A 115,343-nucleotide genomic window follows, 5' to 3' on the forward strand; every position below is an offset into this window, starting at 1 on the left:
CACCATGCCTGCATAATCATAAACGGATCATTCCACAGTTGCTGTGCCAGAAATGGGGAGAACCCCACTCCGAACACCGTTAATACGCCAATCAATCTTAGGAATCCCACCATATGATCCACCCTCTCTTAACCCTTCTCTTACTATCTCTTCAATACCTCTAATACATATCTATTTATCGTTGTTATACGTATTATATAGATGGAACATCACTGTCTTATAACCAAATACCTTCTAGATGGACAATAGCCCTATGTAGATCAGCTCGGACGGATTTGCTGGATTCTGACCTAATCCCACCCGATCGCCTACTCGTGGAATCTGCATTTTGGACACCAGTGTCTCCAATGTTCGCTGATACTGGTTACCATTCGTTTCGGTCACATCCAATACAAGCACAACAATCGGATCAAAGTTGATCAGTTTGCCTGTATCGGTGATTGTCACCACCGTTGCTGTTGCCGTTAAAGGCAGAGAACCACTCGCCGCCAACTGTGCCTGCTTTGCCGAATCCAGACTTTGGTTGATCGCCTCCCGATGTTCCTTTGATACAAAACCTTTCATCATCATGCCCGTGAGTCCTTTATTCATCATTTTATCCGCTTTAGCAATTGCATCTTCCTGTTTGTTCTTTTTACCGAACCATCCCATATCAAACACCTCATTTGTTTTATTTGTTTTTAGAAGTTGTTCAAAAAGTCCACTTTTGATTACGAATCATGCCTAGCGGCATCATCAGCATCGAATATGAAATTCAGCCGAAATGTCCGTTGCTCACGTAGGTCTCCTACGCTCCGCTACTCCATTTCTATCTTCATTCCATCTTCTCGGTACTGAAAACCAGACTTTTTGAACACGTATTTATAGTTAAATTATAAACACCGTGACTTGTCCTTGAATACCCTTCTGGCGGCATACAAAAAAAACGAAAAATCCGGTCATTGAATGACGGGATGATCGCCTCTTTAGTAAGGAATGATGCTAATTTCACAAAAAAAGATCTACTGATCCGATCTTCATTTCACGATTGGTAGCCATATTTTGTGCCAAATCCATCGGCAATGCACAAAATCATGCCAAAAACATAACTTTAAGCTTTCTCGAACCTCCAGACGGACTAGTGGTAGCCTTAATGCAACCTGCCACTTACTCCATTAATCTCCTTTTATTTCATTGTCGTTCGGTATTAATTCATACAAGGTACGAACATCACAACCGATGGAATCGGCGATCGATATGGCAATTTTGAGTGGCATCACTCTTTTGTTTTCAATAAAGTCGTAAACTCGTTCCGGTTTAAAAAGTAAGTCTTTTGCCAACCATTCTGCTGACTTTCCGGATTCCATCAATCGTTCACTCAGTAAGCAACGTCCTAGTTCAAATTTCAAGAAGCGATGACCTCCCGCATTAGATAATATTTAACCTTAAGCGTGGTCCATTGCCAGCATGAATATACTCTTATGGGTAAATCCAAGCTGATTTCCGCTCTATTTTTTGCGTAACAGGTAGACCAGCTTCCGATAATACATCGCCGCTTCCTTGTATTTCCGCTGATCCTCCGATACTACGGCCATCCCCTCATATAACGGCTCAAGCCGCATGACATGCTGCGCGGACTCAAAATAAGGCAGACACGCAAGCGCACGTTCCATGAAAACATCCCGATCTCCATGCGCAAGAGCCAGATGGCTCTGGTAGAAGGTTGCGCTCATCTGCTGGTCCTGTGTTGTTGCACATTTCAAGAGTTGATCTACACTCTGCGCGAGCACGCCCCAGTTCTTCCGTGCCAGAGCCACTTCGCATCGATACACACTGACGAGCGGCTGCATGGCGATCTGTGTTTCTTCCGTTTCCTGCTGCAATAACGATTCAAATCGTTCAATCTCCGCCTGTGCCTGATCCAGTTCACCTGTCATCGTCAGCATGACAATACGATTGTTGGCAATCGCCGTCACCAGATCTCCCTGGTTGCCAGCATACACGAGGTTTGCCTCCGCCATCGTTAATGCCGAGAGCGCCTCCTGAACCAGCCCCATTGCGAAGCAATAACCACTATATGCCACATATAACCCAGACAACCGATGGAACATCCGCTGATCATAGACATGACGCATCGTAAGCTCGAATACCTGTTTTGCCTCTTCATACTGTTTGACCTGAATGTAGGCTTCCATCTTGATATTTTGCACAGACAACCAGAATTCACTGCCAGGAAGCGCCAGCTCACTGAGCCTGGTTGCATGAGTTAGTACATCCACAAAAGCCATTTTGGAACGATAATATTGTATTTTATAGAATAAAAGTGCCTTGACTAACGGACGTGGCAGATCAATATCGTCTGGGCGACCGTATTTCTCCAGGTAAAAATTGAGGTAGGAGGTATGTATATACTCATGAGCCGTTGCATCGTTTAATTGCTGATAATAAACCGCCTTCATCAAGGCCGTTGTCAGCTCAATGGTCAACGTGTCATCCCGATCTGCCAGTGCATGCACCGTATCTTCGGATATCGCCGACGCTGGAACAGACATTTGTTCGAAAACGACTTCTGCCCGTTCAATTGTTTCCTCGTCCTGAGCGGCAGCTTTTAGAATATAGGAAGGGGATACCCCAAGACGCCCGGCGATGGCTTCTGCCAAGTCCTCAGGTAGAGGATAACGATCCGCCAGGATATTGGCAAAGTGGGCCTGCGTGACCAGACCTTCCACAAGGTCTTTACGGGAGATTTGTTTTCTTTTGCTTAGCAGTTCAATGCGTTCCTTCAGCATGGTACCCCTGTCCTTTCTATCCTAACAAGCGAGTACATTCTATTCACATCATCGCAAAATTAGAGATATCACGCCACCCTTCCGGCGAAATCAAACGAAACGGTTTCCGTTTCCGAGGTAATTGTTTTACAATAAGAAAGTATGTGTAAGAGCATTTTATCGAAATGCTGAAACATGAGCTGAATATGAAAGGATGCAAATAAATGATTATTAAACCAAGAACACGTGGTTTTATTTGTACCACTTCCCATCCTGTAGGTTGCGCTGCGCAAGTGCAGGAACAGATTGATTATGTGAAATCCCAGCCTGAGCTGAAAGGACCGCGTAATGTTCTCGTGATCGGTGCTTCCACCGGATACGGTCTCGCGTCACGTGTTGTTTCTGCCTTTGGAGCTGGAGCGAATACAGTCGGCATTTATCGTCCAAGCAGTTCCACAGAGAAACGTACAGCTTCTGCAGGCTGGTACAACTCCGCTGCATTCGAAAAAGCTGCTGAGGAAGCAGGCCTGAAATCGTACAGCGTTACAGGTGATGCATTTGCAAACGAAACACGAGACAAAGCCGTTGAACTGATTCGCAGTGAACTCGGTCAAGTCGATCTGGTCGTATACAGCGTAGCCTCGGCACGCCGTACCGATCCGAACACGGGTGAAGTATTTAACTCTGTGCTGAAGCCTATCGGACAATCCTACACGAACAAAACGGTGAACTTCCACACAGGCGAAATTAGCTCCGTTACCCTTGAACCGGCAAACGAAGAGGAAATTCGTCAGACGGTAACCGTTATGGGCGGAGACGATTGGGAACTGTGGATGGATGCCCTGCAACAAGGCGGCGTGCTTGCTGACGATGCAACAACGATCGCTTTCTCCTACATCGGTCCTGAACTTACCCATGCCATTTATCGTGATGGTTCCATCGGTCAAGCCAAGAATCATCTGGAAGCGACTGCACACAAGCTGAATGATCGTTTGAGTGCCAAAGGTGGACGTGCGTACTTAACTGTAGCCAAGGCGCTGGTGACTCAATCCAGTTCGGCAATTCCAGTGGTGCCGTTGTACATCTCAGCATTGTACAAAGTCATGAAAGAAAAAGGCTTGCATGAAGGATGCATCGAGCAATTGCAACGTCTGTTCGCTGATCGCTTGTATGCGGGAGGAGAAGTTCCAACCGATGCCGAAGGCCGTATTCGCATTGACGATTGGGAGATGAGAGCTGACGTTCAGGAAGAAGTGGCGAAGCTCTGGAATGAGTTGACCACAGAGAACATCTACGATCTGTCCGATCTGGAGGGTTACCGTCGCGAATTCTTCCAGCTGTTTGGTTTTGAAACCGATGGTGTGGATTATGAAGCAGATGTTGATCCCAACGTTGAAATGCCTCATCTGGTGAACTAAAGAAGTTTTGGCGTGGACGTGAGCTTAGATTTTCGTTAGAGCTAACTTGCGGATATCATGTTAAAGATCGGATTTTAAAATCAATGAAGGAGGAGCCATCTGGCTCCCCTTTTTTTTGCCCTTTTAAAATCACTCAACAATTCCAATTTCCTTATCCATACATTCTTTCGTATTTCCCCTAATCAAATCGATTTAAGCAGCTTTTTCAGCTCTTTTGGCACCGTCTTCTCGATAGTAATGGAACGTGCTCCATGCATGGACGCAAAGAATTGAAGCCCCTCCCGAAAATCCGTAATCCAATCCTCCACAGGTGGAGCAGTCTCTTCCATCGATAACAAACGAACGGTAAGCACCCCCGTTTTGCGATCAAGTCTTGGGTCCATACGTCCAATCAGCCGATCACCGTGAAGAATAGGCATGGCATAATAACCGTAGGTTCTTTTCACCTCTGGTGTATAAATCTCCCATTTATAATGAAAATCGAATAAATCCACAATACGCTCTCTTCTCCATAACAGGTTGTCCAGCGGCGGCAGGAAACGGACCGGACCGGACGGATCATAGTGTGGCTCTTCCCTTTCCATATGCCGTAACAAATCCTCATCTTCAGCACGAATATAATAAGGCGTCGCCACGTCCTCCACCTTAAGCGGGATCATTCGCCCATCTGACACACGGGCAGCAATATCGGCCCGACGTTCAGCCGCTGTAGATTTCAGCCAACCCAGACGGGGATCACGGGCATCTACGACCCGATACGCATGAATGTATTTATCCAGCAGGGTCTGTCTCTGCGCCAACACATCCATGTCTTCTTTCATCGGAAGTCCCTGTTGTTGCAATCCGGATTCGGTAATATGAAAATAACGTTCATTCCCCTGCCTCGCCACCACACGAATTTCAGCGGAGTCTAACAGTAAATTCAGAGCAAGTGTGGTATCCTTCGTCTTAGGCACATCTGCACTGTCCCAATAACCACTTACCCGCTCAACAGCACGAAAGGCTCTTGATGGTAAAGGTCCTTCTTCCTTCAAACGCTGTAACACATGCTGCACTGTTTTCTCTAAACCTTGCAAGGAGGGAGCCAGACGCTCCTTTAATCGAGCACGCACAGGTTCAAAGAGAGCATAGTCCTCGATTGGAATGACACAGGCAGCATTTGCAAAATATTCAAACACCTTGTGATCACTCAGCAGTGTATATAAGCTGTCAGCAGTATAACCAGGGTCACGAGCCCCCAGCACCAAATGCTGGTTTCCGGTTACAGCAGCCACAGGATCGATCTGCACGCAACCAAGGGAGCGAATCATACTCAAAACTTGGTCCGGTCCTGAAGGTAAGGAAACTGCGGGCCAACGTCCCAGTAAAGCTTGCGTTTGCAGCAAAAAACGCCGAACGATTTTTTTATTCATGTGCAGCGCTGTTGTCATATGTATAGGTTCTTCCCTTCATTCATATATACAAGGCTTTATAGTCCAATTTATCAAGATACCTTGATTTTAACAGTCCACATGATTACTTTCCAACCAAAGAAAGAATTAAATGTCTTACTTATCCAGCAATCCGTTCCTTATGGACAAAATAAAAAGAAGCACCACCATCCTGGATGATCTGCTTCTTGTGTTTGACCTTTTGCAATTTTTCCTGCTTCGTAGGCATGAGCCGTACATGCTGGGATAACGCACCATAATCTCCGTTAACTCTTCGGCTCTGTTCCGAGCACCATTGACCTGACCGCTCTGCTTTACGTAATGCTTTTTGTGTTTGTGTACGTGCCATAATGGATCACACACTCCTTTGGTTGATATACACTCAATATATCATGTGCAGCTACACAAGTGAAGGTGCTTCCTACTGGAATGGGCATATACATAATTAAGAAGGCTTCCACCGAGTACCTTAGCGGGATTGTCGCTTTCGCCGGGACTGCCACGTCTCGATTGGCTCATGATCATCTTCTTCGATCAGTTCCAATGCTTCGTCTACTCTTCTGGCTTTGAACAACAAAATTAACTCTATCAGGTCTTCCCGGTCCAGCAGCTTCACTCCATTAACCGCTGCAAGCGTACGACAGGCTTCGGTGTAACGGGCAGACGTTAATACAATCGACCGGTCGGCTTCATAATAACGCATCGATGTATATATCTCCTGCACAGCACTCAACCCTACGGGATGGTTCGCACCATATCGCTTCGCTTGTATAACACTTCGTCTGCCAAGTCTATCAACAAACACCAGATCTGCCCCGAAATCCCGGCTGCTCGTCGTCTTATGAACTTCATCGTACCCGAGCTCTTCGAATAAATGATAGAGATATAATTCAAATTCCGAACCATCCTCCATTTTGTCGATGTCCTTTATTGTGATCTTACGAGGATTGGCTTCACTTCGGATCCGCTGCCCGCGCCCGATAACCCGCCGAATAATCCAGGCCAGCAGTAGTAATATGACAATAATTCCTATGACCCATAGGGTCACATTTTCACTCCAGTTCATAAATTCTTCTCCTTGTGTCATTTCCTATATTCTATCCAACGTCTTACGCAGATACGGCTTGTCACCGCACTAAATATATCAGACTTCCACCTTCATCGAAAGAAGATGAATTCCCTGTAACCGTTATTCTTCCCCAAACATAGTCATTTCGACAAATCAATGATAAAAGGTTACAGTGCGTTCGGTTGAATTCAGCTTGACTTTAATGGTAAAATTCAACAATCGGTTCTATTTTGAACCGAAGAAGAAAGGTGGTTTATCACTTGCATACATTGACCAAACACAAGTCCAAAACATGGGCTGCCCTCATTCTGAGCGGCATGCTCCTCTTCACCATGAATACAACAGGTTACGCTGCTGCTTCAACCGAATCCATGCCCAAACCGGCGTGGACGTCATCTTCACTGATGTTATCTGAGGCTAATACAGAGAAAGATGTCATGATCAAGGGAATCCATGCCGTGCCATCCAAAAATCTTGTATATGTACATGCCTCGCAGCCCGTGACCAAAACAAGCAGCAAAACAACACTCGACTGGCAACTGGACTCTCTCCAAGCATTCGATGTTACGACTGGACAATTGAAGTGGAATACAATATTCCATGAGAAAAGTGGTCCTTATACCACCTACTCCGATTCGGTATATGCCAGCAACGGTACGGTTTATGTGTATATGGAATATTCGGACAAAACCAAAAAATTGTACTCATTCAATACATCCGGTAAAACCAACTGGATCAAAACGGTGAATTCACCTGCAAGCATATCCCTATTGGATAACGATACGCTGATGGTTGCTTCAAGTCAGGGCGTACAATCGAATGGTTCGGTTCGCTCAGCCATCTCGTTATATGACAAAAAGGGCAAGCTGATTACCGAGAAGACCATTAACGGTAGCGTGCTTAAGGCTGATCATGGTCGAATTGTGGTGGATGCCAGTAAACAAACCAAGGTAGGCAACTTCTGGCAGCAAGCCGCGAATCCCAAAGTGGAGATCTATGATCGTACGTTGAATCGTCTGTCCTTCTACCAATTCCCTGCCAATGCAAATACATTAGGAGATGGCGGCGGTGAATCCCTGGCCATTCTGGACGATGGTTCCATCATTATGCGTGCCAATTTTGAGAACACAGGTAACCGACTGATGGGCTTTGGCGTCGATGGCAAGCTTGCTTGGGGACGTGCCATTGCAGGTGATGCCTACATTCAGACGGCTGGCAACGGTTATACAGTCTTTACAGGGCAGAAGCTGGAATTGTACACGATGAAAGGCAAAGTGACTGAGCGTACATTCAAGGACGCACAGCCTGCACTTATGCGTGTGGACCAGACGCAGGATGGACAGTACCAGCTTGATTTTGCCAAAACAGGATACATTCTTGATCCACAGAAGCTGGAAGACGTGCATATCTACACTACCAGTGCCTCGGTTCCTTCATTAGAAGGTGTCTCTACCTATGTCGATGATGTCATCTATTCCATGAACAATGAGACATTGTCCAAATATGTATTAAAGGCTGCTGCAAAATAATGAACAGAGCGCTTCTGTATGACCGCCTAAACGGTTGACAGGGCGCTCTTTTATTTCAAATTCCCCTGGCTCCCCTTACTTGTCATTTCTTCTCATCCTGTTATACTATTAACGTTCTCTTGCTTCACCCTAATCTTGATAGGCAAAGGAGCTTAACCTTCCTATGATTATTCAGTTCATTCGATACAGATAACTTGGGGCATAGCCATAAACCTCTTTTTTTGAATTTCGTGCAGAGGTTTATTTGTTATGCCCTTTTCTTCAGTTATCCAAATCTGAATGAATGGGGTGTTATTCCATGTCAGTCCATCGCAGAGAACGCAGCGCAGCGCTGCGCTTATTAATCCATACATCCATATGTTGAACTGTCCCATCTGTCATAGCCCTATGGCAACCATTAACTCAGGGAGCATTCAATGTGTGTCCAGGCATAGCTTTGATTTTGCAAGACAAGGCTATATCAATTTCATGACACGTTTTTTCAAGGGCAACTATGACAAACGTTTATTTACAGCCAAAAGGAATATCTTATCGGAAACCGGTATTTATGCTCCTCTGACCGAAGTACTACGCAGGTGGATCGCACGTTATTCCGTTGACATCAACTATCCCGTGCATATTCTGGATGCAGGCACAGGAGAGGGAACATTTCTCCAGCAGATTACGCAGAATACTCCAGCCGTTGGCTGGGGCATCGACATTGCCAAAGAAGGCATTGCCATGGCTTCCTCTGCCTACAACCAGCAAATTTGGTTTGTCGGCGATCTGGCATGCAGTCCGTTTGCAGAAGGTCAACTGGACATCATCCTGAATATATTTTCTCCTTCCAACTATGAAGAATTTGGACGAATTCTGAAGGATGGGGGATGGATCATCAAAGTCATCCCCCGTGAACGATATTTAATTGAACTGAGAGAAATGCTGTTCATGAATCGACCTGATCGAGCAGACGGCCGGGAACTTACGCTGGACCGATTCCGCAAACATCATCATCTCATCGCCAGCATTCCACTGACCTACACGCTGCCCGTCACCGCAAGCATGCTGGATTCACTCGTCCATATGACACCACTTTCCTGGCATCGGTCGGGATCATCCCTGGTGAGCATTCAAGCTTCCTTGTCGAAGATTACCATTGACGTAGAAATACTGGTGGGAACGAACAATTAGATAACCGTTATGGCTGATTTCAGCCGCCATACAGCCAAAAAGCCGGGAAAGTTCCAACTGGAACTTTCCCGGCTTTTCATGTGATCTGATGCATTATCTCCAATTCTCGTCTATAAATTCGTCCCGTCCGGATAAAGCACGGTCTTCCTTATAATGTTTTTCGTTTTTCTTGTGGTAATCCTGATGATAGTCTTCAGCCGGATAGAAAATAGCTGCATCCCGAATTTCCGTAACAATCGGTTGAGTGAATCGTCCGCTGGCTGCCAGTTCCTGTTTGGACTGTTCAGCAAGCTCACGTTGACGTTCATTATGCACAAAGATTGCCGTACGGTACTGTGTCCCCCGATCCTGGAACTGGCCTCCGTCATCCGTGGGATCAATCTGCGGCCAATATAGCTCCAGCAGTCGTTCATAAGGGAATACATCTGGATCAAATGTAATTTCAACCACTTCGACATGACCGGTCTCCCCGGTTTTGACCTGCTCATATGTTGGATTCTCGACGTGGCCGCCAGCATAACCTGATATAATGCCATGAATGCCCGGTTGTTCTTCAAACGGTGTAACCATACACCAGAAACATCCGCCGGCGAATGTAGCTTTTTCCATTCCGTTCATCCCCTCTTATCTAAACGATCTATAGAATACTGATGCTAAGTTACGCATATCTTTATATATTTTAAAACAACAAGAGGTTGATTGAAAGCCATGGTTATGGCTCTCAATCAACCTCTTCATTGGCAAAACATTTAGCTGACAACTAATGCAAGAAATTATCTTGATTAAGTTACCCGCGACTACGTCCCATCGAACGGAAGATCAAGCTTACGATGGCTACAAGAACGATCGCACCAATCAATGCAGGTACAATATGGAATCCGCCCATCTCAGGACCCATATCGCCCAAGATTACTCCACCTAACCATCCACCGATGAAACCGGCAATGATGTTACCAATAACACCACCTGGAATGTCACGACCAACGATCAAACCTGCCAACCATCCAATGATACCACCGATAATTAATGACCATAACCAACCCATATCATTCACCTCTAATTAAAGTTTTTGTTGTTGTCTGTCTACTATTAACCGCTACAGAAGCATTTAAACAATTGGCATAAAAATTTTTGTATATTACCTTTTGTCCCCATGCATCTTCCTCTGCAACACGAACCTTGGTCAGGTATGGAAACAGATCGCATTACTTTCCGGCATCTCACCAGCTCAGGGCTGCGTTATGTACCTCCCGAAAGTCATTGTATGTTAGAGCAGACAAGGTTAGTATCACCAATTGAGGTAGGATTATTTATAAAAGTGCGTCATATTATAGGATGGATGGGTTAGTTCTGATCAATAAAAGCCTGCACGGCCCTTACCTGGCTGCGCCAGCCAAGTATGTTTATGACTCTTGTCCAGCTCTCCACGCATCGACTGAATGACTTTCACTATGTCTGTCTGTCCATTCTGATGCCATTCCAGCGCAGCGCTCACATACAACTCACCTAGCTGTGCAAGAGAAAACGTGTCGGTCAGGCGGGCTGCTTCTATCGTGCCTTCTTCACCCGCAAATACGGTGAAGCCTCGTTGGCGCAAATATTGCAGGCGCAGCGCTTCATCTGGCAACGGAATTTCATAAGCCCGGTCGAACCGTCCAGCACGGTTCATGAGACCAGGATCTATTTTCTCCGGATAATTCGTTGTCCCAATCAGGAAAATGCCTTCTTTCGACGTAGCACCATCCAGTGTATTCAGGAAAAAGGAACGGACTTCATCCGGCATCGAATCGATGTCCTCAATGATCAGTACCATCGGTGCCAACCGCTTGGCAGCCTCGAACACTTCACGTACCGATTCACTGTTGGTATACTCCGTAATCTGCCAATACGCAGCCGGGCCCGGGATACTTCCTGCAATGGATTTTACCAATGTGGTCTTGCCATTCCCCGGATGCCCATACAATAGAATGCCTCTTTTGTACGGGATATCATAATCCCTGTAAAAAGAACGATCCGCTTCGAAAAATTGATCCAGCGAGCGGAAAATATCCTGCTTGATCTGTGCCGAGAGAACAACATCCTCTCGTCCCACGGAGCGAGTGATGGATTCCACATGACGATCGCTGCCATTCCGGGCATCGGTGTAGACCGTTACTTTTTTCATATTTTGCTGACGTTCCCGTTCCCGGACACTTCCCAGAAATTGCTTCATCTCCTCATCACCGATGGCAAAGACAAAGTCTTCACTGTAGATCCCGTTATCTCGGAAAAATGGAACCCGCACAAGTGCTACGCCCCATTTCGGATAAGCAAATACGTTATTGCGAATGGAGTAATGAACACCATAAGTGGGTATATCTCCATCATCGTCGTAATGCAACGTCTGAAGCTCCAGATCCTCGAATATACGGGCTACCAATTCCACTTCGTCACTGCCATTTTGCAAGTCTTCCCGGAGTAACTCCCAGTATTCATTGTTCGGGTCAGAACTGGCATAAAGCTTGTACTCAACTCCATAGCGCTTATGGAGCGCCTCACTGATTCCACGAATCAGCCTTGAATAGATGGCGTACCCTTCCACTCGAATTCGGGTATCATGTTGTTCGTCATAGGTATAGATCGCTTGAGTTGGATCTGTTTGTTTTTCGTTTATTATCATTATTTCGCTCCCTTTACCGCTACAAGCGGTTTGCATTTGGCTACAACTTGAGCCAGGCCTGCGCCGGTAACACTGTCTATAATTTCATCTACATTTTTATAAGCCTGAGGTGATTCATCAATAATGGATTCAAGTGAGCGTTGGTTTACCACGATCTCATCTTCTGTACCCACACCCAGTGCCGTAGCAAAATCTTCCACGCTAATCAATCGTTTTGTTGCCGTCCGTGAACGGATGCGACCCGCACCGTGACATATTGAATAATAATTATCAGCACCCTGCGGCTGACCTACCATGATATATGAAGCAGTTCCCATGGAACCGGGAATAAGCGCCGGATGCCCTGTTGCCAGATAGGGCTTTGGATTGTCCGGATGACCTGCCGGCAACGCACGTGTCGCCCCTTTGCGATGTACAAAAACGGAACCTTGGTCTGCGTGAGATTCCTCCCAGGCATAGTTGTGCATCAGATCGTATAACGTACGAAATTCACATTTGGAGCCAAACACATCCCGGAATGCTTCGCGAATAGCATACGCAATCAGATGACGATTGACAACAGCGTAATTCAATGCAGAATACATCATGTTCACATAATGACGACCTTCCGCATGCTCCAGTGGAGCAAATACCAGTCTGGGATCGGATGTACCCAGGTTAAGCCGCTGCATGACTTTGGCAATCGCTGAAGAACTCGTCTGGCTTACATAACCACCCCATGCACGAGAGCCGGAATGAATCATGACCACGACCTGTCCATCATACAATCCCCAAGCTTCGGCGATTTCACGATTCTCTTCAGCGATCTCAATTGCCTGGATCTCGGCAAAATGATTCCCCCCACCAAGTGTTCCGAGCTGACGATGCGAACGATGCCATGTCATGTCAGGAACGTGGTTTAACACATCCTCATCGTAACTGAACTTGCTGCTTTCCACATGTGTCATCGCGGTTGATTTTTTCGGTGTATAGCTGTCCGGAATATACTTTTTGGGTAAACCATGCAGTCCTTTACGAACAATATGCTCCAATCTGATATCCGAGTAATGACCTCGCTGGTTCGCCTCCATCGGCAAAACTTTCTCAATGGCCTTGACGAGTTTGCGACGGAGCTTGATGTCTTTCAATTCGTCCTTGTGCAAGTTCGTCATATGCACTCGCATGCCACAGCCGATGTCACTGCCCACGATGGAGGGAGAAACGTATCCGCTCTGCGCATCCCACACGGCTGTCGTTCCAATGCATGTACCTACCCCGACGTGCACGTCTGGCGTGTAACTCATATAAGAGATTCCCGGAATCTGCAGATTATTGTTTGCCATCTCGAATACCTTGTAATCAAGCGAGGAGAAGAGCTGTTGCGCCGCATATACGGTTAGGTCGCCTGCAGGCAATTTTACTTCATGCCGGTAGCCGCCTGCGATTTCATCTGGATTAGTAAATAAATTAAATTCTGTATTCATAAAAGTGTATTATTCCTTCCTGTACGTTCAGCAAATTCGGTTTGCTGACTCATCTGTAAAATAAAAATAAAAAAAGCCATAGGCTAATCGCCCATGACTTCTACTGAATGACAATAACGGAGAACAGAACAGCATAAACATGCTGTGTGTCTGTCATCCATCGCTATAATATAAGCGAAGAACGCATATCGATTATAAACCCGTTAAACGATATGCCTATCCCCTATGTCGACCGTATGAGGCCAATGAAACGATGAGCCGGATATGCTATTGTGTCTACATTGCGCCGTGTTTGAATCAAATCATAACCAAGCATCATGTCTCTCGGCCTCCCTTCGTTAATGTTAGTCTTATATTAAGGGGACTAGAATTCATGTGTCAACCCTTTTCTTGGAAATTGGACCCGGCTGCATTGTTCATATGTATACAAAAACAGGAGATTGTCCTAGGACAATCTCCTGTTTTCCATATAATAATGATGTTGTTAGCGTAACATGATTATTATAGACCTGCTTGTTTTTCCAACTCTTCAACCGGATTCTCGTCTTCTTTTTCAGGAACTTTGGAAGACAGGAACCAACCACATACCGCAATGGTGATCAGTACAATATAAAATCCGAATTTCCAAATTTTATTTTCCGGGAAATGCTCATCCAGAACACCCAATGAAGGGTGTGCGAGTGTAATAACTGCCAGCTTAACCCCTACCCAACCTACGATCACAAAGGCTGCAACTTCAAGCCCTGGACGGGAATGAAGCAATTTCACAAAGTATGAAGCTGCAAAACGCATGATCACAAGCCCGATGAATCCACCGAGGAAGATAACGATAAACTGTCCACCGTCAAGTCCGCCAATTGCAGGCAATCCACTTGGTGGCAACGCCACGGCCAAAGCAACAGCAGCCAGAATGGAATCAACTGCAAATGCGATATCCGCTACTTCGACCTTGAAAACGGTCATCCAGAAACCGGATTGTTTTTTCGGTTTCTTAGGCGCTGAATCAGCTGCTTCATCTGTCTTATTGCGACTACCCAATATCTTTTTAACGATATGGTTAATCGAAATATACAGGAGATACAGGGCACCAATCGCTTGCACCTGCCATACATCGACGAGGAAAGAGATCAGGAACAACGAACCTAAACGGAAAACAAATGCACCCATCAAACCATAGAACAACGCTTTTTTGCGCTTATCTTCAGGCAAGTGTTTAACCATGATTGCGAGTACCAATGCATTATCCGCTGCGAGTAATCCTTCAAGGACCACTAAGACAGCAAGCACCCACCCATATTCTAATAATAATGAAACATCCAACATTGACTCCTCCTTAATATTCTTATGATGTACAAAAAAAAGGACCTTTACCATCACTGGTAAGGTCCTTTTATATCCACAAAAAGAGACCTTTACCGAGCATAAAAACTTGGTAAAGGTCTCGCTAACAACAAAATTGCTGCCAATAAAGCCGGGGATATGATCCCGAATTGACGACTTTACTGTAAAAGCTACTCCCCTTTAACAGGAATATGTAGTTTTAGTTGGAACGGGTTGTTTAACCTGTACTCATCATATTTCATAACGTTAAATAAAGTCAAGCTTTATTTAGTTGACGATACAGCTTACGGAATACGACAACATCGTAAATCATATTCCCCAGTGGAATGAAAGAAACAAAAAACAGAGCAATTGGACGGCGCAGACGCCATTTCTGTGAGGTGTACATACTCACCATAAATAACAAGTACATTAAAAACAAAAAACCGTACAGATTTCCAAACCATGTGACAGCCTGCGGCATAACCCCGGCATCTCTCAACGGAAAAGCAACAAACAGTAACAACACGTACGAAATGCCCTGCAACCACAACATCAGCCGGAAGCGCCCCAGCGTAGAATGTAACATTATTTTCCTCCTGCTTTTATACATGTAACGAATTCAATTGTTCCCGTACAGTATATCACAAAAGCTGGGTATCTCGCTTAAAGCCATGCAGCAGATTCTTCCTGCAGCTTATATGGGTGGCTCATCTACCATTTCGCAGGAGCCAAATGCTTTAACTTCTCATAAGATATATGACGAAGATTGTTACAGATGTCGGACAAGGAGGAGCCGGATCATGAAAATAGCTATGGTTGCACCCGAGAAATTGCCTTTGCCTGGTAATGGTTCCGTGGAAATATGTATCCTGGGCATCGCTCGTGAACTTGCACACCGCCATCAGGTGACCATTATAAGTCGTCAAATGCAAGGTCTCGCCGCCACAGAACAGATCGACGGGATCACCATTCAGCGTGTCCCTGCATCGAGTCCTGTCAGTTACACCAAAGCAGTCATACGTCTGTTATCCCAACAACCCTTTGATGTAATTCAAGTGGATAATAGGCCACGAAGCATGGCTACCATCAAACGAGCTTTTCCACGTACACCTGTTGTACTCTATCTTCACTCGTTAACGTTTGCTCAGCCCGGACCTTCCACACTCACACTAATGAAAAAAGCCGATTGGATTGCCGTCAATAGTCAATCCCTCAGACAAAGGTTAGGCCGCAGATTTCCCTTGGTAAAACACCGGATGAGTGTTGTTCCATTGGGTGCAGATCTAAGCCGCTTCAGACCTGTTGAATCCAGCGAAGAACAGATTCATCTGCGTACACAATATGGAGTAACTAAACCATTCTCTATTCTCTATGTCGGCAGACTGATCCCTGGAAAAGGGGTAGACGTATTAATTCGTGCAACTGCCCTCCTTCAGCAACAGATGCCTGTTCAACTGGTTGTTGCAGGCAAAGGACCTCCGTATTACATGCGTAAACTTCGCGAACTTGCCCAAAAACAAAAAATCCATGTTTCCTTCCGTGGTCAGATAAACCATGAGCATATCGATCAGTTGTATCGGGCAGTCGATTGTCTGGTCTGTCCGTCTCAAGAACATGAAGCTTTTGGCCTGGTTAATGTTGAGGCGATGGCTTCAGGATTACCCGTCATTGCTTCGGATAACGGAGGTATTCGTGAAATTATTGAATCAGGTATCAATGGATACCTTGTCACCGCTTATAAGCGTCCCCAACGTTTCGCCTCTTACCTGTACACACTTGCAAGCAATCCCACTTTTGCCGAGAAGTTAGGGAAGGCTGGCCGAGACAGCGCAAGGGCACATTTCAGTTGGGCAAGAACAGCCATGCATCTGGAAGCGACCTATACCAGGCTCATCCGTAAATGAGCCTTCTTCTGTTACGATGATCAAGCTTTCTCACGAAATTGCCATCCCTTAATCAAAGAATCCATCTGCGGAACAGGAATGTGACTCATCTCAATTAACTCCATAATAACCATATCTCTCATCATGAATCGTACTTTGGCACACGTTAGTTGATGAAATACATCGTAGAATGCCGTCCCGGTCCAACATCCATGAGGTACGACCAGCGGATCATTAACGATATAACCTACGGCTCCAATCGGGGGAATAACAACCTTAATCGCTTGATGATCCAACCGATTATCTGGATCTTTAACGAGATACACGGTATCCCCCACATGTATAGCTTGTACGCCATGGTAGTGGTCCATCCCATACATAGCTGCGAATAATTTGGTGCTCATATTACCTGCTCCTTTTCCTGTATTCTCCATGATTGAAATTTTCACAAAGATACATCGGTTTCATAATGTTCCAACCACTCGACAAGTTGCCTGCGTATCTCTCTACGAAACTCACGAGGTTCAAGTACCTCTGCCTCGGGCCCAAATTGATACAACCATTTCAAAAATTCTCTGCTGCTATTCAGTGTCACTTCAAATAACAATCCCCCATCCGACATATTCGTCATTCGCGGGCGAACAAACATCTCTTCTTCTTTTATGTAGGGGGCCACTTTCTCAGAGAATCTTACCTTGAAATGGATATTTTCGTCGCCACGGTCAATAGACCATGTGTTCTTCATGTACTGCGTTATGTTGAAATCACCCTTGTCGAAACCGGCATTTGTTCGTGTCACATCCAAAAAACGGCTAATTCGAAACAATCGAACTTTTTGCAGCAAATGGCAGTATCCAATCAAATAAAAACGTTGATCACGTGGAATGAGATAATAGGGATCGATATCCCGGACTGTAATCTCATTTCTTGTCAGCGTATGATATTGAGTACGAATGGTTTGCTGGCTTAGAATAGATTCGATAATGGGAATCAGCAAATTAGGGTCTTTTCCTTCCTCACGATAAGCTGGCGTGCCCATCCGAATAATTCCCGCAATATTCTCTACAATATCACTGTTTCTTGATTTTAATTTGGTATGAGCCGACATGACCTTGTCAAAAGCTGAATCGAACTCAGCAGGTAACTTGGAGGTATCAACTACGGACGGCAGCAAGGAGAAGACCATTGCTTCCTGTTCAGTAAAATCTAATGGATACATCGCAAACTCACCAATAAATCGGTAACCTTTGCCGTATCCTTCATTCATAATCGGGGCGACCCTATCCAAAATCCGGAGATCACGATAAATCGTGCGTACAGTCGTACCGCATTTCAGCGCCAATTCCTTGGCCGAAATTCCAGGATTTGCTTGTATAGCCTGAAGTATACGCAGCAGACGAATTAATTTCTCTGTCATGTAGTTTCTCCCCTTCGATATTTTATCGGCAAGGAAAACTAGTTCCTTTAGTACAGGACTAAATCTTTAGTCCCAATTTTATTTTCGCAATTTCACCATTTTTGTATAGTCCAATTGCACTTTTACCCCCTTTTAATATACATTCTCTTACTTGCTTGCGTAAAACATTAACCCGAAAGACCTTAAACCTAAGTCTGAAAGCCTATACAATTTTCTAAAAATAATACAAAAAAAGCCCTGATCCCTATAAAGAGACAAGGCTTTTCTCGAAATTACTGGTTATGCAACTGTAATAATTGATCCATCACATTCGTCATATGCTCACAGAGTTCAGCAATGTCTCCCATCTGGTCTTCATTCACACTGCGGTCAAAATAAACGTGAGCCGTGACGTTATACATGATTGGCTGTTCATCAAAAATATACCGGATGTTCTGGCACATCCTCTGCTCAGGCCAGCTCTTCTGTAATATTGGACGAATAACCGGGCACTGCTTCTCAGGCTCCTTCACAACCATGCTAAACCGTAGTTCCAAACGGCAACCCGGATTCGCACCAGGCGTCTCCAGGATCTCCGCTGCAAGCTCCTCAAGGGAGCTGCTTAATACAACTTCCCCTGTTACTTCCGGGCGATCCCTGAGACAGAATTGTAATGTGAACTCTCTGGACATCACTGCCATCTCCAGCCGATCTTTACGCCCCGTAATCTGAATACGTTCATCTAGGTTATCCATATCATAGAGATAATTCTCAAACCCGACTTTCAGATTGTCATACACCGTTGGATCAAACATTGAAATAAACCTACTTTCTAACCCTTTAACATGTATTGTAGTACATTCTCAATTTTCATGCGACTAGCCCAATCCATTGTCCTGAAAGTATAAAAAGCCCAGTCACCAGGACTGGGCTTCGGCTAAACATGCGATCTGATAAGATCCCTAAGCTTTGGTTATTCTTCTGTAGCTTTTTCTTCAGCTGCCGGTTCAGCTTCCTCAGCAGAAGCCGTCGGCTCTTCCTCAGCGGCTTGTGGCGGCATGACGGAAGCGATGATGGACTCAGGTGATGTTATGAGTGTCAAACCTTTGTCCAGCTTGATATCCGCAGCAGTCAAGCGATCACCAATATCCAATCCGCTAACATCCACTTCAATCGACGTTGGCAGATCCGCAGGCAATCCTTCTACTTCCAGCTGTGTCTCCTGTGTCTGGAATACACCGCCAGCTTTCGAGCCGGCCGCTGTACCCTGGAAGTCGATCGATACACTTACACTGATCGGCTTGTTCTTGGAAATTTGCAAAAAGTCTACGTGCAGCAAACGTCCGTTACGCTCTTGCTGATCCTTGATCAGCACCGGAACCGTTTTACCGCCTTCAACATTCAGGTTGAACATTTCGGAGCGGCCTGTGCGTGCCACTTTCAGCATTTCTTTTTCATCTACATGTATTGAAGCACCTTCAAGTCCCGGGCCGTAAACGACTGCAGGAACTCGTCCGCCTTGTCTTAACAGGCGCAGTGCTGCACCTTTCTTTTCCGTTCTTGGCGTTGCTGTAAGTTGAGCCATTTTTCCGTTGGATTTCATGATTGAACATCCTCCTTCAAGGGATCACTACATTATATTTGTTGGAAAGCGCTGAGGCTTATCTCATAGACCATGATGGTCTTTTTTCCTTTGGCCGAATCGTGGGCCATATCTATATTTACCCCAATGATAGAGGATCTCAAACACAAAACAGGACAATTAATTATTTTTTGGCAAGTTATGCAGCTCATAATCAGACCAAAAAAGCAGTCGGAATCTCTTCCAACTGCTGGTTTAACAAGGTTTTGACGAACTACATTCGACGTTATACATAAAGAAACTATGCGCTATTACGATTCTCCGTTTTTTCGCTTTCACGAATGATCTGCATCTCGTCTGATCCGCTACGGACAATAATGTGCACATCACCGTCTTCAGGTACAATGTCGACGTAACGGTCTCCGCACGTATCTTTAGCTTCCCATTCGTTTAATCGAATGATCAATCCCAGGTGATGCAGACCCGGAGCAACGCGGAAGCGGGCTTCGGCGGCATTTCCGACTTGTTCCAGCCGTACTGCTCCGTCCTCCATACCTGTGCCCCATATCCAGACATCCCAACCTTCATAGTGCTGGTCTTCCCGTTCGTATCGAAGCGTGACGGTTCGCGAAATTTGTTTATGAATCGTTACGCCAAGCGTTGCCCGGATTCCTCCAGCTTCAGCAATAATATGGGTTACTCCAGGTGTCATCGCACGTACGATCCCTGCTGCACTCACCGCTGCAAGTTCTGGGTGAGAAGAGCTCCAGCGTATATTCGAATCCTGAAGCGGCTGACCAAATTGATCCAGAACCAAGGCACGGAAGCGACTGATTCGAGTCATATACATGACAGGTTCGCCCACAATTTCGATTCGTTCAGCATGACGATAATCCACTTGTAACATACAGCTTGCCGTTATGTTCCCACAATGGACTGTAATCGAAGCTTCCCCTCGTTCCAGTGCATGGATTGTTCCATCAGGCTGGATCTGAATGATATCCGGATCAGAAGAAGTCCAGGTGACTGGAGCTTTTTCTACCACATTGCCAATGCTGTCCCGTACGATCGCTCGCAGTTGAGTGGTCTCCTTCGGACTATATACCTGGCGAGGAAAACTAATCTCCACTGTTGATGGTTCAGCGCCTCCAGCATGCTCTGTGTCATACAGTACCATTAAAGACCATCGTTCTACCTGAACAGTACCACGAACAGTCTCGATCAGGTCTGTGCCTGCCTGATGATCATTGACTACAACATGCCAGTCTCCTTCTCCCAGGTCGACATGCTGCTCATGTTCCGTTCCGTTATAGATGACCAGAATCTGATTCCAGGTGTCCTGATTCGCACCATACTGAAGTATAAAGGCAACTACGTTGCCATCCGCACGAATAACACGAAGGTGATTTCGTACCTGTTCAGCATCAATCATACGAAAAGCGGGATGTGTTCGCCGCAAATGAATAAGACCACGATAGTAGTCGAACACCGGTCTGAACCGTGATTTGTTGGCCCATGTGATGGCGTTCACCGCATCCCCGCTTCGATAACTGTTATGATCACCGGCTTTGGATCTGAGCATCTCATCCCCTGAATGCAGAAACGGAATTCCCTGAGAAGTCAGCAGAATGCCCGAAGACAGTAAAGAGCGACGAACCATCTCATGATTCAAAACATCATCTGCATCCACATACCGATAAGGATCTGCTGCTTTTACAGCGGACTCAGCACTCCCGCCACCCACGGGCTGTCCGTCCTTCCATACGGGAAATCCTAATTCATGTCTAAGGTTCATTGTTGTCGCAATTTTGTCCCACAGATTGAGATTGTCATGGGCAGTTACATAATTGACAACTTCCACAGGTGAAGATGTGAAATCATCCAGTGCTCCCGCTAATCCCCTAATAAGCTCATATTCCTGCCCTCCGGCACCCGTGACAAACCCTCTGCCACTGCCATCACTATCGCCCTTGATTGCACTGCGAAAATGATCATTAAATACTGCAAACCCCTGACCTCGCTGGGTTCCTTTTAATGTTTTACGGTCCAAAGGTGAATCTCCACCCATCCAGGGTTCCCCATAGATCAGAAACGCCGGATCGATCTGTTCCTTCAATTCGCGTGTCAGTTCATTCATCGTTTCCGTATCAATCAGGGCCATAAGGTCAAATCGAAATCCGTCCACATGATATTCTTCTGCCCAGTATCGGAGAGAATCCAAAATATATTTTCGCACCATTGGACGTTCTGTCGCCAATTCATTGCCTACACCAGAACCATTACTGAGGGTGCCATCCTCCCGATAACGGTAATAATAGCCTGGTACAACTCGTTCAAAAGGCCCCTCTTCCACGCTATACGTATGATTATAGACAACATCAAGTACAACGCGAATGCCTTGTCTGTGCAAGGATTGAACGAGTGATTTGAGCTCCCGGATGCGAACTGCAGGATCACGAGGATCTGTCGCATACGAACCTTCGGGAACGTTATAATGCTGGGGATCATACCCCCAGTTGTATGGTGCTTTGACAGTTGAACCCACTTCTGCCGTAGCAAGTTCATTCACCGTCTGATAATCCGCCACAGGCAGAAGATGTACATGAGTAACTCCCAGTTCGGCAAGATGGTCTACGCCAATACTATTGCCTGCTCTATCCGTCAGACCGGATGCCGTGAATGCCAGATATTTTCCCTTATACGGAATGTCTGCATGTGGATCCGAGGAGAAATCACGGACATGTAACTCATATAACACGGCATCAACAGGACGCAGAAAAGCAGGTTTGACATCCAGGTCCCAATCGATCGGATTGGTGGTCTCCAGATCTATAATAGCCGTTCGTTGCCCATTTGCCGTTACCGCTCTGGCATAAGGATCAACAACGACTTCAATCCGCTGATCATCATGGATAATTCGGTACATATAATAATGTCCTGCCCAATCGCCGCTGAGCTTCAGACTCCATATTCCGTCCGCATCACGTGTCAGAGTATGTTCCTGCCCATTTTCATGATCTTGTACCTTACCACTATCGTTGTAATGCCCTTCATCGTCAAAAATCAATATATAAACCTGTTGTGCCGTAGGTGCCCACAATTTAAAAGTACTTGCTGCACGAGTATATGTTAAGCCAAGATCGTTGCCTTCGTAACAAAAAGAAGTCCATTCCGGCATCGTTCCCACCGCCTTTATATCCATTGATTTCGTGTTGTCCCGATGTTACGGAGCGGGACGTTGTTTGTCAACCCGGGGTTGTCTGTACTCATCATATCGGTCCAATTTGCGTATTCAATTAGCAATCGCTTTCAAAATATAGGATATGAAAACAAGCGCCATAGATTGACAGCATTTGTACCTGTCCTGACAAAAAAAGTCTGGAATATACAAGAATATAATGCAGGATGTCATTTGGTTGAGATTAAAATGCACCAACAGATGCACAGCATAAAGAAGGTCAGACATGACAAGGTATAGCCTTGCGACCAAGGCAATGGTTTCTGACGCATCAACAAATCCCCCTTTCATACAGAAAAGGGGGATTTGTTTTATCTCAATTTATTTGATTAGATTGGATTGGATATCTAGAACGGGCCTTAGTAGCGATTTTACTAATGGTTTGTTGGTACCCTTCAATTCTTGGCAAGCATTGCGTTCATCAGGAATTGGAATACATTACCGTTAGGGATATCGCATTCACATGTACCTGTCCGTCCTGTATGGTACGTATCGTATCAACGCCTGCTTGTCCTTTTTCTACAATCACATTCCATGTCCCTGTGGGAACAGCGATGTCACGGTTTTCTTTTGCTGCGTTATAGATAACAACAATATGTTCCCATGAATCGCTGGCTGCTGTACCGTTCAGTTCATAGGCTAGCAGCCCATTGCCTTTTTCTATTAGACGAACATACTTCTCGATCTCTTCCCGTGTACGAAGCCGAAAGGCTGGATGTTCTCGCCGAAGACGGATCAGCCCACGATAATAATCAAATACCGGCTTGAACAGCTTCTTCTGCTCCCAATGTATGGCATTAACCACGTCTCCACTCTGATGGCTGTTGGCGTCCCCATATTTGCTTCGAAGCAGCTCATCTCCAGCCGCGATCAGGGGAACACCCTGGGAGGTTAAAACGATACCATTGGCAAGCAAACTACGGCTAACGGTCTCATTCTCCAGAATGTGTTCCGGATCAATCTGCAGGTAAGGCTTAGCCTTCTCTACAGCCTCTTCCACGCTCTCGCAACCACAAATACTTCCATCCTCGTTATAGCTGAGGAAATTCAGGGTATCGTGGAGTCCTTGTGTACGCGCGACTTTATCCCACAGATTGAGATTATCATGCACGGTTACATAGTTAATCGTCTCGGATGGATCATCCGTAAAATCCTGAATGGCTCCCCGGACGCCAGTCCACAATTCGTCTTCTTTCCCGTCCGCACCTGTCGCAAATCCCGTACCCATGCCATCGCTGTCTCCCTTGATCACTCCGCGGTAATTATCGTTAAACACAGCAAAACCCGCCCCGCGCTGCGCTCCTTTTAGAGTCATATCATCTCCAAGCGGCGAATCCAGTGCACCCCATGGTTCACCATATAACAATATGGAAGGTGACACTTCGGTGTGCAACTCCGCTGCAAGCTGTTTCATCGTAGTTGTGTCGATCAGGCCCATAAGATCAAATCGAAAACCATCCACATGATACTCCTCCGCCCAGTAACGGACCGAGTCGATGATAAATTTGCGAACCATGGTGCGTTCAGTAGCTACCTCATTGCCCGTACCTGAGCCATTGCTATAGGTTCCATCGGCGTTTTGACGATAGTAGTACCCTGGTACAAGTTTTTCAAAAGAGCTGCCTGCCGTATCAAACGTATGATTATATACCACATCCATAATTACTCCTATTCCCTTGTTATGAAGGGCAAGCACCATGGATTTGAACTCACGAATTCGTGTCTCCGGATCATCTGCACGTGATGTATAGGAACCTTCCGGGACATTGTAATGAAGCGGATCATATCCCCAGTTATAGTTGGAGCCATCAGACGTATCACCATCTACTCTGGATTCATCCACCGTCGCAAAATCAAATACAGGCAGCAGATGCACATGTGTAATCCCGAGTTCAACCAAATGATCGATCCCCAGTCTGTTGCCCTCCGAATCACGCAGACCCGTCTCGGTGAAAGCCATGTATTTGCCTTTATTCGTTATACCAGATGAAGGATGAATGGAAAAATCACGTACATGCAGTTCGTACAAGATTGCATCTACAGGACTGGTCAATTGCGGACGAATATCCTCACTCCATCCATTCGGATGTGTCTGCTCCAGTCTGACAATTACACCCATTTCTCCATTCATGGTCACTGCTCGTGCGTAGGGATCTACAGCATGGGTTGAATGTCCATCTTCGAAAGTAGGCTTGTACATGTAACGGTAGCTGTTTAAATCACCCTCCAGTTCCAGAACCCAGATGCCTTGTTCTTTCTTTTGCATAGGTAACGCCTGCTGTTTCTGTTGATTGGGCTCTTCCTCCGGGCTCCCCCCTGTCAAAGGTGGGTATAGAAGTAGTTCCATCTGAACGGCTAACGGTGACCAGACTTTAAAGTGACAGGTTTGTGCTTCTAATGTGACACCTAAATCTCTTCCTTGGTATGTATCTTCTGAAATCAATAGTTCCTGCTTATCCTCTTCAATCATGTGTGTTGTTCCCCTCTCGTTGAGAAAATTGATGAACATGGATGATACGAGTGCTCCTTACCCTTTATACCCGTTCTGCTGCCCAACCATAATCCGAATTACACAAAAGAAGACAAACGTCATGTAGATTCACATGACGCCTGCCTTCTTTATGGGTAAAACGATTCTCTCTAATGCGGTACCTGGGATTGGAAATCATTCCGGCTGGATTGATCGGCGTGGTACAAAACCACGTCCCCATCTTGCATCGGCCAGCTTCTCCCCTGATTATCTACCGGGTTGTTATCCAAACCTTCCATTTGCCATTGATTCATCAACGGTGCGTGAATATATTGCAGATGTGGCGCACTCGTATTGCCACTGCGCAATGTTTCGATATTGAAGTTAACCACAATGTAACCGTCTCTCAGAAATACTATTGCCTTCTCATCCAACTGTTTTTGTCTGGCAAGTGGCTCTAAATCGGTTCCTTTGGGTACTGCATATACATCTGCTGGCAAGCTATATTCCCCATACCAGCGCTGAATCGCTGCATTCGCCCGATCAACATTAACACCAGATGGAATATCTGTTTTTGGGCCAATGAGTGTACGGATCTGTGAAGGAAGAATCATCCAATCATAACGACCTACCCACGTTATATGATGAGAGGTCTGATCCACGAAACGAACCATATGTTCCGCCATTGTACCCTGATTGCGTTCCTCCTCCGACAGTTCATAGGTATACTGATAACGCGCTGTATCACCTAACTCCGAACCGGGGACATTTCGCAAACGTGAGTTCAGGACAACAAAGCGTTTTTCTAAATCTTGTGCCGATCCAATACGAATGAGTCGTTCCTGTCCTCGATGGTAGTATAAATCCACTCCTTGCCGGGTGGTGCCATCTTTACTCACAAAAGAGAACGTCGGCGTGATTCGGATACCATCCTGTTTCCCAAACATATTACCCTTGGTTTTCAGATCAAACTTGAAATGGTAACCCGTCTTCACTGCAGCATTTCGGAACCCCTGTACCGGATGACTGCCAGGACGAACTGGCAGGACATAGGGAGCCAAATTACCTCGGGGATCTCCGTCTATACTGTTTTCTCCGGTCCAGTAGCTTACACCCGTTGGTTCGGGGCTGCCCATCCGCTTACGGAACACATTCTCCCAGTTGTAGTCTGAAATATCGGTGATATGAAAATCATATAATCGTCCGATAACCTCTACAGCAACGGTATCTGCTGCGACATGATGAGTCAGATTCGTATTGGCATCCTGTTGTCCTGTGAAGTTTGCAGGTGCATTTTCGGCGATATTACGAAACTCGACTTGGTAATTCCCTTCATCTACCCATACAGGAAGATAAAAACGGGTGTCCAACTGATTTACCGGAATATCCACCCATGTCATGGCCGGAATAAACTGACTTCTGGCACCGTTATAGACATCGAATGGAAAACGAACCTGTTTGATCCGGAAATATTTCGCATAATCATGGTTTCCATAACCAGGGTAACTCGCTACATCCAGATGCTGCCCTGAAGTTGGGATCCGTACAATAAACGGACGCTCTAAAATAAGTGCAGCTCTGGTCGGATCAGGCGTAGTCTTCTGATTATGCGGCTGATCATCTGACACCCAGGCATAGTTCACAACTGGAGTATGTACTGTCACCGAGTTGATGCCCAGAGTGGGGAACTTCTGATCCTGACCTCCGTTAACATTGCCAGGGAGCAGTCCATACGTAATCTCACCCGTGGTTGGCTGGTTAGCTTTGTTCATCAATGTGTTCTTGATTGTCAGACGGTTCTGGTACAGAACATTTTCTCCGATCATGCCAGGTTGGGGGATCGTGCCAGGTCTTGGAGTTGTTTTCTCCACCGGGGCAGGATCCATAATCATCCCTCCATTAAAGACTACCTTGTCGTTATTAACGGTGTTCTCTCTAACCTCCGCTTCAGCTTCAGATTGAAACAATGACGTTTCATCTGGCGTAGGCGGTTCAGCCGAACCCCCTGGAACCCCTTTGATACCAAGATCAATTTCTCGACATAGCGCAGGTTTCACATGATTGGTAACTGCTGTATCCATAGCCGATTGCAAAGTCGGTGGTGTATATGCATTGGGCGTCAGGGTCACGGTGTCACCATAACCGCCTAGCGCATAGTTAGATACCTTTGCCTCATTTAACTTATATACCTCCAGGTTATCGATCTGCCAATAGCTATATGTCCGTGTTACTTGCATATTTTTATCCCCAGGCACATCAAGTTCTTTGGGCTCAGGAGGTGTTCCTGGATCCCCCTCACCACTAGACGCTCTTCCCGGGATCGTCCAGGTTTTATGATACACCCTTTTCACTTTAACGGTGTAAGTCACCGTTCCTGTCATGTTAACCCAACGGTGCTGAAACAGATACCCTTTGGCTAAGACATTAGCGTAGAGATCTTCCGAAGTCGGAATACCACGAGTGACATCAAACTTCTCAGCTCCTCGATCGTCTGCCTTCAGCACGCCTTGAACAGCTGGGTCCATGACCGATGCTTCAATAACCGTGCCTCTACTCGGTGGGCTGATGGTCACAGGGCAAGCGTTCACAGGGTCGCCCCCCGGATCACCATCATTACCACCTTCTCCATTATCTGTGCAGTCCTTCACCTCAAGCACCTGAGTCCCTTGTTCATTCAGTTGCTGAGCAGAATCAAGAAAATGAGCTTTTATGGTCGTGCTACCCACGATCCCTTTTGTCGTGATTTTGCCATCTGCGCCGATCGTTGCCACAGCCGGATTCGAGCTCTGCCACGTCAATTTGGGATGAGCCGTCAGTTTATGAACAGAGCGATCCGGTTTGGTTAGAACGGCTTCTGCCTGTAGAGATGTCGTATTGGCTTTACAAGCATTCGGCAGATTTACAACGAGTCCTGGCTCAGACGTGACAGTTATGGTGGCAGTATCCGAGATTAGATATGTACCATTGTTCCAGATCGCACGCACAGTGACCGTGCCCGGACTTTCGGCCGTTAACATCCCTGTTTTCAACTCTATACTCGCAATTGTCTCGTCAGAAGAAAACCATTTGATCTCCGCTTCCCTTCGCGTTACGTCGATGCCCTCACCAAAGGCTGTGGCACCATAGCCCTTCGTCTTCACCTTGGCTACCATCTGCTGAGTTTGACCTAGGGTAAGGGTTGAATCTGGGGTTACATCGATTTCTTTTTCTTCCTCCAAATCGCCTTCCCAGATGATATCCATGGGTGTAAAATAAGAAGCATTGTATTTAGGACAGCCCGCCGTTGTTTGCCCACCATTTGCGAAAGGGCTCTTCTCGGTTGGCACATGGTACCCTCCAGTAATTGTTCTTATTGCAACAATTGTTGAAGGAAAAGGTGGGGTAGGGTCTCCCACACCAGTATATGAATCTTGATCTGCTCTCCCCTGATAATTAACATCATGGATTCGGACATTAAAGATACTTGAGACTTCTACTCGTCTGGAATTATAATCAGGCCAGTTTTCTGCAGGCCATCTACTGAAATCTACACTATCTGGAACTTCTGTAGCAGCAGGAAATGGACTGGAGCAACTCCCTGCATTATTCGCATAAGTTGGTCCCCCAGCATGGTCAGCTCTAAATTGTCCGCTATCCACTTGGTACCAATATACCCCTGGCCTCCCTACAGTAGGAGTGGCTAATATTGTAACCTTCCGAGGGTTTTTCATAGATTTAGGTCCATACTCATCTGTAGCAGCATGAACAACGTTCATAGGTACGTACAATACTAACAATAATAATATTTGTGAAATAAATATACTCACTAAAATAATAGCAGAAAAATAATTAAGCTTTTTCATTACAACTTACTCACCATCCTGATAAGGCTACCTTTGAATTTTAAATTCTCCTTCTGTATCTGATTTCAAAAAATAAGACCAAGATTTATTCCTTAAAGTCGATGTAGTCCAAAATCTTTTCTGTAATCCTTTTTTTATAAGTTCTCCTGAGTCCATAGGAATTGTCACATTACTCTGTTTCTTAGCCAAATCTAAATCAAGACGATTAAATTGTATTAACGAATCCGAAAGACCTTGGTTAAATGTAATTAAATTCGAGGTTTCTAAGTTAGATGTAAATGACACATCTGCAAAAGTCCTATAGGAGCCACTTGCGTACTTATCCGGAAGAAAGAGCTTCGCGTAAATACCCTTCGGCTTATTTTGAGTAGCGTCTACAACGATAAAACGATGAATTTTTAATACACCCGAGTTATTTCTTAAATTGATATTTCCTTTTGATAAATCAGATATCATGACCGAACCTGAACTATACCTATAATTACTAATGGTCGTTAAATTCGTACCCGTCGTGCCGACCTCTCTCATCTCATTCAGGTCACTATATTTCCCGGCATCCGTGCCTTCTACGTCCATATAACGCAGCAAAATGGCCGATACTTCTGCACGAGTGGTGGAATCCGCTGGTTTTAATGTGCCATCCTGGAATCCACCGACAATGCCCGTCCCACGGACAAGGGCAAGATACGGAATCTGTTCGGCACGAATGGTGCCGCGGTTCACTTCCGGTGTGGGGAGAAGCGTATTTTTTGTATCGTTAAAAGCATTCTGGAAGCTGGCTCCGGACTTAATCAGTCCATTGGCAATCCATTTCATCATCTCGTAACGTGTCAGTTCCGCATTCGGATTGAACCCTTTGGCGTAATCGCCAGCGTTAATGAATCCTTGTCCGACAAGCTGGCTAACCGCCGCTTCAGACCAATGTCCCTTGAGATCAGCAAAGGGATTCTGCCCCTCTAGCTTCTCCAGTCCAGTCGCACGGGCAAGTATGGTCGCATATTCCCCACGCGTGATTTTGCCATTGGGACGGAACGTTCCGTCTTGGTAACCTGAGATCAAGTTTTTTTCATACGCTTTGGCAATTGTTGCTTGAGCCCAGTGGCCCTTGATATCCTTGAACTTGCTAAGGGCAGTGTCACTTGTTCCCGATGCGGCATTCGCTTTTGACGTCAAATGTACGGGGCCAACGGGCAATAGTATTCCTACCAATACAGCTGTCGTTAACAACCCGACAATCCAACCGTTCCGTTTTTTCTTCTTCTCGTGACCTTCAATCTGCTTCTTCAATCTACTCACGCTCCTATGTACCTTAGTATGGGGATGCTTTACTTGGTCAGCCTAGTCACTTCTCTTCATAACCAAAACCTAAATTTGCCATAATAATCAATATTCTACCATGTTATACTAGGCTATTGGTATTATTTTTCGTCCATCCCCATCACGTCAAGGCGTGCGCCCCTCCTTCCATAGACCCACTTCATTCGCCTAAAACACAAAAAAAGGCCATGAATCCGCAGATTCATAGCCTTATGCTTTAAGGGTGTGGTCTTTCTTATGATATTGAAAAATGAACTCACTCATAGAATAAACCATATCATTCCATTTGATCAACCCTTTTTTTTTATTTCAGCGAGCTTTATTTCCCGTTTAATTCCTTGTAGGATGCTTCCAATTCCGTGATCAATTGATCACCACCAGCTTTTCTCCAGCCTGCGATTTCCTGCTCCCAACCAGCATCATCGATTTTCCCCATAATGTACTTGGTCTGCGCATCCCAGATCATCTGATCCAACTCCTGACCACGCTCGGTATAGATTGCGGAAGACAAGGTGAGTGCCGGATTGGCGATGGCATACTGCTCATTCTCACGCGCCATCTTTGTACCTTTCATACCAATGGGAACATCAACCAGTTCAGCTACGTTATACCCTTCAATACTTAACAAATTATCGCGATATGGCTTCACTTCACGCTGATAAGCGTCAAAATCTTTGAGTTCGGTTTTCCCATCCGCAGTCTTGGTGTAGTGCACATCGAGCAATCCACGGAGCTGCAACGTACTCAATTCCTCATCCATCAACTGGTCCAGGAACGTAAGAACCTGCTTCAATTGCTCCTCATCCGTAACGGATGCCTTCGGGATGACCAGCATTCCGTAGTTTCCTGGCTCCCCGGCGATACGAATACCATCGGTTCCCTGGAAAGGAGCCACGTCAATCTCCCCATCCGGAGCGTTAGGTGTAAGTCGCTGCTGAGAGGACTTTCCGTTCTGGGCCACACCGTTAAGCTTCATGCCAACCAGGCCGGAATCCATTTTTTTGTCCGCATCGGAAGGGTCCAGGGCAGGGAAATCACTATTAATCAGTCCCTCGCTGAACAGTCGCTTGAAGAGTTTCATTGTGTCCACATATTCGGTGGTCAGGAATTCCGGGGTCAATTTCCCGGCATCATCCACTCCCCATTTATTAACGCCACCGATACTTACAGCGATCCGCGTCAGAGGGGACGAGACACCTTCATTATATTTTTTGAACAGCAGCGCACCATACGTATCCTCTTTACCATTCCCGTCAGGGTCGTCCTTACGAATGGAGCGCATCACTTCATACCAATCATCCAGCGTTTTGGGTATATCCAGCTTTAATGTATCAAACCAGTCCTTGCGATATACGATCGCAGTCCGTCCAATATCCCGGAAGTTCGGAATACCGTAGACCTTGCCTTCAATTTTGATATTGTTAAAATAAGCTTCGGATTGGGCAGAAAGATTCTTATAATCCTTCAAGTAAGGCCCCAGTTCCCAGAACAGTCCCGTTTTGGCAGCATTAAATGTTGTCGGTACATAATTCACACGCATAATGGTAGGCATCTCACCTGAAGCAACCATAACATTCACCTTATCATCAAAAGCAGACTGCGGAATCCACTGTACATTAACATCCGTATTTGTATATTCCTCAATCTTCTTTTCAATCCCGTTCTCCTTGGCCGGTATATCTCCTACCTGCATTAAAGAGATGGAAATGGGAAGTTTACCTTCCCCTGCAGCAGGTGCTTTTTCTCCCCCGCAACCTGCAAGCAATCCAGCGGACATTGCACCAATTACAACGATTCCGCCTAAACGGGACATTGGACCTTTTGGACTCATGAACCATCTCTCCTTTTGGATAAGGTTATGTACACAGACCACTCCGATGACAGAACAACCTTCAGATCGCTGTTATCCCCAGATTTTTTTGATTCCCTTCTAAACAAGGGGAAAATCCGGGGATAGCCTATGCTTTCGATGTAGCTTTCTTTCAGAAAGCTTTTAGGCGAACGCTTCGCTTCCTCAAGTTATTTCTGTCCTCTACGTTCTCATGTACATGTTAGTTGGACTTGTAAAGTTCAATCTCCACTCCCGCCAAAATGAACGGAGCGACCGACTTCGGATCATTGATCCGAATGGACTCGGTCACATAATACTCATAGGACCCGTCGCGATACGGGCTTCCTCCAAGACCGGCTCCGCCGTTACACTGCGTCAGGGACAGTACGCCTTCACGGTCCGTTTGCAGCAGATGCTGCAGCAGACCCTGATATCCTTTTTCCGCAATCGTTTTGAACTTGCCACTTAGATATCCTGTACGCACACCTTTGGCCAATGCATAGACAAACATCGAGGTCCCGGAAGCCTCCAGATAGTTCCGCTCACGTCCCGGTTGATCCAACAAATGTGGCCATAGTCCGGTCTGCTGGTCCTGTACATGCACTAGTGCGTTTGCTACCCGTTCGAAGATACCCACAATCTGTCCGCGCTGCGGATGATCTACCGGCAGATAATCCAAGGTATCCACAACCGCCATCACATACCAGCCCATCGCCCGACTCCAGACATGTGGAGAACATCCGGTCTCTCCCGAACTCCAGCGCTGCTCTTTGCTCTCATCCCAGGCATGGTACAAGAGACCGCTACGCGGTTCACGTGTGCGTTGCTCCACCAGCAAGAGCTGCAGAGCCGCCTTGTCATACCACTTCTCTTCACCCGTCACTGCGCCATACTGGGTCAGATACGGAGTAGCCATGTACAATCCATCCAGCCACATCTGGAAAGGGTAAATCTTTTTGTGCCAAAACCCGCCTTCACTCGTATGTGGCTGTCCCTTAAGCTGAGTCATAAGCAACTCCGCAGCTTTGCGATACTTCTCTTCTCCCGTTTTCTCATGCAACAGGAACAGTGATTTTCCCTGATTGATCTGATCCAGATTATATTCCTCGATTGTATAGGAGCGAATGGAGCCATCTTCCTGAACGAAATGATCCATCAGCTCACGAATGTAGTCAAAATACTTTTGCTCCCCCGTGTGTGTATACAGCTCCTCCAGTGCTTTCAAAAAGCAGCCGTTCTCATAATGCCAAGTGGCGTACAGCTCATGGTTGCGATAACTTTCCATGAATTGCTGTGCCATGCGCACCGATGTGAATTGCAGTGTTTCCTTCATGATCAAGCCTCCGCTTCCGGCTCTTTATTGAGCCTGTTTTTTGTAATCTTCGGCATATTCCTCACGAATCTTGTTTCCACCAGCATTGCCCCAATTCTCGATTTCCTTTTCCCAGCCACTTTGATCGATCTTGCCCATAATGTATTTGGTTTGTGCATCGGCAATCACCTGATCCAGATCCGCCCCACGGTCACCATACGTTGGAGAATATAACGTCAGCGCAGGGTTTGGCACAGCGTGCTCCGCCAGTTCCTTGGCAAGTGTCGTACCTTTTTCACCCAGTTCGGTATCCTTCAATTTCGGTACGTTATATCCTTCCACATAAGGAAGGTTGTCACGGTAAGGCTTCACTTCACGCTGGAATGCATCGAAGTCACTCATCTCCACTTGATCTTCGCCCACTTTGGTGTGATGTTTGTCTTCCATACCACGCATCAACAGGGTAGCCATCTCAGGGTCCATCAATTTATCGAGGAAGGAGAGCAGATCCTTGAGTTCTTCTTCCGATTTCACCGTTGATTTAGGGAATGCCAGAATTCCGGAGTTACCCGTCTGTCCTGCAACACGATCTCCGTTCGGTCCAAGCAAACCAGCGATGTCTACCACACCATCCGGATTGTTTTTGGACAGACGCTCTTGCTGACTTTTTCCGTTCTGAGCAACACCAACACGAATACCGACAACACCGGAATCATACTTTTTCTCCGCTTCTGTAGAGTCGAATACGGCAAAGTCCTGGTTCAGCAGTTTCTCATCGTACAAACGTTTCAGCAGATCCAACACCTGCATATATTCCGGTGTCATGAATTCCGGCGTGAAGCTGCCATCATCCTCGACTTTCCATTTGTTAGGTGCACCAAAGCTTACGCCAAGGCGAGTCGTGAAGGAATATTGGTCCTCATTGTATTTTTTGAAAAGCATCAGTCCAAATGTATTATCCTGACCATCTCCATCCGGATCGGAGGTAGCCAGCGTTTTAATCGTTTCATACCATTCATCCGGTGTCGTTGGCACCTTCAGATTCAGCTTCTCGAACCAGTCCTTGCGATAGATCACTGTAGCCCGCGCAATATCCGAGAATACGGGAACACCATAGATTTTGCCCTCTACCTTGATGTTGTCAAAGAAACGCTCGTTCTGTGCCGACAGATTTTTGTAATCTTTCAGCAAAGGCCCCACTTCCCAGAACACGTCATTACGCATTGCACTGGTCACCGTTGGATTATATTGCACCTTCACAATTTTCGGCATATCACTTGAAGCGATCATTACGTTAATTTTGTCATTGTAGGCCGAAGCCGGAATCCACTGGATATCCAGTTTGGTATTGGTATACGCTTCAATCTTTTGCTGAACTTCATTGCCTTTGCTTGGCACATCACCCACCTGTGCAATGGCTATGGACACATTTTGTACGCCGCCCTCGGCAGCCTGACCCTCGTCTGATCCGCATCCTGCCAGCAAACCTGTCACCAGTGCTAGTGTGCTCAAGACAGCTACGGCTTTCTTTTTTGTTGCTTTCATAACATGAAAACCTCCCTTTTTTTATGCAGTCATAGTGAACTGACTTTGAACCATCTGACGACTCAACCTTTCACCGAACCCAGCATCACTCCTTTGGCAAAGTGCTTTTGCAGGAATGGGTATACCAGCATAATCGGAATCGTGGAGAATACGATAACTGCCATGCGAATGGTAAGCGGCTGGATCTCGGTCTCTTCGATACTCGTATCGCCGATTCGGCTCTGTGCCAGAATGACAATCTCACGTAGCCAGACTTGGACAGGCCACTTCTCACTATCGTTGATATAGATAACAGCGCTGAAGAAACTGTTCCAGTGGGCCACCGCGTAAAAGAGTGAAAATGTCGCCATGGCTGGCATGGACAACGGCAGGACAATCCGGAACAATACGCTGACATCGTTACATCCATCAATTTTGGCTGCATCCTCCAGTTCATCGGGAATGGCTTGGAAGAAGTTTTTCAGTACAATCAAGTTAAATGCACTAATAGCGGTCGGTAGCATCAGCGACCACAACGTATCCGTCAGGTGCAAGGATTTTACGACAAAGTAGGTTGGAATCATCCCGCCACTGAAGAGCATCGTGAACAATACACCGAGCAAAATGGGCTGACGTCCACGCAAATATCTTCTGGAGAGCGGATAAGCCATAAGTGACGTAAACAGCAGGTTAATGAAGGTACCAATCACCGTAATATAGATCGATACGCCCAGACTGCGAATCAAGGTATCTGTAGAGAAAATGTAACGGTACGCAGCCAGAGAGAACTCTTTGGGAAAAAGAATAAATCCTCCCTTAGCCACTTCATGCGGACTGGTAAACGAGACGGCCAAAATATAAATGAATGGGATGACCGTCACGATTCCAATCAACAGCAGCAAGCCATGATTGAGAATATCAAAGATCCGGTTGCCCCACGTTTTATCCTGTTGCATCTTAATGTTCACTCCTGTCTGGTGAAGAACGTCTGCACCCAAAGGTTAGTAGACGCCTTCCTCCCCGAATTTTTTGGCCATCGTATTGGCACCAAGGACAAGCGCCAGCCCGACAACCGATTTGAACAACCCGACAGCAGCACTATAACTGTACTGTGCCTGTGTAAGACCCTTCGTGTACACGTAGGTATCAAATACCTCGCCCACATCCCGGTTCGTCGGAGTCAGCATCAGGAAGATCTGTTCAAAGCCTGTATCCAGGAAATTGCCCAGACGCAGAATGAGCAAAATGACGATTGTACTGCGAATGGCCGGCAGCGTAATGTGCCATGTTTGGCGCCAGCGATTGGCACCATCAATCCGTGCAGCTTCATAGAGCTGTGTATCCACACCGGAAAGCGCAGCCAGGAAGATAATTGTGCCCCAACCAACTTCTTTCCAGATGGATTGTCCGACAATCATCGTTCGGAACCAACCAGGTTCAAGCAGGAATGCCACTTTTTGTCCTGTCAGGTTATAGAGCAATTCATTAATCGCACCACCCTCGGTTGTGAACAACATGTAGAACACACCAACAACAACAACCCAGGAAACAAAGTGTGGAACATAAACAAGAGTTTGTACAAATCGTTTGAAACGTTCACGGCGAACTTCATTCATCATGAGTGCCAGTACAATCGGCAGTGGGAAAAAGAACACAATGTTATAAATGGCTAGTAAAAACGTATTCCGAAATAATGTCCAGAACTGCGGTTCTCCGAAGAAACGTTGGAAATGTTTGAAGCCTACCCATTCACTCCCCAAGATACCCTTGTAAGGGGTGTAATCCTGAAAAGCCATCGTGATGCCATACATGGGTATGTATTTGAAAATAACAAAGTAAAGCACACCCGGTATTAACATGATATACAGCCACCGGTTTTTGATAATGTCCCTCCACAGCAGGTTTTTGTCACTGCGGGTAGCGGGCCGTGTTCGAGCCGCCGTTTCGGCTTTCATATTGTCTTCCTCCCCACATTGGAAACGATTACAAAATATCACTTCCTGAATTCATGTCTTCATTGTGGAGGATAAACGAATGACTGGCTATCCTCTCGTTTTAGCCTTTTATTTTTCCTTATGTAGCAAGGGTTTAGCTCATTCCCCTCACAGAATCTAAAGGCATAATGAACTGCTTTCAACCTCCATATTCCTGTCTTAACTTCATGGAGGAAAGTGGTCTTCTTCCTTCAGCCGAACATAAAAAAGCCTGCCTGCCATGGCGGGCAGAGCAGGTTTGTTTTTATCGCTGCTGCTCCCGGTACTTGCCGGGGGTGGTTCCTGTGATTTTGCGAAATGTACGGATAAATGCGGTTGGGTTGGTATAGTTTAATTTCTCGGCAATCTCCGATATTTTAAGATTTGTTGTTTGCAACCAGGTCTTCGCTTTTTCCATACGATACTCTGCAAGATATTCCGTAAAATTGACTCCTGCTTCTTTCTTGAATACCCGACTTAGGTAGACAGGGTGAAAATTAAGCTCAGCGGCACAGGCTTCCAGCGACAATTCACGATCATAACGTTCCTCGATCAAGCGAATCATGCGTCTCGCAATATTCATGTATTGGGATTCTTCCTGTTCTCGCCAGAAACGGATGACGGGCAGGAACAGCCGCTTGCGGAACCAATTGGTCATTTCGTCCAATGTGGACAACTTCAGCAAATGTGACATGGATGCTTTTTCACCCAGTACTTCGGCTACATCCCCACCTTGCTCCTGCACAAGCTGATATACACGAGACAATAACTGAACCATAATGACGGGGTATTCACTGAAATGAAGCTTTTTGTCTGCAAGTAATCCCAAATATTGCTTAAAATAGGCGTCAGTCTTTTCTTCATCTCCTTGCTTGAGCGCAGAAGCGAGCTGATCCTCAATCATGCGTAGTTGGGTATACAATGCGGCCTCCATCTGACCACGTGGCTGAATATCCTCGTAATGCAAAATAATACGGCTGCCCAGACTTACCCGGCCTTGCAGAGCCTCGCGGCTCTCCTGAACCGCTCTTGGCGTATCTCCGATACAAGTGTAAGAACGACTGATGCCGATACTTACGGGCAGATTCAGATAAGTCACGACACGTTCACGAATCCAGTCTGCCTGAGTATGCATCCATTCCTTCAGCTTCACCTCATCCGTGAGTTCGGAGGCAAGAACGGTGACCTGAGCATCATCCAGCATGACCGGGGTGAACCGAACTGCCGAAGGGAGTAGCTCACCTACCATATTGTTGACAGCAAACAGCAGCAGATCGCGATCCTGTTCCTCATATCGGGTCCCTTCCAAGGTATCGATCTGGAGCATGAGTACGCCAAGACTTGCCCACCCTGTCGGGAAATCGTACAATTCTCCCTGATATCTGAAATCTTCTTCCGAGATTTTGCCTGTCAGCAATTTGGTCATAAAAAACTCCTGGAGGTGCACATGCTGCCCCTTCATCTGCTCACGCATCGTTTTCTCCGAGCTGAACAAGGTTGACAATTGCTCCTCAATATAGATAAATTCATCCTGTCGGCGTCCTGACGGAGCAACTGGGGAATCCAATCCCTTCGTAAATTGCAGCAGTCTGGAGATCGGTGAGTACATCCGCCGACTGCCGTATATGGCGAACAATCCCGTTACACATAACATGACAAGTGTAGCGATACCGGTAACCAATGCAATTTTCTGCGACTGGGCCGTAATCTGTCCAAGAGATACAACGGACACGTATAACCAGCCATTGAGCGGAGATTGCCTGTAACTAACCGCCACTTGATTACCTTCCACCTCCGCACTGAAGAAACCCTCTGGCTGCCCCGTCGTTTGTACCATTTCGTGAATTTCCTTATTCAGCGCGTCATATTTCCCGCCTTGCTGCATGTCGTTCAGAAAATACTTCTGCTCCCGATCCAGAACGTACATATCTCCAGAATTCGTATTTCGGCTCAAGTAGGTGCTCAGTTCCGTATCGGCGATATCAATCACAAGAAATCCCTTTGGTTTCACATTGGTTGGTATCATCGGGATTTTGAATACCATACTGACCACATTATCCGATGATATAAGGGCAGGTGCCTGTTCGGGTGTTAGTTCACCCATACCTGCTGACACAGGTACACTTTCTTTGGCTGAACTGGCATTCTGAGTGACCCAGAACAGGCTGTTGGTATAACTTAGGTAGGAGCCAATTCGGTCTCGAATGCTGAAATCATCCAATTTGCCAAAAGAACGCATCGACACGACCCAATCTTCATCCAGATTAACCAGATAGGCTTGGTCAATGTTCGTAACCGCTTGCAAGTTGTTAAAACCGGATGTCAGATCACGAATCTCCTGAAACTCGCTGCTGTCTAGTGGTTTCTTCATCGCCTGTAGTACCAAGGGAGAATTAACATACTGGATGGATGATAATTGCAGGCTGCGCAGAACTTGTTCTACCCTCATTTGGGTCTGATGCAATATCTGAAGATTGCTCTCACGCACTTTCTGTTCAATGTCACGTGATGCAATCGTATACGAGACCGAACCAATAACAATGACCGGAAGGGCTCCGAGGATCAGGGTAAAACAGAGCAAACGCAGTAAATACTTAGGCAAGAAGAGCATCCTCCTTTATACGTATGTTTATTAAAATAAATCGCTTTCATTGGATTAATTTACTATTGTTATTTTAAAACCCATTCTTATTCAAGTCCACTCATTTATTCTAAAGGTTGACTTCAAACCAATTTCCAGTTTAATATTGGTTACATATTCCTCAATCAAAGGAGAGATTTTTAATGTCGGTGAATGTTCTTAACTAACCAAGTTTCATATTCAGGAGTTTGGCCTTTCATTGCGCTTGTGCCCATATGGCATACGTGTATTTCATGATGCGCCAGATCCCTGTACTTAGTTAAGAACAGCGGATATCATAAATCGCCTCCGGGATTGTAATTGTCCGGGTCTATTTCCGCGCTGAGTTCAGCGCGGATTTTTTAATATAGACCTGTAGTGGACTTTGCTTTCCCATACGTTTAGGGCGGAGAATGACGTTTGTTCATTCTCCGCCCTTTTTGCGTTTTCCAGGAATATGTTTCAGCGCGTCAACTGAAATCCCAATTGAATTCAAGGAGAGATTACGCATGAATGAAAACACATTAAACAGTTTGGGTTATCCACAAATTCAAAAAAATGTTGCAGACTGCGCCCTATCTTATCTGGGCAAACGTTATGCCAGAGAACTAAAACCGATGGCAGATGCTCACCTGATTCAGATTCGCCTGGAAGAAACAGCAGAAGCAGCTGCGTTGATTCGCTTCGGGGCCAGTATCCCCCTCCCTTCACTCGACGGAATGGAAACCATTATGGATCTGCTTGGCACGGGTTATCTATTCAGTGAGCGCGACTTCAGTCATCTAGCTCAGTTCCTGCGGAGCTGTGCACAACTTATGAAATACATGGAGGGCAAATCCGGGGCTGCTCCCACCGTCAGTCGTTATGCAGCATCCATGATTCTGATCGAACCTTTGCTGAGTGAGATTGAGCGTTGCATCCATAGTGGACGCATTCAGGATCAGGCGAGTAAGGAACTGATTCGAATTCGTAAAAAAATAACGGTTAATGCGGAACGCATGAAACGAAAGCTTGATTCTCTGGTGAGTAAACATCGCTCCATTATGCAGGAACATGTCATCAGCCAACGGGGAGGAAGAACGGTTCTGCCCATTAAGAAAGAGTTCCGTAAACAGGTGAAAGGCAGTGTTCTGGATGAATCCGGGAGCGGGCAAACCGTATATATTGAACCTGTTGAGTTAGTAACTCTGCAGATGGAATTGGCCGCTCTGCAAGCGGAGGAGTCCCGAGAGGAGATGAGGATTCTCGGTGATTTAACCTCCCTGGCCGAATCATATAACCGTGAAATCGCCCTGAACACCGAAACGGTAGGTGTATTGGACTTCCTGTTTGCCAAAGCCAAATATGCGGCCACCATGGATGGACGTACCGTTCGAGTCAATACTCAGGGCCACATCAGCCTTCAACGTGCACGTCATCCGTTCATGGGTTCTTCCATGGTTCCCCTTGATTTTGCCATTGGCAAAACGTACTCGTCGCTCATTATTACTGGCCCCAATACCGGGGGTAAAACGGTCGCACTCAAAACTCTTGGTTTGTTAACCTTGATGATGCAATCAGGTTTGCTTATTCCGGTCGAGGAAGGTGGCGAGATGGCTGTTTATAACGAGGTAGCAGTTGATATTGGTGACGGGCAGAGTTTGGAACAAGCGCTCAGTACATTTTCCGCACATATTCGCAATATGATTGGCATACTGGAACAGGCTGATACATCAACTCTTGTGCTCATTGATGAGATGGCTTCCGGCACAGATCCCGGTGAAGGTGTTGGACTGTCCATCGCCATGCTGGAGGAACTTCATAGCCGCGGAGCAACCGTTGTGGCGACAACACATTTTGGTGAAATCAAACATTTTGCTGCTGCCACCCCAGGATTTGAAAATGCCCGCATGGAATTTGACACCGTATCTCTCCAGCCACTGTATCGATTGCGTATCGGAGAAGCTGGTGAGAGTTATGCTTACTCCATCGCATTAAAGCTGGGCATGCCACAGCGAATTATCGAGCGATCCAAGTCCCTGTCCGATCAAAGTATTTCGAGAGAACGTACATTAGGGTTCACGTCACCTCCTTCGGAAACTCCGGTCCTGACGCCTGATCGTTCTGTACCAGAATCAGACGGCCCAGCAGAGTTATCCAGGAGAAACCAGTCGAAACAGTCAAAGGATCCAGTCGGTCACCACAAAAAGACAACAACCAGAGAGTCGGATTCTCTTGCTCCTGCCAAAACTTTTCGCAAAGGAGATCGGGTGTATGCGGCCTATCTCAATCAGTCGGGCATCGTCTGTGATGTGGAGGATAGCCGTGGAAATATCGGGGTCATGCTGCGGGGACGCAAAGTCAAAATCCATAAGAAACGCCTGACCCTGCATATATCTGCCGATGAGCTTTATCCGGGTGAAGATTATGACTTGGACATTGTGCTAGAAACAAAGGAAAATCGAAAGAAACGTAAGTTGATGGGACGCAAACATGTGGAAGGCCTCCAAATCGAATTACCGCCTGAAGAATAGCCGATGGGAGAAACAGATGTAGTGAACTGGAAGTCATATATACACAGTGAAATCCATAATCAGAAGCACATTTCTGTTATACTGGGACCAGTATGTTTAACTTCAGCTCGTAGCTATTCCACAGGGAGGGAAGAACTGTATGTCTGCAGAACAAGACGATCAAGAGCACATCCATATCGATGTTCTTGTCTGCCCATTATGCGGGGAAGCTAATCGCTGTTCCTATGCCGCAGGACATCCTCATTCGGAATGCTGGTGTAACCGGGCTACTTTCCCCGAGGGTGTGTTTGACCGCATTCCGCCAGAGCAGCGCCGAAAATCCTGCATATGTCAACGCTGTTTGGACGACTATGCCGATAAACGCCAACCAAAAGAAGAGCCACACAGTTAATAACTGTATGGCTCTTCTTCATTATGCCTCATCAATACTGTTAGCTTGCTACCACTGTTCTTACATTTGGTTATACTGGGCAACAGCCTGTTCAAGCACCGGATGATGCTCATCCATGGACGTATAATGGTGGAGCGCAGCTGTAATCCCCTTCTCGCGGATCATGTCCTGTAGTTCAACTGCTTCCGGATCATCGGAGACATCGAACTTGCAGGCTGCTGCCATACCCATAGCCAGATAAGTCGTATCAGTTCCATCCGCATATGCCTGAAGGGCCGGGCGAACCAGACGATCATTTGGGGACAACTTGCGCAGCGGGGAACGACCAACACGAGTGACCTCATCGGTGAGATACGGGTTGACAAACCGTCCCAATATTTTGACAATATACTGCTCATGTTCTTCCGGGTTGAATGCAAAACGCTTCACCAGAACTTTTCCAGTTTCCTGCAAAGCACCGTAGACAATCGATTTCACCTTCTCGTTGGCAATAGCCTTTTGAATCGTGTCATACCCGTGCACATTACCGATATATGCTGCAACGCAGTGTCCTGTATTAACAGTGAACAGTTTCCGTTCGATATACGGCTCCAGATCATCGACATATACAATGCCCTCAACCGGTTTGAATGCAGGAGCCATCTGGGAACGATCAACTACCCACTCGTAAAAAGGCTCAACCTGTACATGCAACGGATCTTCATGATGCTGAATAGGCACTATCCGGTCTACGGCTGAATCTGGAAAATAAACATACTGATCTGCAAGGGAACGTACTTTTTCATCAAGCAGAGCATATACATGCTCTTTCAATTGTGTGCTGGCTCCAATGGCGTTCTCGCAAGCAATAATGTGAAGAGGGTTTTGAGCAGGACCGGAATTCAGTCTTTTCTCAAGTCCCTTCGCAATCCCTGGTGCAATATGTTTTAACACGCCCACACCCACTGCGGTTGTAATCAGATCAGCTTCCACCACAGTTTGGGCAACCGTTTCTAGCTGAGTCCCATCGATTGCGTTTACACCTGTAACGGTCTCCTGATCCTTGCTCTCGTTAGCCAGTTCCACCGTGTACTGTCCCTGCTCCTGAAGAGCTGCTACCAAGTCCTGATTCACGTCGGAGAAAATCACCTCATACCCTGCACGGGAGAGAATCAATCCAATGAACCCACGTCCAATGTTACCTGCGCCAAAGTGTAGAGCCTTCATAGTTCCATTTCACTTTCCAGAATAGCGATAACTTCTTCGGCTGTTTTCGCCAGACGCAGGGCCTCCATATTCTCATCCTCAGCACAGATCACCGCAATGCTAGTCAAGATCTCCATATGTTCCCCGCCTTGAGCCGCGATACCAATGACCATATAAGCCTTTTCTTCGCCAAAATCAACACCTTGTGGATACTGAATGACAGAGATACCTGTGGATAAAATGAAAGCTTTGGATTCCTTTGTACCGTGTGGGATCGCAAGGCCGTTCCCTACATAGGTTGAGACAATCTCTTCACGTTCAATCATCTTCTCAATGTAATCAGCGGTAATATGTCCCGCATCCTTCAGAATCTGTCCTGCCATGCGAATCGCTTCGTATTTATCCTGAGCCGTCGCATTCATGATGACTTTATCTGTTGTTAACATACTCATAATGGTTGACCTCCAATTTCGGTTTTACTGCGATAAAATCCAACGAGTTCCTGGGACAGGTAATGAATGAGTTCATCCCTGATTCCCTTTTCCAGCAATGTAATCATTTCTTCCTGTAATAACAGGGCGCTGATCTCACTGAGAACCTCCAGGCTTTCCTTGGATAATTCTCTGGGACCGAGCATCAAGAGGACATGGGTAACTCCTGCCGGATCATCCGGCGTACGAAGGAGTGGCTCAGTGAGCTGAAACAAGCTAATGGACGGCCTGTAGATCCCCTCACTGCGTGTATGAAACAGCGCAAGTCTTGTGCCGGGAATCTTCTGACTCCCCACTGCCTCACGTGCCTCCAACCGTTTTGCGACCTCCTCCGGTTCCCTCAACACACCAGATCCATGGAGTACGTTGCACATCGCATACACCGTTTTATAGAATCCGATATCTTGGTTATCCAGCGGATACACCTGAAACTTTCCAATAATTCGGACGATCTCAACTAAAATAGCTTCCATTCCGTCAGGGTCAGAATAACGACTTGTCGTCTGAACCTCTATTTCACGGGGCTTATTATGCTGTTGTTGTAATGTTGTTGTTCGGATAAAATGACGCAGACGTTCGCTCTCTTCCGCCGTAAGCAGTGGACTTACTTTGTAATACTGATGCTCATCCATCGGCAGATCAACAGTGGATAAGACCAGATCATATTGATCTGTAGGCATCCGGGCAGCTTCATACCAGGACACGCTGTCCATGATCCGAATTTCGGGAATCTCCTTGGATAATCGGCTGGAAAGCATGCGTGATGATCCGATTCCGCTTGTACACACGATGATGGCCCTGATCTCCCGTTTCAATGCACGTAACCTCTCGATGGAAGCGCCAAAGTGCATGACTAAGAAACCAATTTCCTCATCCGGAACGTCAGTACCTGGCCAAGCTTGATGCACGGATTGTTTGACTTCTTCGAAGAGTGAATCATAATCCTTGCGAATCTGCTGCAGTAGCGGATTACGAATCATCTGTTGCCCTTCAATTCGCTCCATTACAGGTTGCATATGACCAAGCAGACCTTCACGAAGCAACCGATCCTCATGAAAGGCATAATGTGTTCTCGCCTGCATCTGATCAATCAGTGAATGTACCCTGTCCAGTAATATCAAGTCGTCTATTGGCAACAGCCGTGAAGAGTGAATCCGCTGCTCTGTCTCAATTAATAGTCTGTGAAAATAAGCTTGCTCATCTTGGGAGAATGTCAGTCCCAGTTGGGTGGATAACACACCACACAAGCGGGAAGCCATATAAGGTGGAACCTTCATCTCATCTTGCTCTGCAACTTTATCTCCCGTGTTCTCTTGTGGAGACATACGGCCAATGCCAAAGCCTTTACGAATACGTACAACCGCGACGGATAATTGAATCAGCAGCTTCATGTATTGGCGTTCCGGGATGTTCTCCAGCCATTCGATGTCTGGTTGCCATAACGCATTTTCGACCGTAAGCACATCACCGTGTCCAATCATATCCAACAGTTTTTGGTTTACGACGGAGCCCCCTTGTTCTGGCTGTCTTCCGAACAGGTCGGACTCATCCAAAAATTCGAGAGCAAGTGCAGCTATGGCTGTGCGATGAATTTTCTCACTTCCGTTAATCTTGACGCCATATCCACGTCTGCGAACCAGCTTTAGTCCCGCCTGACGGATCCGTGACTCCAGATCGTCCAGATCCGTGGTTACGGTGGATACGGTCACTTTCAGATCCGAAGCCAAGGCGAGTAACTTTACAGGCTCCGGTTCATCCAGCAAGATGCAAAGCATGAAGAGCTTACGCTCTTCTGGCGTAAACTCTACATATTCTTTACCCTCTAGTTGCTTGCGCAATACAGCCAGATCATCGGAACTGGCATCGATTCGGATACCGGTTCCTGATTTTTTTTCCAGCCTCATGCCCAAAGGTTCAAGCCATTGTTCAATCATTTGCAGCTCCCGGTGAACCGTTCGGGTACTGACCTTTACTTCAACGGCGATTTCGCCGGCAGTGACTTCATGTGGATGCTCCAGCAGAAACTCCACGATTTCACGTTGTCTTTTGGTAATACTCATATCTCAGCCTCCGGCTCAGGGAAAACGAATGCGTGCAATTACTTTAGACGTTCAACGAGCGCATCGTATTCCGGGCTTTTTAGGAAGTTGTCGATGGATATATGTTCTGCGTTCGGCGCTACGGAGCGGGCACGATCGGTCAATACTTGTTGTGTAATTACCACATCTGCATCCGGTGGGATATCACTGATAGCCGTATTGGTCACCGTAACGTCAATCCCCTCTGCCTTCATCTTCTTACGTAGAATGGAAGCGCCCATGGCACTCGACCCCATGCCTGCATCACAGGAGAAGACAATTTTCTTCACATCTGTTTTCACTGTAGAAGAAGCCATATCTGCGACTCTGTCTGCTTCTCGTTGATTAGCCGTAATACCAGCGCTTGGCACGGTTCCTTGACTCTTCATGTCTTTCATCCGACTGGATGCGGACTCCAGATCTTCGTCTTTTTGTTTACCCGTTTTCAGCAACACTGCTGCAACCAGGAAGGATACGACTGCTGCTACAAGCACCCCTGCGAGCATCGGCAGGTATCCACCTTTTGGTGTTAAGAGGAAATACGCGATAATACTACCCGGTGATGGTGCCGAAACAAGTCCTGCTCCAGTGAGCATGAATGTTAATGTACCTGCGACGCCACCCGCAATTGCGGCAAGAATCAGAATCGGTCTCATCAAAATGTAAGGGAAGTAGATCTCATGAATTCCCCCGAAGAAATGAATGATAACAGCACCCGGTGCAGAAGATTTGGCCATTCCGCGTCCGAAGAAACAGTAAGCAAGCAAGATACCAAGTCCCGGACCCGGGTTCGATTCAAGCATGTATAACACGGATTGCCCTAATTCTCTTGCTTGATCTGTTGCAATCGGTGTCAGAATCCCGTGGTTGATTGCATTGTTCAGGAACAATACTTTACCTGGTTCAATGATTAGGTTGACCAGCGGTAACAAGCCCAGATTCATTAAGCCTTGTACCCCGGCAGACAATACTTTGCTAATCGCTTCTACAGCAGGCCCGATGCCCAGTAGCGCAAAAATCCCCAAGATCCCGCCAATAATACCGGCTGAGAAGTTGTTAACCAGCATTTCAAATCCGGCTCTAATTTTACCTTCAATGGATTTATCAAACTTTTTGATGATCCATGCTGCCAGTGGTCCGGCAATCATGGCACCGAGGAACATCGGAATATCACTACCCACGATGACCCCGATGGTCATAATGGCACCCACGACACCACCACGCTGACCATGCACCATCGTACCCCCGGTGTAACCGATTAACAGTGGCAGCAAATATTTGATCATCGGATCAACTAGCTGTGCTAGTGTCTCGTTAGGGAACCAGCCTGTTGGAATGAACATGGCTGTAATTAATCCCCAGGCGATGAACGCTCCCATATTCGGCATGACCATACCACTCAGGAATCGGCCAAAACGTTGCACACCTACCCGTAGCCCACCTTTGGAATTGGACGATTGGTCCAAATTACTCATTGTATTATCCTCCTTGGATCAAGTGATTATGATTTATGAAAGGGGTATCATTTCTCCCCTGCTGTAATCCTAAGCGAGAATGCTCTCCTGTTCAATGAAATGAAAGCGTACTTTCGTCATGAACAATGATGACAACATTAGGTTATGTAATCGTTTTAATCGATGCATAATGCCTGAACCCATTGATACACAAGGCTTTTCTTGCCTATGACTTTTATCATTTCCAGAATCATTTTCTAACCTATAGCTTGGTCCAATCAGGTGATTTACATCCACAATCTGCTTCAATCCACATTCAAAACCATTCTTGGAAAGCACAAAAAACCCGTGCAAGCATCAGGCTCACACAGGTCGAAACAATATGAAGCTCATATCATTTGGTTATAAAATATATGTTAATAAGTACAAGTTCGTTAAAACTATTCTTCCGTATGTTTCCGATACGCGTCTGCATTCATCAATGTAGACAATGCTGCTGTCAGATCTCCCTCAACACGAATCTCAATCATCCAGCCTTCCTCGTAAGGAGAGCTGTTCACAAGTTCAGGGGAATCCTGCAACGAATCATTAACTGCAATAATTGAACCTGTGACGGGAGAGAACAAGTCCGAAACCGTTTTGACCGATTCGATCGTTCCAATGCTATCTTCTGCTTTTACATTGGTTTCAAGGTCAGGCAGTTCCACAAACACAATGTCACCCAGCTGATGCTGTGCGAACTCGGTAATGCCAATACGTACAGTATCCTCCCCTACGGTTTGCACCCATTCATGCTCTTCACTGTACAGGAAATCACTTTTCAATTCGCTCATCGATATCCGCCTCGCTTTTCATTAAATGAGTGCATGCGTTCTTTGACCTTAACCTTTTTCCCAGAACATAGCGTATGATATTTATGAATCAAATGTCAATATACCTCACAATTTATTTACTGAACACCTCTAAATCCTGTAACCGGATTACACTCTTTCTTCATATACTGGTGAATATTAGAATAGTAAGCGCACTCTTTATAAATACACGAACAATAACATAGAAAACAGATTAAATATTCGGTTTTAAATTGTTATCTATGATATCGTTCTTGACATCGGTAGTGGATTCACGTTTTAATGAAAAGAGTAAATATGTTTATTGGACTATGTAATACCCGCGGATGAATGTAAAGGGAGAGATTACCCGTGACACCCGATTCGGGATGTACATGAGGTAACGCCGAAGGAGTAAACCACCGATAAGCGGAGGTGAATCTCTCAGGCAAAAGGACTTTTACGGGACGCAACTCTGGAGAGCATCTATTCGCCCTGTGCGGGCGTTATGATCACCCAAGGGGAAACCTGCTGCACAACGCAGCGGGGTAACTCTCAGGTACAAGGGACAGAGCCTTAGAATACAGCGTGCTACTTGGCATGCCGATTCTTTGGCCTGTCCTTTTCCTTTTTCCCAAAAAACGAAAAACAGGATGTAGAACGGCGCTGCCATAGCTGCCTTACCATACTTATGTGATGAAATTATCTAGCTGGAAATTTAAAAATACCCTGGTTCATTGATCCACGATTGTATATCCGGCCGGCTCACGGCCCATGACGAGGTGATTTGATGTCCGATTTGCTTAGAACACCACTCTTCCCACTGTATCAGCAATACGAAGGCGTACGGTGCATTGATTTTGGAGGCTGGGAGCTTCCGGTACAATTTAGCGGAATCCAGAAAGAACATGAAGCGGTACGCGAGCGCGCGGGACTGTTCGATGTATCCCATATGGGCGAATTCACGGTACAGGGTGAGCAGGCTGAAGCGTTTTTGCAACAAATGATGACCAATGATGTGACCACGCTGGTTCCCGATCAAGCCCAGTACACCCTGATGTGTTATCCAGATGGCGGTGTGGTGGATGATCTGCTCGTGTATAAGCTGGAAGATCAGCATTATATGCTTGTGGTTAACGCCTCCAACATCGACAAGGATTGGGCGTGGCTGCAAGAGCACTTGATTCCCGGCGTAAGCATGACCAACGATTCGGAGCAGACGGCGCTACTCGCCTTGCAAGGTCCACTGGCTGTAGACATTATCGGAAAAGTTACAGATACGGATGTAAGCTCGATTGAACCGTTTCGTTTTGTGCAGGATGCTGAAGTATGTGGAGTAAAATTACTGTTGTCCCGTACCGGTTATACCGGTGAAGATGGCTTTGAGCTATATGTTCCTGCAGATCAGGCCGCTGTGGTCTGGAATGGGTTAATGCAAGCCGGTGAAGGTCACGGACTTGTACCCACAGGCCTCGGTGCTCGGGATACACTGCGCTTTGAAGCAAAGCTCCCTCTGTATGGACAGGAATTGTCGGCAACTATCTCTCCACTCGAAGCTGGCGTAGGTATGTTTGTGAAGCTGAATGCCGGACCTTTTATCGGACACGAAGCCTTGTTACAGCAAAAAACTGACGGGCCCGCCCGCAAACTGGTCGGCATCGAAGTGTTGGAGCGCGGTATTCCCCGCCCCCACTATCCGATTTACGCCGAAGGCGTACAGATCGGTGAAGTGACAACAGGCACGCAATCACCTACATTGAAGCGTAATCTGGGGCTTGCCCTCATCGACAGCAAATACGCTGCGCTGGGAACCCCGCTTGAGATTGAGATTCGCGGCAAGAAATTAAAAGCCGAGGTCGTGAAGACCCCTTTTCATAAACGGACACGTACGTCGAAGACACCTACTCAAGGAGCTGATCAAGCATGAGCAAGCACCGTTACATTCCCATGACTGAGCAAGATCAGAACGCCATGCTCGCAACCATTGGTGTGGGTACGCTGGAGGATCTGTTTCAGGACATTCCGCAGGAGATTCGTTATCAGGGCGAGCTGCCCGTATCCTCCAAACTTGATGAATATGCGCTGACACGTCACATGTCCAAACAAGCCGGCGCCAACGCCAATTTCGAAACACACGCCAGCTTCCTCGGCGCTGGCATATATGATCATCATGTTCCTTCCGTCATCAATCATGTCATTTCCCGTTCCGAGTTTTACACTGCCTACACACCTTATCAGCCTGAGATCAGCCAAGGTGAACTACAGGCCATTTTCGAATTTCAATCCTACATCTGTGAATTAACCGGTATGGCTGTAGCCAATGCCAGCATGTATGACGGCGCAACAGCTTTTGCGGAAGCCGGTAATCTCGCCGCAGCAGCAACTCGTCGCAAACAGCTCATCGTATCCCGTACCGTTCATCCGGAAGCCCGTCAGGTATTGCAGGCATATGCGCACGGACTCCGTCTGGAGATTGTCGAGATTGGTTATAAGGATGGCGTCACTGATTGGGATGCCCTGCAAGCAGCCATATCCGACGATACCGCTGCTGTCATGATCCAGAGTCCAAACTTCTTTGGTGCCGTGGAAAATGTAAAGCAGGCTGCCGATCTGGTGCATGCGCACAAGGGCCTGCTCGTTGTAAGTGCCAACCCGCTATCGCTGGGTCTGCTGGAAGCCCCAGGCAAGCTGGGTGCCGACATCGTTGTAGGTGATGCGCAGCCCCTCGGCATCGCCGCTTCACTCGGCGGTCCGACATGCGGATATTTCGCCGTGTCCCAGCCTCATATGCGCCGAATTCCTGGCCGAATTGTAGGCCAGACCACGGATCGCAACGGCAAACGTGGTTTTGTACTCACACTGCAAGCACGTGAACAGCATATCCGCCGCGAAAAGGCGACATCCAACATCTGTTCCAACCAGGCTTTGCTGGCACTCAGCGCATCTGTCTATATGTCCATCATGGGGAAACAAGGAATGATCGATGTAGCGGATCTGAACCTGCAAAAGAGTCATTACACCCTGAATACATTAACTGTGATTCCTGGAGTTAGCCTTACTTTTAATGCACCAACATTTAATGAGTTTGTTATTCAGCTTCCTGAGGGAACAGACGTGGATGCTCTTCAATTGAAACTGCTGGATGCGGGCTTCATTGGTGGTTACGAACTTGGACGTGATTATCCAGAGCTTGCCGGACATATGCTGATTGCTGTTACCGAACGACGCAGTAAGGAAGAGATTGACGAATTCGCACGAGCATTGGAGGGATCGCTGTGACTCAGGAAACGACGACAACGACAACATCGGTACAGGGACAATCGGAAACAGGTACCTCTGTCTCCACTTCGGTTCAACCTGAGACGGATACAACATTTAGTGCACAGACCTTATCTCCTGCTCCGGAACAATCATTGATTTTTGAACTCAGCAGCCCGGGGCGTGTCGCTTATTCCTTGCCAGAATGTGACGTTCCTCGTCAGGCCGCCAATACGTTGATTCCCCGGGAAATGCTCCGTTCGGAAGCAGCGGCACTGCCGGAAGTGTTCGAGATAGATGTTATTCGACATTATACTGCGCTATCCCGTCGCAACTTCGGTGTAGATAACGGATTCTACCCACTGGGCTCTTGTACGATGAAATACAATCCAAAGATTAATGAGGATGTTGCACGTTATAACGGTTTCGCCAAAATCCATCCGTACCAGCATGAATCCAGCATTCAAGGTGCTCTTGAACTGTTATATACGTTGCAAAACGACCTTGCAGGTCTGACAGGTATGGACGCTGTGACTCTGCAACCAGCCGCTGGTGCCCATGGAGAATGGACTGGACTTATGATGATTCGTGCCTACCACGAAGGTCGTGGCGAACAACGTACCAAAGTCATCGTGCCCGATTCATCTCACGGGACCAACCCGGCAAGTGCTACCGTTGCAGGATTTGAAACTGTGACGATTCCATCCCGGGCAGACGGACTAGTTGATCTGGATGCACTCCGTGCAGCCGTCGGTTCGGATACGGCGGCATTGATGCTGACAAATCCGAATACACTTGGTTTGTTCGAGAAAGACATTCAGGAAATTGCATCCATCGTACACCAGGCTGGTGGTTTGCTATACTACGATGGCGCGAACTCCAATGCCATTATGGGCATTACCCGTCCGGGTGATATGGGCTTTGACGTGGTGCATCTGAACTTGCACAAAACGATGAGTACGCCTCATGGCGGTGGTGGACCTGGCGCCGGACCCGTCGGCGTGAAGAGCCGTCTGGTTCCGTTCCTGCCTAAGCCGATGGTGATCAAAAATGATGACGGTATGTATGCATTCGATCGTGAAGGCGATCAATCCATTGGCCGGGTGAAAGCCTACTACGGTAACTTCGGTATATTGGTACGTGCCTATGCTTACATTCGCACCTATGGACCGGAAGGCTTACGCCGTGTCTCTGAATGCGCGGTACTGAATGCCAACTATATGATGGCCCGTCTCGCCCCTTACTACGAGATTCCGTATCCGGGCGTATGTAAACATGAATTTGTCATGTCTGGACGGGGGTTGAAGCAATATGGTGTACGCACACTTGATGTTGCCAAACGACTGCTTGATTTTGGATATCATCCACCAACCGTGTACTTCCCGCTCAACGTCGAAGAATGCATCATGATCGAGCCGACAGAAACCGAAAGTAAAGAAACGCTGGATGGGTTCATTGATACGATGATACGGATTGCCAAAGAAGCGGAAGAGACACCAGAATTAGTCCTGAACGCACCTTACGGAACACCGGTCACCCGTCTGGATGAAACCACCGCCGCTCGCAAACCTGTACTGAACTGCGCTTGCAGTTAAAACTAAGTGAGTTTCTTGTCCATGCTCTTGCTGATGTTAACTACACCAGTGAGAGCATTTTTTGGTTAAACATTACAGGACTTTTCCCTCGTACTCCCCTTTATTTCCTATACATCTACGCAACAAAAAAAGCCGGTATCCACAATGAATCGCGGATACCGGCAATATCGCTGCATCAATGCAGCTCATTATCGGAAAAAGAAAAAACCTCAAATCCGGAGGAAACCCCGGCAAAATTACGCTTGAATGCTTTGAACCAATTCAACAACTTGTTCAGCCGTTTGCATATCCAGAGCTTTAGCAGCCAATTCCTGCATATCCGCACGGGACAACTTGGTGATCTGACTACGAGCTGGCAGAATGGAGGTTGCGCTCATGCTGAACTCATCCAATCCAAGACCAAGCAACAATGGAATTGCTGTTTCGTCTCCTGCCATCTCACCACACATGCCAACCCATTTGCCTTCACGATGCGCTGCATCGATAACCATTTTAACCAAACGCAAAATGGCTGGGTTGTAAGGTTGGTACAGATAAGCCACTCGTTCGTTCATACGGTCAGCAGCCATTGTATATTGAATCAGATCGTTCGTTCCGATACTGAAGAAATCCACTTCTTTGGCAAATTGATCCGCCAGAACTGCAGTCGAAGGAATTTCGACCATGATTCCGAGTTGAATGCTGTCAGAAACAGTAATACCTTCAGCAACCAGCTTGTCTTTCTCTTCGAGCAAGACAGCTTTTGCTTCACGGAATTCACCGAGTGTTGCGATCATCGGGAACATGACACGCAGGTTTCCATGTACGCTTGCACGCAGCAATGCACGCAATTGTGTACGGAAGATATCCAGACGGTCCAGACACAGACGAACTGCGCGGAAGCCGAGGAATGGATTCATTTCTTTTGGCAGATCCAGGTATGGAAGCTCTTTGTCTCCACCGATGTCGAGTGTACGAACAACAACAGGTTTACCTTCCATTTTTTCCAGTACCGCTTTGTAAGCATTATACTGAATGTCTTCGGAAGGGAGCTTGTCTCTGCCCATGTACAAGAACTCGGTACGGTACAGGCCTACAGCCTCGCCACCGTTCTCCAGAACACCCGTTACATCATTTGGTGTACCGATGTTGGCTGCAAGTTCAACATGAACGTTGTCCACCGTTACCGTTGGCTCATCACGAAGTTTTCTCCACTCTGCACGTTGTGCATCATACTGTTCCTGTTTGGCACGGTATTCAGCAATAACTTCATCAGTAGGGTTAACCAGTACGTGACCATCCAGACCGTCAACAATGATCATATCGCCTTGTTTCGCTTGAGCCAAGATGTCCTTGGTTCCAACAACAGCTGGAATCTCAAGAGAGCGAGCCATAATCGCCGAGTGAGAAGTACGACCACCAATGTTGGTTGCAAAACCTTTAACAAATTGACGGTTCAGTTGAGCCGTGTCGGAAGGTGTTAGATCCTCCGCAAGCACGATCACTTCTTCGTTGATCTCAGCCGGACTCATGAAGTCGATACCAAGCAAGTGATTTAGCACACGTTTGGTAACGTCACGCATATCTGCAGCACGTTCCTGCAGGTAAGCACTCTTCATGTTCTCAAACATGGAGATAAATTGCGATGCCGTTTCGTTCAAAGCAAATTCTGCATTGATCATGTCATCCGCAATTCTAGCTTTAACCGGATCAATCAGTTCCGGGTCATTCAAAATGAGCAAATGCGAAGCAAAAATCTCTGCTTTTTTCTCGCCAAGCTCTTGTAAAGTGCGCTCTTTGATCGCCTCAAGCTCAGCCTGGGATTTACCCAGAGCTGAGTCGAGTTTCGCGATCTCTGCGTCAACGTCGTTAATTTGGCGTTTTTCTACAGAGTAGTCAGGATGCTCCAAGATAAACGCCTTGGCGATAGCAATACCCGCCGAAGCCGCGATCCCGGAGACATTAAGCATTAATTTCGCCCAACCCTTCGTTAACCATAACGTCAGTCAAAGCTTGAAGAGCTTCAGCTTCGCCTTCGCCTTCAACGATGATGTTGATGGTGTCGCCTTGTTCCAATCCGAGAGAAAGAACACCCAGAATGGATTTCAAAGTTACTTTTTTACCGTTAGCTTCTGCAAAGGATTCTGCACCTTTGAATTTGTTTGCTGTATTTACCAGGGCTGTCGCCGGACGTGCGTGGATACCATCTTCGTCTGTAATTCTGAATGTTTGTTGCATTACAATCATCTCACTTTCAGTAGTTTGGTTTAGGCATTGCATATATTTACACTTGCTTGCCATTGTCGTAACACTTCTTATTTTATCTCAATGATTGGCTGTTCGCCAACTTTCAGCACTCCGCTCTTCTTCAGAGTTACTGTGGAGCCCTCTGGCAGGTTGGTGAAAATAACTGGTGAAATGATCGAAGGAGCGTTTGCTTTGACATACTCCAGATCCACTTCCATAATCGGCTGACCTGCCGATACCAGATCACCTTCCTGTACCAGTACGTTAAAGCCTTGACCTTTCAGCTTCACCGTATTAACACCTATATGAACAAGCACTTCCTTGCCTCCATCGGACATGATGCCCACGGCATGTTTGCTTGGAAATACATTAAACACTTTACCATACACAGGAGAAGTTATCGTACCATCATGTGGCAAAATTGCGAATCCATCACCTGTCATTTTCTCAGCAAAGACCGGATCAGGTACATTTGTAATGTCCAGCAATTCACCATTGACTGGCATGACGATATCCTCAGCAACGATGCGCTCGCCTTGCTCACCTTGTGCCTTCTCCTCTTCAGGAGTTGGTTTGGCAGCTGCTGGCGTTGGTGCTGGTGTTCTTCCTGCAATAATATCCTGCATTTGAGATTTGATCGTGTCAGAACGTGTTCCGAAGATGGCTTGAACATTATTACCCACTTCAAGTACACCAGATGCACCCAATTGTTTCAAACGATCTTTTTTCACATTGGATTTCTCATTAACTTCAATCCGCAAACGAGTAATACAAGCGTCCAGATGTTTGATATTCTCTTTGCCACCGAAAGCTTCGAGAATGTTATGGGGCAGATCATCCGTTGAACCAGAGCCTCCGCCAGATTCGGTTTCAGGCGTTGCATCCTCTCGTCCAGGTGTCTTGAGATTAAATTTGCGAATGATAAACCGGAAACCGAAGTAATAGATCACCGCAAGAATCAATCCGACAATAATAACGTCCCACCAAGGTGTACGGTTCGGAATAATCCCGAAGATCAGGAAGTCAATGAACCCACCGGAGAAGGTCATACCGATCTTTACACCCAGAATTTGCATGGTCATGAAAGACAAACCTGCAAAGATACAGTGTACTGCAAACAGGATTGGTGCTACAAACAGGAACGAGAATTCAAGTGGTTCTGTGATACCTGTCAGGAACGAGGTCAGTGCAGCTGAACCCATGATACCTGCAACATACTTTTTGTGCTCCGGTCTTGCTTCATGGTACATCGCAAGTGCCGCTGCTGGCAAACCAAACATCATGAACGGGAATTTACCAACTTGGAATGTTCCTGCTGTGAGAGCAACGCCATCACGTAACTGGCTGAAGAAAATCTTCTGATCCCCACGAATAACATCTCCGGCTTTATTCACATACTCACCGAACTCAAACCAGAATGGGGAGTAGAAAATGTGGTGAAGACCAAACGGAATTAATGACCGTTCCACAACTCCGAAGATGAATGCCGACAATGTCGGGCTTGTATCTACCATGAAGTGAGATACAGCATTCAATCCATTTTGAATCGGTGGCCAGATAATCACCAGAAGCAACCCGATTAAGAGGGATACAACCGAAGTGATAATCGGAACGAAACGTTTACCTGCAAAGAAACCGAGGTAAGACGGCAGTTCGATTTTGAAAAATCGATTGTAACACAGCGCGGCGGCAATACCTATGATAATACCTCCGAACACGCCTGTACTTAATGTTGGGATACCCAAGATGCTGGCATAACCCGGTACTTCACCGATCATTGCCGGAGTAACACCTACTGCAGATCCTAATGTAACATTCATGACCAGGTAACCGATGATCGCTGCAAGACCTGCAACGCCTTCGCCACCAGCCAATCCGACAGCTACGCCGACGGCGAACAGCAATGCCAGATTATCAAATACGATCTGACCTGCGTTCATCATAATTGTTGCGATCGAGTTCACCCAAGGGGTGTCGAGCGCCGTTACATATTGCAAGAAATCTGGATTAACCAGCATGTTACCAATTCCGAGCAGCAAACCTGCCGCAGGTAGAATGGCTACAGGCAACATAAGAGCTTTACCTACTCTTTGCAATACACCAAAAAGCTTTTTGAACATCGCGTCGTTTCTCCCTTTCGTCTAAGTTATATGTTGTGATACAAGCAAGGGAACACAAAAAAGGCATGAATTAACAAAGTGAAATGTGCCAACCTTGGGGTATAGCATACCCTGTACAAGGAAAGAACAATCACACTTTAATTAACTCATGCCTGATCGAGTCAGTAACACGTCGCTTATGTTTATTCAGTTGCTTGATTACGGAAACCATTGTAGCACCAGTTCTAATCTATTGCAAGCCTTTACACCAAAAAAATAAATTCCACATTCCATCACTGGAATGACCTCACTTATTCTCTTCTTCCTTCCGCTGATTCAGTCTTTGCAGATGAATGGTCAGATAACCTACCTCCGCAGGATAAACCGGCAGTTTCAGTCTTTTCTCCATTACTTTGGTCAGTTTCCATGCAAGCGAGTACATTTCGGGATACTCCAACTTAAGCAGGGAATCCAACTTATGAAGCTCTTCCACTTTGTCTCCACGGCGAACACGCTCTAGGGCAAAACGAAGATGAGTCAGCAAACGAGAGTAATCAAGTGATTCCGTTTCAAACGAATAATCGAGTTGATCGGACACCAGGTTCACCAAATCAGTGATCAATTGTGAATGTTCACGTACCTGGGATATATTTTGATTGGTCATTGCGCTATAGATATGGAGGGCAACAAAACCAATCTCGTCCATCCCCAAATCTACACCCATTTTCTCTTTGATCAGACGAACAGCGTATTCTCCCATTCGATATTCTTCAGGATAAATCTCGCGGGTTTCATATAAAAATGGATTTTGTATGATAATGCCCTGCTCCTTGCGTTTTAACGCGAAAGAAATGTGATCGGTTAATGCAATATGGATATGTTCATTCAGAGGAACGTCCGTACGCTCTGCAATATACGTAATAACTTCGTTAATAATCTCGATCAGTGCTTCATCCACCTGTGGAAGAAGCTGTTTGTACTGCTCTTGCTCCTGCTGGTTTTTCAAAATAAACATTTTCTCCACAGCCATCAATGGAATGTGATCACTCGGTTTTCGGTTAAAGCCAATGCCTTTACCAATAACAACGACTTCCCCGTGTTCTGGATGCTGTGCAATGATTACATTATTATTTAGCGCTTTATCTACATGCAAGCTGCTCATTGTTTGCACCTCTTTTTCACACCATCTTAGGTGTGATTAAGTCACACCCTGTTACGAACGAAAAGACACCCGGAGCGGGCAAACCGCGCCGGACGTCTCGCTTAAAAAGTAACAAAAATTCGCCTTAAGGTCAATAGAGCAACCATGCAAGATTTGAAGTGCTTCTTACTCGTCAACTCCAGCTCTTTCCACAATCTTGTCGATTATAGAAGGAGTTGTAACAGCCTCGCTCTGTTGAATGGCAACTGGCGCAGGTGTTTTAGACTTCGTAAGGCCTTTAATCAGCTGCTCTACATCGATGCCGGATACACTTTTGAGCATCTCTGGAGCGGTCGCCATAAGTTCAGTAACATAGTTACTCACTCGTGCTGCACCTTCACCTTTACCTGTATCTACCACCGTCAATTTATCAATGGATGCAATTGGCTCTGCAATTTTGCCAGCCAGTTCAGGCAGCATTTTGACAATGATATCGAGTACAGCCGCTTCGCCAAACTTTTGGAATGCTTCGGCCAGTTTTTCCTTCGCTTCTGCTTCAGCAAGACCACGCAAACGAATAACTTCTGCATCTGCTGTACCTTTGGCAAGTTCCGCATCCGCCATGGCCTGACCTTCAAGTCGCTTCTGTTCAGCTGTTGCTTTGGCATGTGTTTCGATGGAGTACTGTACCGCATCGGCTTCACGCATTCTCTTGGCTTTATCCGCTTCGGCTGCCTGTTCCACCGCATAACGATCCGCTTCTGCCTTTTTCTTCACTTCAGCATCATATTGCTTCTCACGTACGACGATTTCTTTTTCCTGAAGATCGATCTCACGTTCTTTACGAACAAGTTCAACCTTCATTTCTTCCTCCACCACAGTCTGTCTGGCGCGAGCTTCATGGATATGGTAAGCCTGATCGGCTTCTGCTTTGGCTGTATCCTGATCCCGCTTAAACGTGGCTACTTTCAGTTCTTTCTCTTTGGCTGCCTCGGCGATATTGGTATCCCGCAGCAACTCTGCTTTTTGCCCCTGTTCCTCCGCATTAGCCTTCTGAATACGTGCATCACGCATTGCTTCTGCTTCAGCAATCTCGGCATCACGCTTCACTGCGGCAATTCTCGGTTTACCGAGAGCATCCAGGTAACCCTGTTTGTCACGAACATCCTTGATGGTAAATGAAACAATTTGCAGTCCCATTTTCTTCAAATCTCTAGCTGCTACGCCTTGAACCTCTTGGGCAAAACGATCCCGGTTCCGATATACTTCTTCCACCGTCATTGTACCGAGGATGGCCCGCAAATGCCCCTCCAGTACCTCCTGTGCTTCGCTTCTCAGCGCTTCTACAGGTTTACCGATGAATTGCTCAGCTGCCGTAGCAACGTCTTCTACAGCGCCTCCAACCTTGATAATAGCTACACCGTCAGCAATAACCGGAACCCCTTGCTCCGTGTACACTTCAGGTGTGGAGACATCCAGCTTGTGGGACAACAAGGAGATAAACTCGGACTGCTGGAATACCGGCAGGATAAATGCACCGCCACCACGAACAATTTTGATTTTTCGGCCAGAATCATCATCGGAGATATTTTTGCTACCCAGGAATGACCCCGTAACGATCATCGCTTCATCCGGTCCAACCGTTTTGTACCTCGCCCAGAAAGCCAGACCCAAAATTAGAATGACTCCGACTACAACTATAGGAATCAACAAAACATCCCAGTTCAAATTTAAATCCATTCCACATCTCTCCCCTTATTCATTCATGATGAGTGCTTAAACTAATTAGGTGATTAGAATACTTTATAAATCTTTAAGTACATTTTCATCCCATTCCGACACACGCAGTACGCCATCTACAACATCCACCACAACAACACGTGCTCCCGCCGCAATGGGGAGGTGTTCAAAACTGGATGCCGTTTGAATCGTACTACCGGATGCAAAGCGGATCATCACTTCGCCAAAACCTTTTTCCGGCACCGGAATGGTGATTTCCCCAATTTTCCCAGATAACTCTTTCATTGAAAATGCAATAGAGACATCGCTGTTACGCATCGGTTTGATGTATGCGAAGAATACCAGCATGGCTGCAGCAATACCTATAAGCAGGGATAGTATTAGACCGGACATCGCACTTAATGAACTATAACGTGTCAGCATTATGCCTGCACCACCAAAGGTTGTAATGGAACCAGCTAACACAACGGGTTTGAAAAAATCAAGGCCTGGCATTTCAAAAGCTCCGTCCAGCAAGCCATCAATCAAGTCACCCAGCACAAGGCTGACAACCGCAAATATCGCCCCTCCGATTAGACACCCCCAATACATTGTTTCCATCCCCTGTTCCTCCTCTCTCTGCCGCAAATTCATCCTAACTGAGCATTCCACATGTAAATAAATACGTAGCTACCATCAAAATGTTTCAAAATCTTTCCTCAAATGTATTCTGGAGCCGATAATGGGTATTATCACAACATTCTGTTCTCCTTGCTTCATGTTCCTCCATCATTCTCGTGCAGATCCGAATACACGAAAAAACCGCAAGCCCCCATGAAGGAGACTTGCGGTTATTGGACGACAGAATGTGTCCTTCACTTTGCAGTGATTATAGAATTACAGAGAAGCCTTGTAGATGGATACAACATCTTCCCGTTGCAGTTTCTTGAAGTTACCGAATGGACCAAACAACATCGCTTTGTCAGCCATTACGTCGATCTGGCTGTCATCGATATCGTAATCTGCCAAACGGTTAGGTGCACCAATGGATGTCCAGAATTTGCTGAGCGCATCGATACCTTCTTCAGCAATCTGTCTGTCCGACTTGCCCTCAGGGTTCACTTCGAATACATTAATTGCCAGACGTTTGAATCGATCCACATTCACATCCAGGTTATGTTTCATCCAGTGTGGGAACAAGATCGCAAGTCCACCACCGTGTGGGATATCATACACTGCGGAAACCGCATGTTCAATATTATGTGTTGCCCAATCTCCTGCGAGACCCATATTCAGCACGCCATTCAGTGCCATTGTTCCGCAATACAGAATCGTTTCGCGCAGTTCATAGTTCTCCAGGTCTTCAACCAGACGAGGCGCTGCTTCCATGACAGTACGCAGAATCGTCTCACAGAAACCGAGTTGAACCGGTGTATTGGCATCCAGATGGAAGTAATGCTCCAGTACGTGGGACATCATATCCACCATGCCGTATACCGTTTGGTCCAGCGGAACAGTGTATGTATTCACCGGATCCAGGATAGAGAATGCAGGGAATGAGTATGCGCTACCCCAACCCAATTTTTCTTGTGTATCCTGATTCGTAATAACCGAACCCGAGTTCATCTCCGAACCGGTTGCTGCCATCGTCAATACGGTACCGAGTGGAAGAGCGTCCTGTGCAACGGCTTTGCGCTGAGCAAAATCCCACATATCGCCATCATATTTGGCACCTACCGCAATGGCTTTGGAGCAGTCTAGTACACTACCGCCACCTACAGCCAGGATCAGGTCGATGTTATTTGTTTTACAGAGGTCTACCCCTTTATGCACCGTAGAAAGACGCGGGTTAGGTTCCACACCAGCCAGTTCAGTCACTTCTGCTCCGGCTTCCTTAAGCAAACCGATCACTTGATCGTACAGACCACTACGTTTGATACTGCCGCCACCATATACAAGCAGAACCCGTTTACCGTATTTCGGCACTTCTGTCTTTAATGCTTCCAGTTGTCCTTTGCCGAAAATCAGCCGGGTTGGATTATAGAATTGGAAAGATCTCATATCTATTGTCGCCTCCAATGGAGTTTAGTATTTTTGTGCAACTCCAATTATAGTACCCTGTTTATAGAAAAACAAATCGATAGTCACTCACTTTATAACAACCCGTTAATCTCCAAATGAGCTCGAAACATCTCGCTAGATGAAGGCAAATTCTCAGCATCCACCCATGTTTCTGTGGCCCATAATCCAGCCTGTTTGAATGCCCGCGGACAATGGATAAAACACTCTTCCACATCTACAATGACAGCCGCACCTATGGTTTTACCACTCCAGCCCATACTGGCGATGAATTCCTCATCCTTGGTAATGGATGCTGTGCCATTAATACGCAGCACTTCATTCATACCCGGAATCAAAAAGAGCATGCCAACACCAGGGTTCGACAACATGTTCAACAACGAGTCTATCCGCCGATTGCCTGGGCGTTCGGGATAAACGAGCCGGTATGTATCATACACTTTCACAAATCCCGCTCCATCACCCCGAGGTGACACATCACTTTTTCCATCACGATCGGAGGTGGAGAGGAAAAATAATGGTGACATGGATATAAAGTTCTGAACATGTGAATCCACAAATGAAATTGCCTTGTTACGCACATGTTCATGCGGTTCACCCACCATGCCTTGCAGTTCCTCAGCATCTGTAATCAACGGAATATTCAGCGCCTTCTTTTCCAAATCATTAACCCCATTTCCTCAATTCATCATGGTACTCTAGGACTTCTCCCCATTATAACTGCCTCGGAGGTTCATTCCAATGCGTGCTCATGACAAGAAACACCCGCTCTTGAATGGGCGGGTGTTCTTGATTTGTTGATATTATGTTGATTATTCAGTGTATCCCATGCTGCTTACAAAACGACGGAAAGCCTGGCGTCCTGCTTCATCATATTTGTAGACACCTGCATGCTCCAGAATCTCGGCGAATTTCAAGCCGACTTCCTGCTGTACAATGGCAACGGCTTGTTCTTTGTCCAGCTTAGGACCAAACCGTTCAATCAATTCTTCCGCCCAGCCCAGATGTTTGTTCAACACATGATCGGAAGCTTTGGCCGCTTCAGCAAGCTTGGCATCTCCAGCGAGGATATCCGCGATACTGTCCAGTTCTTCTTTCAAACGACCTGGCAGAATGGCAAGTCCCATCACTTCAATCAGACCAATGTTCTCTTTTTTCAAATGGTGCATCTCACGGTGCGGATGGAAAATCCCTTCCGGATGCACATCATTTGTACGGTTGTTACGTAATACAAGATCCATCTCATAACCACCATCTGCACTACGACGAACGATTGGTGTTACCGTATTGTGTGGCACTTGTTCCCCGTCCACTTCACTGAACGCTTCGATATCCACAGCAGAATCACTGTAGACCTTCCACGCTTCATATACGGCGTTACCCGCTTCAAGCAGCTCTGCAGGATCGTGTGAAGCCAGACGCATTACAGACATTGGCCATTTTACGAGACTCAGTGTAAGTCCAGGTGCATCCGCATGGCGGAAGACAGCCTCAGGCTGTGCATTTTGAATCGCGAACGTATGACGTCCGCCCTGGAAATGGTCATGTGTCAGAATCGATCCGCCTACGATCGGCAAATCCGCGTTAGATCCGATAAAATAATGCGGGTACTCCCCGACAAAGGCAAGCAGTCTGCGAAGCGTATCCTTCGTCAGTTTCATCGGCACATGATCATGATGGAAAATGATGCAGTGCTCGTTGTAGTAAACATACGGCGAGTATTGGAACAACCAAGGCTCGTTGTTAAGCTTCAACGGAATGACTCTCAGGTTTTGGCGAGCAGGGTGATTCACCCGACCAGCGTAACCTACATTTTCACGACACAGCTGGCATTTAGGATATACCGGAGGCGGAAGCAACTTGGCCATGGCAATTTCCTTTGGACTTTTCTCCGGCTTCGACAGGTTGATAGTAATCTCCATGTCTCCATAGGCCGTGTCCTGTGTCCAGTAGACGTTCTTCGAGATCCGATCCATCCGAATGTAGTTGGAGTTAATCGACAAGTCATAGAATTGAGATGTGGCCGCCTCAATGCCTTCCGTCTGCTCCGTGTGGCGGAATGCGCGTACCACCTCGGATGGGCGTGCCATCAGATGACCCATGATTTTGGCATCCAGCAAGTCACGGAACGTATCGCTATTTTCAGGAATAAGTCCAATGGAAAATCCATAATCGATCAACGTATCCAGCATAGCCTGTGGGCCAGCGGGCACATTCGTGTCCAACTCGCCGGCATAAGGCTCTGAGAATCCGAATTGTTCCAGCAAGAGGTTGCGGCTATAATCCCAATCCGCTTCCTCGATTAATTGTTTCTGCAAGGCAAATGCAACCAGACGTTCAATGGCATGCAGTGCTTCCTGCTGCTCCGGTGTCCGCTCTGTGGCACCTGCTGCAATATGAGTCTGTGACATAAGGTGTTCGCCTCCTAGTTTTTTCCGTAGCCGTCAGGACGTGATTGGTGCCAGCTCCAAGCGCTTTGAATAACATCTTCCAGATTGGTCCATTTCGGATTCCAGCCCAGGACAGATCTCGCTTTTGCAGATGAAGCTACCAGCACAGCCGGGTCACCTGCACGACGTGGCTCCTGTACAACCGGGATATCGAGGCCAGTCACTTTTTTAGCTGTTTCGATCACTTGTTTTACCGAGAATCCTGTACCGTTACCCAGGTTGAACACGTTACTGTTCTCACCTTTGCGAAGATAATCTACTGCACGCAGATGTGCATCAGCCAAGTCGCTCACGTGGATATAGTCACGGATACATGTGCCATCTTCTGTTGCATAGTCGTCACCAAACACGGCGATGTGCGGGCGTTGTTTCAATGCTGTTTGCAGTACGAGTGGAATCAAATGACTCTCTGGCTGGTGATCTTCACCAATTTTGCCGCTGTCATGTGCACCTGCTGCATTGAAGTAACGCAGGGAAACGTATTTGATATCCTGAACTTTATCGAACCATGACATCATGCGTTCCATCATCAGCTTTGTTTCGCCGTATACGTTGGTTGGCTCTGTACGATCACTCTCTTCGATTGGCACTTTCTCAGGCTCACCGTAGGTAGCTGCTGTAGAGGAGAAGACGATGCGGCGTACGTTCGCTGCATTCATCGCTTCCAGCAGACAGAGTGTACCAAACACGTTGTTGTCATAATATTTAACCGGGTCTTTCATACTTTCGCCTACGAGTGAGTTGGCTGCAAAGTGAATGACTGCATCGATTGAATTCTCAGCGAACAGCTTCGCCAGAATTTCTTTATCACGCAGATCCCCTTCATACAACTTACCGCCGAGCAACGCTTCACGATGCCCTGTCTGCAAGTTATCCAGTACAACAACCTCTTCTCCACGTTCCAACAATGCTGCTACCGTATGAGATCCAATATACCCTGCTCCACCTGTCACCAAAATTGCCATTTTACTTCGCCTCCTTCAATTCTTTAACACCGTCACCCACACCGCATACATAGAAATCACCTTTGAGACGGGTACGCGCTTCATATGCAGCGCCCACTTCACTTACAAAACGCTCGACATCATCTTCATGCACAAGTGATACGGTACAACCGCCAAATCCTGCGCCAGTCATCCGGGCACCAAGCGTGCCTGGAATCCGCTGAGCTTCTTCAACCATAACATCCAGCTCATCACAGCTTACTTCGTACAAGTCACGAAGCGATTCATGAGAAGCGTTCATCAGCTTGCCGAAGGTTTCCAGATCGTTACCCTGCAATGCTTCGACCGATGCGAGCACACGTGCGTTCTCTTCCACAACATGTTGTGCACGCTGTCTTACTTTATCATCCTTGATCTGATCTTGTAGCGTTACGAACTGCTCTGGCGTCAATTGAGCCAGATAATTCAGTGCAGGCAGCTGTTCCTTCAAGATGGCAAGTGCCTGCTCGCATTGGGAGCGACGTTCATTGTAAGCCGAATCCACCAGACCGCGGCGTTTGTTCGTGTTACCGATGACCAATTTGTAGGAGCCTGTACGGAAAGGAACCTTTTCGTATTCCAGTGTGTCACACATCAGCAGGATCGCGTGATCCTGAGCACCGTTTGCGACAGCGAACTGATCCATGATTCCACAGTTGACGCCTACGAACTCATTTTCCGCTTTCTGGGACAGAAGCGCCAGTTGAACCGTGTCAATATCCGATACACCCTCCAGAGACTGAATCGCAAATCCGGTAAGTACCTCCAGAGATGCGGATGATGAAAGTCCTGCCCCGTTCGGAATCTCCCCGTGGTACAGGAAGTCGTAGCCTTTTGTTACATTCACACCTTTGCCTTGTAGTTCAACCATGACACCAACAGGATAGTCAGTCCATTCTCCGGTTTTCTCCTTACCGATGGAGGAAGTGTCCAGTACCCCTTCATAAGACATGTTCGTGGAAGCCAGTTGCAACTTGTTGTCCTGACGCTCACGAATGATCAAAGTTGTTCCGAATTCAAGTGCTGCCGGAAGCACGTATCCACCGTTATAGTCAATGTGCTCACCGATCAGATTCACACGTCCAGGGGCATGAAATACACGGATGTCCGCTCCACTCTCTCCGTACTTCTCAATAAACTTTTGTTTCAATTCAGTTACGTTCACTGCTGGTGCACCTCGCCTCGTTGTTGTGGTTTTCTTAATGTTATTATATAAGAAAGCGATCCCTCTTGTAATGCAACCATGTGTGTTTCATATGGATAAATGTGACCTTAAGACGTATAATGATCGGAGCATCCCGGAAAGAAGGAAACGACTATGTCAGATCAATCCAACCTCAAGAAAGAATCCCTTGCATCTTCTAACGAAAAAATACAGGAACCACCTTCCGGTAAGAGTGGAGCACTCAGTTATTCGGTTGCCTCCAATCCTGTCTATTATGAACAAGGCGCACTGCATGTCCTATTCGCCGGGGCAAGCCAAACCCTTCCGGGTCACGCCCTTGGGCCCAAACTGTTTGATTATTATCTGCTGCATTATGTAGAAAAAGGAGCAGGTACGTTCCGTACCGAACTGCACACCTACGAGTTATCCGCAGGGGATTGTTTCCTCATTCATCCCGGGCAACTGGTAAGTTACCAGTCTCACGCCCGCAATCCATGGCAATACCGCTGGATCGCTTTTACGGGCAGCCAGGCTGCCCAGCATGCTGACGAGGCGGGATTCCGCCCGGAGAAGTCCGTTTTTCATGCCGGACCATCCTGTGGAATTTCCGATTGGTTATCCGTGATGCAGGATGCTTTTGCCGAGCGCAAAGAAAGCTCCCATTTCACATCACTGGGTACGTTATATATGATTCTAGCTGAAGCACAGAATCACCTTTCGCAGGGTCAAACCTTAATTCCCGGTGAATCCTCCATCCGACGTACGGTGAAACAGATGATTCAATATATGTCCACTCAATATGCCTATCCTGTCTCCATTGAACAAATGTCAGCGAGTCTTGGTTACAACCGTGCGTATCTATCCCGTATTTTCAAACAGGAAACCGGACTGTCACCGGTCACTTATCTGCTAAAACTTCGGATCGACAAGTCGCGCCAACTCCTGAGAGAACGTCCGGATCTGTCCATCGAACAGGTATCTGCATCGGTCGGACTGCCAGACGCGCTGTACTTCTCCAAACAGTTCAAACGATTTCACGGTGAAGCGCCCAGCTTGTATCGAGAGAAAATACTGTCCCGCCCACTACATCAGGGGTTACAGCAGAATGCTCAACAAAACAAACGGTGAGCAACATAACGGACGGAACCACGGACGACAAAAAAGGTGCATTCCGCCATTATGGCTAAGATGCACCTTTTGCACTTTATTTATTTGTCATCAGGCTCCGGAGACAGGATGGATTCAATCCGTTCCAATTCCTCTGTAGAGAAATCCAGCTGACTGAGCGCAGCCACATTCTCTTCAATCTGGGAAGGACGACTTGCGCCAATCAACGCGGATGTTACCCTGCCATTACGCAGCACCCATGAGAGTGAAAATTGGGCCAAACTCTGACCACGGGCTGCTGCAATCTGGTTCAGCGCCCGTACTTTGCGGAGCGTCTCTGGAGAAATGTTGTTTTCATTCAGGAATACCGATGGTCCTTTGGCACGTGAGTCTTCCGGGATACCATTCAAGTATTTGTTCGTGAGCACACCTTGTGCCAATGGACAGAATGCAATACTGCCGGTTCCATACTCATCCAGCACGTCCTGCAAACCATCTTCAATCCAGCGGTCCAGCAGCGAGTATTTCGGTTGATGGATTAACAGGGGTGTACCCAGACTTTTCAAAATTTCGGCAGCCTGTCTTGTCTGCTCTGCGGGATAGTTGGAGATCCCTACATAAAGGGCTTTGCCCGAGCGAACAATATGATCCAGTGCCATCATCGTTTCTTCCAAAGGCGTTTCGGGATCATAACGATGTGAATAGAAAATATCCACATAATCCAGGCCCATACGCTTCAAGCTCTGATTCAGACTGGATACCAGATTTTTGCGTGAACCCCACTCTCCATACGGCCCGGGCCACATATAATAACCCGCTTTGGTGGAGATCACCAGTTCATCACGATAAGGTTTCAGATCCTGGGCCAGTACCTGTCCAAATAACTGCTCTGCTGAACCTGCCGGTGGGCCATAATTGTTGGCAAGGTCAAAATGTGTAATGCCCAGATCAAATGATCGGGTAATCATATTACGGCCATTCTCAGCGTTATTGATACCGCCAAAATTATGCCACAGCCCCAGTGAAATCGCTGGCAGTTTCAAACCTGAACGTCCAACGCGGTTATATTTCATCGTTTCATAGCGAGTATCGCTTGCTACGTAGACCATTATGAATCCCTTCTTTCCCCAGGTTCCGCCTCTTGTGTCCGGTCTATGCCGGAGAATGCGGTTATTCAGTCCATCCGTTCAACCAAGAAGCTGGTCCACATTATTCATTACCTCACCAATCGGCTCTGTAATCAGCAAATCCGCCCTGCGGTCGTAAGCGGTAGGTGTAGCGTTGAGCAGAACGGTATGTTTTCCCTGAAAATACGTAATTAACTGAGCCGCTGGATATACCGTCAGTGAAGTGCCTCCCACGAGTAACAGATCTGCAGAAGACAGTGCATCAATGGAGCGGTACAATGTCGTCTGATCCAGTTCCTCTTCGTACAGCACCACATCCGGCTTGATCACACCACCACATCTGTTACAGCGAGGCACGGTATCTTGGGACTGTATAATATCATTTAGCGTATAAAACTGCTTGCAATCCATGCAGGCATTACGATGAATTGAACCGTGAAGTTCAAAAACATTGCTACTACCTGCCTTCTGATGTAGTCCGTCGATATTTTGCGTGATCACTGCCTGAAGTTTTCCCGCCTGCTCCAGACGGGCCAATAGTCGATGGCACCCATTCGGTTCCGCATCTGGATGAAGCATTTTGCCACGATAAAAATCATAAAAAATATCGGCATGTTGATCAAAAAAATGTCGGCTTAATAACTCTTCCGGTGGATAAGGCGAATGTTGCTCCGTCTGATACAGACCCGCAGCCGAGCGGAAGTCGGGAATCCCGCTTTCCGTTGAAGTTCCGGCCCCTCCGAAAAAAACAATCCGGGAGCTTTCCTGAATCCAGGCAGCCAGTTGTTCTGTTGCGTTCATCCTCTCTCCTCCTTTTGTTTACTATATAAATTGAACTAAAGAATATTTACACTGGCCACTCCGATGACAGAACAACCTTCCGATCGCTGTTATCCACAGATTTTTTTGATTCCTTTCTAAAGGGAAAAATCCGAGGATAAAGGCGAACACTCCGTTTCTTCAGGTTATTTCTGTCCTCTCCGTTTTGTGTAAATGTTGAGTTCAATTTATATCGTTCAACCAAGCCAGGGTGACTTATAAAATAACGCTTATCTCATTATAATGACGAATAATGGCATGGGCATCAACCAGGTGAGATCCTTGATCTAACTGCGGACAGTAACCGAGGGTATAGGATACCTCTGCGTGCCGCCCCATCTGCATATCCCCATTACTGTCTCCAATTACAACGGCCTTCGCAGGATCGATATGTAATTCACGGCAAGCCAGGAGGGCTGCTTCTCCATCTGGTTTGCCCTGTGTCACCCGATCACAGCCCACAATGGAGGTGAAAAAGGAACGAATCCCCATCCAATCCAGATGTGTTTCTGCTGCCGCTGTACTGTCTGAAGTGACGACTGCCAGCTGTATGTCTGCTGCCCTGCAACTGTCTAAGAAAGCAAGTAATCCTGGCATCGGTTCAGCCGATTTGCGCTCCCTTACCGATTTCATGGCCACACTTGAAAATTGGCGTATCGTTGTGATCGCTTCATTCCATGGCATGCCTGCTGCATACAGCTGGCCGGCAAGCAATCCCGTACATTCATCCACAGTCGCAATGGCCAGTGGGCCTTGCGGATCATAGCCGACAATATGACCTTCTGCATTATGAATGGTGCCCAGGACGTGCTCCCGTTCAACCGTAAATGAAGCTCCAAGCTCATTCATACGTGATTGTAACTGACTCAGCAACGTCTCTGCCCACGGCCCCCATAGCTGGAGGAATTCCAACAGTGTTCCATCTTTATCGAACAGGATACCTTTACATGGGATCTGCACTCCATACACTTGAAGCATGGTCATCCGTATCACCTCCATCAAGTTATGCTATACATGCATACAGCCCTTAATGCAGAATAATCAAAATCTATTTGATCGTACTTAACCAAGCCAGTACTGTCTTGAGCGTCTGATTCAACTGTTCTTCTCCACTCACTTCCGGCTTGCCATCTCCTTTTTGATGACCATAATCACCGAACTGGGCGTGGTTTCCACCTTCAATGGTGTAGTACACCGTCTCCACGGGCAAATACATACGTCCACTCTGATACTTGGTCATATTCACAACCTCATCTTTAGTACCCAAAATGGTTAAAGCAGGTATTCCCAGTGTCATTACACTCCCTTTTTCATCCGGGTAAGATGCCAAGAAGAAGATCCCATGAAGTGCATCTGGATGTGCTGCTACATAACGTGCAGCCATGGACCCGCCGAGAGAGTGTCCACCCATAACGAATTGTTCGTCTGGATAGGCGGCCAGAATCTCATCTGCCAAGTTTGGCTTAAGCACTGCCAGGTTAACTGGCATCTTGGCAATAATGGTGTGATGACCCGCAGCAGCCAGCTCATGCGCGAGTGGTGCATAACTTTCCGGTTTCACCAGCCCACCAGGGTAGAAAAGTACACTTTTTCCAATCGGTTTATCTGGCACAAAATCAATCCAGTTCTCTTGTTCACTCACCGTCACCCGATTGGCTGTTTCCATGGCTGTTTGAGCTGATTCCTGTGGACCGTATGGTGTGAATAATTTCCACGCAACAAATCCACATCCAATGACAATGAGCGCCAGAAGTACGAGCAGGAATTTCCCGATGCCCCTCTTCTTGCGCCCTGTATTATACCGATTTCTCAACTTTAATCACCTTTCTTCACTTCCGCAGGTGCCGCGGCTCACAGAATTGGGAGCCTTTGTTCATCAGGCTCCCCTTCTCCGAATTGAAAAAATATTATTCTGCCTTGGCCTTGCGGTAAGCATCCATATATTGTTCCGCTTTGCGACGGACATGACTCAGGTCACCCGTCTTCACAGCTTCCGATGTCAAGTCGGAACCAATCCCTACAGCCACTGCTCCACCCTTGATCCAATCCCCCAGATTAGACAAGGATACCCCGCCAGTTGGCATAAAATTCGCCTGCGGCATAGGGCCCTTCATCGTTTTGATAATCGAAGGATCATACAGATTACCCGGGAACAACTTCACAATGTCCACGCCGAGTTCCAATGCGCGTTGAACATCAGCAATCGTCATCACACCAGGCAGAATCGGAATTCGATACAGGTTGCAGATCTGAACCGTATCCGGGTTCAGGGAAGGTCCAACTACAAACTCGGCACCCGACATGATAGCCGCTCTCGCCGTTTGCGGTTCAAGCACCGTTCCCGCACCAATAATCGCGAATTTCTCTGGATCTTGTGTGTTCCAATGGTATACACGGCTTAACTTTTCAATGGCTTTGAGTGCACTGGGTACTGTCATCGTAATCTCGATAACTTTAATACCACCCGCAATCGCTTGCTCGGCCATGGCAATGACTTGATCAGCAGAATCTGCACGCAGAACTGCCACAACCCCATTGTCCGTAATCTTTTGCAACAGCTGAAGCTTCTTCATTTCATTCTCTCCCTTGTCAATGTGGTGGTTGTGTATACAAGCCTTACATTTAAGAACGAAGATGAGCCATATATGATTCCAGAGCGACTAACGCTCAACATGGGCAACGTTGTTCAGCTTGGCCTCGACCTGCCCCCACGTCGGGAGCGCCTCCCAATCGCCAACAGCCTGTATAACCATGGAACCGGTCAAATTGCCGAGACGGGTTGCTTCCTGCGGGGAGTATCCTTTTAATAAACCCGATAAAAATCCCGCACAGAAACCATCTCCTGCTCCTACCGTATCCAGAACATAATCCGCCTTAAAGTACGGAACTTCCGTTAGGGTACCATTCGCCAATACGTAGGTCAAATCAGGGCCACCCTTCACGATGCACACAGCATTCATGGCAGATAAACGCTCAAGTACTTTTTGATCATTTTCTTCGTTATATAGAAGTTTCATCTCGTCCAGACCCGGTAAAAAGTAGTCTGCCAGTTCAGCTAAACGCAGTAAAACTGGACGGGCCTCATCCGCAGACCATAGTTTGAGACGCAGATTTGGATCAAAGCTTACTTTCACCCCTGCCTGTTTGGCAATATGTATGGCAGCCTCTACCGTAGCAAGTCCGGACGTGCTTATCGCTGCCGTTATACCCGTAACGTGCAATATCTTCGCCCCGGCAATATAGTCGGGATCCAGATCATCAGGTGTGATCGCACTTGCAGCAGATAGCTTCCTATAATAATGCACCGAGGCTTTCCCGGAAGCGTTCTCACGAATCATCAAACCAGTCGGCTCGTGATCACTTAACCTTACCCGGGATACATCTACGCCTTCACCGCGAATGGCTTTCAGTATCATACTGCCGATCGGATCATTGCCCAAACGTCCAAACCAACCACTGGTATGCCCCAGGCGTGATACGCCAATAGCCAGATTGCTCTCAGCCCCCCCGAAAGACTTGTCCAGTGTGGCTGCATATTCCAGCCCTCTTGTATCCTTGGCAGTCAGCAAACCCATACTCTCCCCAAACGTAATAATTTCCGGGCTTGGATAAGGACTCGTTGACATGATTTCTTCCCTCCTTATATTTACATTCCCTCATCTTCTTTTACTATTGTCATCCTCTATGCAACCGTTGTCAATCCCGTTGTGTTCATTTTGTTGTCACAGCTTTGAGAAAAGATAACGCTTACAAATGTGAATTAAATCACAATAGAGAATACACATCCATATTACCCTTATTACAGATGCAAATGACCTTTCAACCAGGATCTATAAGGGGGCTACACCATGAAAAATCAGACACTGATCCGGGATGATCAGGAATCTTTCTTTTACAATCTGCGCTTTATTCTTATCGTCTGTGTCCTTGCTGGCAATGCACTTGAACCACTCATTACACGTTTTGCAGGAGCCGAAGCTCTGTTCCTGTGGATATATACGTTTCACATGCCGCTCTTTGTATGGGTAACCGGGTATTTTGCGACACACTCACTCCAAGGTGCATCTGGGCGAAACGTCCTGAAGCAGATTGCACTACAGTACGTACTGTTTCAGTCCTTATACGCATTGATGGACTTTACCGTATTCCATACACCCCATATGCGGCTTTCCTTCTTTGCACCTTACTTGCTGTTATGGTTTCTCGCGAGTCATTTCTGTTGGCGACTGCTGCTTCGTCTGACGATTTCCTGGAAACCGATATATCGGCTGATTGGATCGATTGCGCTCGGTATAATTGCCGGGTATTTGCCCATCGACGGGTTCTGGCTCAGCTTCAGCCGTACGTTTGTATTTCTGCCGTTCTTTGTCATCGGTTATGACTATGGAGCAACCATCCGTTCACATTTATTATCCGGTTGGGGGCGAAAAACCGCAGCCATCCTCTCTGCTGCACTGTTGGTATGGATCGGGTATGGTGGTTTGAATATTTCATCCGGATGGTTACTCGGCAGCATGACGTACGCCGAACTGGGTCACCACGAATGGTATGCCGGCATCTTCCGACTTGGAGTCTACCTATTGGAGATCGCATCGGCAGTACTGTTCTTGGCCTGGGTACCTTCCTTGACTTCCAGACTGACGGACCTTGGACGACGCACACTCTATGTATTCCTGCTGCATGGGTTTCTCGTTCGTCTCGCGGTCTGGTCCGGAGTCTACAGTTATATGGGAAGCTCGGCGTATATTCCAGTCATACTTGTCATTGCCGTACTCTTCGCAGTCACCCTGGCTCTGCCGGCTGTACGTCACACGTTCAAACCCTTAATTGAACCGGATATATCCCGATTTTCTTTCCATCGACCTGAGGTGTTTAAACGGTCGGCCTAATGCTCTGACGGATCTCTTCACCATCCGTTCTATCCTGCTGTGTTGTTTCAGGCTGGAAATAAGGTGGTAAATTAGGGATACGCGCTACAAAAAACAACTTATCGTTGTAAGGAGTGATTTGTAATGGCACGTCAACCGACGTCAGAACGCAAGATGAGCCGTGAGGAAGCTGGCAGATTAGGTGGTAAAGCCACTTCCAAGAACCATGATCGAAGCTTCTACCAGATGATTGGAAAAAAAGGTGGAGAAGCGACTTCAGATGCCCATGACACTGACTTTTACAAGCAGATTGGTCGCAAGGGCGGCGAAGCAACCTCCGAAACTCATAATAAGGAATTCTATCGTGAGATTGGACGCAAAGGTGGAAGCAACTAATGAATTCCGCTCGCCACATCGAAACATGATCATAGCTTTTCCGCAAATCAAGAAGTCTAATTCCATGAAAATGGTTTGAGGCTTCTTTCTATTGATTGTAGAAATATGACGACGGTTGTGATAGACTCAATAGAAAAACCGGGTGTTCACGGGTTTAAAGCAGCAAAGAATTTCACAAACTACGGGGAGCTCGACACCGGCATGCCGGTCCTTTTTTTTAGAGTACGGATGAAATTAAACGACAGATGCACTGCCATTTACTTTTCCATTCATGTTGCTCAATATTATATATTTGGGGGGAATACACCATGTCAGCCAAGAAGATGCGTTCCGATATGATCAAAAAAGGTTTTGACCGTGCACCACACCGGAGTTTGCTCCGCGCAGCGGGCGTTAAAGAAGAGGATTTCGGCAAGCCATTTATTGCCGTATGTAACTCTTACATCGATATCGTGCCCGGCCACGTTCACCTGCAGGAATTCGGTAAAATTGTAAAGGATGCTATTCGTGAAGCCGGTGGCGTTCCATTCGAATTCAACACCATCGGTGTAGATGACGGAATTGCCATGGGACACATTGGTATGCGTTACTCGCTGCCAAGCCGTGACATTATCGCGGATTCCGTGGAAACCGTTGTATCTGCACACTGGTTCGACGGCATGGTATGTATCCCGAACTGCGATAAAATTACACCCGGCATGATGATGGGTGCACTCCGCTGTAATATCCCTACCGTGTTTGTCAGCGGTGGTCCGATGAAAGCCGGTCGTGACAGCAATGGTAAAGCTCTGTCCTTGACCTCTGTATTTGAAGGCGTAGGTGCTTACCAAGCAGGTAAAATCGATGACAAGAGCTTGCTTGAGCTTGAACAGTTCGGTTGTCCAACCTGTGGATCATGCTCCGGTATGTTCACAGCGAACTCCATGAACTGTCTGGCTGAAGCGATGGGACTGGCTATGCCAGGTAACGGAACCATCCTGGCTGTTGCTCCTGAGCGTCGTGAGTTTGTTAAACAATCTGCTAAACAACTAATGGAACTTATTAAAATGGATCTGAAACCACGTGATATCGTTACTGTAGAAGCGATCGATAACGCGTTTGCACTGGATATGGCGATGGGTGGATCTACGAATACAGTACTGCACACGCTGGCACTGGCTCATGAAGCTGGCATCGAGTATCCAATCGAGCGCATCAATGAAGTAGCTAACCGCGTTCCGCATCTGGCGAAACTTGCACCTGCTTCCGATCTTCACATCGAAGACGTTCACAATGCAGGCGGCGTAAGCGCAGTGCTGAACGAATTGCTCAAGAAACCAGGCGCGATTCACGGTGACTGCATTACCGTAACGGGTAAAACGATCCGTGAGAACGTTGAAGGAAAAGAAATTCAGGATACAAATGTCATTCACCACCTGGATAACCCGCATTCCGAAAAAGGCGGCCTGGCTGTATTGTTTGGTAACCTTGCACCACAAGGCGCTATCATCAAGGTTGGTGCTGTTGATGCTTCGGTTGGCGGATACCACAAAGGTCCTGCCATCTGCTTTGACTCCCAGGAGCAAGCGCTCGAAGGCATTGCTAACGGCAAAGTAAAAGAAGGACATGTTGTTGTTATCCGTTATGAAGGACCAAAAGGCGGACCAGGTATGCCTGAGATGTTGGCTCCTACTTCCCAAATCGTAGGTATGGGGTTGGGTGCTAAAGTCGGTCTGATCACCGATGGACGCTTCTCTGGCGCATCCCGCGGAATCAGTATCGGACATATCTCTCCGGAAGCAGCTGAAGGTGGTCCAATCGCCTTTGTTGAAGAAGGAGACATCATCGAGCTGGATCTGAACAACCGTATCATCGAATTGCACATCAGTGACGAAGAGTTTGAACGTCGTCGTGCAGGTTGGAAAGGCTTTGAACCGAAAGTAAAAACCGGTTACCTGGCTCGTTATTCCAAACTGGTTACCAATGCAAGCAACGGTGGCGTACTGAGTATCTAATTCATTAATCAATAAAGGGTTACTCTTCTGCCAAATCTGGCGAAGGGCAACCCTTTTCTTTTGCTGGTTGGTAAGATCAGTCCGTTAGTTCCGCTCTGGCAATATCTCTTGTTCAATTAACAATGATTCATCTCTGGATTCTTCTACCGTTGCTGCCACCTGCATAGTATGTTGACCGTAACGTTCCAACAGTAGATCCAGCGGCATAGCAATCATCTTGGGTACCAATTGTTCTGCACGCTGTTTCAGGCGTTTGGTTCCGGCAGGATGGATCACACTTAAGAGCAGTTTCAGGTATACTTTAGATGCAGCACTGAACGGACCAGGAGGCAATTCTTGTATGGTAAATCCAAATTTTTCCGGACCTCTGTTAATCATACTCACACCGTATATGGCCTTGGCAGATTGTAACTCAGGTTCGAGTGCCACCATGCGTGCCAGATCCGGCAATTGCTGTTCCATGGTCCGAATCATGCGAATAGCCAAATGCATACTGGAACGTGATGTCACTCCAAGTTCAAACAACTTTTGATTGTCAAAATGCAGTTCTATCACCGGATCTCCATTTTGAATGACATGGCCGTCATTCATCTCCACCCGTGCTCCGTGATATACACGTGATCTGAAGTGCAGCATGGGGTCCTCTGGCGAAGCCGTCCGTAGATGATACACCCAGTGGAACAACTTCTCCCAGCCCAGCCATAAGGCAACAACGATTCGTTTCCATAGCTTCAATGGTGTCTGTAATTGCGTTTTGTTCTGAGATTCGCTCACTGTGATACCTCCCATCAACGTATCAACGCGTACGCTTTGCAGGCCTAGCCGTTCAGCTTCCTGCAAGACGACTTCCAGCGCCTGAAGCATCTGCTCCGGCGCGCGTGCATCAGCACCAAGGGTCGTTCCTCGATCATGCAGCAGCATGACCTCTCCGCCTCTCAGTTCCTTCAGCATCCGTTCGGTCAATCTCTGGGCACCTACTCGGCTTCTCCAGTCCTCAAACATGGAAGACCACAGTACAATCTTTCGCTCTTTCTTACTGAAAAAATCAAACAGATTCATAATCCCCCACGGCGGACGATAATAACAAGTCTTCACACCGGTTACTTCATGAATAATCTGACCTGTTCGCTGAATCTGATCACGAACAGTACGCGGCCGCATGAGCCAGTTCGTCTTGTGAATATAATTATGAATGCCAATAAGATGACCTTCGTCATGTATGCGCTGAATGAGTTCAGGATGACTCGCAGCATGTTCTCCAACAACAAAAAATGTGGCTTTTGCTTGATGCAGACGAAGCAGATCGAGTAGTCTCGGCGTATAATGTGGATCTGGCCCATCGTCAAATGTTAATGCAAATTGTGTATCACTTCTTCCCCGTCGAAATACACGAAAACCAAAAAGCCTGCTAATCAAACTTGGAATAAAGGCGTAAAAAGATGAAAGATACAATAACCACAGTAGAATACTCTGAAGTATCATTGTCATGTTGCAAGCTCCCCACTTCTCCTGCTGAATTACGGTGCACGATGGCACTATCTAAAATAAACCGCCTTTAATTTTATCATAATTCAGACTTTTCTTGAATCCTGTTTTCCCAAAAAGATAGCTATCGTGTACAATAAATACAATCTAATTATTGCCATCAAAGGAGCCATGTCCATGCTACCGCTTTACAAAAAATACGGGCGAACTGTCTTTGACATCGCATTGCTCATATTAACCGTGTATGTGATCATGTACAGTTTCAGTCAATTATACCAAGTGGCTGCACCAGTCTTTCTATCATTCATCGTGTATTGGATGATTGAACCGCTGGCCAAATTTTTACATCGCAAAGGAATGCCCAAGACGCTTGGAGCCGCCATCTCCGTCTTGTTGTTTCTTGCATTGATTGTCGCTGCCTTTTTTGGTGTGGGCTTAATTATCATTTCACAAATTTCCAATCTGCAAGATAATTTCCCCGTATACATTGAGATGATACAACGTGAATTCACCAATCTGGTGTTATTCATTCAGGACAAGTCAGATGCTCTCCCTGATGGAGTTATGGAAAAAGCGAATGATTATTTTGCAACACTGACCGGATTCCTGTCCAAATGGGTAACTAGCGGCGCGCAATTCGTCGTAGGTTTCCTCAGTTCATTCTCTTCTTTTATTACGAACTTCGGAATTGCGATTATTCTGGCATTTTTCCTGAGTATCGAGATTGAGTCCTGGCGCAAGTTCGCCCGTGCGAAAACGCCCAAAACATTAAAGTTAGCTATTGAATTCATGCGTAATCACGTGTTCAAGACAATCCGCTCGTATCTGAAGGCACAGATGATCATGATGCTCATTACGTTTGTATTGATTTATGCAGGTTTGTTGATTTTGGGAACCTCTAACGCCTTTACCATTGCGGCAGTCTGTGCGGTTTTTGATCTGGTACCATTGCTTGGCGTTCCTGTTGTGTTTATTCCATGGATCGTCTACTTATTCATTATTGGCAATAGTAGCCTGGCGATTGGCCTGATTGTGATTCTGGCAGTGACGATGCTGACAAGACAATTGCTGGAACCGAAAATATCGGGTAACTCGATTGGTGTATCTTCGGCGTACTTGATGCTTTCGTTTATGCTGATCTCCCTTTCGATCTTTGGCCTGGCTGGTGTCGTGTTATCTCCAGTGCTTCTGATCCTTCTGAAAGAACTGTTACAACAAGGGTACCTGCAAAAGTGGATTCACCTGCCAAAAGATGAATTTGAATCCTCTCCATTGGTCATGGACCCACCGGTTAGTAAGGCATCAGCGAATTCTGCCGAGTCTACTGTACAACGTCCCGTTTCTGCGAAGGATCATGAGGACTCAGCCAAATAGTCCATCACCTTCCTGAATAGAGCCGTCGCTTGATGTTGGCTGTCAGGAGAGACATTTTGAACAAGAACAGCTACAGCATATCGGGGTTGTTCTACCGGTCCATAACCAATGAACCATTGATTGTTGCGCTTCTCTCCATGTTTCTGTATCTGAGCTGTACCTGATTTCCCTGCAACATGCCACCGTGCACGCTGCAGGGATTTTCCTGTTCCCTCACGTACTACCTTATTCATCCATGATAACAGTTTATGCGCTGTTGCGGGAGCAATCTGTCCTGATGCTGAAGGTGAATCATGCAAGGGCATTTCCAGCATGGTGCCACCATCCGCATATCGGATGCGCTTAACGAGACGTGGTGCACTAACCTTTCCATCATGTAACAGTGTAACGATCAGATTGGCAGCTTGCAGCGGTGTGACCAAGACATCGCGCTGGCCGATTGCTGTCTGTATTTTCGCACCTTCATCAGTAGAAGAAACAGTCTCTGTTCTCACACGACCGTGATCCTCATGATCAAAGTGTCGTAACACGGGCATTCCTGCCATCTGCTTCCCCTCCCAGCCAATCGGACGCGCGAGTCCCAGACGATCAGCCGTGTTCTCCAGTTGCTCCATACTAAGCCTGCGCGCCGTTTCCGCGAATACGATGTTGCAAGACTCCGCGAATCCTTGCTCCTGATTCAGGTCTCCATGCCCATGCTCCTTCCAGCAAGACAGCCCATATCTTCCGTACTCACCACCGCAATGGAATTCTTCTCCGCTAGAAACCGCATGATACTCCAAAGCAGCAGCCGCAGTGACAATTTTGAAAATGGAACCCGGTACGGCTCCCTGCACTGCACGATTACCCCAGGCCGATTGCTTGGGGTTCACATGTTGTGGCTGATAGAAAGGGCGGGAGATCATGGCACGAACATCCGCGTTAGCAGCATCTAACACAACAATGGCCCCTTCTTGTAATCCAGATTCTTGCGTCAACTCTTCCAACCCACGCTGTAACTCAGCATCCACTGTGGTTTCTACACGTAAAGGATAATGGGTATTGGCTGGTGCAATGACATGTGGCTGAATATCAGGGATAATCTCTCCACCACCCGAGACCATGCGTGATACAAGCGTAGGGCCAATTCCCCTTAACAGGGGTTCAAGTGTCCTCTCCAGTCCAGCCGCCCCTGATTTCATAGCAAATGGCTGTTTTACTTCATCCTGATGCCCAGTTATAACCTTGGAGGACTCGGGCTGTTCAGCCAGATAACCCATCCACTGCATCCCTGTATGCCCCTGGAGATACCTTGTCATCATTGGATAGATGCCAGCTCCTTGCAGCTGCAAACTACGTAGGCGCTCCACTTGAGCAGCGGTCAAATGAACAGGCTGATGTGAACCTGCTGTCCAGAAATGAGGTGTATTCTCCTGATTCCATTCCTTCTTCAATTGATCCGGATCGGTATGTAATATAGCTGCCAACTGTATCATCTCGGAGCCTTCTAATGTCCCATGCTTGCGTAATGTCTCTAATGGTCCTGCCTGTGGAAAAAGAACCAATCCCCATTGCAGCTTACCAGTCAACGCTTCACCCTTGTAATCCGTAAATTGTCCCCGCCCCGGGTCAAGCATCACCCCGCGTTCACGCTGCAATACAGACATTTCCCGTACCGTTCGGTGAAGTCCGGGCATCGTCTGATTCACCTGAACAATCTGGACCCAACCCAATCGTAGTATAAGCAATCCAAAAACAAGAGTTAGAAGAATACAAGTTATATAGATTCGCCGTTTCGCAAGGAGATGCATCCCAATCTCACCTTTTGTCGTTTTGACATATTATTGCTGATATGACTTGGAATTATCCGGTAAACAAAAAGAAAACCTGTCCCATGTGCGGGACAGGTTCTCCTCATTTCAACCTTGGCTTGTTACACCGTAAAGCGTGACAAGGTTTCTTTCAGTTCAGTAGACACATTCTCCAGTTTGCCAGACAGATTGACCAGCTGGTTACTGATATTTTGCTGTTCACTGCTCAAGGAAGCTACTTCTTGGGACGTTGCAGAAGATTCTTCAGCTACAGCGCTGACATTGCTCATGGCTTCAGACAAGGTACCTTGAGATTTGTTTAAATCTCCAATAGAACCTGTCACCATGCCCAGACGTTCCACAAATGCACCCATCTGTTCCTGTACGGAAGCAAAGATGACGTTGGTGTCTTTAACCGCATCCATCTGTTCCTTGAATAACGGATAGGCTGCCGACAAAGCATCCACGGTCTCATTCATTTCAGTCATGATTTTGTCTGTGATCTCTCCAACCATCTCAATGGATTGTCTGGATTGAGCCGCGAGCTGACGAACCTCATCAGCCACCACCATAAATCCGCGTCCGGCTGCACCGGCACGTGCTGCTTCAATGGTTGCATTCAGGGAAAGGATATTGGTCTGCTTCGTTATGTTTTGCAGTACTTCAAGCACTTTCAGAACAGAGGACGTGCTCTCTTTCAGCGAATCAACCTTATTCACCAGTGCACCAATCATTTCTTCTGTCTTCTGGGTTTTGGTCATCAACTGATTCAGATGTTGTGTTCCTGTCTGACTGGACTTCTCTACATGACGAGCAGAATCACCCATCTGTTCATTAGCAGCGATTACACTCTGCATCTGACGAGAGATATTGTCAGTTAATTCATTACCACGTTCCGCTTCGGTTGCCAAACTGCCTGCACCGCCTGCGATCTCCTCTGTAGCTACGGCGATCTCCGAAGCAGATACAGCCGTTTTCTTGGATGCACTGCTCAGCTCAGAGGCTGTATCCAATACTTCCTGCGCAGAACGATTGGTTTGTTCAACCAGCTTAGTAATCTGCTCCATCATCAGATTGAAGGCGGTCGAGAGCTGACCAATTTCATCCTTGGAGCTATATGGTGTACGAACTTTAAGATTACCTTTCGCACCTTCCTGCATCAGGTCTTTCAATTTGCCGAGTGGACGAGCGATCATACGCACCATCCAGATCCCGATCAATACTGCAATCCCCGCATCAATCAGCGCCATCCACAAGGTCAGAGTCAGAATGCCCTTTGCATCCTGAACCAATACAGAGGTAGGTATCATACCAACCAGTTTCCAATTGGATGTATCCATCGTACTGTATACAGCCAACATTTCCGTAGATTTGCCATCTACCACATACTCCGTATTCGTACTACCTGCTGGTTCGGTCAACTCTTTGACAAATGCAAGCTCTGTATCTTGTCCCGTACGATCCGAGATGGAGGATGCAACCACTTTATTATCCGGAGCAATCAGTTGAAGAACAGCTCCTTGCCCCAGATCAAGCGATTTCAATTGTTCCTCCAAAACTTCCAGTTTCAGTTCAATAACCAGAACATACGACTGAGTAGTCCCCTGCAGGTTTTTCATGGAACGTGCAATTTTAAACGTTGGGGTTGAGCCATCTTCCTTGACCTCAGTTGGAAGCCAGCGATAACCGCCCGCCTCAATCAACTCACTGTACCACGCTTCCTGGCGAATGTTGCCCATGGATGAACTGTTGCTGCCTGTACCCATAATGGACTTTGTATCGTCCGTAGGTACCAAATAAATCGCTTCCATAGATTTATTTGTAAATGCAACATTAGACAGTTGCTTGTTGATGGAACTTGAGTTTATGAATGTATCATACGCAGTCAGATTTTGATCTGACATTTTTTGTAGCAAGGACTGCATTTCAGGATCAAAGAAAATCTGTGTGGATGTATCCACAAATCTCTCCAAAATAATGTCCATTTTTTGTTTGGTCTGATCAATGGTCTCCTGATTGGCACGTGAGGCATTTTTCTCTATCGTACCCTTGGCTTTTGAATAGGATAATAGACCTAAACTCACTACAAAAATCATAATTCCCGCAAAAAAGATCAAGAACAGTTTAACCCCTACGGATTTAACCGGATTTGCCTTCTTAATCTGTTGGAAAGAAGAACCTCCAAGGTTTTTCCAATCCCGGTTTTTAAATTGTTTCTTCACCCAATCAGTCTTGATCCAGCCCAGCTTGAGCTTGCTGCGGTCAATCTTAAACAATCTTTTGCCAGTGCCTGTTGTTTTGCTTTTGACTACTTTTTCTTTCTTCACTTTCTGAACCTTCTCAGGATTAACCTGCTCGGCTTTTGTCACTTGCTCCCCACTGTCTTTCTGCTTCTTTTGAACCAATCCCATTCACCTGCCAGTAATTTACTTGTTGGATTTTTCTTTCTCTCCCCTATAAATATGTAGTATTCGACAGCTTTCTTCGTTCCCCTTTCACTTCCCAGAAATATTTTACAACTTTATTCCTATTTTTCTATAAAAAAAAGACCCCCATCTGCCGATAAACGGAGGTCCCTAAGTAAATTTCATAACACTATTTTGTTAAATCATAATACAATATTGACACATCGTAGGTATTTGAGCCTACTTCTTTTTTCTCATCATATCGAAGTACGAAACCGGTTGGTCTACCTTCATTTTAATCAGCTGCAACGGGTGACGAGCAGCATCCAGAACATTGCCTTCTTCATCCTGTATTTCACCGACGACCTGTTTGAAAAAGTGACCTCCCGGACCGAAAAATTCGATTTCCTGTCCTGGTTTGAAGTGATTGCGCTGTTGAATGGTTGCCATTCCTGTTTCAGCATCATACCCCATGACCAAGCCAGCGAAGTCAAAAGGTACAGCCTTTTCTTCCGGTTCATAGATATGATCTTCATGGTCTGGTGTATCATAGAAAAATCCGGTATTCAGCGGGCGATTCGCCGCTTTGTTCATTTCTTCAACCCATTCAGGTTTCAGAACATAATTTTCCGGGTCTGCCATATAGGAATCAATAGCTTGACGGTAGACGTTAACCACAGTTGCCACGTAGTGGATCGATTTCATACGTCCTTCGATCTTGAAACTGTCCACTCCCACATCAATCAACTCGGGAATATGGCCAATCATGCACAGATCCTTTGATCCCATGGAGAATGAATTATCCTGTTCCTCGAACAGGGGAAGCTGGTTCTCACCCAGTTTGAATGTCGCAGGGGCCTTCATCTGCATGTCCTCTTCGCTGACCCACACCGTATCTTCTCTCGCATCCTCGAACAGATCATACTTCCAGCGGCAAGACTGGCAACAGCCGCCCCGGTTGGAGTCCCGATCCGTAAAGTGATTGGAGAGCACACAACGTCCGGAATACGAGGAACACATCGCCCCATGAATAAAGGCTTCAATTTCGATATCCACATTGGCCTTGATCTCTTCAATCTCTTCAAAGCTGGTCTCACGTCCGAGAACAACACGTGGAAGTCCTTCATCTTTCCAGAACTTCACGGCTTGCCAGTTGAGTGTGGATTGTTGAGTACTTAGATGTACCTCAAGGCCTGGGACAGCACGAAGGGCTACTTCAATGATAGCCGGATCGGCTACGATGATCGCAGAGATCCCCGCATTATAGAGGTTTTGCAGGTACGTTTCGATACCCTCAACATCCTCATTATGTGCATAGATGTTTGTCGCTACGAACACCTTGGCTCCATACTTTTTGGCAAACTCCACACCTTCACGCATCTCTTCAAAGCTGAAGTTATCCGCGTTGGAACGCAGTCCATAGGCTTGTCCACCGATATATACGGCATCTGCACCGTAATGGATCGCAAATTTCAGTTTTTCCAGATTACCCGCCGGAGCTAGCAGCTCCGGTTTGTCCAGACGGTTACGTTTCCCCGAAAACTTCCGCTGTACCGCCACTGTTTCCATTCTGTTCACCTCGTCTATTAATACACTTGTTCTTTATAGAAAAATCCAAACGACAATTCACGTTCAGGGTCCTGTAACTTCCGTACCTCAGCGAGCCACTCTTCAGAGAACTCATATGCATCAGAATCGGCTATATAACTGTCAATCGCTGTCCGATATGCACGTACAACAGCTTCATTGTAAGTGAGTGATTTTAACATACCTTCAATTTTGAAACTGTGCACACCCGCCTCCATCAACAGATGAAGGTCTTCGAGGATACATATATCCTCAGAGCTCATAATGTGTGTACCGTTAATATCCTCGTAGATCGGGAATTTCTCATCTCGACGTTCAGCCTCGATCAGGAACAATCCCCGCTCTTTGCCCAGATGTCCCTCAACCGGCCGCCCTTGATGAGCCATATAACTTTGCACCAGACTGCGCTTGGAATGATAAATATTCGTCATGCCATGCACCTGAACCTGAGCTTCCACCTTCAAAAAAGGAACCATTTCCGTCAACTCGTCCATATTCAACTCTCGGGCAAGTACAACGCGACTAGCTCCCTTGGTTCCCCAATAGTTGGCCGTCGCATAGTTCGTTGAAGTCATTTCCGCATTCCAGTGCAACTTCACATGTCGCGCGTATTCCTTCATGGTAGCCAGCACGGATGGATCATTAAACTCCACACCATCAATACCGATTCTGCCAAGTGCTTGGACATATTCAGGCAATTCTTTCAACAGTTCGTTGGACATCAGATTAGTCATGGATACATACACACGCGCCTGATGTTTGGCTGCAATGGCAACCACCTCTGCTGTCTCTTCCACGCTAAAGCTGCCTGGAAGACGCATGCCGAATCGATCATCTCCAATAACCAGAGCATCTGCTCCCGCCTGAAGCAGCACTTCTGCCTCTTTCACATTCGCTGCTGTAACGAGCAGTTCATGTTTCTTACTCATATAATCCCCTCCGCTTATTGCGCAGCCTTACTTTTGGCTATATTTTGCTGGTGTTCCTTATACGTTTTGGCAAATAGATGTCCAGACGAGCCATCCTTTTTTGTCACATAGAACAGATACTCCGAAGCTTCCGGATTTAGCGCTGCCTCAATGGACGGAAGACTTGGACTGGCAATTGGACCTGGTGGCAAGCCTTTGTTCAGGTACGTATTATAGGGACTTTTCACCTTTAGATCCTTGAAAAACAATCGTTCCTTCGGTCTGTCGAGCAGATATTGCACGGTAGCATCAATCTCCAGCTTCATATCCTGATTGATCCGATTGTAGATTACACCTGCAACCAGAGCACGTTCCTCATCCACTACAACTTCTTTCTCCACAAGTGACGCAATGGTCAGCAGCTCATGCAAGGAAAGATTCTTTTCCTGGAGCTTGGCTTCCAAATCAGGAATGGAATTAATCTTGGTCTGGAATTCTTCCAGCATCCGTTGCATCACATCATGCGTGGAACTTCCCTTTTTCAGCTCATACGTCTCCGGGAATAGATACCCTTCCAATACGTAGCGAAGTTCTTCATCCACTGGAATATCTTTGATGATATCTACATCAAAGGCCGAAGGATCATTGGCCAGCTTGATGAATTCATCCCGATCTACAACATGCTCATAAGAAAGCTTACCCGCCATTTGCAGAACGTTATAACCCTCCGGAATCGTAAATTTCACCATTTCCTCCGGTACAACTTCACCACTACTCAGCTTGCTAACAATCTCATCATATGTCACGCCAGGATTCATTGAATATGTACCCGCCATGAAATTAGAACCTAGTTTCTTCCACTTTAAATACCCTTTAAAGGTTAACCCGCTACGAATAAGGCCTTCTTCTTGAAGCTGATCCGCGATTTTCGAAGTTCCCGATCCGCTCTTAATCTCGAATACGACCGGTTCTGTAGAAGCTTCCACAGGACGCATCATACTCCATACGTAACCGCCTGCGCCTCCGACAAGAACTACAATGATAAGCAGTATGACTACAATTGCTTTCCCTTTCAAAAAAGAAACAACTCCTTTACACAACCAAAAAGAGCGGACTTCTCCGCCCTCCCGGTTTCTTCAATTTGAAGCTGATTTAATCTTCGTCAATGGGGAGTGTACACTCATCATACAGTTCCGAGATATTCTCCCACTCATCATCATCGTCGATCGTAACTAACTCTGGCATGATCTGGTCTTCACTTCCAGGTGATACCCGCAGAAGTTCAACCTCGTCATAAGGTCGCAACGAACTGCGGAGCACCGCGTACTGCTGACCGTTCACTTCGAACTCAGCCAACAAGTCATACGGTTGTGATTTACCGTTCTCTTCCTCGAGCTCAACATGAGCACCGAATGCCAGACGCAGTGAATCTGTCCATTTCAGGTCTTTGCGGCTATATTCCGTCATTTAGTTCGCTTCCTCTTCATCTTCAGCAAGAAATGTATTAAACGTCTCCTCGACGATATCCCATTCGGCATCATCTTGGATGACGAAAAGTTTAATATCGTCGCCCTCTTCTTCATAACGGAATGCATATACATCCGTTTCGCCATCTTCAGGTTCAACCGGAGCAACCATCATGTACTTGGCCTCCGAACCATCTACTTCAAACTTCATGATGACTTCGAATTCCTCTTCATTACCCTCGTCATCCGCAATGTAAATAATTTCCGCTTCTTCTTCCATACCCAGTTGATCTTCAGCCATTGTTGATCCCCCTCACCTTCTACTATTGGCATCCAAATAATTTTGCAAAATCAAGCTTGCGGCCATTTTGTCCACAACCTGTTTGCGTTTTTTCCGACTGACATCCGCTTCGATCAGCGTACGTTCTGCTGCCATGGTTGTCAGCCGTTCATCCCAAAGGTGAACAGGTAAATTCAGTTCATCCCGCAGGCGATCGGCAAAAGCAATGCATATCTCACCGCGCGGTCCTACGGTGCCGTTCATGTTTTTGGGAAGTCCGACTACGATCTCACTAATCTCATGCTCACGCACAAGTTCGGCAATCCGAGCGAACTCGCCTTCATCACGGCGGCGTTCTAGCACTTCCAATCCCTGGGCAGTCCAACCGAAGGCGTCACTCGCGGCAACTCCGATTCTTCGGTCCCCATAGTCCAAACCTAATATTTTCATCCATGCTCTCCCATCCTGGGGCCTGCTTAGGTCGATTACAAATAATCGCCTTCTCAAGCTTCAGGCTGTCTTCTGTCGGTTCATTTCCCGCTGCCTGCAAGGCTGCAACACAGCGGAAGCGGCGTACATTACCGGTGATTGGCCAGATAGGAACGTACAAGCTCTTCAATCAGCTCATCGCGCTCCTTTTTACGGACCAGACTACGTGCGTTGTTGTGACGAGGAATGTATGCCGGGTCTCCAGAAATCAGATACCCAACAATCTGGTTGATCGGATTATACTCCTTATCGACCAATGCATCATATACCGTGAGAAGAATCTCTTTGGATGATGCTTCCTGTTCGTCACCTTTCACATTAAATTTAACCGTCTTATCCATGGAGTCCATTGATGACACCTCGCTCCTGCATGAACATGGGGACCATGTCCTGCCGAATTGATTTCTGTTTATATAATAACATATTCTGACTGCCACAAGTAAACAAAGGATAAGGCAATTGTGTTTTTTGCTTGTCCTTTACTGGCTAATTAACGAAACCGCCAGTTTCAGCGCTTCATCCAGCTTGGTCGCATCCTTACCTCCGGCTTGCGCCATATCTGGACGTCCACCACCGCCACCGCCGCATACTGCTGCGACTTCTTTGACGATTTTGCCTGCGTGTAATCCTTGTTTTACTTGTTCAGCAGGTACTGCTACAACAAAATTCACTTTGCCGTCCGCTGGAGCACCCAATACGAGTACTGCGTTAGGCAATTTTACTTTCAACTCATCTGCCACTGTACGCAGCGCATCCATGTTCGGAGCATCTACGCGTGCTGCCAGCAATTGTGTATTTCCTGCTTGTACCACTTGATCGGTCAATTGACCCGCTTCCATGGCACTCAGCTTGCTTTGCAGGGATTCAGTCTCTCTGGCTGCTTCTTTCAGTTGTTGGTTCAGACCTTCAATCCGTTTAGGTACATCAGCCACATTTGCTTTGAGCAGTGCTGCTGATTGTTTAAGCAGTTCCAACTGGCTTTCCACATACAGATATGCGCCGCGGCCAGTTACAGCTTCGATCCGGCGTACGCCGGAGCCAATTCCGCTCTCGCTCACCAGTTTGAAGATTCCGATCTCTGAAGTATTATTTACGTGACAGCCGCCACAAAGTTCCAAACTGTAGTCTCCGACTTGAACAACACGTACAATATCTCCATATTTTTCGCCAAACAGGGCCATCGCGCCCATTTCTTTGGCTTCATCAATAGCTTTGAGCTCGATGTTCACGTTCAGACGATTCCAGATCTGTTCGTTCACTTGACGCTCAATCTCTGTCAACTCTTCCGGCGTAATGCTGCCGAAGTGAGAGAAGTCAAAACGCAGACGCTGTGGCTCTACGAGCGATCCTGCCTGATTTACGTGTGTGCCGAGCACATCTTTGAGCGCTTTGTGCAGCAAGTGGGTAGCTGTATGGTTTTTGATAATGTCGCCACGTTTAGCTGAGTCTACTTCGGCATTGATCACATCGCCTACACGCAGTTCACCAGACTCCACAGTTACCAGATGTACATGTTGTCCGAGTGGAGCTTTGAACAAACCTTGTACTTTCGCTGATACACCAGCACCTCGCAGCAAGCCCTGATCACTCACTTGACCGCCACTTTCCGCGTAGAACGGAGTTTTGTCCAGAACAACCTGACACGTTTGTCCTTCGCCTACAGATTCAACAAGGGCATCACCAGCTACGATGGCTACCACTTTTGCTTCCGTCAACAGGTCAGTATAACCAACAAACTCGCTTTTAACCTCCAGGTCAGCAAGTGGTCCGCCTTGGACTTTCATGCTCTCGTTCTCTTGACGTCCAGCACGTCCAAGCTCACGTTGTTTCTGCATGGAAGCATCAAAACCTTCACGATCCACAGTCAGTCCATGCTCTGCAGCATAATCTTCTGTCAGGTCAAACGGGAAACCGTACGTATCATACAGCTTGAAAGCTTCAGGTCCGCTAATAACGGTGCGTCCTTCGGATTTGGCTGTGCCGCTGATATCAGCCAGAATAGCCAGACCATCTGTTAGTGTTTCGTGGAAACGCTCTTCCTCGGTTTTGATTACTTTGGCGATGAACTCCTGTTTGTCTACTACCTCAGGGTAGTACATGCCCATCACTTCACCAACGGTTGTTGTCAATTCATACAGGAATGGACGGTCAAGTCCAAGCACTTTTCCATAACGAACTGCACGGCGAAGCAAGCGACGGATGACATATCCACGTCCTTCATTACTTGGCAGAACGCCATCACCTACTGCAAAAGCAACCGTACGGATATGATCGGCAATGACTTTCAGTGCAACATCAATCTCTACACTGTCGTTATATTTCACACCCGCAAGAGCGGCTGTTCTTTGAATCATCGGTTGGAACAGGTCTGTGTCGAAGTTGGAATCCACATTTTGCAGAATGGATGCAAAACGCTCCAAACCTGCTCCTGTATCAATGTTTTTGTTAGGAAGCGGTGTGTAGCTGCCGTCCTTGTTATGGTTGAACTGGGAGAATACCAGGTTCCATACTTCCAGATAACGTTCGTTTTCCCCACCTGGATACATTTCAGGATCACTCATGTCGTTTCCGTAAGCTTCGCCGCGGTCATAGAAGATCTCGGTACAAGGTCCACATGGGCCTTCGCCGATATCCCAGAAGTTTTCATCCAATTTAATGATACGCTCAGCAGGCAGTCCCACTTTTTCGTTCCACAGTTTGAAAGCTTCTTCATCTTCCGGATATACCGTTACGGAAAGACGTTCCGGATCGAATCCGATCCACTCTTTGCTGGTCAAGAATTCCCACGCCCAAGTAACCGTTTCTTCCTTGAAGTAATCTCCAATAGAGAAGTTGCCGAGCATTTCGAAGAACGTATGGTGACGACGCGTTTTACCAACATTCTCGATATCATTGGTACGGATACATTTTTGGGAGTTCGCTAGACGCGGGTTCTCCGGCTTCTCACGTCCGTCAAAATATGGTTTGAGCGGTGCCATACCTGCATTGATCCACAAAAGAGAAGGATCGTTGTGAGGCACGAGCGATGCGCTCGGCTCGATTTTGTGACCTTTACTTGCAAAAAACTCTATCCATTTGGACCGGATTTCACTGGCTTTCATACTGGATGCCCCCATTAAATTATAATAGTCCGTTGCGTATTCGCTCCGGTTGGTCAACATTGTTTTGGTAAAAATAAACACAAAAAACGCCCCTGAATAATCAGGGACGATGTTATCGCGGTACCACCCTGGTTATTGCTGTTTATCCCTTGCTGCCCGGACAAACAAACAATCTCCTCGTTCATGCGAAATAACGGTCGCTCCCGGCAGGGTTGTCCTGCACTCCGAAATTAGCTTTCCGCCGCTTCATCTTTCAAGACTCTTCCAGCCATCAGTTCAGGCTCACCCTGATCCGATGAAGTCTATTCTCTGAGGAAAGGAACCCTCGGCGTACTTTATTTCATCATCGATTTCATGTTCTAAACATACACACTCATTATATCGGTAGCACAAGCGGGTGTCAACGCGGCCTCGTTGATGTTTTACCCTGCTATTTAGTCGGTCCTTCGTTTGATGTAATAGGCGAAAAAGTGTTGCACAATCACCTTCAGCACGGCAAAAACAGGTACTGCCAAAATTAAACCTACAATGCCTGCCAGTTCACCTCCGACGAGCAGTGCAAATATAATCGACAGTGGATGCAGATGCAACGTACGTCCCACCACCTGAGGAGAAATAACGTTACTCTCCAACACCTGGCACAGTGTGTTCACAATGACAACAAGTAGTACCATTTTAAACGATACGGTTGATGCCATGACCACAGCAGGAGCAGCTCCGAGGAACGGCCCCAAGTAGGGCACAATGTTAAACACAGCTACAATGCTTGCAAGCAGCAGGGCATACGGCATATCAATGACGATATAACCAATGTAGGCAAAGATACCAACAATGACACAGACAATAAACTGTCCCCGAATGTAGTTCCCCAGTGCAGTATCGATCTCTTTCATCACCGAGACAATCGCTTTACGACGTGAACGCGGAAGATACGCCACAATGGTGCGCTCAAACACCTCAAAGTCTTTTAACATATAAAAGATCAGAAATGGCACGATAAACACATTGAATAACACATTAATGGTCGCCCCGATATTGTCCATGAGCACAGTAATTCCCTGAGTTAGTCGATCCTCCATCTGAAAAAACCAACTGTTCATGCCTGTTCGCACACTTGGCGGCATTAATTTGTGATCCATATTGTTCATCAGGCTCTGGGCACGCATGGACAGTTCCGGCATATGCTCGTTGAGTTCCCCCAGCTGTTCAATCAATACCGGAATCACATTCATCAGAATGACACCGAGGCAGGTCAGGAAAAAGGCATATATGAGTAGTACCGCAATCGTACGCGGCACCTTGCGCCCTCCCAGCATGCTGACAATCGGATTGAGTACATAGGATATGATAAGGGCTACGATAAAGGGTGCCAGCACTGTTTTCAGGAACGCATATATGTGAAGCAGTAAAGGCCGCAGTAGCCATATAAAATATAAAATGATCAATCCGAGCAGCAGCCAGATCGCGTAACGGAACAGCTTGTTTTTGGTTAATTGCTCCACTTGCATCTCTCCTTTTGGACTGGCTCTGAGAGTCAGTATATGTAGGAAAGGTAATATTTATTAACACAGCGCAGAAGTGGAAAGGAGCAATCCGAACATTTTTTCCTCAAACCAAAAAACGCCTCCTTCATCAGAGAAGGAAGCGCATTTTGCAGTACGGGTTAGCATATAATCAACCATACACCAGCCGAACCACTATGTAACCGCATCTATATACATCTGCCAACAATTATCGACAGCCTCCCATGACAGACATTGTCATGAAACCGCATATAGAGGAAGTTATCCTGCTTATTAAGAAGAAGCGTGAAGATGAGGGAAGTCTTGTGGCAGCTCGTCCCCGAAAAACAAATCATCCAGGGAACTCAGCGTACCGTCTTCTTCCACCTGATATACAGACATTTTCTCACCGTTCACCGTTAATTCGATAAAGCATCCCCAGCAATAAAACTGGTGGGAACCAATTTTCCCGATATCTTTGGAACTACAGTTTGGACATTTCATATTCATTCACCTATCCATTAACAGAATGAATGGCATTTTCCAAGCGTTGTTCACTCAGCGACGGCACCATAATGGCACTTTCCCCGATGGACATATCGCTTGTACATGGCAGCCATTTGCGGCCCTCGATCAGATCGGACACAAAACCGTCCGTAATTTCAATCCCTATTATTGTATTTCCCAACTCTTGGTCAAAATAAACATCGGAGACACGCCCAAGCAGCAAACCTTCTTCGGTGAGCACGGACATCTCCTTCAATTTAGACCGACCGAGGAGGTACGTGTATTTTATGTCGTCGGCTCCCGTCTTGCGGACAGCCTGTTGATTACGGATCATGACGGCATCTTCGCCGTAGGCAACGATATCTTGCCACTGCACGATTTTGACATGATTGGTAAACAGACCTTTGTTCTCAAGCTCAATGCCTTCGATCTCCCAATCATCATTCACAATGAAATCCTGGATTTTACCGACCTGCTTCCCGTCCTCAACATCAAAAACGGCAAGTCCGATCATTTCCTGAAGCTTCATCGCTGGGTCCCCCTCATCTTCTTATCATTAAATAGGCGCGGCGCTATTGCTAGGTATGCCCAAAGTTGATGAGTGGCAATCAGACGCCGATCATCAAAACCGCTTCTATCCAACCGATGAAATGGAACTTCTTCCCTCCTTCTGTTCCATGTGTAAAGTTCCCCTTAGGGTCTATTACGCAGTCGTCCAAGAATGGTTCCAATTTTTTCGGCGGTTATCATGATTTCTTCCGTAGTATTACCCAATCCCCAGCTAAATCGAATCGCAGAGTGTAAAAATGTTTCAGGCAATTTCATCGCTTTGAGCACATGAGAGACTTCAAGTGAACCTGAAGTGCAGGCAGAACCGCTTGCAACAGCAATTCCTTCCATATCCAGATTCATTAACATCGTCTCTGTGGACACTTCAGGGAAGCTGATATTCAGGATGTTTGGCAGCGTATGCTCCGGGTGTCCATTCACGTGAAAGTGCTCCGTACCCACATGAATTTCAAGCTGTTCCAACAAAAGTTTACGCAATGCCAAATCATGCTGACGATGCACCTCTGTCTGTGCTGATACAATCTTGAGAGCCTCTGCAAATCCGGTAATACCTGCGATATTCTCCGTACCAGCGCGACGCTGACGCTCTTGCAACCCACCGTGAGCTCTTGCTTCCAGCACAATTCCTCGCCGTACATAGAGTGCACCTACGCCCTGAGGTCCGTTGATTTTATGCGCAGAGAAGCTGATCAGATCCACCGGCAGTTCCTTACAGGAAATATTCTGGCTGCCCAGAGCCTGAACTGCATCGGTATGGAAAAGGATATTATGCTGACGGGCAAGCTCACCCACCTCGCGGATCGGCTGAATCGTGCCTACTTCATTGTTGGCATACATCATGGTGATTAACACCGTATCCGGTCGAATGGCCTCTCGCAACTCATCCAGATTTATTCGTCCATGACGATCAACAGATAGATAGGTTACTTCATAACCTTGCCGCTCTAATTCCTGACACGTGTGCAAAACAGCATGGTGCTCAATTGCGGTCGTAATGACGTGTTTCCCCTTATCCTGTCTGGATGAGACTGCTCCAAAAATTGCCAGATTGTCGCTCTCCGTGCCACCTCCGGTGAATACCAGTTCGTCCGGGAAACAGCCCAAAGACGCCGCAATGACATCCCTTGCTCCGCTGACAGTCCGTTTGGCCTCACGCCCAAAGGCATGGATACTTGATGCATTGCCAAATTGTCCTGTCATGACGTTCATCATCGCTTCTGCGACTTGTGGATGCATAGGTGTCGATGCGGCGTGATCCAAATAAATTCGTTTCATTTATCTTCACCCCGTTATATGTTAAATTTCTATTTGATGGCAAACTGTCAAAATTGGAAACTGAAATGGATGCTCTATTGTCACATCTTCGTGTATAATGTTCTATATCCATTTCAAAAAGGAGAGAGAGACATGAGTGATCCCATTCTCGGGCAGATTCTGAATCAACTTCAACAAATGGACAAACGGTTCGACAGTATTGATGGACATCTTGGAAAAATAGACCACCGGCTTGATGCTATGGAAGAGAGGCTCGGTGCCGTAGAGAGCAGACTAGACACTGTCGATGACAGACTTAATGCCATTGAGGAACAAACTAAAAACATTCCGCTTCTTCAACAAGCTGTTCTGGAAACATTGACCGTTACGAAACGTCTTGACGCTTCCCACTCTGCCTCTGAACGCAAAGTAACTACCGAATTGAATACCCATCAGCACAGCATTGATATTTTGAATCGCCGTCAGTTACGCATGGAAGCTGATATAGAAACTTTAAAAAGTCGCTGATTTACAAGTGATCCAGTTAAGTTCACACTTGACCATCTTGTAAATCCCGCGGCTGAATACATAGCCCTGCTCAATTAAAATGATCTGTAGAAATTGAAGAACAAAGTACCCATTGGCATGTCTAAAGCCCCCAAGTTGGGGGCTTTATTGTGTCTTCTGTGATGCGAATTAATGATGATCTTAAATGTAGAACATGTAGCTGTCTTTTTTGTCCTGATCCTGGAATGTGATCAGGTCTTTCAGTGTTGTGGAATCCAACACTTCCGCAATGCCGTCACGAATACGCAACCATAGATCACGTTTCGCCGGATCATCTTCCTCTGTGAAATCTACTGGAGAGATTGGCCCTTCCAGTACACGGATTACATCGCCTGCAGTCACGGTTGCAGGATCACCTGCAAGGATATAACCGCCGTAAGCACCTCTAATGCTCTTCACCAGTCCTGCATTACGCAGCGGTGCAATCAGTTGCTCCAGGTAATGCTCCGAGAGCTGGTTGCGCTCGGCAATGCTTTTAAGTGATGTAGGGCCTTCGCCTGTTCTGGCAGCAAGCTCCATCATGATTGTGAGGCCGTAACGGCCTTTTGTCGATATTTTCAAAGGAGTCACCTCTTTCAATTTTCAGAAACGATTGGAAACTTTATATTTAATCCTATGGTCCATGACCGTCTGTTTCACGATCTGTCCACAGCGGAGATGCATTGAGATTAGCATAAACCTTCTAATCCTCCGTATTCCGATCATAACCCTCAGCTAATGTTAACATATCTGCATGCTTTATGGAAAAGAAAGATTGACGATATTCCAAAATGTGCGTCTGTGGTGGACACTATCCAAAATTGGCCGGGTGTATCGTATCTTGAGTCCGGTTATGCTAGAATAAGAAACGAAACACATTTATATATAGAAATGGTGATAACGATGTCCAAAACAATTGAAAATACACGGGTCGTCGTTGGCATGTCCGGAGGTGTCGATTCTTCCGTTACCGCACTGCTGCTGAAAGAGCAAGGGTACGATGTCATCGGCATTTTCATGAAAAACTGGGATGACACCGACGAGTTCGGCCACTGTACCGCTGAAGAAGATTCAGAGGATGTACGCCGTGTATGCGAACAGATCGGCATTCCTTACTACACTGTCAACTTCGAGAAAGAGTATTTTGATAAAGTATTTACCTATTTCCTTGATGAATATAAGTCGGGCCGCACGCCAAATCCGGATGTCATGTGTAATCGTGAGATCAAATTTGGTGAATTCCTGAACAAAGCTCTGGATCTCGGCGCAGATTATGTAGCTACAGGACACTATGCTCGCCTGATTGAAGAAGATGGCACTCTCAAGTTGCTGCGTGGTGTGGACAACAATAAGGATCAAACGTATTTCCTTAACGCACTCAATCAGAACCAGCTGTCCAAAGCCATGTTCCCAATTGGTCATCTGCCCAAACCGGAAGTACGCAAAATCGCAGAAGCGGCTGGTTTGTATACTGCCAAGAAAAAAGACAGCACAGGTGTCTGCTTCATCGGTGAGCGTAATTTCAAAGAGTTCCTGAGTAACTATCTGCCTGCCAAAGGCGGAGACATGGTTGATATCGCAACCGGTGAAGTCAAAGGTCGTCATGACGGTCTGATGTACTACACACTTGGACAGCGCCAAGGTCTTGGCATTGGCGGTTCCGGCAATGGTGAACCCTGGTTTGTTGCAGACAAGAATCTGGAGAAGAATCAACTGCTTGTTGTTCAGGGCGATGCCCATGCAAGCTTGTACTCCACTGGTCTTACTGCAACGGGTGTGAACTGGATTGCTGGTGCAGAGCACGTGCCTAATGTACCATACCGTTGTACTGCCAAGTTCCGCTATCGTCAGCCGGATCAAGGTGTAACATTGACCTGGCAGGAAGATGGAAGTGTGGATGTACAATTTGACCAGCAGCAAAAAGCCATTACGCCAGGACAAGCCGTTGTTTTCTACGACGGAGAAGTCTGCCTGGGTGGGGGTACGATCGATCAGGTGCAAAAAGTACCTGTACCCGCAATGCAGTAATAGATCTTGTCCATTAAAATAAGGATTATACACAATACCGTGTATCCCTATTAAAAAAGCCGTCTTTCATGTATACCATGAAGGATGGCTTTTTTCCTGCTTATTTTTGCAAAAAAATAAAAAATAGTTCGTTATGCAGTTAACCAGACTCCTGCCCAGGCGGCCAACACCCCAACTAGAACCGAACTGACAACGTAGAGCGCCGCGCTTGCGTATCGTTGTCGACCCATAATTCCTAACGTTTCATAACCAAAGGTAGAGAACGTGGTGTACGCACCGCAAAATCCGGTTCCCCAGATCACCCAGATTCCATCTGAGATCATTGCAGATTGATGCCACCCGTATAACAGCCCAAGCAGCAGTGAACCACTGACGTTGATGATCCATGTTCCCCAGGGAAAAGCCGTTCCCAGCAAGCCAGAGACCCATTTTCCCAGACTGAAACGCAGTACCGCACCCAGCACACCTGCAAAACCAATCCACAGGATCATGAGGCATCACCCTCTTGTCTTTGTGCTCCCAACATACGATGTCCAAGGCTCATTCCCAGCGCACATAGCATTAATCCTGCCAACAGACTTACGATCATATAAATAGCCGTATGGACCCATTCGCCCCCTTCGGATAAACGAACAATATCCAGTGTAAACGTGGAGAATGTCGTAAATGCGCCAGTAAAACCTGTACCAATCGCCAGTCGAAGTTGTGGTGATATTTTGCCTGGGACAGCTATGGTAAAGAACCAACCCAAAAAAAGGCTGCCCATCGCATTGATTAACAGCACCGCCCAAGGGACCCCCCCATGGACAGTGGGTATCGCTAACTGTATGGCATATCGGGTTAATGTACCGAGAAATCCACCCGCTCCTATATACAAAAGCTCTTTCATGTTGTGTGCATCTCCCGAGTGATCTGACTGATCTTATAGATCTCTGCGCCGCTGTTGGTTCAGCCTGATCTTCGATTCGTTACCCTGCTCCGTTGCCTCATAGAATACTCTCCGTGAGAGCTGCTTTGGCAAATATTCTTGTTTCACGTAATGCCCCGGATAGTTGTGTGGATATTGATAACCCTCATGTCCAAGCTTCACGGCACCCGAGTAATGCGTATCTCGCAAGTGAAGCGGAACTTCTGCCGATTTCACCTCATCAATCGCGTTCATGGCTTTGGAAATGGCAGTGTACACCGCGTTGGATTTTGGACTTTCGACTGCAAACAGAATCGCTTGTGCAATGTTCAGCTTGGCTTCTGGCCAGCCGTTATTTCGGTACGCATCAAGTGCTCCAATCGCCTGAGTCATGGCTTGCGGGTTCGCAAGTCCAATATCTTCACTGCTGGCTGCAATCAGGCGCCGAATGAAGGTCATCGGGTCCATGCCGAGCTTCTCCACCGCGTATAGAAACCAGAACAACGCCGCATCACTGGAACCCCGAATACTCTTGTGAAATGCAGACAACACATCATACTGTGTGGATTCATCCGCCTTCACAATCGGTCGCCGAATAGACTCTTCTGCCACACCAAGCGTAATATGAATGGATCCATCTTTCTCCGGTGGCGTGGTCAAAGCAGCCAGTTCAAGGGCGTTAAGCGCACGCCGAATATCCCCGTTGGCCATCGTGGCAATATGTTCAAGCGCCTCATCGTCTGCCTGTAGTTCCATGAATCCCAAACCTTTGTCCGCATCACTCAATGCTCTGCGCATTGCAATTAGGGAATGATCTTTATTTAGCGATTCTAGCTGGAACAGAGTTGAACGGCTCATCAAGGCCCCATTGACATAATGAAAGGGATTCTCTGTTGTTGCGCCGATAAAAATAATCGTGCCCTTCTCTACCGCTGGCAATAGCGCATCCTGACGTGAACTGTTAAACCGATGTACCTCGTCGAGGAACAAAATGGTTTTCGTTCCATACAGCTGTTTATTCGTTTGCGCCTGTTCGATGACTTCACGCACATCCTTGACGGAAGCTTCCACTGCATTCAGACGTACGAACTGTCCTTGCGTTTGCTGGGAAATGATATGTGCCAAGGTTGTCTTGCCACATCCCGGAGGGCCGTATAACAAGATGGACGAAATCTGATCAGCCTCGATGGCGCGCCGGAGTAATTTCCCTGGTCCAATAATATGTTCCTGTCCAATATATTCATCCAGATGCTCTGGCCGCATGCGGTCCGCGAGCAATCTAGCTTGTGGTTTTGAGTCCTGTTGAAACGAAAATAAATCCATTGCTCATCACTTCCTTAACGGATTGCCTTGCCTTGATTACAATTACACTTCTGATGGTTCTCCACTCTCTATCATATCATACTCTCGCGGTAACATAGCCATAAATGCATGAAGTGCACTGCTGACAAAGGCATCCTTGCGAGTAATAAAATGAGTCATCATGCGATTCATACCTACGGGGAGTGTATGCGTGCGCAGTAATCCATTTTTGATCTGATGCCTAATCACAATCTCTGGTAATAAGGAAATTCCCATGCCGGACGTAACCCCACTAATAATCGCTTCAAGGGTTCCGAATTCCATAATTACTGGGCGGGTAACACCACCCACCTCTAACCATTCCTCCAAAACCTGACGATAGGAACACCCCATGCTGTAGACAAGAATGGGTTTACTCTTAAGATCTTCATCCGTAGGACCCATACCAGAATAAACAACAAATAGTTCCTCATCAAATACGGGAATAGAAACGATGTCGGGATGATCACAGGGACAACCAATGAAAGCCCCTTCCAATTCATACCCAATAACCTGATCCATAAGCATCTGCGAATTGCCAGTAACCAGTGACAAGGAGACATCTGGATACTGTTTATAATATCTGACGAAAAGTTCAGGTAGTCGCACGGCCGCTGAGGTTTGTGTAGACCCTATTCGCATTGGACCCGATGGTGTGCTCTTCGCCCGAAGCGCCTTGGAAGCATCATTCAGCAAACCAATAATTTTATCTGCATAGGTCAGCAGCATCTCTCCGGCTGGAGATAACGTCATGCCTCGGTTATGACGAATGAACAACGTTGTACCTACTTCTGCTTCCAGATGCCGGATTCGTGCCGTTACGTTGGATTGAACATACCCCAGTTTAGAAGCAGCTTTGGTCAGATTCCCTTCCTGTGCAACACACTGAAATATTCTAAGATCCCCGCTCTCCATGGTCCCCCCACTCTGACATCATTCAAAATGATATCGGCTTCATTACCAATCATTATACTTCATGTGTAAACCGAACTACAATTCATGTAGATCCCAAACCAGTCATCTGACTGGTTGATGATAAGGAGTGTTCAGCATGACATACTGGAAAAATAGAGTTGCTCTAATCACAGGTGGTGGAACAGGTATAGGTCGTGCTGTAAGTGAGATGCTCGCTGAACGCGGAGCCTTGGTCGCTGTCAACTATTCCCGCTCACAAGATGCAGCAAGAGAGACTGTTCAACACATTTTGGATACAGGAGGCCATGCATTCGCCGTTCAAGCTAATGTTGCCAATGATCTTGATGTCCGGCGGATGTTCACTACAATAACTGAAACCTATGGCCCGATCACTGCCCTTGTAAATAACGCCGGAATCACACACCATATCCCCATGCACGATCTGGAGTCTGTTACAGATGACATTTGGAATGAGCTGGTTGATGTGAATGTGAAAGGCATGTTTCATTGCGCTCGTGCAGTGACGGAAGGTATGAGACAGGCTGGCGGTGGCTCTATCGTGAATTTGGGCAGTATCGCAGGCAGTACGGGTTCGGGCTCCTCTCTCCCATACGCCGTCTCCAAAGCGGCAGTTCACGGTCTGACCTTATCACTTGCGCACGCACTCTCACCACACATTCGGGTGAATGCTATCGTCCCTGGCGCAGTTGCTACAAGGTGGTGGGCTGGAAACGAGGAGCGAATGTATCGTCTTGGTGGAAAAGTGTTATTACAGCATATTGCCTCACCTGAAGATATCGCACACATGATCTGTGTTGCGCTGGAACAGCAATCCATGACCGGGCAACTAATTACTGTAGATAGCGGACAGACGTTATGAGCTCTAGTCATGATAAAGATACCCGGATTATACAACCCTTGAAGTATACAATTTTGATCATTTTGACAACGCTAATCATGGGTACTTCTTTTCCAGTTGGCAAGATCGGCATGTTATATGCCCCACCTTTCCTGCTCATGGGCATACGTTATATACTGGCAGGTGGCTTGATGGCCTTGTTCCTTCGTAAACGTCCTTTGCCTACTGGATGGCAGTCTTGGTTGAAAATAATCCTCATTGGTCTGTTCCAATCCGCAGGAGTGATGGGCTGCGCCTACTACAGCATGAACTGGATTACATCCGGTGAATCCGCCATTATTACGTTTACCAATCCGCTACTGGTCATTATCCTCAGTGCTCTCTTATATAGAGTGACCTACCGTTTTAGTCAGTGGATCGGTGTTATACTCGGTTTCATCGGGATTATGTTAACTTTTGGGTGGCAGATGAGCTTCAGTCCCGGAACCTGGATTGGATTTGGTGGTGCGATCTCCTTTGCCGTGTCCACATTGCTCATCAAACGCTGGGGCGATGGCTACGATACTTTTGTCTTAACAGCCTATCAGATGCTCGCGGGAGGTGCTGCGCTTCTTCTGCTGAGCGTATGGACTGAACAGCCTCACTTTATGGTCAATACCACCTCGGTTATGGCGCTGCTCTGGTTAACATTTGTGTGCTCCATCATTCAGTTCTCACTCTGGTTTTATCTGCTTCAGAATAGTGACCCAGCCCAAACAAGTTCGTATCTGTTTCTGGCACCGTTCTTTGGTGTATTATCGAGTTGGATTTTACTAGGAGAACACGTTCAATGGTTTGCATTAGCAGGTGGTTTATTTATTGGTGTTGGCATATTCCTGGTGAACCGTCGCTCATCCAGAATGAGAAATAGCGTAACATAAACTTGAACTCCTCCATCGTCCTTCGTCGGAAGATTAAGCAATTCTCGCACAAAAGCAGAAAAAGGCATGCGCTTATGGGACTTTCCCATGAACGTCATGCCTTTTGTTGTATAAACAAACTTTATCTAACCAAGCTCTGGCCAACCTTGAACGGTTACCGGCTCGCCGTCGGGATTATGTGTTGCAGCCGCGTATTCTGGCAAATCACCCTCGTGGAACAACCACAATTCGTGCAAGGCCCGTGTACAACCAACGTACAACAGCTTTGCATCACCCGCATTGGGCAAATAATGCTTCTGGTCTACGTCTGCCACAATAACGGCATCAAACTCCAACCCTTTGGACAGATAGACTGGTAAAACGGAGTGTCCACCCGTGTACTGCTTTTTGCCACCATCGATCAGATTCAGATCCCAGCCTGCGTCCTGAAGTTCACGATGAAGTTCCTCTGCTTCATGCAGTGTACGAGTCAGGATGGAGACCGTTCGGTAGTCTTTGACGGTTAACACCTTCAAAGCCTCTTCAAGACTCGCCGTCCGCCCTTCGCCTCCATAAGCCAACGTCCGAACCGGATCACCACTACGGAAAACAGGAATCGCCGTAATCCCGCTCTTGACACCACGTTCCAAAATCGTATTGGCATAATCGATAATTTCCATCGTCGAACGATAACTTCGGGTTAACGCAAAGTATGCATTCTGTTCCTCAGGAAATAAAGAACTCATCTCTTCCCACGCATGAACACCACGGTACTCATGAATGCCTTGAGACAAGTCACCCAGTATGGTGAAGGAATGCCCTTTGACGAACTGATCCAATAACGCCACATGAAAAGGGGAAAAGTCCTGCGCTTCATCAATCACGACATGATCAAACCGCTCCGAACCCTCAATATCATGGACCAATGTATGAATGTATACCAATGCAGGCAGATCCTCTTCACGGACGATATCCTGTTTCAGATCTGCTGCCGTTTGTTTCATTACGCCTTTGGGGATGAGCCCGCTGAGCGAGGCTGGAACAGAACCACCCTTTGCAGCTTTAAACAGCTGTTTATATAACGTAAGCGGCTCGTATTGCGGCCATTTTTTGGCATAAGCTTTCTCACGAGTAGACGCTTTTTTCTTGCGTTCTTTGCGCACAGCTTCTGGCATCGGTTTCTTAAGTTCCATCTCAATCCAGCGGTGAACCCGCGCCATGACCCGTTCTTTGCGTTTGGCTAGTGGATAATGCTTATATTCCTCACCGAACCAGTTCTCGATCTCCGTCTTGCTGAGCACCTTACCATCCCATGGACTGAAGTCCATATCCGGTACGGAATCCGCTTCCATGCCCGAGAGCCACTCTCGAATAAGCTCCATGAAACGGATGGATCCTTTGTAACGTCCAGGTACATCATCATTTAATTCAGGCCGCGCATCTGGAGTTTCGAACCAGGTGTTCAATGTATCCGACGTATTCGCCAAAGGCATTTCCAGCCCCAGCAGGTTCATCGCCCAATCCGGGAATGTCCGCTGTTGAATGTCCCCTACTCCAAGTTCCGGAAGCACATCCGAGATGTAATCCAGAAACATGTGGTTGGGCGCAAAAATAACCATTTTCTCTGCAGATACCTGCTCCTTGTACTGATATAGCAAAAAGGCAAGCCGATGCAGGGCAACCGTTGTTTTCCCAGATCCAGCTACACCCTGAATGATCAATGCAGTGTTTCTCGCTGCACGAATAATCAGATCCTGCTCCGCCTGAATCGTAGATACGATGTCACGCAGTTTGTTATCCTTGTTCTCTCCCAGACGATAAACGAGGAATTCATCAGATACCGCTGGTTGGTCGCTGTCACGGTTATATGTATCCGCCACACGTTCCAATATCCGCTGCCGAATGACAACGTTTCGTTTCAGATATACGAGACCTTCGATAAGCCCTTCCGGGGCTTCATACGTAGCGGAGGCTTCCCCTCCCGTAAATGAGTAAAACAGGCTTGCGACAGGAGCACGCCAGTCGATGACGAGCGGATGCTCTCCCACCTCTTCGCGGTCTACGCCGATTTTGCCAATATACAGCGGTTTCCGTGCACCACTGCCCTGTTCTTCGAAATCCAAGCGTCCGAAATAGGGTTGCTGCGCGCTCTTGGACAAGGCGGTGCGGCGCTCTTCGCGTCCAGCTTCCAGCACTTGTTCTGTGAAGTCGTGGCCGGTGTATACCGGAATGTTCTGCAGTCGTTCCAACTGACTGTCCACTTCCTCCATCGTTCGCTCTAACCTGTACTCTTCTTCTTGATAGGCACTTTGAAAGCTGTCTGACATGTTTCAGTTACCTCCTAAGAATATGTTTTGCTCTGCATCGCCAATCACTGACGACGCAAAAGGATACCCACTATATCATATTGATGTGTAAAAAGCTACAGCAACCTGGGAATCTCATAAAAGAAAACCGTTGCTCACGCTCGTACTGAACGAATGAACAACGGTCTTAAGTTGAACTATTTTTGAACCTTATCTTTGAAAAACAGTTATCGATCTAGTTCTGACTTCAATCTTGCCCTTCCTGTGCCACAAACTGTTTCTGCGCTAATTCACGGTATACCGGATGACTGCTGATCAATTCCGCATGAGTTCCTGTTCCGGTAACATGTCCATGCTCCAATACAACAATCTGATCGGAATCCACCACAGTGGACAATCGGTGCGCGATCACGATCGTAGTTCTGCCTTCCATCAGGTTGGACAAAGCCTGTTGTACTTCATACTCTGAGGTACTGTCCAGACTGGATGTCGCTTCATCCAACATGAGAATATCCGGACTGCGCAATAAGGCACGAGCAATAGCAATCCGTTGACGTTGTCCCCCGGATAACTTAATTCCTCTCTCGCCCACTTCCGTCTCATATCCCTGTGGCAACTTGTCTATAAAGTCTGCCGAATACGCCATCTCTGCCGCTGTTCTGATCTCATCCATCGTGACCTCACGGTTTAATCCGTAGGTCATATTATCTCGGATTGAACCCGCCATGAGGGGACTTTCCTGAGACACATACCCGATCTTACTGCGCCAAGAAGACAAAGAATAATCCGTTATCGCTTGTCCCCCATATGAAATATGGCCTGAATCGGGCATATAGAACTGCTCCATCAAAGAGAACAGTGTTGATTTGCCGCTACCGCTGGGACCGACAATGGCTGTCACTTTTTGTGTAGGTACCGTCAGATTGATCCCATGCAGCACTTCCTCACCTGTAACATAGGAAAAGTGTACATCATGGAATGCAATCGTCTCATTTCCTTTTGGTGCTACCTTGGTGCTGTCATGTGGCTCTTCCTCATCGGCAAGAATGGCTTGTATGCGCTCCGTTGCACCTACAACTTTCTGCAAACGGGAGTATAACGTCGTGAATTGTCCCATTGGCATAATGACCTGGAACAACAGTAATATGAACGCGACCAGTTCACCCGGTGACAGCATGCCAGACGCTACACGCATTCCCCCCACACCCAGAATAACGACCAGTACGGCAGTCATGACAAATGTAAACAAGGGACCGATCAAAGCAAGAATGCGTGCTTCCTGCAAGCCAAAAGCAAACATTTTACGAATCCGGGAATCCCCTGCTTCCACTTCCTGCTTTTCCGTACCGTAGGCTTTGACCAAACGGATCTCGCCAATAACCTGACTGAGCACGGACGTAAGACCTGCCATCTCGTCCTGTTGTTTCTTGGAGATCTTGTACATCTTCTTACCCACAGGCAGAAGAATTAGCAGCGTAAGTGGAACCAGACTCAGAATAATGAGCGACATCACCCAATCCAAGTAGAACAGTAATGCCACACCACCCACAACGGCAACAATGTTGGATACAAAAGACACCAAATAATCTGCGATCAACGTCATGATCTGGCTTGTATCATTTGTAATCCGGCTCATCGTATCGCCTGTCCGATTGCGATCGAAATATGGCATTCGCAGCGACAAGACCTTGTTCCACAGCTTGGTGCGAAGTGTTGCGACCACGCGTTGTCCGGCGTAATTCAACATATAAATGCTGATACCCGAAGCAATCGCCTGAATCACAAATGCCCCGAGTAACAATAAAATAACAGATTTGTTCAGTGCCGAAGTGGTAAGTCCATCAATCAGACCTTTGGTCATCAGTGGCACAATCAGTCCGGCCGCCGTTTGAATCAGGGTTAAAATGAGGGCCAGAATCAGGATCAGTTTTGGCGGGTTCGTAGAAGCGATAAGCTTGACGAAATCCTTGAATCCCTTTTTTCCCACCTTCGGTTCATTCTGCCCTGTTTGTTGCTGCTCTTCCATTCCCGTTCCTCCCGTTCTCCATCTGCTCACCAGAGATCATACGTATGAAGTTACATGACGTTGCCTTTTGTTGTTAACACAGCTTTACAAGATACCATGTAACACAAAATTGGCTAAAAAGAGGATGGAAATGCCATACATGACTACAGGCACCTGCTTACCTTGACCTGCTGCCAGCTTCGCTAGTGGATAGGCAATAAACCCAAACGCCATACCGTCCACGATGCTATATGTAAATGGAATCATGACCATGATCAGAAATGCCGGGAACGCCTCTGTAAAGTCACCAAAATCCATATCTTTCACACCTTGCACCATCAGGCCACCAATAATGATCAAAATGGGAGCAATTGCACTGTCCGGAATGTAACCGAGCAGCGGGATGAAGAAAAAAGTAGCCCCGAATAACACGGCTGTAACGAGCGGAGTCAAACCTGTGCGACCGCCTGCGGCAATTCCGGCTGTAGTCTCGGCTGCAGCAACTGGAGGACTACTTCCGAATATACCTGCCAGCACGGTACTAATCGATAGGGCGCGAAGACTTCCTTTGAACCGCTCTGGACGACCAATCATCTGTGTCTGAGCCGTAATTAATCCGATATTTTCGAACACCACAATCAGCAGTAGCAAAAATACCGCGATCCAAAATGCAACATCAGCTAGCTTCATCAAAGACAATTCGCCAAACAACCCACCGTATTGACGCAGCGCATCCATCGCTGATACGGACTCGCCCGGGTTTACTGCTCCAAGTACATAGGCAAGACCTGTCCCGACCAGAATACTGATGAGAAGTCCACCCTGCACGTTACGTATAAATAAAATCAAGGCAATCACCAGTGTAACGCAGGCTGTAATGACGTTTGGATCATTGAAGTGCCCAATCGCGACAAATGTGGTCTGGTGCGCAATAACGATTCCACTTTTTTGTAAACCGATAAATGTCAGAAACAAACCAATCCCGACCGTAATGCCATGCTGTAGATTTTTCGGGATCGCTTCGCTGATCATTTTGTATAGTGACGTAAACGCAACAATGGCAAACAGTATACCTGTAACGGTTACAACGGCCAGCGCTTCTTGCCAGCTTAATTTCATGGAATGTACAAGTGTATACGTAAAAAATGCATTAATCCCCATGCCGGGCACAACGATAATCGGTGATTTTCCGCCAAATGCCATGAGCAAACAGCCTGCAATGGACGTCAGCAGGGTTCCAACCATGGCCGCCTGCAAGGGCATACCGGCATCGGAAAGAATTGTAGCATTGACCATAACGATATAGACCACGGCAAAATAGGAAATGGCTCCCGCCACAATTTCCTTTTTCCACTGGTCTCCTGGCTCCATGCCAAGACGTCTGGTCATCCATCCGTGTTTCATTTCGTTCTATTCCCCTCTCTCTAGCCGCAAATTCATTATGTATGTATCATCATTTCGCGCAGCAGTGAATATCATACACGGTTTTGACTTTGAAGTACATGACGTAACTCTGACATTTATCTATGAATACAGTTCAGCTATCATAGACGATTGACGTCCCATCCGCTCCTCTCTTGCGAAGTATGATCACACAAAAAAGCGCAGATGCCTTGTCAGCATCCACGCTGTTCTGTTGGCAGCAAGTTACTGCTGCTTGTTCTCTGCAATTTCTAACAAATCCTTAATCGCAACACTGACCATAATCAGTCCAGCTACCGGAGGCACAAATGAGTTACTCGCAGGTGGCTGTTTGGCCTTACGAATTTCCGGAGCATTCTCGGGAACGATTTTCTGTGTTACGTCCTCACGCGGCTTCATCGGTTTTTCAGTCGAGAAGACCACTTTCACGCCTTTTTTGATGCCGTCTTTACGAAGTGTGGTACGCACAACACGGGCAATCGGGTCCATGGTCGTTTTCGAAATATCCGCAACCTGGAATTTCGTTGGATCCATTTTATTCGCCGCACCCATGCTGGAGATCATCGGAATTTTACGTTTCAGGCACTCTTTAATGAGATGGATTTTGTAGATAATCGTGTCGGATGCATCCAGCACATAATCCAGTTCATATTTGAACAATTCCTCATACGTTTCTTCCGTGTAAAACATATTCAGGGCAATCGCATCACATTCCGGATTGATCAGTTTCACACGTTCCACCATCAGATCCGCTTTTTTCTGCCCTACTGTCGTGGTCAGCGCATGAATCTGGCGGTTAATGTTGGTGATGTCCACAACGTCTTTATCAATCAGGATGATGCGACCTACACCGCTGCGGGCAAGAGCTTCTACAGCAATTCCACCTACACCGCCAATACCGAGCACGGCTACTGTACTATTCTTCAATGTGTTCAGACCTTCAGGTCCGATCGCAAGTTCTGTTCTTGAAAATTGATGGAGCATTGAGAATCGATGCCTCCTTATTTCTTTTCCGCTACCGGTTTACGGGCTACACGGATGTGAAGTTGTTCCAATTGAGAATCATCCACTTCGGAAGGTGCATTCATGAGCAGATCCGTTGCACTTGCCGTTTTCGGGAAGGCAATCGTTTCACGCAGATTCGTGCGGCCCGCCAGCAACATCACAAGACGGTCCAGACCAAAGGCAATACCACCATGCGGTGGAGTTCCATATTCGAATGCTTCCAACAGATAGCCGAATTTCTCATTCGCTACTTCTGGTGAGAGTCCAAGGGCAGCAAACATCTTCTCTTGAACATCACGTTTGTAGATACGCATCGAACCGCCACCTACTTCATAACCATTGAGAACAAGGTCATAGGCTTGAGCGCGAATTGCACCCGGATCAGTGTCGAAGAGATGTACATCTTCATCTTTTGGACGTGTGAACGGATGGTGTTCTGCTACATAACGTTTCGCATCTTCATCATATCCGAGGAGTGGGAAGTCCACAACCCAAGCGAATTTGAATTTGCTGTCATCGATCAGTCCGAGTTGACGGCCGATTTTCAGACGCAGTGCGCCAAGAACGTCAGCAACCACTTTTTTAGTGTCTGCGGAGAAGAGCAACAAGTCGCCATCTTCAGCACCTGTACGTTCTTTGACCGCTTCGATTTCTTCAGGCGTGAAGAACTTCACGATTGGCCCTTTGAACTCGCCGTCTTTCACTTGAATCCAGGCCAGACCTTTCGCACCGTAACGTGCAGCAAATGGTCCGAGATCATCGATCTCTTTACGACTCCATGTGCCACAGCCTTTAGCGTTCAGCACTTTCACTTCTCCACCTTTTTCGATGACAGAAGCAAATACTTTTACACCACTGTTCGCTACGATATCGTTCATTTCAACCAGTTCCATACCAAAGCGCAGATCTGGTTTGTCTGAACCGTATTTACCCATTGCATCTGCATACGTAATCCGTTGGAAAGGCAGTTCCAGCTCAATACCTTTCGTTTCACGCAGCAATTTGGCCATCAGCTCTTCCATCATTGGCAACAGGTCATCCTGTTGCAAGAAAGAAGTCTCGATGTCGACTTGAGTGAATTCTGGTTGACGGTCTGCACGCAGATCCTCATCCCGGAAACAACGAGCGATCTGATAATAACGCTCAACGCCACCCACCATCAGCAACTGTTTGTAGATTTGTGGGGATTGTGGCAAGGCAAAGAATTCACCTTCATGCACACGGCTCGGTACGAGATAATCACGCGCACCTTCCGGGGAGCTCTTAGTCAGGATCGGTGTCTCCACTTCAACGAACTCTTCTCCATCCAGGTAGTCACGGAACACTTTGGATGCTTTGGAACGCAGTTTCAATGTTTCGAACATTTCCGGACGACGCAGATCCAGGTAACGATATTTCAAACGAAGGGATTCATCAACTTCGACACCATCTTCAATGAAGAATGGAGGTGTTTTTGCCGCGTTCAGCACTTCGATTTCTGTAATTTGAACTTCAATTTCGCCTGTAGGCAGGTTTTTGTTAACTGTTTCTGCATCACGTTTAACAACTTTACCCGTTACAGCGATAACATACTCGCTACGTACGCGATCTGCGATTTGCAGAGCTTCACCGGAATAAGCCGGGTTAAAGACAACTTGTACAATCCCGCTGCGATCACGCAGGTCGATGAAGAGTACGCCCCCCAAGTCACGGCGGGTCTGAACCCAACCGTTCAATGTTACTGTTTCACCGATGTGTGCGGGTGTTAATGCGCCGCAATGATGACTTCTTTTCATAACCAAACTCCTCATTATGTGAATTTCCGTTCTGTATGGGCAGTTAGTGTCTGCTCTTCAACAGTCCGGTTACGTGTAGACCATGTATTCGAAAAGGCATGTTACCTCTGGCTCGCCAACTTCTGCTTAATTTGGAAACGTCGATGAACCTCAGTAATTTTGCCGGATCAATTGTTTTACTTGAATGTTTAAGACTTAATGTAACACTTCGTGCTTATTTACCTTCGCGAATTGCCGCTACCAGATCATCCAGCTTCACGGTTTGTTGCTCACCCGTATCCATCGACTTGAGGGCAATCTCACCACGCTCCAGCTCGTCATCACCAAGGATGGCGGTGTAGCGGGATTTGAAACGGTCAGCTGATTTCATCTGTGCTTTCATCTTGCGGCCCAGATAATCACGTTCCCCAGACAGTCCAGACTGACGAAGTTTGAACAACAGACGGTTCACTTCACGATCAGCTGCCTCTCCTAGAGCAACAAAGTATACATCCAGTGGAGCCAATGTAGTAACCTCAATATTTTGGTGTTCCAGAATCAGTTGGATACGCTCCAGACCAATACCGAAGCCGATGCCAGGCTGATCAGGTCCGCCGATATCTCCAACCAGACCATTGTACCGACCACCGCCGCCAACCGTATCTATCGCTCCAATCCCTTGGGCTTTCAATTCAAACGCAGTCAGCGTGTAATAATCCAAGCCCCGCACCAGACGATTGTTCACAGCATAATCTACTCCGAAATCATCCAGGTATGCCTGCAGCTTGGCAAAGTGATTCAAAGACTCTTCATCCAGGCTATCCAGTATGGACGGTGCACCAACGAATTTGTCCTGATCGACTTTGCAGTCAAGTACACGCAGTGGATTGCGCTCCATGCGGGACTGACAGTCCTTGCACAGGCTGTCTTTCATCGGTCTGAGGAACCCAAGTAACGTCTCGCGGTATTCTGCACGGCTGGTTGAGTTACCAACGGAGTTGATCTCCACTTTGACATCCTTCAAGCCGAGCTCTACACACAACTGGTAGCCCAGTGCGATCACTTCCGCATCAATCGCAGGGTCTAGCGCACCGATGGCTTCTACACCAAACTGGTGAAATTGACGCTGACGGCCTGCCTGCGGACGCTCGTACCGGAACATCGGACCGATGTAATAGAGCTTGCTCACATCCGGTTCGCCGTAGATTTTATTCTCTACATACGCACGGACAACACCTGCTGTTCCCTCCGGACGAAGAGTCATGCTGCGATTGCCTTTGTCATCAAAGGTATACATTTCTTTCTCAACGATATCGGTAGTCTCTCCTACACCGCGTACAAATAAAGAAGTCTGTTCGAAGATCGGTGTACGAATCTCACGGTAATTAAACCGTCGACACAGATCTCGTGCTTTTTCTTCTACGTACTGCCATTTCTCGACAACTCCAGGCAGTAAGTCCTGCGTTCCAGTCGGTTTTTGAAAAGCCATCTTGATCCCTCCAGCATTGATTTTTTTCTCTAAAAGTTAAAAAATTCTACACGTGATCACTGCGCGGGCAGAACAACCTTACAATCGCTGTTATCCCCAGATTTTTTGAATTAATTTTATAATGTGGAAATCCGGTGATAAAGGCGAACGCTTCGCTTTTACAGGTTTTTTCTGCCCTCTCCGTTTTCGTGTATTTCTTTTAAATCAACTTATATAACAAAAAAATCCCTCGCCCTGTCGCTGTGTATACAGCAAACAAAGGGACGAGAGATTGTGTAATATACATTCACCCGTGGTACCACCCACATTCCGGAAACCTGACACTTTAGCCGTTCAGGTGATCTCTGATGATTCAGGTTTGCCCAAGGCATTCTGATCAAGCAGATATTCCGCTCTACGTGTAACGCACGTCCTGCGCAGGCCAGCTACTGGTCAAACAGATCATCTCTGCTGTGTTCGCCGTCTGTTCTCGGGGAAGTCATTCGTCCGCTCATCAAGAGAATCCTTACAGCCTGGGGATTCCTCTCTGGTCATGTGGGCACGGAGTACTTGGTCCCGTCATCAAATCAGTATTATAGTTCAAAAATCGACTTGTATTGACTGTAGTCAACGTATTATTTTCTGATTGTAATGAACCGCAGTGCTAAAGTCAAGGGTTAACACGAAAAGATAGCTCTAGAAATTTTTGCTCACACACAGCATGGTATGAGGAGTCCACAGAAAATATGGCTAATAGAAGCTGGATTCATCATATGAATTCCAACTTCTATTCGCTTCTTATTCCTCTATTGTTGCAGCATCCACTTCAACAGATCCGGCGCGCTCGCCCATAAACGGGAATGCATAATGACATATTCAATCGCTTCGTCGGAGTCGCCCATTCCGACAAAGTCAGGGAGGTTATGCGGCAATCGCTTCAAACCCAACAAGTAATCAGGCACATGTTTGTTCACACCCCGCGCCACACGGTACAGCATTTTGAGCTGGGAGGTGATTCCGTTTTTCTTATACTCCAGAATAATCTTATCATAGGCAAAGGCCGTTGCGGCGTCACCTCTTCCATACTCCTCCAGCAATTGCTCTGCCTGATCCAATTGGTTACTGTACAAATACACAGCAGCGAGCAGGTAACGTGCTCCGGTATTGTCTTCCGTATTAAGCTCTAGCATATGCTCCAGGATCTGTGCTGCTTCTTTCGTATCTCCATCAAACCAGCAGGATTCGGCATAACTTTTACATATCCGGATATAGGGACGTGTCTCATGAAGCCCCCAGAAGTCCCCTTTGTTCTCCTCAAAGAACAGTTCGCCCAGTTCACGTTTGCCAGCAGCGATTCCTTCCTTGAGGTAAGATCGTGCATCATCCTCATTGTCCGATTCCTCAGC

92 protein-coding genes, 1 pseudogene and 1 riboswitch (2 of these 94 cut by a window edge) are annotated in these 115,343 nt (G+C 46.9%); of the genes and pseudogenes, 17 read left to right on the forward strand and 76 right to left on the reverse strand.

Annotated features, from left to right (window positions below; all coding sequences use genetic code 11):
- From NST33_RS23895 to NST33_RS23910, 4 genes are all read right to left on the reverse strand, one after another.
- Positions 1-113, reverse strand: the 5' portion of a protein-coding gene (locus NST33_RS23895) for a hypothetical protein (protein WP_339308765.1). It extends 682 nt beyond the left edge of the window; 113 of the gene's 795 nt are visible here — the first part of the coding sequence; it begins with the start codon at positions 111-113; its stop codon lies beyond the left edge, outside the window.
- Positions 114-234: 121 nt separating this feature from the next.
- On the reverse strand, positions 235-651 hold the full coding sequence (locus tag NST33_RS23900) for a hypothetical protein (RefSeq protein WP_339305390.1): 417 nt from the start codon (positions 649-651) through the stop codon (positions 235-237).
- 503 nt (positions 652-1,154) lie between these two features.
- The gene (locus NST33_RS23905; RefSeq protein WP_076329132.1) at positions 1,155-1,388 is read right to left on the reverse strand and encodes a transcriptional regulator; all 234 of its coding nucleotides are present in this window, start codon (positions 1,386-1,388) and stop codon (positions 1,155-1,157) included.
- Positions 1,389-1,487: 99 nt separating this feature from the next.
- Positions 1,488-2,768, reverse strand: a complete 1,281-nt coding sequence (locus NST33_RS23910; RefSeq protein ID WP_339305392.1) for an XRE family transcriptional regulator — start codon at positions 2,766-2,768, stop codon at positions 1,488-1,490.
- 203 nt (positions 2,769-2,971) lie between these two features.
- Here NST33_RS23910 and fabV point away from each other — a divergent pair, with 203 nt between their 5' ends.
- Complete coding sequence (fabV, locus tag NST33_RS23915; protein WP_036617082.1) at positions 2,972-4,165, forward strand: enoyl-ACP reductase FabV; 1,194 nt, start codon at positions 2,972-2,974, stop codon at positions 4,163-4,165.
- 182 nt (positions 4,166-4,347) lie between these two features.
- Here the strand turns inward: fabV and NST33_RS23920 are convergent, their stop codons facing one another.
- The 3 genes from NST33_RS23920 to NST33_RS23930 form a co-directional block, all read right to left on the reverse strand.
- A complete protein-coding gene (locus tag NST33_RS23920) occupies positions 4,348-5,577 on the reverse strand; it encodes a crosslink repair DNA glycosylase YcaQ family protein (RefSeq protein WP_221824685.1) in 1,230 nt (409 codons plus the stop codon).
- 139 nt (positions 5,578-5,716) lie between these two features.
- Positions 5,717-5,944, reverse strand: a complete 228-nt coding sequence (locus NST33_RS23925) for a hypothetical protein (protein ID WP_036617079.1) — start codon at positions 5,942-5,944, stop codon at positions 5,717-5,719.
- 120 nt (positions 5,945-6,064) lie between these two features.
- On the reverse strand, positions 6,065-6,661 hold the full coding sequence (locus NST33_RS23930; RefSeq protein ID WP_221824687.1) for a restriction endonuclease: 597 nt from the start codon (positions 6,659-6,661) through the stop codon (positions 6,065-6,067).
- A gap of 263 nt (positions 6,662-6,924) precedes the next feature.
- Here NST33_RS23930 and NST33_RS23935 point away from each other — a divergent pair, with 263 nt between their 5' ends.
- Positions 6,925-8,193 (forward strand): hypothetical protein, encoded by a 1,269-nt coding sequence (locus tag NST33_RS23935; protein WP_221824689.1) that lies wholly within the window; start codon positions 6,925-6,927, stop codon positions 8,191-8,193.
- Positions 8,194-8,550: 357 nt separating this feature from the next.
- Complete coding sequence (locus NST33_RS23940) at positions 8,551-9,363, forward strand: putative RNA methyltransferase (protein WP_339185445.1); 813 nt, start codon at positions 8,551-8,553, stop codon at positions 9,361-9,363.
- 93 nt (positions 9,364-9,456) lie between these two features.
- Here NST33_RS23940 and msrA read toward each other — a convergent pair whose 3' ends face one another.
- From msrA to NST33_RS23970, 6 genes are all read right to left on the reverse strand, one after another.
- Positions 9,457-9,972 carry a peptide-methionine (S)-S-oxide reductase MsrA gene (msrA, locus tag NST33_RS23945; protein WP_221824692.1) on the reverse strand — a complete coding sequence of 172 codons (516 nt, stop codon included), beginning with the start codon at positions 9,970-9,972 and terminating at the stop codon, positions 9,457-9,459.
- 178 nt (positions 9,973-10,150) lie between these two features.
- Positions 10,151-10,408: a GlsB/YeaQ/YmgE family stress response membrane protein gene (locus NST33_RS23950; RefSeq protein ID WP_062835823.1), complete on the reverse strand. Its 258-nt coding sequence runs from the start codon at positions 10,406-10,408 to the stop codon at positions 10,151-10,153.
- 309 nt (positions 10,409-10,717) lie between these two features.
- Positions 10,718-12,022 (reverse strand): AAA family ATPase, encoded by a 1,305-nt coding sequence (locus NST33_RS23955; protein ID WP_237176991.1) that lies wholly within the window; start codon positions 12,020-12,022, stop codon positions 10,718-10,720.
- Positions 12,022-13,485 (reverse strand): RtcB family protein, encoded by a 1,464-nt coding sequence (locus NST33_RS23960; protein ID WP_339305397.1) that lies wholly within the window; start codon positions 13,483-13,485, stop codon positions 12,022-12,024. The genes NST33_RS23955 and NST33_RS23960 overlap by 1 nt, the downstream gene beginning before the upstream one ends.
- A 501-nt stretch (positions 13,486-13,986) precedes the next feature.
- Positions 13,987-14,805, reverse strand: a complete 819-nt coding sequence (locus NST33_RS23965; RefSeq protein WP_339308767.1) for a TerC family protein — start codon at positions 14,803-14,805, stop codon at positions 13,987-13,989.
- Positions 14,806-15,082: 277 nt separating this feature from the next.
- Positions 15,083-15,394, reverse strand: a complete 312-nt coding sequence (locus NST33_RS23970) for a DUF3817 domain-containing protein (protein WP_339297757.1) — start codon at positions 15,392-15,394, stop codon at positions 15,083-15,085.
- Positions 15,395-15,608: 214 nt separating this feature from the next.
- Between NST33_RS23970 and NST33_RS23975 the strand changes: the two genes are divergently transcribed.
- The gene (locus tag NST33_RS23975) at positions 15,609-16,712 is read left to right on the forward strand and encodes a glycosyltransferase family 4 protein (RefSeq protein WP_339305399.1); all 1,104 of its coding nucleotides are present in this window, start codon (positions 15,609-15,611) and stop codon (positions 16,710-16,712) included.
- 20 nt (positions 16,713-16,732) lie between these two features.
- Here NST33_RS23975 and NST33_RS23980 read toward each other — a convergent pair whose 3' ends face one another.
- The 14 genes from NST33_RS23980 to NST33_RS24045 form a co-directional block, all read right to left on the reverse strand.
- On the reverse strand, positions 16,733-17,095 hold the full coding sequence (locus NST33_RS23980; RefSeq protein ID WP_221824696.1) for an HIRAN domain-containing protein: 363 nt from the start codon (positions 17,093-17,095) through the stop codon (positions 16,733-16,735).
- Positions 17,096-17,136: 41 nt separating this feature from the next.
- A complete protein-coding gene (locus tag NST33_RS23985; RefSeq protein WP_076212352.1) occupies positions 17,137-18,108 on the reverse strand; it encodes a transcriptional regulator in 972 nt (323 codons plus the stop codon).
- A 272-nt stretch (positions 18,109-18,380) separates the two neighbouring features.
- Positions 18,381-18,902 carry a hypothetical protein gene (locus tag NST33_RS23990; protein WP_221824697.1) on the reverse strand — a complete coding sequence of 174 codons (522 nt, stop codon included), beginning with the start codon at positions 18,900-18,902 and terminating at the stop codon, positions 18,381-18,383.
- A 158-nt stretch (positions 18,903-19,060) separates the two neighbouring features.
- The gene (locus tag NST33_RS23995; RefSeq protein WP_076212356.1) at positions 19,061-19,690 is read right to left on the reverse strand and encodes a 50S ribosomal protein L25; all 630 of its coding nucleotides are present in this window, start codon (positions 19,688-19,690) and stop codon (positions 19,061-19,063) included.
- Positions 19,691-19,970: 280 nt separating this feature from the next.
- A complete protein-coding gene (gene pulA / locus NST33_RS24000) occupies positions 19,971-22,871 on the reverse strand; it encodes a type I pullulanase (RefSeq protein ID WP_339305402.1) in 2,901 nt (966 codons plus the stop codon).
- 457 nt (positions 22,872-23,328) lie between these two features.
- Entirely contained in the window at positions 23,329-25,377 is a 2,049-nt protein-coding gene (pulA, locus tag NST33_RS24005; protein WP_221824700.1) for a type I pullulanase, read from the reverse strand.
- Between the two features lie 170 nt (positions 25,378-25,547).
- Entirely contained in the window at positions 25,548-28,703 is a 3,156-nt protein-coding gene (locus tag NST33_RS24010) for a DUF5704 domain-containing protein (RefSeq protein ID WP_339305405.1), read from the reverse strand.
- A gap of 543 nt (positions 28,704-29,246) precedes the next feature.
- Positions 29,247-30,506, reverse strand: a complete 1,260-nt coding sequence (locus tag NST33_RS24015) for an S-layer homology domain-containing protein (RefSeq protein WP_339305407.1) — start codon at positions 30,504-30,506, stop codon at positions 29,247-29,249.
- 349 nt (positions 30,507-30,855) lie between these two features.
- Complete coding sequence (locus tag NST33_RS24020; protein ID WP_339305409.1) at positions 30,856-32,367, reverse strand: extracellular solute-binding protein; 1,512 nt, start codon at positions 32,365-32,367, stop codon at positions 30,856-30,858.
- A 220-nt stretch (positions 32,368-32,587) separates the two neighbouring features.
- Positions 32,588-33,700 carry a glycoside hydrolase family 88 protein gene (locus NST33_RS24025; protein WP_339305411.1) on the reverse strand — a complete coding sequence of 371 codons (1,113 nt, stop codon included), beginning with the start codon at positions 33,698-33,700 and terminating at the stop codon, positions 32,588-32,590.
- A gap of 24 nt (positions 33,701-33,724) precedes the next feature.
- Positions 33,725-35,224, reverse strand: a complete 1,500-nt coding sequence (locus NST33_RS24030; RefSeq protein ID WP_339297767.1) for an extracellular solute-binding protein — start codon at positions 35,222-35,224, stop codon at positions 33,725-33,727.
- A gap of 62 nt (positions 35,225-35,286) precedes the next feature.
- A complete protein-coding gene (locus NST33_RS24035; protein ID WP_076212380.1) occupies positions 35,287-36,159 on the reverse strand; it encodes a carbohydrate ABC transporter permease in 873 nt (290 codons plus the stop codon).
- A gap of 45 nt (positions 36,160-36,204) precedes the next feature.
- On the reverse strand, positions 36,205-37,158 hold the full coding sequence (locus NST33_RS24040) for a sugar ABC transporter permease (RefSeq protein WP_145323915.1): 954 nt from the start codon (positions 37,156-37,158) through the stop codon (positions 36,205-36,207).
- A 283-nt stretch (positions 37,159-37,441) separates the two neighbouring features.
- Complete coding sequence (locus tag NST33_RS24045) at positions 37,442-39,778, reverse strand: helix-turn-helix domain-containing protein (RefSeq protein ID WP_339305413.1); 2,337 nt, start codon at positions 39,776-39,778, stop codon at positions 37,442-37,444.
- 527 nt (positions 39,779-40,305) lie between these two features.
- Between NST33_RS24045 and NST33_RS24050 the strand changes: the two genes are divergently transcribed.
- Complete coding sequence (locus tag NST33_RS24050) at positions 40,306-42,309, forward strand: DNA mismatch repair protein MutS (RefSeq protein ID WP_339305415.1); 2,004 nt, start codon at positions 40,306-40,308, stop codon at positions 42,307-42,309.
- A gap of 451 nt (positions 42,310-42,760) precedes the next feature.
- Here NST33_RS24050 and NST33_RS24055 read toward each other — a convergent pair whose 3' ends face one another.
- The 5 genes from NST33_RS24055 to gcvH form a co-directional block, all read right to left on the reverse strand.
- Complete coding sequence (locus NST33_RS24055; protein WP_339305417.1) at positions 42,761-43,906, reverse strand: mannitol-1-phosphate 5-dehydrogenase; 1,146 nt, start codon at positions 43,904-43,906, stop codon at positions 42,761-42,763.
- Positions 43,903-44,337: a PTS sugar transporter subunit IIA gene (locus NST33_RS24060; RefSeq protein ID WP_017686856.1), complete on the reverse strand. Its 435-nt coding sequence runs from the start codon at positions 44,335-44,337 to the stop codon at positions 43,903-43,905. The genes NST33_RS24055 and NST33_RS24060 overlap by 4 nt, the downstream gene beginning before the upstream one ends.
- A complete protein-coding gene (locus NST33_RS24065) occupies positions 44,334-46,436 on the reverse strand; it encodes a BglG family transcription antiterminator (protein ID WP_339305419.1) in 2,103 nt (700 codons plus the stop codon). Before NST33_RS24065 ends, NST33_RS24060 begins: the two co-directional genes overlap by 4 nt.
- A gap of 38 nt (positions 46,437-46,474) precedes the next feature.
- On the reverse strand, positions 46,475-47,929 hold the full coding sequence (locus tag NST33_RS24070; protein WP_339305421.1) for a PTS mannitol transporter subunit IICB: 1,455 nt from the start codon (positions 47,927-47,929) through the stop codon (positions 46,475-46,477).
- Between the two features lie 419 nt (positions 47,930-48,348).
- A complete protein-coding gene (gene gcvH, locus NST33_RS24075) occupies positions 48,349-48,741 on the reverse strand; it encodes a glycine cleavage system protein GcvH (RefSeq protein ID WP_047844042.1) in 393 nt (130 codons plus the stop codon).
- Positions 48,742-49,085: 344 nt separating this feature from the next.
- Positions 49,086-49,208, forward strand: a riboswitch (glycine riboswitch).
- A gap of 320 nt (positions 49,209-49,528) precedes the next feature.
- Between gcvH and gcvT the strand changes: the two genes are divergently transcribed.
- The 3 genes from gcvT to gcvPB all read left to right on the forward strand — a co-directional run bounded on the left by gcvT (position 49,529) and on the right by gcvPB (position 53,591).
- Entirely contained in the window at positions 49,529-50,665 is a 1,137-nt protein-coding gene (gene gcvT / locus NST33_RS24080; protein WP_339305423.1) for a glycine cleavage system aminomethyltransferase GcvT, read from the forward strand.
- Positions 50,662-52,017: an aminomethyl-transferring glycine dehydrogenase subunit GcvPA gene (gcvPA, locus tag NST33_RS24085; protein WP_221824717.1), complete on the forward strand. Its 1,356-nt coding sequence runs from the start codon at positions 50,662-50,664 to the stop codon at positions 52,015-52,017. The genes gcvT and gcvPA overlap by 4 nt, the downstream gene beginning before the upstream one ends.
- Positions 52,018-52,151: 134 nt before the next feature.
- The gene (gene gcvPB / locus NST33_RS24090) at positions 52,152-53,591 is read left to right on the forward strand and encodes an aminomethyl-transferring glycine dehydrogenase subunit GcvPB (RefSeq protein ID WP_221824794.1); all 1,440 of its coding nucleotides are present in this window, start codon (positions 52,152-52,154) and stop codon (positions 53,589-53,591) included.
- A gap of 236 nt (positions 53,592-53,827) precedes the next feature.
- Here the strand turns inward: gcvPB and ptsP are convergent, their stop codons facing one another.
- The 11 genes from ptsP to NST33_RS24145 all read right to left on the reverse strand — a co-directional run bounded on the left by ptsP (position 53,828) and on the right by NST33_RS24145 (position 67,453).
- Positions 53,828-55,540, reverse strand: coding sequence for a phosphoenolpyruvate--protein phosphotransferase (ptsP, locus tag NST33_RS24095; RefSeq protein ID WP_221824718.1), 1,713 nt, complete (start codon positions 55,538-55,540; stop codon positions 53,828-53,830).
- On the reverse strand, positions 55,533-55,808 hold the full coding sequence (locus NST33_RS24100; protein ID WP_024633102.1) for an HPr family phosphocarrier protein: 276 nt from the start codon (positions 55,806-55,808) through the stop codon (positions 55,533-55,535). Before NST33_RS24100 ends, ptsP begins: the two co-directional genes overlap by 8 nt.
- 77 nt (positions 55,809-55,885) lie before the next feature.
- Positions 55,886-57,937 (reverse strand): glucose-specific PTS transporter subunit IIBC, encoded by a 2,052-nt coding sequence (gene ptsG / locus NST33_RS24105; protein ID WP_221824720.1) that lies wholly within the window; start codon positions 57,935-57,937, stop codon positions 55,886-55,888.
- A gap of 286 nt (positions 57,938-58,223) precedes the next feature.
- Positions 58,224-59,078 carry a PRD domain-containing protein gene (locus NST33_RS24110; RefSeq protein ID WP_047844046.1) on the reverse strand — a complete coding sequence of 285 codons (855 nt, stop codon included), beginning with the start codon at positions 59,076-59,078 and terminating at the stop codon, positions 58,224-58,226.
- 165 nt (positions 59,079-59,243) lie between these two features.
- Positions 59,244-60,797 carry a flotillin family protein gene (locus tag NST33_RS24115; RefSeq protein WP_145323943.1) on the reverse strand — a complete coding sequence of 518 codons (1,554 nt, stop codon included), beginning with the start codon at positions 60,795-60,797 and terminating at the stop codon, positions 59,244-59,246.
- A 63-nt stretch (positions 60,798-60,860) separates the two neighbouring features.
- Positions 60,861-61,397 (reverse strand): protease, encoded by a 537-nt coding sequence (locus NST33_RS24120; protein WP_221824722.1) that lies wholly within the window; start codon positions 61,395-61,397, stop codon positions 60,861-60,863.
- A 276-nt stretch (positions 61,398-61,673) separates the two neighbouring features.
- On the reverse strand, positions 61,674-62,837 hold the full coding sequence (locus NST33_RS24125) for an iron-containing alcohol dehydrogenase (RefSeq protein ID WP_047844049.1): 1,164 nt from the start codon (positions 62,835-62,837) through the stop codon (positions 61,674-61,676).
- Positions 62,838-62,929: 92 nt separating this feature from the next.
- A complete protein-coding gene (locus NST33_RS24130) occupies positions 62,930-63,517 on the reverse strand; it encodes an MSMEG_1061 family FMN-dependent PPOX-type flavoprotein (RefSeq protein ID WP_260632990.1) in 588 nt (195 codons plus the stop codon).
- 150 nt (positions 63,518-63,667) lie between these two features.
- Entirely contained in the window at positions 63,668-65,266 is a 1,599-nt protein-coding gene (locus NST33_RS24135) for a UDP-glucose--hexose-1-phosphate uridylyltransferase (RefSeq protein ID WP_339305426.1), read from the reverse strand.
- Positions 65,267-65,280: 14 nt separating this feature from the next.
- Entirely contained in the window at positions 65,281-66,270 is a 990-nt protein-coding gene (galE, locus tag NST33_RS24140) for a UDP-glucose 4-epimerase GalE (protein ID WP_017686840.1), read from the reverse strand.
- A gap of 1 nt (position 66,271) precedes the next feature.
- Positions 66,272-67,453, reverse strand: coding sequence for a galactokinase (locus tag NST33_RS24145; protein WP_339305428.1), 1,182 nt, complete (start codon positions 67,451-67,453; stop codon positions 66,272-66,274).
- Positions 67,454-67,606: 153 nt separating this feature from the next.
- Here NST33_RS24145 and NST33_RS24150 point away from each other — a divergent pair, with 153 nt between their 5' ends.
- Complete coding sequence (locus tag NST33_RS24150; protein ID WP_339305430.1) at positions 67,607-68,581, forward strand: AraC family transcriptional regulator; 975 nt, start codon at positions 67,607-67,609, stop codon at positions 68,579-68,581.
- Between the two features lie 80 nt (positions 68,582-68,661).
- On the opposite strand, the gene mgrA is transcribed toward NST33_RS24150, so the two are convergent.
- From mgrA to NST33_RS24180, 6 genes are all read right to left on the reverse strand, one after another.
- Positions 68,662-69,669 (reverse strand): L-glyceraldehyde 3-phosphate reductase, encoded by a 1,008-nt coding sequence (gene mgrA / locus NST33_RS24155; protein ID WP_036674510.1) that lies wholly within the window; start codon positions 69,667-69,669, stop codon positions 68,662-68,664.
- Positions 69,670-69,747: 78 nt separating this feature from the next.
- The gene (locus NST33_RS24160) at positions 69,748-70,488 is read right to left on the reverse strand and encodes an NAD-dependent protein deacylase (RefSeq protein ID WP_339305432.1); all 741 of its coding nucleotides are present in this window, start codon (positions 70,486-70,488) and stop codon (positions 69,748-69,750) included.
- Between the two features lie 234 nt (positions 70,489-70,722).
- Positions 70,723-71,490 carry an HAD family hydrolase gene (locus NST33_RS24165; RefSeq protein WP_221824729.1) on the reverse strand — a complete coding sequence of 256 codons (768 nt, stop codon included), beginning with the start codon at positions 71,488-71,490 and terminating at the stop codon, positions 70,723-70,725.
- Positions 71,491-71,554: 64 nt separating this feature from the next.
- Positions 71,555-72,319, reverse strand: a complete 765-nt coding sequence (locus NST33_RS24170; RefSeq protein WP_221824730.1) for an alpha/beta fold hydrolase — start codon at positions 72,317-72,319, stop codon at positions 71,555-71,557.
- Positions 72,320-72,413: 94 nt separating this feature from the next.
- The gene (locus NST33_RS24175) at positions 72,414-73,079 is read right to left on the reverse strand and encodes a bifunctional 2-keto-4-hydroxyglutarate aldolase/2-keto-3-deoxy-6-phosphogluconate aldolase (RefSeq protein WP_017686833.1); all 666 of its coding nucleotides are present in this window, start codon (positions 73,077-73,079) and stop codon (positions 72,414-72,416) included.
- Positions 73,080-73,166: 87 nt separating this feature from the next.
- Positions 73,167-74,132: a sugar kinase gene (locus NST33_RS24180; protein ID WP_221824731.1), complete on the reverse strand. Its 966-nt coding sequence runs from the start codon at positions 74,130-74,132 to the stop codon at positions 73,167-73,169.
- A gap of 222 nt (positions 74,133-74,354) precedes the next feature.
- Here NST33_RS24180 and NST33_RS24185 point away from each other — a divergent pair, with 222 nt between their 5' ends.
- From NST33_RS24185 to ilvD, 3 genes and pseudogenes are all read left to right on the forward strand, one after another.
- Positions 74,355-75,395, forward strand: a complete 1,041-nt coding sequence (locus NST33_RS24185) for a fucose 4-O-acetylase (RefSeq protein ID WP_221824732.1) — start codon at positions 74,355-74,357, stop codon at positions 75,393-75,395.
- Positions 75,396-75,518: 123 nt separating this feature from the next.
- A pseudogene (locus NST33_RS24190) lies at positions 75,519-75,761 on the forward strand (general stress protein); the annotation flags it as partial.
- A 317-nt stretch (positions 75,762-76,078) separates the two neighbouring features.
- Positions 76,079-77,764: a dihydroxy-acid dehydratase gene (gene ilvD, locus NST33_RS24195; RefSeq protein ID WP_074096200.1), complete on the forward strand. Its 1,686-nt coding sequence runs from the start codon at positions 76,079-76,081 to the stop codon at positions 77,762-77,764.
- A gap of 84 nt (positions 77,765-77,848) precedes the next feature.
- Here the strand turns inward: ilvD and NST33_RS24200 are convergent, their stop codons facing one another.
- A complete protein-coding gene (locus NST33_RS24200; protein WP_339305436.1) occupies positions 77,849-79,252 on the reverse strand; it encodes a polysaccharide deacetylase family protein in 1,404 nt (467 codons plus the stop codon).
- 174 nt (positions 79,253-79,426) lie between these two features.
- Here NST33_RS24200 and NST33_RS24205 point away from each other — a divergent pair, with 174 nt between their 5' ends.
- Positions 79,427-80,623 carry an AI-2E family transporter gene (locus tag NST33_RS24205; protein WP_221824734.1) on the forward strand — a complete coding sequence of 399 codons (1,197 nt, stop codon included), beginning with the start codon at positions 79,427-79,429 and terminating at the stop codon, positions 80,621-80,623.
- Here the strand turns inward: NST33_RS24205 and NST33_RS24210 are convergent.
- The 14 genes from NST33_RS24210 to NST33_RS24275 form a co-directional block, all read right to left on the reverse strand.
- Complete coding sequence (locus NST33_RS24210) at positions 80,602-82,335, reverse strand: penicillin-binding transpeptidase domain-containing protein (RefSeq protein ID WP_339305438.1); 1,734 nt, start codon at positions 82,333-82,335, stop codon at positions 80,602-80,604. The genes NST33_RS24205 and NST33_RS24210 overlap by 22 nt on opposite strands.
- Positions 82,336-82,535: 200 nt before the next feature.
- On the reverse strand, positions 82,536-84,824 hold the full coding sequence (locus tag NST33_RS24215; RefSeq protein ID WP_339305440.1) for a methyl-accepting chemotaxis protein: 2,289 nt from the start codon (positions 84,822-84,824) through the stop codon (positions 82,536-82,538).
- A 234-nt stretch (positions 84,825-85,058) separates the two neighbouring features.
- Entirely contained in the window at positions 85,059-86,387 is a 1,329-nt protein-coding gene (locus NST33_RS24220) for a U32 family peptidase (RefSeq protein ID WP_221824739.1), read from the reverse strand.
- Positions 86,388-86,404: 17 nt separating this feature from the next.
- Entirely contained in the window at positions 86,405-87,334 is a 930-nt protein-coding gene (locus NST33_RS24225; protein ID WP_339305442.1) for a peptidase U32 family protein, read from the reverse strand.
- A gap of 14 nt (positions 87,335-87,348) precedes the next feature.
- Positions 87,349-88,389, reverse strand: coding sequence for an endolytic transglycosylase MltG (gene mltG / locus NST33_RS24230; RefSeq protein ID WP_243391439.1), 1,041 nt, complete (start codon positions 88,387-88,389; stop codon positions 87,349-87,351).
- Positions 88,390-88,465: 76 nt separating this feature from the next.
- Positions 88,466-88,780 (reverse strand): DUF1292 domain-containing protein, encoded by a 315-nt coding sequence (locus tag NST33_RS24235; RefSeq protein ID WP_047844066.1) that lies wholly within the window; start codon positions 88,778-88,780, stop codon positions 88,466-88,468.
- Positions 88,781-89,080: a DUF1292 domain-containing protein gene (locus tag NST33_RS24240; protein WP_017686820.1), complete on the reverse strand. Its 300-nt coding sequence runs from the start codon at positions 89,078-89,080 to the stop codon at positions 88,781-88,783. It abuts the gene before it with no gap.
- Positions 89,081-89,092: 12 nt separating this feature from the next.
- Positions 89,093-89,509, reverse strand: a complete 417-nt coding sequence (gene ruvX, locus NST33_RS24245) for a Holliday junction resolvase RuvX (RefSeq protein WP_036616953.1) — start codon at positions 89,507-89,509, stop codon at positions 89,093-89,095.
- 128 nt (positions 89,510-89,637) lie between these two features.
- Positions 89,638-89,898 carry an IreB family regulatory phosphoprotein gene (locus NST33_RS24250; protein ID WP_036616950.1) on the reverse strand — a complete coding sequence of 87 codons (261 nt, stop codon included), beginning with the start codon at positions 89,896-89,898 and terminating at the stop codon, positions 89,638-89,640.
- 129 nt (positions 89,899-90,027) lie between these two features.
- Entirely contained in the window at positions 90,028-92,649 is a 2,622-nt protein-coding gene (gene alaS, locus NST33_RS24255) for an alanine--tRNA ligase (RefSeq protein WP_221824743.1), read from the reverse strand.
- A 434-nt stretch (positions 92,650-93,083) separates the two neighbouring features.
- Positions 93,084-94,151, reverse strand: coding sequence for an AI-2E family transporter (locus tag NST33_RS24260; RefSeq protein WP_076212453.1), 1,068 nt, complete (start codon positions 94,149-94,151; stop codon positions 93,084-93,086).
- A 294-nt stretch (positions 94,152-94,445) separates the two neighbouring features.
- Positions 94,446-94,655: a hypothetical protein gene (locus tag NST33_RS24265; protein WP_017686815.1), complete on the reverse strand. Its 210-nt coding sequence runs from the start codon at positions 94,653-94,655 to the stop codon at positions 94,446-94,448.
- Positions 94,656-94,665: 10 nt separating this feature from the next.
- Positions 94,666-95,187, reverse strand: coding sequence for a PRC-barrel domain-containing protein (locus tag NST33_RS24270; protein ID WP_017686814.1), 522 nt, complete (start codon positions 95,185-95,187; stop codon positions 94,666-94,668).
- Between the two features lie 164 nt (positions 95,188-95,351).
- On the reverse strand, positions 95,352-96,503 hold the full coding sequence (locus tag NST33_RS24275; protein ID WP_221824744.1) for a cysteine desulfurase family protein: 1,152 nt from the start codon (positions 96,501-96,503) through the stop codon (positions 95,352-95,354).
- A gap of 132 nt (positions 96,504-96,635) precedes the next feature.
- On the opposite strand from NST33_RS24275, the gene NST33_RS24280 reads away from it, so the two are divergent.
- Positions 96,636-97,010 (forward strand): hypothetical protein, encoded by a 375-nt coding sequence (locus NST33_RS24280; protein ID WP_017686812.1) that lies wholly within the window; start codon positions 96,636-96,638, stop codon positions 97,008-97,010.
- 180 nt (positions 97,011-97,190) lie between these two features.
- On the opposite strand, the gene NST33_RS24285 is transcribed toward NST33_RS24280, so the two are convergent.
- On the reverse strand, positions 97,191-97,610 hold the full coding sequence (locus NST33_RS24285) for an Rrf2 family transcriptional regulator (RefSeq protein ID WP_076212458.1): 420 nt from the start codon (positions 97,608-97,610) through the stop codon (positions 97,191-97,193).
- Positions 97,611-97,931: 321 nt separating this feature from the next.
- Between NST33_RS24285 and mnmA the strand changes: the two genes are divergently transcribed.
- Entirely contained in the window at positions 97,932-99,056 is a 1,125-nt protein-coding gene (gene mnmA / locus NST33_RS24290) for a tRNA 2-thiouridine(34) synthase MnmA (RefSeq protein WP_221824745.1), read from the forward strand.
- A gap of 131 nt (positions 99,057-99,187) precedes the next feature.
- Here mnmA and crcB read toward each other — a convergent pair whose 3' ends face one another.
- Genes crcB through NST33_RS24310 form a run of 4 tightly spaced genes read right to left on the reverse strand, consistent with a single transcriptional unit; the run spans position 99,188 to position 102,219 of the window.
- Complete coding sequence (gene crcB, locus NST33_RS24295; protein WP_221824746.1) at positions 99,188-99,547, reverse strand: fluoride efflux transporter CrcB; 360 nt, start codon at positions 99,545-99,547, stop codon at positions 99,188-99,190.
- Positions 99,544-99,945 (reverse strand): CrcB family protein, encoded by a 402-nt coding sequence (locus NST33_RS24300; protein ID WP_221824749.1) that lies wholly within the window; start codon positions 99,943-99,945, stop codon positions 99,544-99,546. Before NST33_RS24300 ends, crcB begins: the two co-directional genes overlap by 4 nt.
- A 33-nt stretch (positions 99,946-99,978) precedes the next feature.
- A complete protein-coding gene (locus tag NST33_RS24305) occupies positions 99,979-101,286 on the reverse strand; it encodes a replication-associated recombination protein A (RefSeq protein ID WP_091027662.1) in 1,308 nt (435 codons plus the stop codon).
- 42 nt (positions 101,287-101,328) lie between these two features.
- On the reverse strand, positions 101,329-102,219 hold the full coding sequence (locus NST33_RS24310) for a LysR family transcriptional regulator (protein ID WP_221824750.1): 891 nt from the start codon (positions 102,217-102,219) through the stop codon (positions 101,329-101,331).
- A 136-nt stretch (positions 102,220-102,355) separates the two neighbouring features.
- Here NST33_RS24310 and NST33_RS24315 point away from each other — a divergent pair, with 136 nt between their 5' ends.
- A complete protein-coding gene (locus NST33_RS24315) occupies positions 102,356-103,099 on the forward strand; it encodes an SDR family NAD(P)-dependent oxidoreductase (protein ID WP_221824751.1) in 744 nt (247 codons plus the stop codon).
- Positions 103,096-103,998 carry an EamA family transporter gene (locus tag NST33_RS24320; RefSeq protein WP_221824752.1) on the forward strand — a complete coding sequence of 301 codons (903 nt, stop codon included), beginning with the start codon at positions 103,096-103,098 and terminating at the stop codon, positions 103,996-103,998. The genes NST33_RS24315 and NST33_RS24320 overlap by 4 nt, the downstream gene beginning before the upstream one ends.
- A gap of 125 nt (positions 103,999-104,123) precedes the next feature.
- On the opposite strand, the gene NST33_RS24325 is transcribed toward NST33_RS24320, so the two are convergent.
- The 7 genes from NST33_RS24325 to NST33_RS24355 all read right to left on the reverse strand — a co-directional run.
- Entirely contained in the window at positions 104,124-106,304 is a 2,181-nt protein-coding gene (locus tag NST33_RS24325) for a UvrD-helicase domain-containing protein (RefSeq protein ID WP_221824753.1), read from the reverse strand.
- Between the two features lie 226 nt (positions 106,305-106,530).
- A complete protein-coding gene (locus NST33_RS24330) occupies positions 106,531-108,309 on the reverse strand; it encodes an ABC transporter ATP-binding protein (protein WP_221824754.1) in 1,779 nt (592 codons plus the stop codon).
- An 84-nt stretch (positions 108,310-108,393) separates the two neighbouring features.
- A complete protein-coding gene (locus tag NST33_RS24335) occupies positions 108,394-109,692 on the reverse strand; it encodes an NCS2 family permease (protein WP_221824755.1) in 1,299 nt (432 codons plus the stop codon).
- A 243-nt stretch (positions 109,693-109,935) separates the two neighbouring features.
- Positions 109,936-110,694: a tRNA threonylcarbamoyladenosine dehydratase gene (locus NST33_RS24340; RefSeq protein ID WP_145324006.1), complete on the reverse strand. Its 759-nt coding sequence runs from the start codon at positions 110,692-110,694 to the stop codon at positions 109,936-109,938.
- A gap of 17 nt (positions 110,695-110,711) precedes the next feature.
- Entirely contained in the window at positions 110,712-112,490 is a 1,779-nt protein-coding gene (gene aspS, locus NST33_RS24345) for an aspartate--tRNA ligase (protein ID WP_076329184.1), read from the reverse strand.
- A 214-nt stretch (positions 112,491-112,704) separates the two neighbouring features.
- Positions 112,705-113,958 carry a histidine--tRNA ligase gene (gene hisS, locus NST33_RS24350; protein WP_017686789.1) on the reverse strand — a complete coding sequence of 418 codons (1,254 nt, stop codon included), beginning with the start codon at positions 113,956-113,958 and terminating at the stop codon, positions 112,705-112,707.
- A 785-nt stretch (positions 113,959-114,743) separates the two neighbouring features.
- A protein-coding gene (locus tag NST33_RS24355) for an SEC-C metal-binding domain-containing protein (RefSeq protein WP_339305452.1) crosses the window boundary here: on the reverse strand, positions 114,744-115,343 show its 3' portion. 669 nt of this gene lie beyond the right edge of the window; 600 of the gene's 1,269 nt are visible here — the last part of the coding sequence; its start codon lies off the right edge, out of view; the stop codon is at positions 114,744-114,746.

Origin of the sequence: Paenibacillus sp. FSL L8-0435, assembly GCF_037965655.1 — a bacterium.
GTDB lineage: Bacteria > Bacillota > Bacilli > Paenibacillales > Paenibacillaceae > Paenibacillus.

What these genes read in the sequence shown, in the direction of transcription:
- NST33_RS23900 (WP_339305390.1), bottom strand. Translation starts at nt 651, where the DNA reads ATGGGATGGTTCGGTAAAAAGAACAAACAGGAAGATGCAATTGCTAAA.
- NST33_RS23910 (WP_339305392.1), bottom strand. Translation starts at nt 2,768, where the DNA reads ATGCTGAAGGAACGCATTGAACTGCTAAGCAAAAGAAAACAAATCTCC.
- fabV (WP_036617082.1), top strand. Translation starts at nt 2,972, where the DNA reads ATGATTATTAAACCAAGAACACGTGGTTTTATTTGTACCACTTCCCAT.
- NST33_RS23920 (WP_221824685.1), bottom strand. Translation starts at nt 5,577, where the DNA reads ATGAATAAAAAAATCGTTCGGCGTTTTTTGCTGCAAACGCAAGCTTTA.
- NST33_RS23925 (WP_036617079.1), bottom strand. Translation starts at nt 5,944, where the DNA reads ATGGCACGTACACAAACACAAAAAGCATTACGTAAAGCAGAGCGGTCA.
- NST33_RS23930 (WP_221824687.1), bottom strand. Translation starts at nt 6,661, where the DNA reads ATGAACTGGAGTGAAAATGTGACCCTATGGGTCATAGGAATTATTGTC.
- NST33_RS23940 (WP_339185445.1), top strand. Translation starts at nt 8,551, where the DNA reads ATGTTGAACTGTCCCATCTGTCATAGCCCTATGGCAACCATTAACTCA.
- msrA (WP_221824692.1), bottom strand. Translation starts at nt 9,972, where the DNA reads ATGGAAAAAGCTACATTCGCCGGCGGATGTTTCTGGTGTATGGTTACA.
- NST33_RS23950 (WP_062835823.1), bottom strand. Translation starts at nt 10,408, where the DNA reads ATGGGTTGGTTATGGTCATTAATTATCGGTGGTATCATTGGATGGTTG.
- NST33_RS23955 (WP_237176991.1), bottom strand. Translation starts at nt 12,022, where the DNA reads ATGATAATAAACGAAAAACAAACAGATCCAACTCAAGCGATCTATACC.
- NST33_RS23960 (WP_339305397.1), bottom strand. Translation starts at nt 13,485, where the DNA reads ATGAATACAGAATTTAATTTATTTACTAATCCAGATGAAATCGCAGGC.
- NST33_RS23970 (WP_339297757.1), bottom strand. Translation starts at nt 15,394, where the DNA reads ATGTTACATTCTACGCTGGGGCGCTTCCGGCTGATGTTGTGGTTGCAG.
- NST33_RS23975 (WP_339305399.1), top strand. Translation starts at nt 15,609, where the DNA reads ATGAAAATAGCTATGGTTGCACCCGAGAAATTGCCTTTGCCTGGTAAT.
- NST33_RS23980 (WP_221824696.1), bottom strand. Translation starts at nt 17,095, where the DNA reads ATGAGCACCAAATTATTCGCAGCTATGTATGGGATGGACCACTACCAT.
- NST33_RS23985 (WP_076212352.1), bottom strand. Translation starts at nt 18,108, where the DNA reads ATGACAGAGAAATTAATTCGTCTGCTGCGTATACTTCAGGCTATACAA.
- NST33_RS23990 (WP_221824697.1), bottom strand. Translation starts at nt 18,902, where the DNA reads ATGTTTGATCCAACGGTGTATGACAATCTGAAAGTCGGGTTTGAGAAT.
- NST33_RS23995 (WP_076212356.1), bottom strand. Translation starts at nt 19,690, where the DNA reads ATGAAATCCAACGGAAAAATGGCTCAACTTACAGCAACGCCAAGAACG.
- pulA (WP_339305402.1), bottom strand. Translation starts at nt 22,871, where the DNA reads ATGGATATAAAGGCGGTGGGAACGATGCCGGAATGGACTTCTTTTTGT.
- pulA (WP_221824700.1), bottom strand. Translation starts at nt 25,377, where the DNA reads ATGATTGAAGAGGATAAGCAGGAACTATTGATTTCAGAAGATACATAC.
- NST33_RS24020 (WP_339305409.1), bottom strand. Translation starts at nt 32,367, where the DNA reads ATGAGTCCAAAAGGTCCAATGTCCCGTTTAGGCGGAATCGTTGTAATT.
- NST33_RS24025 (WP_339305411.1), bottom strand. Translation starts at nt 33,700, where the DNA reads ATGAAGGAAACACTGCAATTCACATCGGTGCGCATGGCACAGCAATTC.
- NST33_RS24030 (WP_339297767.1), bottom strand. Translation starts at nt 35,224, where the DNA reads ATGAAAGCAACAAAAAAGAAAGCCGTAGCTGTCTTGAGCACACTAGCA.
- NST33_RS24035 (WP_076212380.1), bottom strand. Translation starts at nt 36,159, where the DNA reads ATGCAACAGGATAAAACGTGGGGCAACCGGATCTTTGATATTCTCAAT.
- NST33_RS24040 (WP_145323915.1), bottom strand. Translation starts at nt 37,158, where the DNA reads ATGAAAGCCGAAACGGCGGCTCGAACACGGCCCGCTACCCGCAGTGAC.
- NST33_RS24050 (WP_339305415.1), top strand. Translation starts at nt 40,306, where the DNA reads ATGAATGAAAACACATTAAACAGTTTGGGTTATCCACAAATTCAAAAA.
- NST33_RS24055 (WP_339305417.1), bottom strand. Translation starts at nt 43,906, where the DNA reads ATGAAGGCTCTACACTTTGGCGCAGGTAACATTGGACGTGGGTTCATT.
- NST33_RS24060 (WP_017686856.1), bottom strand. Translation starts at nt 44,337, where the DNA reads ATGAGTATGTTAACAACAGATAAAGTCATCATGAATGCGACGGCTCAG.
- NST33_RS24065 (WP_339305419.1), bottom strand. Translation starts at nt 46,436, where the DNA reads ATGAGTATTACCAAAAGACAACGTGAAATCGTGGAGTTTCTGCTGGAG.
- NST33_RS24070 (WP_339305421.1), bottom strand. Translation starts at nt 47,929, where the DNA reads ATGAGTAATTTGGACCAATCGTCCAATTCCAAAGGTGGGCTACGGGTA.
- gcvH (WP_047844042.1), bottom strand. Translation starts at nt 48,741, where the DNA reads ATGAGCGAATTGAAAAGTGATTTCCTGTACAGTGAAGAGCATGAATGG.
- gcvT (WP_339305423.1), top strand. Translation starts at nt 49,529, where the DNA reads ATGTCCGATTTGCTTAGAACACCACTCTTCCCACTGTATCAGCAATAC.
- gcvPA (WP_221824717.1), top strand. Translation starts at nt 50,662, where the DNA reads ATGAGCAAGCACCGTTACATTCCCATGACTGAGCAAGATCAGAACGCC.
- ptsP (WP_221824718.1), bottom strand. Translation starts at nt 55,540, where the DNA reads ATGCTTAATGTCTCCGGGATCGCGGCTTCGGCGGGTATTGCTATCGCC.
- NST33_RS24100 (WP_024633102.1), bottom strand. Translation starts at nt 55,808, where the DNA reads ATGCAACAAACATTCAGAATTACAGACGAAGATGGTATCCACGCACGT.
- ptsG (WP_221824720.1), bottom strand. Translation starts at nt 57,937, where the DNA reads ATGTTCAAAAAGCTTTTTGGTGTATTGCAAAGAGTAGGTAAAGCTCTT.
- NST33_RS24110 (WP_047844046.1), bottom strand. Translation starts at nt 59,078, where the DNA reads ATGAGCAGCTTGCATGTAGATAAAGCGCTAAATAATAATGTAATCATT.
- NST33_RS24115 (WP_145323943.1), bottom strand. Translation starts at nt 60,797, where the DNA reads ATGGATTTAAATTTGAACTGGGATGTTTTGTTGATTCCTATAGTTGTA.
- NST33_RS24120 (WP_221824722.1), bottom strand. Translation starts at nt 61,397, where the DNA reads ATGGAAACAATGTATTGGGGGTGTCTAATCGGAGGGGCGATATTTGCG.
- NST33_RS24125 (WP_047844049.1), bottom strand. Translation starts at nt 62,837, where the DNA reads ATGAGATCTTTCCAATTCTATAATCCAACCCGGCTGATTTTCGGCAAA.
- NST33_RS24135 (WP_339305426.1), bottom strand. Translation starts at nt 65,266, where the DNA reads ATGTCACAGACTCATATTGCAGCAGGTGCCACAGAGCGGACACCGGAG.
- galE (WP_017686840.1), bottom strand. Translation starts at nt 66,270, where the DNA reads ATGGCAATTTTGGTGACAGGTGGAGCAGGGTATATTGGATCTCATACG.
- NST33_RS24150 (WP_339305430.1), top strand. Translation starts at nt 67,607, where the DNA reads ATGTCAGATCAATCCAACCTCAAGAAAGAATCCCTTGCATCTTCTAAC.
- mgrA (WP_036674510.1), bottom strand. Translation starts at nt 69,669, where the DNA reads ATGGTCTACGTAGCAAGCGATACTCGCTATGAAACGATGAAATATAAC.
- NST33_RS24160 (WP_339305432.1), bottom strand. Translation starts at nt 70,488, where the DNA reads ATGAACGCAACAGAACAACTGGCTGCCTGGATTCAGGAAAGCTCCCGG.
- NST33_RS24165 (WP_221824729.1), bottom strand. Translation starts at nt 71,490, where the DNA reads ATGACCATGCTTCAAGTGTATGGAGTGCAGATCCCATGTAAAGGTATC.
- NST33_RS24175 (WP_017686833.1), bottom strand. Translation starts at nt 73,079, where the DNA reads ATGAAGAAGCTTCAGCTGTTGCAAAAGATTACGGACAATGGGGTTGTG.
- NST33_RS24180 (WP_221824731.1), bottom strand. Translation starts at nt 74,132, where the DNA reads ATGTCAACGAGTCCTTATCCAAGCCCGGAAATTATTACGTTTGGGGAG.
- NST33_RS24185 (WP_221824732.1), top strand. Translation starts at nt 74,355, where the DNA reads ATGAAAAATCAGACACTGATCCGGGATGATCAGGAATCTTTCTTTTAC.
- ilvD (WP_074096200.1), top strand. Translation starts at nt 76,079, where the DNA reads ATGTCAGCCAAGAAGATGCGTTCCGATATGATCAAAAAAGGTTTTGAC.
- NST33_RS24200 (WP_339305436.1), bottom strand. Translation starts at nt 79,252, where the DNA reads ATGACAATGATACTTCAGAGTATTCTACTGTGGTTATTGTATCTTTCA.
- NST33_RS24205 (WP_221824734.1), top strand. Translation starts at nt 79,427, where the DNA reads ATGCTACCGCTTTACAAAAAATACGGGCGAACTGTCTTTGACATCGCA.
- NST33_RS24215 (WP_339305440.1), bottom strand. Translation starts at nt 84,824, where the DNA reads ATGGGATTGGTTCAAAAGAAGCAGAAAGACAGTGGGGAGCAAGTGACA.
- NST33_RS24220 (WP_221824739.1), bottom strand. Translation starts at nt 86,387, where the DNA reads ATGGAAACAGTGGCGGTACAGCGGAAGTTTTCGGGGAAACGTAACCGT.
- NST33_RS24225 (WP_339305442.1), bottom strand. Translation starts at nt 87,334, where the DNA reads ATGAGTAAGAAACATGAACTGCTCGTTACAGCAGCGAATGTGAAAGAG.
- NST33_RS24235 (WP_047844066.1), bottom strand. Translation starts at nt 88,780, where the DNA reads ATGACGGAATATAGCCGCAAAGACCTGAAATGGACAGATTCACTGCGT.
- NST33_RS24240 (WP_017686820.1), bottom strand. Translation starts at nt 89,080, where the DNA reads ATGGCTGAAGATCAACTGGGTATGGAAGAAGAAGCGGAAATTATTTAC.
- ruvX (WP_036616953.1), bottom strand. Translation starts at nt 89,509, where the DNA reads ATGAAAATATTAGGTTTGGACTATGGGGACCGAAGAATCGGAGTTGCC.
- NST33_RS24250 (WP_036616950.1), bottom strand. Translation starts at nt 89,898, where the DNA reads ATGGACTCCATGGATAAGACGGTTAAATTTAATGTGAAAGGTGACGAA.
- alaS (WP_221824743.1), bottom strand. Translation starts at nt 92,649, where the DNA reads ATGAAAGCCAGTGAAATCCGGTCCAAATGGATAGAGTTTTTTGCAAGT.
- NST33_RS24265 (WP_017686815.1), bottom strand. Translation starts at nt 94,655, where the DNA reads ATGAAATGTCCAAACTGTAGTTCCAAAGATATCGGGAAAATTGGTTCC.
- NST33_RS24270 (WP_017686814.1), bottom strand. Translation starts at nt 95,187, where the DNA reads ATGAAGCTTCAGGAAATGATCGGACTTGCCGTTTTTGATGTTGAGGAC.
- NST33_RS24275 (WP_221824744.1), bottom strand. Translation starts at nt 96,503, where the DNA reads ATGAAACGAATTTATTTGGATCACGCCGCATCGACACCTATGCATCCA.
- NST33_RS24280 (WP_017686812.1), top strand. Translation starts at nt 96,636, where the DNA reads ATGAGTGATCCCATTCTCGGGCAGATTCTGAATCAACTTCAACAAATG.
- mnmA (WP_221824745.1), top strand. Translation starts at nt 97,932, where the DNA reads ATGTCCAAAACAATTGAAAATACACGGGTCGTCGTTGGCATGTCCGGA.
- crcB (WP_221824746.1), bottom strand. Translation starts at nt 99,547, where the DNA reads ATGATCCTGTGGATTGGTTTTGCAGGTGTGCTGGGTGCGGTACTGCGT.
- NST33_RS24300 (WP_221824749.1), bottom strand. Translation starts at nt 99,945, where the DNA reads ATGAAAGAGCTTTTGTATATAGGAGCGGGTGGATTTCTCGGTACATTA.
- NST33_RS24305 (WP_091027662.1), bottom strand. Translation starts at nt 101,286, where the DNA reads ATGGATTTATTTTCGTTTCAACAGGACTCAAAACCACAAGCTAGATTG.
- NST33_RS24310 (WP_221824750.1), bottom strand. Translation starts at nt 102,219, where the DNA reads ATGGAGAGCGGGGATCTTAGAATATTTCAGTGTGTTGCACAGGAAGGG.
- NST33_RS24315 (WP_221824751.1), top strand. Translation starts at nt 102,356, where the DNA reads ATGACATACTGGAAAAATAGAGTTGCTCTAATCACAGGTGGTGGAACA.
- NST33_RS24320 (WP_221824752.1), top strand. Translation starts at nt 103,096, where the DNA reads ATGAGCTCTAGTCATGATAAAGATACCCGGATTATACAACCCTTGAAG.
- NST33_RS24325 (WP_221824753.1), bottom strand. Translation starts at nt 106,304, where the DNA reads ATGTCAGACAGCTTTCAAAGTGCCTATCAAGAAGAAGAGTACAGGTTA.
- NST33_RS24330 (WP_221824754.1), bottom strand. Translation starts at nt 108,309, where the DNA reads ATGGAAGAGCAGCAACAAACAGGGCAGAATGAACCGAAGGTGGGAAAA.
- NST33_RS24335 (WP_221824755.1), bottom strand. Translation starts at nt 109,692, where the DNA reads ATGAAACACGGATGGATGACCAGACGTCTTGGCATGGAGCCAGGAGAC.
- NST33_RS24340 (WP_145324006.1), bottom strand. Translation starts at nt 110,694, where the DNA reads ATGCTCCATCAATTTTCAAGAACAGAACTTGCGATCGGACCTGAAGGT.
- aspS (WP_076329184.1), bottom strand. Translation starts at nt 112,490, where the DNA reads ATGAAAAGAAGTCATCATTGCGGCGCATTAACACCCGCACACATCGGT.
- hisS (WP_017686789.1), bottom strand. Translation starts at nt 113,958, where the DNA reads ATGGCTTTTCAAAAACCGACTGGAACGCAGGACTTACTGCCTGGAGTT.